Source organism: Pelomonas sp. Root1444 (assembly GCF_001426885.1).
Taxonomy (GTDB): Bacteria; Pseudomonadota; Gammaproteobacteria; order Burkholderiales; family Burkholderiaceae_C; genus Pelomonas.
This window is the reverse complement of sequence record NZ_LMFP01000028.1, coordinates 1,210,410-1,321,849: the sequence shown is the minus strand read 5'-3', so window position 1 is coordinate 1,321,849 and position 111,440 is coordinate 1,210,410. Positions and strand designations below refer to the sequence as shown.

Here is a 111,440-nt window from a genome sequence, read left to right as displayed (position 1 = left end):
GGCAAAGGTGCCGGTCTCGAGGTCGTGCTCGATGCGCTGGCGCAGGAAGTTCGTCGCGGGGGCAGCGGGTGCGGCGGGGTGGCTCATCGTCGGCTCTGGAAATGGAGGCGGGCCGTGTTCCAGGCCCGCGATGCCGGCGATTCTAAGGACGCACCCGTTCCAGACGCAGTGGCAGCCGTGCATGGGCCATACCGATGCTGATCCAGACCGCGACGCTGAAGTACGACGTCATCCACACCACCTCGCTGCGCCAGTGCGCCCAGTCGTGGGAGACATGCCAGCGGCTGGCAGCGTCCGCCACGCCGGCCGCCAGCGTCGCGTAGGGCCGGCCGGCCGCCTGGTCGGCCACCCAACGCGCCCAGTACATGGGCACGTCGATGAAGAACATGTAGGCCGCATACAGCAGGCCGGCCGTGATGCCCAGGGCCAGCCAGCGCCGGCCCTTGGCCGTGGCCCGGGGCCACAACGCGAACAGGGCCAGCACGCTGAGCACGGCGGCCGCGCCCCAGAGCGTCTCCTCGACGACATGGCCGATGTTGCGTGTCGTCAGCACGGCGTACCAGGAATTGACCTCGGCGATCACGATCAGCGGCACCACCGCGCCGGCCACCCGCAGGCTGAATCGGCTGCCGGTCGCCAGCGCGCCGCCGCGCAGCAGCAGCGCCCATTGCGCGGCGAAGCTCAGCTCGGCGATCGTCGCCACCGTCCGGCCGACGAGCACGCTGGACGCCCAGGAGTCCACCATGACGACGCGCGGCACGTCGAACACCGGCAGGAAGCTGCGATAACCGCAGCCCAGCACATACAGCGCCGACAGCAGCAGTTGCAGGCGCTGGTGCGGCCAGGTCGTGCCATCGGGCCGGTGGCGGTGCAGCCAGGCGGTGGAGGCCGTCCAGGCGATCAGGTTGAGGCCGGCGATGGCGCACAGCAGGTGCCACCAGGTCAATGTGTTCGCGTCGGTCATGGCGGGTTCATGTTTTGCGTGGCCGGCCGGTCTTGACCGGCTCCAGCCGGTCCAGCGCCGCGGCCAGGGACGCCGCGTCCAGCAAGGCGAGTGCCTGCAGGCCGGCGCGCAGCAGTTCGCTCTTCTTGGCTTCGCGCTTCACGTCGTGCAGGCGCAGCTTGAGCTCGGCGATCAGCGCGTAGTCGGCCGCGGGCATGGTGAAGCCGTCGCGCACGAGCTTGGCGCGCTGGGGTGGGGCGGGTTTGCGGTCGTGGGGCATGGCGATGAAAACCGTTTATACGGTTTTCATCGCGCCGCTTCTACCGTGGCGCTGCAGACGATGCGGCCGGGTGGCCCGCCGTCAGCGCCGGCGGCTGCCGCCGCCCAGGATGCTGCCCAGCACACCGCGGATGATCTCCCGGCCCACGGCCGAGCCGATGCTGCGCACGGCCGACTTGGCCGCGGTCTCCGCCAGGCCCGGATGGCGGCCGCCGCGCGGGCCGGTGGTGCCGAAGAGCACGTCCTTGAGGCTGTCCATCATGCCGCCGCCGGCCTCGGCCGGGGCAGGCGCTGCAGGGCCACCCTTGAACACGCCGCCGGCTTCCGCGGCCATGCCGCCGCCGGCCGGCGCGGCGTGCTGGCTGGCCAGTTTCTCGTAGGCCGATTCGCGGTCCAGCTGCTTCTCGTAGACACCGGCCACCAGCGAGTTGGCCCGCAGCGCCTGTCGTTGCACCGGCGAGATCGGCCCGATCTGGCTGCCCGGCGGCAGCACGAAGACGCGCTCGGTGACGCTGGGCCGGCCCTTCTCGTCGAGCAGGCTCACCAGCGCCTCGCCGACCGCCAGCTCGGTGATGGCGGTCGCGATGTCCAGCCCCGGCTTGGCGCGCATCGTGTCGGCCGCGCTCTTGACGGCCTTCTGGTCGCGCGGCGTGAACGCGCGCAGCGCATGCTGCACGCGGTTGCCGAGCTGGCCCAGCACCGCGTCGGGGATGTCCAGCGGGTTCTGCGTCACGAAATAGACGCCCACGCCCTTGGAGCGCACCAGGCGCACGACCAGCTCGATGCGCTCGACCAGCGCGTCAGGCGCATCCTTGAACAGCAGGTGGGCCTCGTCGAAGAAGAACACCAGCTTCGGGTTGTCCAGGTCGCCGACCTCGGGCAGGGTCTCGAACAGCTCGGAGAGCATCCACAGCAGGAAGGTGGCGTACAGCCGCGGCGCGTTCATCAGCTTGTCGGCGGCCAGCACGTTGATGACACCCAGGCCGCCCTCGGTCTGCATGAAGTCGGCGATGTTCAACATCGGTTCGCCGAAGAACTTGTCGCCGCCCTGGGCCTCGATCTGCAGCAGGCCGCGCTGGATGGCGCCCACGCTGGCGGCGGAGACATTGCCGTACTGCGTCGTGAAGGTGCTGGCGTTGTCGCCCACGTATTGCAGCATCGCGCGCAGGTCCTTCAGGTCCAGCAGCAGCAGGCCGTTGTCGTCGGCGATCTTGAACACCATCTGCAGCACGCCGGCCTGCGTCTCGTTGAGCGCCAGCATGCGGGCCAGCAGCAGGGGGCCCATGTCGGACACGGTCGCCCGCACGGGGTGGCCCTGCTCGCCGAAGACGTCCCACAGCGTGGTGGGGCAGGCCAGCTTCTCGGGCGGGGCTATGCCGCGGTCCTTCAGCGTGGCCAGCAGCTTCTCGCTGGGGTTGCCCGGCTGGCTGATGCCGGTCAGGTCGCCCTTCACGTCGGCCATGAAGACGGGTACCCCCAGCTGGGAAAAGCTCTCCGCCAGCTTCTGCAGGCTGATGGTCTTGCCGGTGCCGGTGGCACCGGTGATGAGGCCGTGGCGGTTGGCCAGCGCGGGCAGCAGCAGGCACTCGATGTCGCCGTGGCGAGCCAGAAGGATGGGGTCGATAGTCATGGCGTGGGCGGTAGAGCGAGGGGCGTCCTCTAAAATCACAGGCTATTCAACGATAAACGGACCGCTGCAACGGCGGTTCCCCAGGAGCCAATACATGGCCGGTCATTCCAAATGGGCCAACATCCAGCATCGCAAAGGCCGCCAGGACGAGAAGCGCGGCAAGATCTGGACACGCATCATCCGTGAGATCACGGTCGCCGCGCGCCAGGGTGGTCCCGACATCAAGGACAACCCGCGACTGCGGCTGGCCGTCGACAAGGCCAAGGCCGCCAACATGCCGGCCGACCGCATCAAATACAACATCGACAAGGCCAGCGGCAACATCGATGGCCTGACCTACGAGGAAATCCGCTACGAGGGCTACGGCATCGGCGGCGCGGCCATCATGATCGACACGATGACGGACAACCGCGTGCGCACCGTGGCGGAAGTGCGCCACGCCTTCAGCAAGTATGGCGGCAACATGGGCACGGACGGCTCGGTGGCCTTCCAGTTCAAGCACTGCGGCCAGTTGCTGTTCGCGCCGGACGCGTCGGAAGACAAGGTCATGGAAGTGGCGCTGGACGCCGGCGCGGAGGATGTCATCACCGGCGACGACGGCGCCATCGAGGTGCTGACCTCGCCCGCCGACTACGAAATCGTCAAGGCCGCGCTGGAAGCCGCCGGGCTGGTGCCGGAGCTGTCCGAAGTGACGATGCGCGCCGAGAACACCATCGAGCTGACGGGCGAGGACGCCGAACGCATGCAGAAACTGCTGGACGTCATCGAGGATCTCGACGACACCCAGGCGGTCTATCACAACGCTGAGCTGAATTGATGCGAGTTCTAGTCATTGGCAACGGCGGCCGCGAGCACGCGCTGGCCTGGAAGCTGGCCCAGGCCGAGCGCGTCAGCCAGGTTTACGTGGCCCCCGGCAACGGCGGCACCGCGCGCGACGAGCGCCTGCAGAACGTGCCCCTCACCGACGTCAAGGCGCTGGCCGACTTCGCCGTCGAGCAGAAGATCACGCTGACCGTCGTGGGCCCCGAGGCGGCACTGGCCATCGGCGTCGTCGACGAGTTCCGCTCGCGCGGCCTGCGCATCTTCGGCCCCACCAAGGCCGCGGCCCAGCTGGAAAGCTCCAAGGCCTTCGCCAAGGACTTCATGAAGCGCCACGGCATCCCGACGGCGGCCTACGAGACCTTCACCGACCCGGCCGCGGCGCATGCCTATGTCGACGGCCGCGGCGCACCCATCGTCATCAAGGCCGACGGCCTGGCGGCGGGCAAGGGCGTCGTCGTCGCGATGACGCTGGCCGAAGCGCACGAGGCGATCTCGTGGATCCTGGAGGACAACAAGCTCGGCGTGACCCACAACGCCGGCGCGGATGGGCTGGCAGTGCCGCGCGTCGTCATCGAAGACTTCCTGGCCGGCGAGGAGGCCAGCTTCATCGTCGTCTGCGACGGCAAGCACGTGGTGTCGCTGGCCACCAGCCAGGACCACAAGCGCCTGCTCGACGGCGACGAGGGCCCCAACACCGGCGGCATGGGTGCCTATTCGCCCGCGCCGGTGGTCACGCCCAACGTGCATGCCAAGGTCATGCACGAGATCATCCAGCCGACCATCGCCGGCATGGCCCGCGACGGCCATCCGTTCACCGGCTTCCTGTATGCCGGGCTGATGATCGACGAGCACGGCCAGCCGCGTACCGTCGAGTTCAACACCCGCATGGGCGACCCCGAGACGCAGCCCATCATGATGCGCATGAAGAGCGACCTCTTCGAGCTGCTGATGCACGCCACCGACGGCACGCTCGACCAGGTCGAGCTGCAATGGGACCGCCGCGTGGCGCTGGGCGTCGTGCTGGCCGCCGAGGGCTACCCGCTGAACCCGCGCAAGGGCGACGTCATCACCGGCCTGCCCGATGACGAAGACGAGGCGATGGTCTTCCACGCCGGCACGGCCACCGTCGACGGGCAATTGCAGACCAGTGGCGGCCGCGTGTTGTGCGTCACCGCGCTGGGCGAGTCGGTCCGCACGGCGGCGCAGCGCGTCTACGAGATCGCCTCCGGCATCCAGTTTGCCGGCCGGCAGTACCGCAGCGACATCGGCCATCGGGCCCTCAAGCGTTGAGTACCCAAGCCGTCCGCGACTACCTGCTCGACCTGCAGCAGCGCATCGTCAGCGCGCTCGAAGGGGTCGACGGCAATGCCTTCCTGGGCGACGGCTGGACGCGCGAGCCTGGCGGCCGGCTGGAAGGCGACGGCCTGTCGCGCCTCATCGAGGGCGGCGCGGTGTTCGAACGCGGCGGCGTCAACTTCTCGCACGTGAAGGGCCGCGTGCTGCCGCCCTCGGCCACCCAGCACCGTCCGGAGCTGGCCGGCGCGCCGTTCGAGGCGATGGGCGTGTCGCTGGTGATCCACCCGCACAACCCGTTCGTGCCCACGGTGCACATGAACGTGCGCATGTTCGCGGCGCTGCCGGCCGACGCCCCGGCCGTGACCTGGTTCGGCGGCGGCATGGACTTGACGCCCTACTACGGCTACGAACGCGACGCCCAGCATTTCCACCGCACCTGCCGCGATGCGCTGCTGCCGCACGGCGCCGACCTGCATCCGAAGTTCAAGACCTGGTGCGACGACTATTTCTTCCTGAAGCACCGCCAGGAGCCGCGCGGCATCGGCGGCATCTTCTTCGATGACTACGCGGACGGTGGCTTCGATGGCGGCTTCGCGTTGATCCGCTCGGTCGGCGATGCGTTCCTGGCGGCCTACCTGCCCATCGTCGAGCGCCGTCAGGGCTATGCCTACGGCGAGCGCGAGCGCGATTTCCAGGCCTATCGCCGCGGCCGCTATGTCGAGTTCAACCTCGTCTGGGACCGCGGCACGCTGTTCGGGCTGCAGTCCGGCGGGCGCACCGAGTCCATCCTGATGTCCATGCCGCCGCAGGTGAAATGGCGCTACGACTGGGCGCCCGAGGCCGGCACGCCGGAGGCGCGGCTGTACAGCGACTTCCTGCGTCCGCGCGACTGGGCCGACGAAACCCCAACGGCACTCTGGCTTTGAAGCTCGCACTCTTCGGCGGCAGTTTCGACCCGCCCCACCTCGGCCACCTGGCCTTCGCCCGCTTCGCGCTGCAGGCGCTGGCGCCGGACCGCCTGTTGTGGCTGCCCGCCGGGCGCCAGTGGCAGAAGCCCGACCAGATGATGGCCGCGCCCCGGCACCGCGTGAACATGCTCGAACGCCTGACGGCGGGCGAGCCGCGCTTCGCCGTCGACGAGCGCGAGCTGCACCGCCGCGGCCCCAGCTTCACGTCCGACACGCTGCGGGAGTTCGCCGCGGAGCACCCCGGTGCGGAGTTGATGTTCCTCATCGGCCAGGACCAGTACGCGCGGCTGCCGACCTGGTACCGCGTCGAGATCGTCACGGAACTGGCGACACTGGTGGTCGTGCCGCGCGCCGGCGAAGCCGTCGTCACGCCGCCGGGCCTCGGTGCGCACCGCCTGCAGGTGCTGCAGATGCCCGACGTCCCCCTTTCATCCACCGCCGTGCGCCAAGCCATTGCGCGCGGCGAAGACGTCGGCCCCATGGTGGGCGCCGAAGTCGCGAGCTATATTGCCTCGCACCGCCTTTACGAGAAGAAGCCCTGAATGGACATTCGCAAGCTGCAACGAGCCATCGTCGATGGTCTCGAGGACGTCAAGGCCCAGAACATCGTCGTGTTCAACACGGAGCACCTGTCGCCGCTGTTCGAGCGCGTCATCATTGCCTCCGGCACCAGCAACCGCCAGACGAAGGCGCTCGCCTCCAGCGTGCGCGAGGCGGTCAAGGGCCGCGGCATGCAGGTCATGCGCACGGAGGGCGAGGACAACGGTGAATGGATCATCGTGGACTGCGGCGCGGCCGTCGTCCATGTGATGCAGCCGGCCATTCGCGACTACTACCACCTCGAAGAGATCTGGGGCGACAAGCCTGTCAAGCTCAAGCTGGGCAGCAGCGAGACCAAGCTGGTGAAGGCCTCCGAGGAACCCGCCGCTGCACCGGTCAAGACCGCGCGCAAGGGCACGGCGTCCAAGCCGATCACCGCCAAGCCTGCGGCAAAACCCACCGCCAAGCCGGCCTCCAACAAGGCCGTGCCTTCGGCCGCCGCCAAGAAGGCGGTGGCGAAGAAGGCGGCGGTGGGCACCCAGGCGCCCAAGAAAGGCGTGACCCGCAGCACGGGCGTGAAGGCGGCCGCGCCGGTCAAGACCTTGAAGGTCGGCGCGGGCCAGGGCGTGGGCAAGGCAGCGGCGGCCAAGCGCGCTGCGCCGACCAAGTCGGCTGCCAAGACGGCGGCCAAGGCCGCACCCCGCGCCTCCGCCAAATCCGCCGGCCGCGCAGCGCCCAAGAAGGGCTGATGCGGCTTCTGCTCGTCGCGGTGGGCCAGCGCCAGCCGGCCTGGGCCGACACGGCGTATGAAGACTTCGCCAAGCGCTTCCCGCCCGAGCTGAAGCTGGAGCTGAAGGCCGTCAAGGCGGAGACCCGCGGCAGCAAGACCGCCGAGCAGCTGATGGCGGCGGAGGCGGCGCGCATCGAGGCCGCCTTGCCCAAGGGCGTGCGCCGCATCGTCCTCGACGAGCGCGGCGAGCGCCGCACCTCGGTGCAGCTGGCCGAACGCCTCAAGCTCTGGATGGGCGAGGGCCGCGACGCGGCGCTGATCATCGGCGGGCCCGACGGGCTGCATCCCGGGCTCAAGGCCACGGCCGACGAAACGCTGCGCCTGTCCGACCTGACGTTGCCCCATGCCTTCGCCCGCGTGCTGCTGGCCGAGGGGCTGTACCGCGCCTGGACCGTGACGACCGGCCATCCCTACCACCGCGAATGAGCGCATCCCTCTACCTCGCGTCCCAAAGCCCGCGCCGCAGCCAGCTGCTGAGCCAGATCGGCGTGCGCCATGAACTGCTGCTGCCCGGCGCCGACGAGGATGCCGAGGCGCTGGAGGCCGTGCAGGCCGGCGAGCTGCCGGAAGCCTATTGCGCCCGCGTCACCGCGGCCAAGCTGGACGCGGCCGCGGCCCGCCTCGGCGCCCGTGGCCTGCCACCTGCGCCCATCCTGTGTGCCGACACGACGGTCGCCGTCGACGACCTGATTCTGGGCAAGCCCGAGGACGATGCCGACGCACGCCGCATGCTCGCGCTGCTGTCCGGCCGCAGCCACCGCGTCATCACCGCCGTCGCCGTCGCCGTGGCCGGCGGTGGCGGCCGCGCCGCTGCGCTGAGCGTCTCGCAGGTCGAGTTCGCGCCGCTCAGCGGCGCGCAGATCGACCGCTACGTCGCCAGCCGCGAGCCGTTCGGCAAGGCCGGCGCCTATGCCATCCAGAGCCAGGCGGCGGCCTGGATCGTGAAGATTGCCGGCAGCTACTCGGGCATCATGGGGTTGCCCCTATTTGAGACGGCGACACTGCTCGAACAATTCGGGTTCGAGTTCTGACGGTTGCGCGCATGGCCGCGTGCAACCGTCAGCATTCAAAGGTTCGCGATGGAAGACATCCTGATCAACTGGTCACCGCAGGAGACGCGGGTGGCGGTGGTCGAGAACGGCGCCGTGCAGGAGCTGCACGTCGAACGCACGTTGGAACGGGGCCTGGTCGGCAACGTCTATCTCGGCAAGGTCGTGCGCGTGCTGCCCGGCATGCAGTCCGCCTTCATCGACATCGGCCTGGAGCGTGCCGCCTTCCTGCACGTGGCGGATCTGCACAGCGCCTCCCAGTTCGGCCATGGCCGGCACCAGGGCACCCATGGCCCGGACGCGCCGCCCACGCCCATCGAGCGCCTGGTCTTCGAGGGCCAGCCGCTGACCGTGCAGGTCATCAAGGACCCCATCGGCACCAAGGGCGCGCGCCTGTCCAGCCAGATCAGCATTGCCGGCCGCATGCTGGTCTATCTGCCGCAGGACGAGCACATCGGCATCAGCCAGAAGATCGGCTCGCCCGAGGCGCGCGAGGCGCTGCGCGCCCGCATGCAGGCGCTGGTGGGCAAGGCGGAGGAGGGCGGCGGTGGCGGCTTCATCCTGCGCACCAATGCCGAAGATGCGACTGACGAGGAGCTGGCCGCCGACATCGCCTACCTGCGCAAGACCTGGCAGCAGATCCGCGCCAAGGCGCTGACGACGCCGTCCGCCAGCCTGTTGCACCAGGACCTCAGCCTCGTCGAACGCGTGCTGCGCGACCTGGCCAGCGAGCGCACCGGGGCCATCCGCATCGACTCGCGCATGCAGTACGAGGTGCTGCGCGAATTCGGCGAGACCTTCATGCCGGCGGCGACCGCCAAGCTGGAGCATTACCGCGGCGAGCGCCCGATCTTCGACCTGTGCAATGTTGACGCCGAGATCGCCCGCGCGCTGGCGCGCAAGGTGGAGCTGAAGTCCGGCGGCTCGCTGGTCTTCGACCAGACCGAGGCGATGACGACCATCGACGTCAACACCGGCGGTTTCGTCGGCGCCAAGAACTTCGACGACACCATCTTCAAGACCAACCTCGAAGCCGCCGGCTCGATTGCCCGCCAGCTGCGCCTGCGCAACCTGGGCGGCATCATCATCGTGGACTTCATCGACATGACCCGCGAGGAGCACAAGGCCGCCGTGCTCGCCGAGTTCAAGAAGCAGCTCAGCCGCGACCGCACCAAGGTCACCGTCGGCGGCTTCACGCAGCTCGGCCTGGTCGAGATGACGCGCAAACGCACGCGCGAGTCGCTGGCCCGCATGCTGTGCGAGCCCTGCCCGACCTGCGAGGGCCGCGGTCAGGTGAAGACGGCGCGCTCGGTCTGCTACGACATCCTGCGCGAGATCCTGCGCGAGGCGCGCCAGTTCTCGCCGCGCGAGTTCCGCGTCGTCGCGGCCGCCAATGTCGTCGAGATGATGCTGGACGAAGAGAGCGCCCACCTGGCCGGCCTGTCCGACTTCATCGGCAAGCCGATCTCGCTGACGGCCGAGCCCACCAACCAGACCGAGCACTACGACATCGTGCTGCTCTGAGCGCGCCGCCGCGGCACGCGGCCTTGTCTGACGTTACAAGTTGCGCGGCTGCGGCAGAATCGCGCGCCATGCTCGCATCCGTTTCTCGTCGCCGCAGTCTTGCGGCGCTTGCCGCCTTCGGTACCGGCCCCGCACTCGCCCAGTTGCGCATCGACATCGCCGGCGTCGGCGGCACCCGCGTGCCGGTCGCCATCGTCGACTTTCGCGACGAGTCCAAATCGCCCCAGCCTATCGCTGCCATCGTGCGCGCCGACCTGGAGCGCAGCGGCCAGTTCCGCAGCGTCGACGCGCCCCCGGGCCTGCACGAGAACGCGTCGCCCGTCTTCGCCGACTGGCGCGCCCGCCAGGCCGACGCGCTGGCCGCCGGCTCGGTCAGCCGCCTGGCCGACGGCAGGCTGGACATCCGCTTCAAGCTGTGGGACGTCGTCAAGGGCAGCGAGATCGTCGGCGAGGCCCATGCGGTGCTGCCCGAGGACGCGCGGCTTGCGGCTCACCGCATCGCGGACACGATCTACCAGAAGCTCACCGGCGAGCGCGGCGTCTTCGCCACCCGCATGGCCTATGTCACCAAGGCCGGCCGACGTTTCAGCCTCGTCATCGCGGATGCCGACGGCGAGGGCGCCAAGGTCGCGCTGACCAGCCCCGAGCCCATCATTTCGCCTGCATGGGCACCGAACGGTCGCGAGCTGGCCTATGTGTCGTTCGAGAGCGGCAAGGCCACCGTGCGCATCCAGGACGTGCAGACCGGCGGCCGCCGCGTGCTGGCCGATTTCAAGGGCACGAACAGCGCGCCGGCCTGGTCACCCGACGGTTCGCAGCTGGCGCTGAGCCTGTCGCGCGACGGCGGCACCCAGCTCTTCGTCATCAACCGCGACGGCTCGGGCCTGCGCCGCATCGCACAGAGCAGCGCCATCGACACCGAGGCCTGCTACTCGCCCGACGGCAGCAAGATCTACTTCGTCAGCGACCGGGGCGGCGGCCCCCAGGTCTACCGCATGCCCGCGGGCGGCGGCGCCGCCGAGCGCGTGACCTTCGGCGGCAACTACAACATCAGCCCGGCCATCAGCCCCGACGGCCGCACGCTGGCCTACATCAGCCGCGTCGGCGGCGCTTTCCGTCTCAGCGTGATGGACCTCGGCACCGGCCAGTCCCACCAGATCAGCGAAGCCAGCGACGACGAGAGTCCGTCCTTCGCGCCCAATGGCAAGCTCATCGTCTATGCCAGCCGCGCCGGCGGCAAGGAAGTGCTGATGACCACCACGCTGGACGGCAAGATCAAGACGCCGCTGCTTGTCACATTGGCAGAGGTTCGTGAACCCACTTGGGGTCCCTTTACCCGTCAGTAACTTGACAACGGGCACCATGTTGGACAATCACACGCCTCTTTCCCCCTGCCCCATCTCGTTGTGGAGACCATTCGAATGAAACTGACCCGCTTTGCGCTCCCCCTGATCGCCGCCGCCGCACTGGCTGGCTGCAGCTCCGCCGTCAAGCTGGACGAGCCCGCGCCGGTCGAGACCCGCACGACGACGCCGCCCGCGAACACCGCTTCGCAGGGCTCGACGACGCCCGCCGCCGAGTCGCGCGTCGCAACCGTCGACCTGAACGCCCAATACACCGAGCAGGTCCGCGACAAGCGCGTCGTCTACTTCGACTTCGACAGCGACGTCGTCAAGGAGGAGTACCGCCCGCTGATCGACCTGCACGCCAAGCGCCTGAACAACAACAAGCGCCTGGCCCTGACGCTGGAAGGCCACACCGACGAGCGCGGCGGCCGCGAGTACAACCTGGCCCTGGGCCAGCGCCGTGCCGAAGCCGTCGCCAAGTCGCTGACGCTGCTGGGCGTCGGCGGTGCCCAGGTCGAAGCCGTGAGCTTCGGCAAGGAGCGCCCGGCCGCGCAAGGCAGCGGCGAAGAAGCCTGGGCCAAGAACCGCCGCGTCGAGCTCAAGGACAAGTGACAGTGAGCGGCGTTCTGCGTTTGACGCTCGTGGCGCTCGCCACGAGCGCCGCCTTCCTGCAGCCCGCGCAAGCGGGCCTGTTTGAGGACGACGAGGCCCGCAAGGCCATCATCGAACTGCGTACCAAAGTACAGGCCAACGAGGACGCCGCCAAGCAGCGCGCCGAGCAGCTCAATGCGCTGGTCCAGGACCAGCTCCAGCCGCTGCGCCGCAGCATGCTGGACCTGAACAGCCAGATCGAAGCGCTGCGCGCCGAGGTCGCCAAGCTGCGCGGCACCAACGAGCAGCTGGCGCGCGACCTCGCCGACACCCAGCGCAAGCTGACGGACCAGTCCCAGTCGGTCGAGGCGCGCCTGAAGCCTCTCGAACCGCAGAAGGTCAGCCTCGACGGCCGCGAGTTCCAGGTCAACCCGGACGAACGCAACCAGTACGAAGCCGCCATTGGCCTCGTGCGCCGAGGTGATTTCACCGAGGCGGTCGCCGCGCTCAACGCCTTCCTGAAGCGCTACCCGGCCAGCGGCTACACCGACTCGGTGCGCTTCTGGCTCGGCAATGCGCAGTACGGCAAGCGGGATTACAAGGACGCGATCGCCACCTTCAAGGCCTTCGTTGCCGGCAACCCCGGCCATCCGCGCGCCGGAGAGGCTCTGCTGGCGCTGGCGAACTGCCAGATCGAGCTGAAGGACAACAAGGCGGCACGTCGCAGCCTTGAAGAGCTGATCAAAGGCTACCCAGGCACGGAAGCGGCCCAGGCCGGCAAAGAGCGTCTTGCAGCGCTGAAGTGATGACGGATCAGCTCGATGCTGATCTGGAGCGCCGCTTCGGCGGCCTGCGCCGCCTGCATGGTGAGGCTGCCTACCTTCGCCTGCGAGCGGCACGTTTCGCGGTCGTGGGCCTGGGCGGCGTCGGCTCCTGGGCCGTTGAGGCGCTGGCGCGTAGCGGCGTCGCGGCGCTGACGCTCATCGACCTGGACCAAGTCTCCGAATCCAACATCAACCGCCAGATCCAGGCGTTAGGCTCCACCGTCGGCATGGCCAAGGCCGAGGCGCTGCGCCAGCGCATCGCCGACATTCATCCCGGCTGCGCGGTGCGCGTCATCGAGGAATTCGTCGAGCCCGACAACTGGCCGGCGCTGATCAACGGCACCGAGTTCGACGGCCTCATCGACTGCTGCGACCAGGTCCGTGCCAAGGCGACGCTGGCCGCCTGGGCACGCGAGCAGCGCCTGCCCTTCGTCACGGTCGGCGCCGCGGGTGGCAAGCGCGAGCCGCACCGCGTGCAGCTCGACGATCTCCACGCGACGACCCATGACCCGCTGCTGGCCTCGCTGCGCCAGCGACTTCGCAAGCATCACGGGGCACCACGCAGTGGTGCGATGGGCTTGGCCTGCGTCTATTCGCGTGAACCGGTACATCTGCCTGAGCAGGCCGAGGGCGCGGCCTGCGATGTCGACGGCAGCCTGAACTGCCATGGCTACGGTTCCAGCGTCACCGTCACGGCGACGTTCGGGCTCTGTGCCGCCGCCGAGCTGCAGCGCCTGCACTTGGCGCGGTCGATTTCGTGACGACGAAATTCCTGAAGATTCTTGCGGAGCCCTCAAAAACCTGCCTATAATGGCAGGCTCTGCTTGACGCGGGATGTTAGCTCAGTCGGTAGAGCAGCGGACTTTTAATCCGTTGGTCGCAGGTTCGAATCCTGCACATCCCACCAGGTTTTTCAGCGCTGATTCGACGGAATCCACGCTACAATCATTGGCTCAGCAAGGCTTGCCAAGCTGAATCAGGGCTCTTAGCTCAGTTGGTAGAGCAGCGGACTCTTAATCCGTAGGTCGAGTGTTCGAGTCACTCAGGGCCCACCAAATTTAAGAAGCAATCAAGCACTTAGCGCGGCAGCCTAAGTGCTTTTTGCTTTTTGCTCTGCAGTTCGATGTCCTCGTTACGGCAGCAGCGGCCTGATGCTCCCCGCCAGGCTGCCCGGCGGATAACTGTCGTTGAACAGTTGCCACACGCGGCCCGAGCGGGCGGACTGGGTCAATGCGGTGCGCAGTGCGCGGCGGTCGGTGTCGGTCAGGCTGTGGCGCGACAGGTAAAGGCCGCTTTCAGACCACCCGAGCTCCTCCAGTGCCTCGACCCGCACCTGTTTGATCAGCGGCGCGAAGTCTGCGTCCTTGGTCAAGGTACCGATGAAGATGTTTGCCGTCATGACGCTCGCCTGTGCGAGCCCCTGGCGAAGGGCGCGGGCGACGCCGGCCGCGTCGGGCTCCTCGACGAGCCGGCGCTGCGCGCGCAGCGTCGCGATCGCCTGGTCGTAGGCGGTGCCGAAGGTGAAGCCCCGCACGACGGCGAGCTTGTAGTGCCGCAACGCCAGCAACTCGGCCAGCGAAGGCGGTGCCTTGCCGGGCGACAGCGTGATGAGGCTGGCGCGCACCTGCACGAGCGGGACGAACTCGCCGTCGGCATCCCGCCCGGGCGACGCGGACGCCGGCACCAGGACGTCGGCCTGCCCGGACTCGAACATCTTCTGCACCCGCGCCCGCGGCATGCGCTGGATGCGGAACTCGCAGCCGATGGCCGCGCCCAGTTCGTTCAGCAGCGTCGGGTAGATGCCACTGCTGCGCTCACCGTCGAAGCTGACGCTCAGGCCGACGGGGGCCATTGGCGCCTCGATGATCCGCGAGCAGCCGGCCTGCGTGGCGCCGGCCGCCATCACGCCCAAGACCCACCAGCCCGCGCGCGCTTTTGCGTTCATATCCCTGGGTGCGGAGATTCGTCGCGCCGATTGTGAGGCCGTGTGGCGCGCCGCTCCAGTGCGTCGAAAACGAGCTGCATGGCCACCGCCAGCACCGCGGCGGGCAGGGCGCCCGCCAGCATCAGTGCCGTGTCGTTGACGGCGAGGCCCGCGACGATGCGCTCGCCGAGGCCGCCCGCGCCGACGAAGGCCGCGACGGTGGCGGTGCCGACGTTGGTGACGGCTGCCGTCTTCACACCCGCCATCAGCGTCGGCAGCGCCAGCGGCAGTTCGATGGCACGCAGCGTCTGGCCTGGCGTCAGGCCCAGTGCCAGCGCCGCCTGGGGCAGCCCGGCCGGCACGCCCTGCAGGCCGGCGTGCGTGTTGCGGACGATGGGCAGCAGCGCGTAGACGAACAGCGCCAGCAGCGCCGGCACGAAGCCGATGCGGCCGAAGAGGGCGATCAGGAAGGCCAGCAAGGCCAGTGAGGGCAGGGTCTGCAGCAGGCCGACGACGGCCATCAGCGGGCCGGCCAGCCGCGGCAGCCGGTAGGCTGCGATGCCCAACGGCACGGCCAGCGCCACCGCGAGTGCCAGCGAGCCGAGCACCAACGCCAGGTGCTGCGCGAGCAGCGTGGCCAGGTCCGGCGCCAGCAGCCGCGCGGTGAAGCCCTGGGGTGGCGCCGCGGCAGCGGTCGGGACCGACGACTGCAGGAAGCCTCGCGCCACATCGGCGAACGGCCGGCCTTCCAGCTCGGCCGCCGCGTTGAGCTGGATCATGCGGGCTTCGGACAGCCGGCCCGCCAGCCCCTGCAGCGGCCCGTCGTCGACGCCCGCGCGCATCAGCAGCACCGCGTCGTAGCGCGGGAAGAAGCGGCGGTCATCACGCAGCACGCGCACCGCCTGCCGCGCAAGTTGCGCATCGGTCGTGTAGACGTCGATGAGGTCGACCTGGCCGCCAGCCAGTGCCTGGTAGGCCAGGCCATGGTCCAGGCCGTTGCCGGGCTTCAGCGTCAGGCCGTAAGCATGCTGCAGCGCGGGCCAACCGTCGGCACGGGCGATGAATTCATGCGACAGGCCCGGCCTGAGCGCCGTTGTGCCCTGCGGCGCCTTGGCCGCCAGCTCGGAGATCGTCGCGATACCCAGCCGCGCCGCGTCGGCCTCCCGCATCGCCAGCGCATAGCTGTTGTTGAAGCCCAGCGGGATGGCGGCCTTCAGACCCAGCGGCTTCAGCCAGGCGTTGATCTGCGCCAGCGGCGCCTGCGCATCCTCGAGCGACTCGCGCTTGAGCAACTCGCGCACGATGGTGCCGGTGTATTCGGGATAGAGATCGATCTGCCCCTGCTGCAGCGCAGTGGCCAGGATGGCCGTGTTGCCCAGCCCCTGGCGGTGCACGGCCGGCACGCCTTGAGCGGCCAGCGTCTGGCTGACGATTTCGCCGAGCAGGTAGCTCTCGGTGAAGCGCTTGGAGCCGACTTTCAGTGGCTCGGCATGCAGATTGCCCTGAAACCACATTGCCCAGGTGGCGAGAAGGAGTTGTAACAGCCGAGCCGTCATGCCAGTGATGGTATGTAAGTAGGAAGCTTCCTACGCTGTTGCCGCCCCATCTCTGAATGCAACCTGGCGTTTCGAGAACTAAAGTTGAAATCCCCCCAGAACGAAGGAGTCCCCTGATGTCCCGCGCCACCGATCTTCTTTTGCGTCAGCATCGGGACAGCCTGGGCGCACACCTGCGCCAGTGCCGCAACCTGTCGGACCGCAGCCAGCGTGCACTGTGTTCGTTGGAGGCCATCGATGCGGCCGTCGGCCACCGCCTGTTCACGACCGTCATTCTTGGCAGCGTCGCCATGGCAATTTTCCTGACCCTTACCGCCTGACGCGTAAGGCTGACCGAGTCGAGCGGCCCTGCGGGGCCGCTCTTCTTTTGCCGGTCGCCTTTTTTTCAAACCAGGGCCGGCTCGTCCCGCGGCGCCAGCGCACGGTCGGTGGCCGGCACCCACAGTTTCAGCTCACCCGGCGCGTCGGCCAGCACCAGCGTGGTGCCGGGCGCCAGCAGGCGGTAGCCCGCCGGCACCTTGGCATTCGCCGTGGCGCGCTGCACCAGCACCTCGACGCGCCGCCCGCCCGTCTCCAGGCGCACGCGCGCCTGGGACCAGTGCGGCGGCAGGCAGGGCTGCACGGTCAACCGCCCGTGGCTCAGGCGCACGCCGCAGAGCGATTCCACCGCCGCGCGCAGCAACCAGCCGGCCGCGCCGGTGTACCAGCTCCAGCCGCCGCGGCCGGCGTGAGGCTGGGCGGTCTCGATGTCGCCCGCCACGGCAAACGGCTCCAGGCCATAGGTCGCGCCGTGCGCACCGCGGTGCGCCGGGCTGATCGCCGTGAACGCCGCCCAGGCGTGCTCGGCCTGGCCCAGCCGGGCGCTGGCCATCAGCGCCCAGACGGCGGCATGGTTGTACTGGCCGCCGTTCTCGCGCACGCCGCCCGGGTAGGCCTGGATGTAGCCCGCTTCGGGCCGGTGGTCCTTCAACGGTGGCCACAGCAGCCGCAGCAGGTGGGCGTCGCGGTCGTGCAGCTCCTGCCAGGCGCTGTCCAGTGCACGCGCGGCGCGCTCGGGCTGGGCGGCGCCGGTCAGTACGGCCCAGGCCTGCACGATGAGGTCGATGCGGCATTCGCTGGCGGTGTGCGTGCCCAGCACGCTGCCGTCGTCGAACCAGCCGCGGCGGTACCAGTCGCCGTCCCAGGCGTTGGCGTCCAGCGCGGCAGAGAGCTGCCGGCGGGCCTCGCGCCAGCGTTCGGCGCGGGCCGCTTCGCCGCGGGCCAGTGCCATCGGCACCAGCGCGTCGATGACGGCGCACAGGAAGAAGCCCATCCATACCGACTCGCCACGCCCCTCGGCGCCGACGCGGTTCATGCCGTCGTTCCAGTCGCCGGTGCCGAACAGCGGCAGCCCGTGCGCGCCCACCGGCAGGCTGACGTCGATGGACCGCGCGGCATGTTCGTACAGGCTGGCCGTCTCGGCGCTGATGGCGGGCGTCTCGTAGATGTCCTCCGCCCCTTCGGGCACGGCGCGGCCTTCGATGAAGGGCAGTTGCTCGTCGGCCAGCCTGGTGTCCCCCGTGCGCTCGGTGTAGAGCGCCAGCGCCAGCGCCAGCCACAGCCGGTCGTCGGCGAAATGCGTGCGCACGCCCGCGCCGGCCGGCTCGTGCCACCAGTGCTGCACGTCGCCCTGCGGGAACTGGCGCCGCGCATGGCGGCGGATCTGTTCGGCCAGCCGCTCGGGCGCGTGTTGCACCAGCGCCATCGCGTCCTGCAGCTGGTCGCGGAAGCCGAACGCACCGCCGGCTTGGTAGAAGCCTGCGCGGCCCCAGATGCGGCAGCCCAGCACCTGGGCCGGCAGCCAGTGGTTGACGAGGGCGTCGAAGCCCGCATCCGGCGTGGCCACCTGCACCGGCGCGCTCAGGCTCCGCCATACCTGGCGCTGCGCAGCCAGGCGCAGCAGCGGGTCGACCTGCCAGGCCGCGCGCGCCTGCTCGCGGGCGGCGGCCAGGTTGGGCGCATGGCCCAGCAGCACGGTGCAGTGCCAGGCGTGCCCGGCTTCCAGGCGCAGCGGCACGGCCAGCAGCGCGGCCGGGTCGGTGCCCGGGCCGGCCTGGCCGTCCAGCGCATGCGGCATGACGAGGCGGCCCTCGTTGTCGAACAGCAGGCGGCGGTCGCCGCTGGCCTCGACGGCCGCATTCCAGATGCGCGGCGGGTTCAGGTCGGCGGCGAAGCCGGCTTCCTGCGGCCACGGCCACAGCGCGTGGTCGTCGCCAAGCTCGGGCACCTGGTCGGCCGTCACGTCACCGCCGCGCGTCGGGCGCAGCGCCATCCAGGCCGTCTGGCCGCCGAAGCCGTTGAGGCCGTCCGCCTGCGTCGCCAGCGCCAGCAGCGGCGCGTCGGCCTGCGCACTGGCCGGCACGTCCAGCCGCGTCACGACGCTGCGGCGCGCGCTGCTGTCCATGCCCATCTGCCATTGCGCCGCGGCCAGCAGGCGCAGGCGCCGCGGCGCGGTGCCGGGCGCGGCATGCAGCTCGACCTGGCATTGGCGCACGGCCGCCTGGGCGTCCACCGTCCAGCGCAGGCGCACGACCAGCCCAGGCAGCGCGAAGGCCATGGCCGTCGCGCCGGGCAGGTGCGCCACCGATTGGCGGGCGCTGGCGCGGCCCAACAGCCAGGCCAAGCCGCTGTCCAGGCAATGCAGGATCAGCCATTCGCCCGGCGAGTCCAGCAGCGCGTCGTTGGACCAGGGCGTGACCTGGTGCAGCCGGCTGTTGCCCGCCCAGGCCATGCCGGCGCCGCGCTCGGACACCTGGCAGCCGAAGGCCTCGTTGGCGATGACGTTGACCCAGGGCCGCGGCGGCTGGTGGCGCGGCGCCAGCGTGAAGCTGCAGGCACCGCTGGCGGCGTCGAAGTCATGCGGCGGCTGCACGGTGCCGGGCTCGGCCGGCCGCCACAGCACATGGCTGGCGCCCGCGGCGCGGCGTGCCTTGGCGGCCTGCTCGTGCGGCGCGGCGATGCGTTCGAGCTGCTGCGCCAGCGGCCGGCCGTCGGCGAACCAGCGCACGCGCGCCAGCAGGTTCAGCGCAAAGCGCGTGTCGTCCTGCACGACGCTGTCTGACAGCACGTGCAGGCGCGCGCGGCCGCGCTGCTGCTGCTCGGCCAGCGAGCGCAGCGCGCGCGACACCGGCGCCAGGTAGGACGCCGGCTCGGCGTCTAGCACGACGATGTCCACCGACAGCGGGCTGTTCTGCGCCTGCAGCAGCGCGCAGAGCTCGCGCACCATCAGCACGCCGGTCGTGTCTGCGACGCGGATCAGGATGATGGGTGCATCGCCCGACACGCCATGGCGCCACAGCGCATCGCGCTGGAAGCTGCCCTCCAGTGCCGGCACGCCTTCGCGCGCGGCCTGCGAGGTCAGCAGCGTCTGCAATGCCAGCCCCGCGCGCCAGGCGCCCGGCGCGAGACCCGCGCCCTGCGTGCGCACACCGGCCATCGTGTGGGCCAGCATCAGCGTGCGCTCGCGCAGCGCGGGCTGGGCCAGCTTGTCCAGCAGGTGGGTCAGCGTCTGCGCCTCGGGCGCGGCGGCGGTGGCCAGCGTCAGCGTCACGCGCGCGCCGGGCGGCAGCGTCAGCGCGAAATGCAGCAGCGAGATCGGGTCGTTGCCGGTGTCCAGCGCGCCGGCCTCGTCGTGCAGGCCGGGCACGTTGCCGGCCAGCAAGGCCTTGGCGTCGGCGCGGGCGATCGCGCCGCCCGGCTGCCCGGGCCGGCCGCCGCGCGCCAGCCAGGCGGCGCGGTCCGCGCCCGCCTGCAGCCGCTCCAGGCGCGCGCCGCCTTCCAGCTCCTGGCCGACCAGCGCATGCACCGCATGCACGCCCGCCTCCTTGTGGCCGCGCGGCAGGCGCTCCCAGTACAGGGCACGCTTGTCGGGCTGCCAGCCCACCTTCAAAAAGAGCTTGCCGAAGGCCGGGTGGGCCAGGTCGGCGCGCGCGGGCGCCAGCACCGGCTCGAAGCTGGACACCAGCGCCACGCGGCGCTCGCGGTCGGACAGGTTGCGCAGCGTGATGCGGCGCAGCTCGACGTCGTCCTCCACCGCCACCCACACCTCGGTGTGCGCCTGCAGCTGCTCGCCCTCGGCGTTGAACTGCGCGCTGGCCGGGTGCAGCCGCGCGCTGTAGCGCCATTGCGGGCCGGGCGTGGGCCGCAGCGTGAGCGATCGCCAGGGGCTGACCTCGGGCTCGCCGCGCCAGCTGCCCTCGGTGTTGGCCGGCCAGGGCGTGTCCAGGTCGCGCAGGTGCAGGTGGTGGCCGAGCAGATCCTGGGCGAGGTCGTCATGCCAGCGGCTGATGAGGATCTGCTGGCCCGGTTCGCCGAACAGCAGCGTGCCGCCGCCGTGCTCGCGCAGCATGGCGCTGAGCCTGCCGTGGCCCAGCCATGAGGTGCCGGGCAGGGCGCGGCCGCGGGTGTCGGGCACGACGAGCGAGACGTGGACGCGGCGCGGCGCGGCACGCGTGGGCGTGGCGGGCGGCTCCTTCAGCGGCGGCACCTCGTGCGGCGCGCGCTCGTGCAGCAGCCAGCGCACCGCGGACAGCCGCGGCTCGGCGTCGGCCCAGCGCTGCGGCGCGCCGCCGCACAGCACCTCGGTCAGCGCGATCAACGACATGCCGTGGTGGTGGCTCATCGTCGTGGCGATGCGCTGCAGGCGCGGGCCGCTGCGGCGGGGTTCCTCGGCCTCGCCGGTGGCCTCCGGCTGGCGGCTGGCCGTGTAGTCCAGCGCCTCCATGAAGCCCAGCTCATGGCGCGCGCCCAGCGCCTGCAGGTGGCGCAGGTTGGCCACTGCCGCGCGCGGCATGACCATGGTCGCCATCAGCGTGGCATAGGGCGCGATGACGACCTCCTCGGGCGGCGTGTCGCGCAGCGCGAGCGCGGCGTTGCCCTGCGGGCCGTACTGGTAGGCCAGGCTCTCGTCGCGCTTGGCATAGGCGCTTTCGGACACGCCCCAGGGCAGGCCTTTGGCGCGGCCGGCGCGGATCTGCTCCATCACCGTGGCGCGCGCCGCGTCCGCCAGCGCACTGCCGGCCGGCTCGTCCAGCACCAGCGACGGCATCAGCATCTCGAACATCGAGCCCGACCAGCTCTTCAGCCCCGTCACCTGGCCGCGCGAGAAGAACGGCCGGCCCAGGGCGCCCCAGTGCGAGGCCGGCAGGTCGCCCTTGGCGATGGCCACCAGGCTGGCCAGGCGCGCCTCGGACGCCAGCAGGTCGTAGTGGTTCTGGTCGAGCCGCTCGTCGCCATGCTCGGCGCCCGGCGTGGCGATGGCGCCGATGTGCAGCAGGCGGCGCTGCGGGTCGTACAGCCAGCGGAAGTCGTGCGCCAGCGCCATCTCGCGGGCGCGGGCGGCCACGCGGTCCAGCGCCTCGGCGACCTCGGGCGGCGGCGGCATGCCGTCGCCACCTCGGGCGAAGCCCTCGCAGGCCGCCGCGACCACCAGCAGGTGCGCGCACAGGTTGCCGCTGTCGACGGCCGACACGTAGGGCGGCTCCAGCACGGCCAGCCGCTGCGTGTCGATCCAGTTGTAGAAATGGCCGCGGTGGCGGGGCAGCTTGTCCAGCGTGTCCAGCGTGCGCGTGACGCGCTCGGCCAGGCCCACGTCGTGCAGCCAGCCGAACTCCCGCGCGCAGCAGGCCGACAGCAGGTACAGGCCGATGTTGGTGGGCGACGTGCGGTGGGCGACGGCGACGTCGGGGTCGAACTGCACGTTGTCGGGCGGCAGGTCGTTGTCGTCCTTGGTGACCCAGCGTTCGAACCAGCGCCAGGTGTCGCGGGCGACGCTCAGCAGGTAGTGACGGTCATCGTCGGCGATGGCCTCGCGGCGCGGCCGCGCGCGCGGCCGGCTGGCCAGGCCTATCCACAGCGGCGACAGCACCCAGGCCAGCAGCAGCGGCAGCGCAATGTCCCACGCCACGGCCAGGCCGAGGAAATCGGCGTTGACCAGCAGCGTGGCCAGCACGCCGGCAGAGATCGTCAGGCGGCGGTGCTGGCGCCACAGCGGCAGCCAGTCGGTGCGGGCCGCGGCCTCCGCTGCGTCCGCCGTCGTCCACTCCAGCAGGCCGCGGCGGCTGACGCGCTGGCGCCAGAGCGCGCGACCGATGGCGTCGAGCTGCAGCCAGGTCATGGCGGGCAGCATGGCCAGGTGCCAGAGCGTGCCCGCGACGGCGCGGCCCAGCTCGATGGCGGCCTGGCGGTAGAAGCGCGGCAGCGAGATGCGGTCGCGCGTCGGCGCGCAGGCGGCGAGCGCGCCCATCAGCGGCCCGGCGCCGAACGCCGCCGCGACGGCTGCGAGCGCCCAGCCAGGCCGCAGGCCGAGGCCCAACCACGACATGACCAGCAGCAGCAGCGAGGCCGGCGCCACCAGGCTGCGGCGCAGGTTGTCCAGCATCTTCCAGACGTGGATGGCGCGCAGGCCCCAACGGCGCGGGTGGGCGATGAAGGGCAGCAGCTGCCAGTCGCCCCGCGTCCAGCGGTGGATGCGCGAGGCGGCCACGTCGGCATGCATGGGCGCGGACTCGACCAGCGTCACGTCGCTGACGCCGGCGCAGCGCATCAGCGAGCCTTCCAGCAGGTCGTGGCTGAGCACCTGGCCCTCCGGCAGGCGGTGGGCCAGCACCTGCGCGGCGGCCTGCACGTCGATCAGGCCCTTGCCGGCGGCGCTGCCTTCGTCGAACAGGTCCTGGTAGACCTCGGAGCTGGCCGTGCTGTACGGGTCCAGCCCGGGCTGGCCGGCGAACAGGCTGTGGAACCAGGTGCCGTGCACCGTGGAGCTGCCCGCGGCGGTGGCCAGCGGCGTGGCGATGCGCGGCTGCAGCATGCCGTGGCCGTGCACGACCGTGACGGCGCCGCCCGGGCCGGCCGCGACGCGCGGCCGGTTCAACGGATGCGCGGCGATGGCCACCAACTCGCGCAGCGCGCCCGGCGGCAGCGCGGTGTCGCTGTCCAGCGTGACGATGTGGCGGATGCCCGGCGCGGGTGTAGACAGCGCGCCCAGGTCGATGAAGCGGTCGGGCAGGGCATCCGGTGGCGAGCCGGCCAGCAGCGCCACCAGCGCCTCGGTCTTGCCGCGCTTGCGCTCCCAGCCGATCCAGCGCTGCTCGGTCTCGCTCCAGCGGCGCTCGCGGTGCAGCAGCAGGAAGCGCGGCAGCCCGCCGCAGGCCTGGCCGTAGCGCTGGTTCAGCGTCTCGATGCCGGCGCGCGCCTGGGCGATCAGCGCCCCATCCTCGGCCAGGTGCTCGGTCTTGGCGTCGCCGAAATCGCTCAGCAGCGCGAACTGCGCCTCGGCCTCCAGGTTGGCCAAGTGGTGGCGCTCCAGCTGCGCCAGCAGCGTCGCGATGCTCTTCGGCCGCGTCAGCATGCAGGGAATGATGACCAGCGTGCGCGACGTGGGCGGTATGCCCTCGGGCCAGGCGAGCCGCGGCAGCCGCAGCGGCGGCGCGCATTCGCTGATCAGCCGGTTGGCCAGCGCGACCAGCGCCTCGCTGGCCGGCAGCAGCGCCAGCAGGGCCGCGGCGACGGCCATCGGCCAGGCCGCGTCGGCGGGCAGGCCCAGCGCGAGCAGCAGGCCCATGGCCGCGCCGCCCAGCACGGCCAGGCTGGACAGATAGATGAAGGCGCGGTGGCGCAGCAGCGCTGCCGTCGCGCGCTCGGGCCACAGCTCGCGGACGCGCAGCTCCTGCAGCAGCTGCGGCCGGCCGCGGCCGGTCAGCCAGTGCAGCGGTGCGCGCTCGGCGGCGTCCGCCGGCCAGGCCGGGTCGCTGCACAGCAGGCGCAGCACCTGGGCGACATCGGACTCGGCCAGGCCGTGGCGCGCGGCCAGGGCCTCGATGGCGTGCACCGCGCGGTCCTGCGTGCTCTCGTGCTCCTGCCCGTAGATGTCGATGCGCCCCAGCGCCTTCAGCGCCGGGTGCACGGTCTCGAACAGCCCTGCCCAGTCGGCCGCGCCGAGCCGGCGCAGGCTGCCGATGGCGTTGCGGATGCTCTGGTGGTCGGCGGCGCTTTCGTTCTGCTCGGCGGCTTGCGCGGCGACGACGTCCGGCAGCAGCTCGTTGATCCAGTGGCGGGCCGCGGCCCAGGCCGAGTCGGGCGCGTCGCCTTCCTCGGGGCGGGCGAGCGAGCGGTCCACCAGACGCTCGTGCAGCCGCACGGCCAGCGCAATCAGCGCCGGGTCGCGCGGCCAGCCGGCCTGCCATTCGGCCAGCTGGCGCTGCACGGCCGGCGCATCGAGCTGCGGCATGGCCTCGAAAAGCCGCTGTGCGGCGCGCCGCGCCAGATGACGCCAGGCGGCGCGCTCGGCCAGGCGGCGCAGGTTCTCGACGAGCACGACGCGCAGCGTCGATGGCAGCGCCCACAGCTCGCGCAGCGTCAGCGCATGCGTCTCATGGTGGCCGGCCAGGAAATGACGCATCAGCGCCATGTCCAGCGAGCTGTCGGCATGCGACACCCAGGCCCACGCCACGCCGTAGACGCGTGGCAGGCCCTGCAGCGGCTCGTCGGCCAGCCGGGGCAGGCGTTGGAAGTAGCTGCGCGGCAGGTCGTGCAGCACCTCGTCGAGCTGCTGCTGCAGCAGCCGCGCGTTGTCCAGCAGCCAGGCGTGGGCGGGGTCGGTGTCGGCCTGCAGGCCTTCTTCTGACAGCACCTCCAGCGCGGCACTCCACACCAGCAGGTTGCCCTTGAGCCGGGGGAAGAAAGGCCGCGGCTTGCGGCTGTCGTCGTCCACGCGCTGGGCGGCGGCGAGGCTGCGCCCATGCTCGGCGAAGCGTTCGGCACCGAACTGCACCGCGCGCACGGCCGGCGCCGCCGCCTCCGGGCCTGCCGCAACACGCAGGAATGCCGAGGTTGCGCCCGTGGGTGTCAGATCCTGCGGCGGCGGGGCGGGGGGAGCGGGAGGCGAGTCGACCATGGCCGCACTGTCCCCGCGTGCGCGTAGGAGCGGGGCCGGCATTCGTGCCGTGTGGATGTCAGTGCAGTCCTACAGTTTGTGCGATCTGTTGCAAACTCTTCACCATGCGGGATTTGATGCGTTTTGCCGTCAGATTGACCTGCAGCCTTTCACTTCTGGACGTCGCCGCCTCCGCCAGGACAGCCGTCAGCCCTGCGTCCTGAGACGCTCCGCCAACGCCGCATACTCGGGCGCCACTTTGGCCGGCGTGGCATCGGTAAGGTGGGCGCGCAGGACACGCCTGAGCGTCTCGGGCTGCGGCGTCAGCGGCCCGGCGAAACGCACGTGCGCGTCGTCGGCGATCAGCAGCGTGGGGAAGGTCTCGATGTCCAGGTCGCCGACCAGCTCGGCCTCGTCCTCGATGTCGATCCAGCGCACGCGTAAATCCGGCTCCGGCAACCCGGCGCAGGCGGCTTCGAAGATCTGCTGGTAGGACTCACAGGTGCGGCACCAGGCCGCGCAGAGGCAGGCGACGTGAACGGTCATGGGCCGGCATGGTGCCATGCCGGTCGCGGACGCCGCCGCGGGCGCCTGGATTGCCCCCCGAACCGGCCGTGGCGGCGCGGCGGGCAAGGGCCTGCGCAAGCCCGGTCCAGTCATGTTTCACCCTGGGGAGTTCATGCTTTGGCGCTGAGCACTGAACGGCGCGCTGCGTTGGGCTCATGATGGCGCCTGCACAGCCCACCACGCACATGCCGCCATCGCCCGGATCCGCCGCCGCCTCGCCCCTCTTCGTGGTGTTCAACCCCGCGGCGGGGTCCAGCGCGGAGGAGGAGCTGGCGCCGGCCGTGGAAGCCGCCTGCGCCGCCGCGGGCCGCCGCTGCGAGCTGCTTCCCGTCGCCCACCCCCGCGGCCTGGCCGACGCGGCACGTGAGGCGGTGCGGCGCGCGCACGCGGCCGGCGGCACGGTGGTCGCGGCCGGCGGCGACGGCACGATCAATGGCGTGGCGCAGCAGGTGCTCGGCAGTGGTTGCCGCTTCGGCGTGCTGCCGCGCGGCACCTTCAACTACTTCGCGCGCACGCACGGCATACCGCCCGACCTGCCCGGCGCCTTGCGCGTGCTGCTGGCCGAGGAGGCAATGCCCGTGCAGGTGGGCCTGCTCAACGAGAGGGTCTTCCTCGTCAACGCCAGCCTGGGCCTCTATCCGCGCTTGCTGGAAGACCGCGAGGCCTGGAAATCTCAGCTGGGCCGCAGCCGGCTGGTCGCGTTCGGTGCCGGCATCAAGACGCTGCTGAGCGGCCACCGCAGCCTGCGCCTGACGATAGAGCTGCAGGGCCAGTCGCGGCAGGTGCGCACGCCGACGCTGTTCGTCGGCAACAACGCGCTGCAGATGGAGCAGGTGGGCCTGCCCCAGGCGCGCGCCATCGACGCCGGCCACCTCGCCGGCGTGATGCTCAAGCCCGTGGGGCGCGCGTCCTTGCTGGCCCTGCTGGCGCGCGGTGCCTTCGGCCAGCTCGGCGAGGCCGACCAGGTGATCCACTTCGCCTTCCGGCGCCTCACCGTGACGGCCGGCGCCTTCGGCTCGCGGCACATCAAGGTCGCCACCGACGGCGAGGTGTTGCGCATGCCGCTGCCGCTGCGCTTCGAGGTGGCGCCGCAGCCGCTGATGCTGGTCCGGCCGCCCGGCCTGGCCCAGGAGCGGCGCGAAGCCCGCGGCGCGGGCACCGAAGGGGAGGTGGCGGCATGACGGTGGTGCTGCAGGTCTCAGACCCTCATTTCGGCACCGAGCAGCCGCAGGCGATGGCGGCGCTGCAGCGGCTGAGCGCCGAGCTGCGCCCTGACCTGCTGCTGGTCACCGGCGACATCACGCAGCGCGCCCGCGCCGAGCAGTTCGCCCGCGCGAAGGCTTGCTTCGAGCAGCTCGGCGTGCTGGCGTGGCTGGTCATTCCCGGCAACCACGACATCCCGCTGTTCAACGTCTGCGCGCGTGCCTTCAACCCGTACGGCCGCTACGCCAGCGCCTTCGGCGAAGCGCTGGAAGGCAGCTTCGAACGCGACGACCTGCTCGTCATCGCCATCAACACGACGCGGCGCTACCGCCACAAGCACGGCGAGGTGTCGGCCGGGCAGATCGAACGCGTGGCGCAGCAGCTGGCCTTCGCGCGACCGGGGCAGCTGCGCGTCGTCGCCGTGCACCAGCCGGTGGCCGTGCCGACGAGCGACACCCAGAACCTGCTGCGCGGCCACGCGGTGGCGGTGCGCCGCTGGGCCGCGGCGGGGGCCGACCTCATCATCGGTGGCCACATCCACCTGCCCTATGTCGTCCCGCTGCGCTCGCGCTGGCCGGACCTGCCGCGCCAGGTCTGGGCCGTGCAGGCGGGCACGGCGCTGAGCAGCCGCGTGCGCGGCGGCATCGCCAACTCGGTCAACGTGATCCGCACCGGGCCGGGCCGCAGCGCGGTGGTGGAGCGCTGGGATGTGGACCGGGCGGTCGGCGTCTTCCGGCGGGTCAGCGCGACGCTGATCGAGCCCGGTCCCTAGCCTCCCGCCGGCTGGCCGACGATCTGCCGCAGCACCCGCTCCTCCAGCTCGGCAAAGCCGGCCGCGGTGCGGGAACGCGGGCGGGGCAGGGCGACGCCGGCGTCCAGCGCGATGCCGCCGCGGTCGATCAGCAGCACGCGGTCCGCCAGCGCCACCGCCTCGGCGACGTCGTGCGTGACCAGCAGCGCCGTGAAGCCGTGGCGGCGCCACAGCTGCTCGATCAGGCGGTGCATCTCCAGCCGGGTCAGCGCGTCCAGCGCGCCCAGCGGCTCGTCCAGCAGCAGCAGGCGCGGCCGGTGCACGAGGGCGCGGGCCAGCGCGACACGCTGGCGCTGGCCGCCGGACAGCGTGGCCGGCCAGTCACCGCCGCGGCCGGCGAGGCCGACCTGCGCGAGCGCTTCCATCGCGCGGTCCTTCGCGCCCCGGCCTTCGAGGCCCAGGGCCACGTTGTCGACGACGCGCTTCCACGGCAGCAGGCGGGCGTCCTGGAACATCAGCCGGCGCTCGTGCGCGGCGCCGGCCTCGACGCGGCCCGCGCTCGGTGCGTCCAGCCCGGCGATGAGGCGCAGCAGCGTGCTCTTGCCGCAGCCGCTGCGGCCCACCAGGGCGACGAACTCGCCGGGCGCGACCTGCAGGTCCAGGTCTTGCAGCACATGGCGGGTGCCGAAGGACTTGTCGACGCCGCGCAGCGCCAGTGCCAGGCCGCGCGAGCCGTCCCGCGCCGGCGCGCTGTCGATCACCGGCTCACGCGGCAACACAGGGGTGTCGAACTCGGTCAGCCACATGGTCATGCTCCTTCTTGCGCATAGCCGCGGTGCCAGGGCAGCCATGCGCGCTCCATCCAGCGCGCCGCGACGTCGGCCAGCTTGCCCAGCAGCGCGTAGAGCAGGATGCCGACGAGCACGATGTCGGTCTGCAGGAACTCGCGTGCATTCATCGTTAGGTAGCCGATGCCGGCCTGCGCGGACAGCGTCTCCGCGACGATGAGCAGCACCCACATCAGCCCGAGCGAGAAGCGCAGGCCGACGAGGATGGACGGCAGCGCACCGGGCAGGATGACCTGCCTGTACAGCTGCCAGCCCGACAGGCCGTAGCTGCGCGCCATCTCGATGAGATCGCGGTCGACGCCGCGGATGCCGTGGAAGGTGTTCAGGTAGACCGGGAAGAACACGCCCACCGCCACCAGCACCAGCTTGGCGGTCTCGTCGATGCCGAACCACAGGATGACCAGCGGGATCAGTGCGAGGGCCGGGATGTTGCGCAGCATCTGCAGCGTGGTGTCGAGCAGCGCTTCGGCCTGGCGCCAGGTGCCGGTCAGCAGGCCCAGCGCCAGGCCCAGGCCGCCGCCGATGGCCAGTGCCGAGAACGCGCGCGCCGTGCTGACGGCCACGTGGTGCGCCAGTTCGCCCGAGCGCAGCAGCTGCCAGAACGCCGCCAGCACGGCGGCCGGCTCGGGCAGGATGCGGGCGGACAGCAGGCCGCTGCGCGAGGCCACCTCCCAGGCGATGAGGATGGCCGCGGGCAGCAGCCAGGGAATCAGGCGCTGGCGCATGGTCAGCTCGCGGAGACTGCCTTGGGGGCGTAGTGGTTGGCGACGACTTCGCCGAACGGCCCGGTCAGCGCCGGCGCACTGAGCTTCTCGCGCACGTCCAGCGGCAGCAACGGGAACACCAGTTCGGCAAAGCGGTGCGCCTCGTCCAGGTGCGGGTAGCCGCTCAGGATGAAGTACTCCAGGCCCAGCGCGGCATAGGCCTGAATGCGGTCCGCCACCTGCTGTGGGTTGCCGACGAGGGCCGTGCCGGCGCCGCCGCGCACCAGGCCCACGCCGGCCCAGAGGTTGGGCGCGATCTCCAGCCCCTGGCGCACGTCGGCCTTGTTGAACTGGCCGCCGTGCAGCTCGGCCATGCGGCGCTGGCCGACGGAGTCCATCGACTTGAAGCGTGCCTGCGCGGCGGCGACGGTGGCTTCGTCCAACTGCGACAGCAGCTCGCCGGCAGCGCGCCACGCCTCGTCCTCGGTCTCGCGCACGATGACATGCAGCCGGATGCCGTAGCGCAGCTGCCGGCCATGCGCGGCGGCGCGCTCGCGCACGTCGGCCAGCTTCTTCTCCACCTCGGCGGGTGGCTCGCCCCAGGTCAGGTAGGTGTCCACCTGCGCCGCCGCCAGCTCGTGCGCGGGGGCGGACGAGCCGCCGAAGAACACGGGCGGGTAGGGCTTGTTGATGGGCGGATAGAGCACCTTGCCGGCCTTCACGCTGAGGTGCTGGCCGTCGAAGTCGAAGCCCTCGCCGTCGTGGGAGCGAGCCAGCAGCTCGCGCCAGATGCGGATGAACTCGGCCGACTGTTCGTAGCGTGCGCTGTGGTCCAGGAACTGCCCGTCGCCGGCCAGCTCCTCGGCGTCACCGCCCGTGACGAGGTTGACGAGCAGGCGCCCGCCCGAGAGACGGTCGAGCGTGGCGGCCATACGCGCGCTTTGCGATGGCGCGACGAGGCCCGGCCGCAGCGCGACGAGGAACTTCAAGCGCCGCGTGGCGTCGATGAGGCTGGCCGCGACGATCCATGAGTCCTCGCACGAGCGGCCGGTGGGCAGCAGCACGCCTTCGTAGCCGAGGCTGTCGGCGGCGATGGCGATCTGCTTGAAGTAGGCATGGTCGGCCACGCGCGCGCCGCGCGAGCTGCCGAGGTAGCGGCTGTCGCCGTGGGTGGGGATGAACCAGAAGATCTTCATGGGAATGCTTCCTTAGGCCTTGCCGATGGGCGTGGCGATCGCGTCGGCGACGCGGATGCTGCGGGGGATGAGGCCCAGCTCGGTGAACGAGTCGGCCACCAGTTGCTGCTCCTTGACGATGTCCGCCGTGAGCGGCCCCACCGGCGCGGCGCCGCGTCGCTCGACCATGCGATAGACCGTCGCCAGCGGCAGGCCGGCAAACTCGGCGTAGCGCTGCACCGCGTCGCGCCGCTCGGCGCGGGCCCGCGTGTCGGTGTCGGTCAGCGCCTGGAACAGCGTCTTCAGCAGCGCGGTGTCGCGGCTCAGCGCACGGGAGGCCAGGTAGAAGGTGTTGTTGCTGGTCAGCCCGCGGCTGGTGGCCAGCGCGCGCAGCTCGCCGGTCACTTCGGCGGCCGCGTAGTACGGGTCCCACACGGCCCAGGCGTCGACCGAGCCGCGCTCGAAGGCGGCACGCGCGTCGGCCGGCGGCAGGTAGACGGGCTGGATGTCGGCCCAGGCCAGGCCGGCTTTCTTCACGGCGCGCACGGTCAGGAAGTGGGCGCTGCTGCCTTTCTGCAGGGCGACGCGGCGGCCCTTGAGGTCGGCCAGCGTCCTGAGCGGCGAATCGGGCTTGACGAGCACGGCCGAGCTGTCCGGCTTGGGCGGCTCGGCGCCGACATAGACGACGTCCTTGCCCGCGGCCTGCGCGAACACGGGCGGCGCGTCGCCGGTGGCGCCGAGGTCCACGCTGCCCAGCGCCAGCGCCTCGAGCAGCTGCGGGCCGGCGGGGAACTCGGTCCACTGAATCTTGGTGCCGGGCAGGCGCTGCTCCAGCAGGCCGTAGCTCTTCAGCAGCGCGAGGTTGAGGGAGCCTTTCTGGAAGCCAATCCGCAGGTGCTGCAGCTGCGGCGCCCCTTGCGCACGCACCCACAGCGAGGCGGTCGTCGCGAGGATGGCGACGGCGGCGCGCCGCGTCGTCTGTGCGCTCATCTGGACGCCTCCGCCAGCTTGGCCGTGCCCGGCAACGCGTCCGCCACGCGGATGGGCTTGGGGATCAGCCCGAGCGTGTGGAAGCTGTCGGCGATCTTCTGCTGCTCGGCCGCCACGGCGGGCGTCAGCGGCTTCACGCCGAACTGGTAGCGCGCCAGGCTCTTCTCGACGACCTCGGCTTCCAGCCCCTGCAGCGGTGCGATGACGGCGGCGGCCGCCTTGATGTTGGCCTTCAGGTACGCAGCCTGGGCCTGCGTGTCCTCGAACAGCGCCTGGATGACCTGCGGCTGCTTCTCGGCATAGCCGCGCTCGGCCAGGTAGTAGGCGTAGTTGTTGACGATGCCCCGACCGTCGGCGAGCTGCCTGGCGCCGCTCTGCTTCTCGACGGCGGCGAGGAACGGGTCCCAGATCACCCACGCATCCACCGCGCCGCGCTCGAAGGCCGCGCGCGCATCGGCCGGCGCCAGGTAGACGGGCTGGACGTCGCCGAACTTCAGGCCCTGCTTCTCCAGCGCCTTGACGAGCAAATAGTGGACGTTGCTGCCCTTGTTCAGCGCGACCTTCCGGCCCTTCAGTTCCGCCACCGACTTGAGCGGCGAATCCTTGGGCACGACGATGGCTTCCGCCTCCGGCGCGGCCGGGTCGTGGCCGATGTAGACGAAGCGCGCACCGGCAGCCTGCGCGAAGATGGGCGGCGCCTCGCCGACGAAGCCCACGTCGACCGCGCCGACGTTCAGGCCTTCGAGCAGTTGCGGGCCGGCGGGGAACTCGACCCATTTGACGGCCACCCCCAGCGGGGCCAGGCGCTTTTCCAGCGAGCCGCTGGATTTCTGCAGCGTCAGCAGGCTGGCGGATTTCTGGAAGCCGATCCTCAGCGTGTGGGGCGGCGTGGCCTGCGCCGAGGCGTGCAGGCCGATGGCGGCCAGCAGCAGCGGCGCGGTCCAGCGAAGCAATGAGCGGTAGAGCATGTGATGTCCTGCGAAAAAGATCCCGGCGCTCGGGTGCACCCGATCCGCGCCCGAGCGCCGGGATGAATCGCCGATCCCGTGCGGGTGGCGAGGAGACAAGGGGTGGTGGGCTGCTTCAGCGCCGACAGCTGAGCTCGGCGTCGATGCGCATTCGCGCGGCGGGCACGAGGGGTTCCAGCGCGCGGTCCAGCCGCGCCAGCAGGTCGGGTTCGGGCACGTAGCCGCCCGCCTCATGGCGCTGCAGCTGCGCGTCGGTGGCGAAGACGCCGTCCAGCACATGGCGTGCGCCCAGCGCCGAAAGCACCGGCTTGAGCGCGTAGTCCAGCGCCAGCAGGTGCGCCGTGCTGCCACCCGTGGCCAGCGGCAGCACGGTCTTGCCGCGCAGCGCGTCGGGCGGGAGCAGGTCCAGGAAGACCTTCAGCAGGCCGGAATAGGCGGCCTTGTAGATGGGCGTGCCGACGATGACGAGGCTGGCCGCGCCGACGGCGTCGACCGCCTGGGCGATGGCCGCATCCGTGGTGTCCGCGCCGAGCAGGGCCGCGGCCGGCAGCCCGCGCAGGGTGATGTGCTCGCTGCGCGTGGCCACGCCTTCAAGGCGGGTCAGCGCGAACTGCGTCAACCAGGCGGATCGCGAGCGTTCGCTGGGACTGCCGGAGATGCTGGTGATGTGCATGGGTGGCCTGTGCGTGTTCAGGCCACAACGATAGGGAGCGTCGCTTCCTCGCGGAACGAAGGAAAGCGGCGTTGCTTATGTGCAGAGCGAGGGTGGGGCGCGGGCGTGCGCGTCAGGACCCGGCGCTGGACTCGGGCGGCGGCTCGCCAGGCTCGAGGTCCTTGATCTCCTTGTTCGCGGCACGCGGGCCGGTCGCCGGGGTGGCCCGCGTCGTCGGGGCAGAGGGCGTGGTGCGCGGGTGCTGCTCCAGCGTGCCGCCGGGGGCGTCGGTCGGGTTCTGCTGGCGGGCCTCGGCCCCGGCGTCGCCGGCCTGGTCGTCAGGTGAGGGTTTCGCGGCTTCTTCGGGGCGCGCGCTCTGGCCCACGTGGCGCAAGGGGTTGTTCATGGCGGTTCCTTCGGTGATGGACCGGCATGCGGGGCAACTGGCGTGCCCACACTGAAAAGCGTCAGCGAGGCAAGCTGGCGCGCAGGCCGTTCAGCGTCGGCGGCGACCAGGGCAGCGCCGAGCTGAACGCCGCGGCAAGGCGCGGGCCGAACAGCGGGCTGGCCGCCACGAGCAACAGCACCTGGCCGTGCTGGTCCACGCCGCGGATGTGGCCGCCTTCGGCATCGAACACCCAGCCGGCGACCTGCGGGGGCTGGCACGCCTGGGGCGCCTGGAGTGCCTGGCGATGGGCCGGAGCGAACCCCACCGACGTCGGGCTGCCGCCGTTCACAGCACTGTCCTGCGAACGTCGATCTCGGTGCCCTCCCAGGCCTCCTCGTCGGCCACGGGCAGGATGACCCGGTGCTGCGCATCGTCGCTGGCCCAGGCGCTGAGCTGCCTGAGGGTGACACGCAGCACGTTGGCGCCCTGCTGGCGCACGGTGTCGGGGGTGGGCGGGTTGGTTTGGGTCTGCATGGCGGTCTCCGATGTCGGTGACCGCAGTCTCGGCAAGCGCCGGCCGCGAAGGTATCGCCCTTAGGTGGGATCGAGGGGGGAGGAGCGGGGGATGCGCGGGGTGGCATCCCCCGTCGTATCCCCCTTAAGAGGGATGGACGTCCGTCTTGCTTGGGGAGTTAGAAGTCAGCCACCTTGCCCCAGGACGACTCGTTGAACCGCGCGGGGTTGAACGGCGCGGGGTCGAAGATGGGCCGCGAACCGGTCACCAGGTCGGCGATCAGGTGGCCTGCGCCGGGGCCGATGCCGAAACCGTGTCCCGAGAAGCCCGCGGCCAGGATGAAGCCGGGCATCTGCGGCAGCTCCCCGATACCCGGCACACCGTCGGGCGTGCTGTCGATGTAGCCGGCCCAGGTGCTGGCGATGCGGGCGTCGCGGAGCGCCGGCAACAAGTCGATGGCGCGGCGGTGGGTTTCGCGAACGCCGGCTGGGTCGGGCTTCGGGTCGAGGATCCGCGCGCGTTCCATGGGCGTGGGTGCGTCCAGCTTCCAGCGCGCGCGGGTTTCGTGGCCCCAGCGCAGGCCTTCCAGGCCGCCGGGGAACACGTTGCGCCAGCGCTTGGCGAACATCGGGATGAACTGCGGCGCGAAGCGCATCAGTTGCGGCGTGGGGTCGACGCGCCCCCGCCCGCTGATCGCCAGGACGTAGTGGCCGTCGGGCCGCCGGGTGACGGCGACGCGCGGGCCGGCGAGGGCGTCGGGCAGGCGCTGCTGCACCGGTGCCAGGCGCACGATGGATTGGCGCACCGTGGCAACCGGGAAGCGCACGCCGAGCTGGTTGCAGAACGACGACGCCCATGCGCCGCCCGCGAGCACCGCGGTGCGGGTCTTGATGGTCCCGGCCTCCGTCACGACGCCGCTGACGCGGCCGCCTTCGAGCTCGATGCCGCGGGCCGCGCAGTTCTGGTGGACGCTGCCGCCGAGCTTGACGAGCGCGGCGGCCACCGCGGGTGCCGCCCTGGCCGGGTCGGCCGTGCCGTCGCTGGGGGAGAAGACGCCGCCTTTCCAGCTGCGGCCGGTCGCCTGGCCCCGCTCCGAGGCCTCGCGGCCGCTGAGCATGTGGGTGGTCACGCCCGCGGTCTTGGCCAGCTCGCGCCAATGGGCCCAGTCGGAGATCTGCGCTTCGTCATCGCTCAGGTACAGCAAGCCGCAGCGCTTGAAGCCCGTGTCCTCGCCGGTCTCGGCGGCAAACTGGTCCCACAGTTCGAGGCTCCTGGTGGCCATCGGCAGTTCGCGGGCGTCGCGGTTCTGCTGGCGGCACCAGCCCCAGTTGCGGCTCGACTGCTCGGCGCCGATGCGGCCCTTCTCGACCAGGGCGACCGACAGGCCGCGCCGCGCCAGGTAGTAGGCGGTGAACACACCGATGATGCCGCCGCCGATGACGACGACGTCGGCGCTGGCCGGCGGTTGGGGCGAGGTCTCGATGAAGCGCAAGGGCTGGGACATGTGGGTCTCGACGGCGGTTTCAGGCGGGGACGGTTTGCACCACGTAGAACTTCGCGACATGGTTGCGGCTCTCCCAGCCGACGGGGGCGCCCTGCGGCACGAAGAGCGCATCGCCGGCCCCTGCCGACAACACGCTGCCGTCGGGGCTTGCGAACTGCACGTTGCCAGCAAGCAGGTGCATGAACTCGTTGAGGGGATGCGGGCGGACGATGCGGTGGTAGGGCGTCGAGTCCCAGGTGCCGGCCTTGTACTGCGTCTGCGCGTCGGTGAAGACGTTGTCACTGCGGCAGGCCGGGGCCGGGCCCAGCAGGGTTTGTGCCGGTGGCGGGTTGGACGGCTGGAGGTCGGCGTCGGCCCGCAACGGCGTGACGCCGGGCGCCGACGGCTCGCCACTGGCGGCCGCGCAGGACACGAACCGCGTGCCCGCGCCGGCCTGCATGCGCAGCGCGGTGCCCCGCGCGATGACCGCGCCGGCGTGTGGGCCGATGACCACCGGCGCCGTGCCGGCCGCCGTCAGCGTCAGCGCGCCCGCCACGACGACGAGGGTCTCGGTGTGAGGAAAGCACGCCACGTCGATGTCACCGCTGAAGGCGACCCGGGCGGCGATCATCGAACCGGGGCCCTCCCAGGCGATCTCGCGAGACGCCGCGAACGGATCGTCCCTGCCGAACGCCCCCGGGCGGAAGGTCGTCGAAAGCGGGGCACCGTCGGCGCGGTGCAGCAGCAGGGCTGCGGTCATGCGTGCTCCTCGTTCATGGCGCCAAGAATGGCCTTGGTTTCCAGGTATTCCTGCAAGCCTTCGACGCCGTACTCGCGGCCGTTGCCGGAGCGCTTGTAGCCGCCGAACGGGGCGTGCGGGTTCCAGGCCGGATGGTTGATGTGCACCTGTCCCGAGCGGATGCGGGCCGCGACGGCGCGCGCGGCGGCCGGGTCGCGGCCCTGCACATGGGCGCCCAGGCCGTAGACCGTGTCGTTGGCGATCGCCACGGCCTCGTCCACGCTGTCGCAGGCCATGATGGACAGCACCGGCCCGAAGATTTCCTCCTGCGCGATGCGCATGTGCGGCTGCACGTCCGAGAAGATGGTGGGGCGCACGTAAAAGCCCCGCTCCAGGCCAGCCGGCCGGCCGGGGCCGCCACAGACGAGGCGGGCGCCTTCGGCGATGCCGGCCTCGATCATGTCCTGCACGCGCTGGAACTGCGCGCGGTTCGCGACGGGGCCGTGCGTGGTCTGCGGCAGGCGCGGGTCGCCCACGACCAGGGCCGCGGCCGCTTCGGCGGCGAGCCGCTCCACCTCCGCGAGGCGCTCGCGCGGCACGATCATGCGCGTCGGGGCGCTGCAGGATTGGCCGACGTTGCGGAAGGCCGCGGCCACGCCCAGCGGTATGGCGCGCGGCAGGTCCGCGTCGGGCAGCACGATGTTGGGCGACTTGCCGCCCAGCTCCTGCGCGACCCGCTTGACGGTCGGCGCGGCCGCCTGGGCCACCAGCACGCCGGCGCGCGTCGAGCCGGTGATCGAGATCATGTCCACATCCGCGTGCGATGCCAGCGCGGCGCCCACCTCGGGGCCTTCGCCGTTCACCAGGTTGAACACGCCCGCGGGCACGCCGGCATCGCGCATCACCTCGGCGAACAGCAGCGCGCTCAGCGGCGACAGTTCGCTGGGCTTGAGCACGACCGTGCAGCCCGCCGCCAGCGCGGGGCCGACCTTGGCGGTGACCTGGTACAGCGGCCAGTTCCAGGGGGTGATCAGCCCGCACACGCCGATGGGCTCGCGCACGATGACAACGCCTTCGCGGCGGACGACAAACGGGTGGCTCTGCAGCACGTCCCGCGCCACGCGGATGTGCTCGGCCGCGACCGGCACCTGCATGCTGCGCGCCATGCCGATGGCCGCGCCCATCTCCAGCGAGATGGCCTGCGCGAACAGCTCCGCGCGCTCCAGGATCAGGGCGTGCACGCGGTCGAGCAGCATGGCGCGGGTTTCGACGGCAATGACGGACCAAGTGGTGAAGGCCTGTCGGGCCGCGGCCACAGCGGCGTCGACGTCCTGCGCATTGCCCAGTGCGATCTCCGCGACGGCTTGCTCCGTCGACGGGTCGATGACGGCGCTGCGGGCCCGGCCCGCCGGGGCACGCCACTCGCCGCCGATGAAGACGCGATCCAGGTGGCCAGCGTTCGTGAGACGCTCGATGACGGGGTGCATTCGGTGTGTCCTTTGGGGCCTGACAAGGCGTACGAAAGTAGACATGAAGGCCGGCATGAGGCGGTGCCGGATGCGCGCCGGTCTTCGCAAGATTCTTTCGTGCTGGCCCCTCGGAACAGCGAACGCTGCTGTCGATGCCTGCGGCCACTGACCTAAGCTCGCGCCATGCGCGACGAACCCATGCCCGCCATCTCGACCACGACGGAACGCATCGCGGTCGATGACCTGATGCCCGAGCTGGTCGCCCTGCGCCGCGACCTGCATGCCCACCCGGAGCTGGCCTTCCAGGAGCGCCGCACCGCCGGCATCGTCGCGGCGGCGCTGCGCCTGCTCGGCCTCGACGTGCACGAAGGCCTGGGCGGCACCGGCGTCGTCGGCACGCTGCGCCACGGCAGCAGCAGCCGCACCGTCGGGCTGCGCGCTGACATGGACGCGCTGCCGATGGCCGAGCAATCACGCCTGGGCCACGCCAGCCGCCATGCCGGCGCGCACCACGGTTGCGGCCACGACGGCCACACCGCCATGCTGCTCGGCGCCGCGCGCCACCTGGCACGCACCCGGCAGTTCGACGGCACGGTGCACTTCATCTTCCAGCCGGCCGAGGAAGGGCAGGGCGGTGCGCGCGTGATGGTGGAGCAGGGCCTGTTCGAGCGCTTCCCCTGCGACGCGGTCTACGCGCTGCACAACTGGCCCGACCTGCCGCTGGGCCAGGCGCAGACGCGCCCCGGCCCCATCATGGCGGCGGCGGACCGCTTCGACATCACGCTGCGCGGCCGCGGTGGCCACGCCGCCCAGCCGCACCACACGCCCGACGCGCTGCTGGCCGCGAGTCAACTGGTCGTACAGCTCAACACCATCGTCTCGCGCCGCATCGATCCTGCGGATTCGGCGGTACTTTCAGTCACCAGGCTCGAGGGCGGCCAGAGCCACAACGTGCTGCCGGCCGAAGCCCGCATCACCGGCACCGTGCGCAGCTTCGACGCGGCGGTGCAGGACCGCATCGAGGCCGCGCTGCGCGACGCGGCGGCCGGCGTGGCGCTCAGCCACGGCCTGGAGGTCGACGTCATCTACACCCGCTACTACCCGCCCACCATCAACACGCCGCCCGAGGCCGCGCTCGCACTGGCCGCCGCGGCCGATGCCGGCCTGCAGGCCACGGAGGCGGCGAGGCCGGCCTTCACCAGCGAGGACTTCGCCTTCATGCTGCGCGAGCGGCCGGGCGCCTACTTGTGGCTGGGCCAAGGCGGCGAACGGCCCCTGCACCACCCTTGCTATGACTTCAACGACGAAGCGCTGCCTCACGGCGTGCGCTGGTTCTGCGCGGTGGTGGAGCGGGTGTTGCGGATCGGGGCGTGACCGTCCCGGCTCCGGAGTTTTCGCAGTCGAATGGTGGCCGCGCCCTCGCCGACGCGCTTCAGGGCCCCAGGCGGGCGTCGCGCCTGAGTGCCTGAGGCGGCTTGCCGAAGCCCCGCATGAATGCCTCGCGAAGATGGCGCCGGTCGCGAAAGCCCGTCTCGCGCGCCACCACCTCCAGCGGGTGGCGGCTGCGCTCGATCATCAAGCGCGCCGCCTCCACGCGCAGGCGCTCCACCGCCTTGGCGGGCGATTGGCCGGTCTCGGCCGTGAACACCCGGCTGAACTGGCGCGGGCTGAGGTTCGCGGCCGCAGCGAGTTCTTCCACGCCCAGCGACTGCGCCAGGTGGTGGCGTGCGTACTCCAGCGCCCGCGCGATGCGGTCCGAGCGCGGCGCCAGATTCAGCATCTCCGAATGCTGCGACTGGCCGCCCGAACGGCGCTGATGCATGACCAGCCGGTGCGCCACCGCGCGCGCCACGTCGTCGCCCAGGTCCTTCTCGACGAGGCCGAGCGCCAGATCCAGTTCCGCCGTCATGCCGGCCGAGGTCCAGATCGGGTCATCGGCGATGAAGATGCGGTCCGGCTCGACCTGGACGTCGGGATGGCGCTGCTGCAGTGCGTCCGCATAGGCCCAGTGCGTCGTCGCGCGTCGCCCCGCCAGCAAGCCGGCCTCGGCCAGTACGAAGGCGCCGGTGCACAGCCCCACGGTCCGACGTGCCCGAGCGCTGCACTTTCGCAGCGCATGCAGCAGCTCGGACGGTGAGGAGCTGGCAAGCGGGTCGATCACGCCGACCACCATCCAGGTGTCTGCTGTGCTGCGTGCGGTGAAGGGCAGCGCCTGCAGGGCCGTGCCCAGCGATGCCTTCACGCTGCCACCGGGCATCGAGTGGCAAGTGACCTCGTAGAAAGGCTCGCCCGCCACGACGTTGGCGAATTCGAAGACCGCCTGCGTGGCCAGCGCCATCACCTGGAAGCCGGCCGGCAGGACGTAGCCAATCTTGTGCATGGGCGGGCTCCGGATCGCGTGACATAAAACATGACTATATGCGTCATTTACGCCATGCGCTAGACGGCGCAACATGCGCTCCATCGCAACCCCGCAACGGAGCACCACCATGACGCAGACGAACCCGGGCACCGCCCTCATCACCGGAGCCTCCTCCGGCATCGGCGCCCTCTACGCCGACCGCCTGGCACGGCGCGGCTACGACCTCATCCTCGTCGCCCGCAGCCGCGAGCGTTTGAACCCGCTGGCTGCGGACATCAGCAGCCGCCACGGCCGCGCGATGGAGGTCTTCCCCGCCGACCTGAACGATCCGGTGGCGCTGCGCAGCGTGGAGAACAAGCTCAAGCGCGATGCCAGCATCACCCTGCTGGTCAACAACGCCGGCATCGGCACGCACACGTCGCTGCTGGAGAGCGACGTGGACCAGATGGCGCGCATGATCGACCTCAACGTCACGGCGCTGACCCGGCTGAGCTACGCCGCGGTGCCCGGCTTCGTGGCACGCGGCAACGGTGCGTTGATCAACATCGCCTCCGTCGCGGCCGTCTCGCCGGAAGCCTTGAACGGCGTGTATGGCGGCAGCAAGGCTTTCGTGCTGGCCTTCAGCCAATCGCTGCAACACGAGCTTGCGGCCAAGGGCGTGCGGGTGCAAGCGGTGCTGCCGGGTGCGACGGCCACCGAGTTCTGGGCACGCGGCGGCCTTCCCGTGGAGCACCTGCCGGCGCAGATCGTGATGCGTGCCGAAGACCTGGTCGACGCCGCCTTGCAGGGCTTCGAGCGCGGCGAGTCGGTGACGCTGCCTGCGCTGCATGACGGCGCCCTCTGGGATGCCTTTGAGGGCGCGCGCAAGGCGATGGCGCCCCACCTGTCGAGCAACGAAGTGGCATCGCGCTACCAGCCCTTGCGCTGAGTGCCCGCATCGCATCCACGCCCCCCAAAAAACTCAAGGAAACCATCGTGCCGCTGACCAGCAACAACTCTCTTTCCACAATCAAGATCCCCGGGACCGAGGAACACTTTCTCGATCCGCGCGGATCAAACGAAGCCAGCCCCGGGCGTTTGCGCTATCTCTCGGGCGGAAAGGGGCCAGCGTTGGTCCTGCTGCACACCGTTCGCACCCAGGCCGAGCACTTCCGCCACCTCATCCCGCTGGTCCTGGAGCGGTACACGGTGTATGCCCTCGACCTCCCTGGCATGGGCTACTCGCAGATCGTGCCGGGCGCGTCCTATGAGGAGCCGGCCATGCGCGAGGCGGTCAAGAGCCTCATCACCCGACTCGACCTGCGCGACGTGACGCTGCTCGGCGAGTCGATGGGCGCGACGCTGGCCCTCACCACCGCGGCCGATCTGCCCGAGCGGGTGCGGCGTGTCGTGGCGATCAATGCCTATGACTACGCGGGCGGCATCAAGCGGTCCAGCCTGCTGGCCCGGTTCGTCGTGACCGGCGCGCTGGCGCCGGTGGTCGGCGAGACCATCGCCAGCGTCCAACCCAAGCCGATCGTGCGTGCCGTGCTCCGTGGCGGTCTTGGCGACACGTCCGCCCTGCGCGATGACTACGTCGATGAGCTGTTGAAGGTCGGACGTCGGCCGGGCTATCCGGTCGTCGCCCGCGCGGTGTACGGCAACCTGCCCAGCCTCATCGCGGCACGCGCCCGCTACCCCGAGGTCCGCGCACCCGTTCATCTCATCTACGGAGAGACGGATTGGTCGCGACCCTCGGACCGGCAAGCCAACAAGCAGATCCTCCCCGCGGCCGAGTTCGTCCAGGTGCCTAGCGCCGGCCACTTCATCGTCCTCGAACGGCCGGACGTGGCTGCCAAGGTGTTGAACGACACGCTGTCGCCAGCGCGAGCAGTTGAATACGCTTGAGCAAACCGCTGGTTGCAAAACACTGCTGAGCACCAAGTCGGTTGAGGCGATCTCGACCGACCTGGTCGATTTCAGGTCGTGGTGAAGGTTCGCCCCCCGCCACTCAAGCCTTCACTTCAACCACCTGCTCGAAGCCGCCGAAGATCATGCGTTTGCCGTCGAAGGGCACGGGCGGGTTGCCGGGGGTGGACGGGTCCATGCGCGGGTCTTCCATCATCTTCTTCATGCCGGCGTCGCGCGTGGCCTTGTCGGGCCATTCGACCCACGAGAAGGCCACCGTCTCCTCGGCCGTGGCCTGGACGGCGCGGCGGAAGTCGGTGACTTTGCCGTCCGGGACATCGTCGCCCCAACCTTCGATCACGCGGGTGGCGCCCAGCTCGATGAACATCGCGTCGAAGTGGCGCGCGTGCTCGATGAACTTCTGCTTGTTGGCGGTGGGAACCGCGATCACAAAACCGTCGATGTATGACATGTCTTCACTCCTGTCCGGTTGAATGCACGGAGCGCCCTCGGGGCACCCGTATCCCATCGACGAACGACGGGACGCCAAATCGACATGGCCTGCCCGGCCGCCGCGGCGCCCTGAGCGTAGGCGCCTGGCACGGTTGACGCCAGCCTCCCCTGGCTGGCAGACTCGCGCCCTTCATCAACCAGCCCAGGAGAAGACCATGGAACAAGCGGATCGTGTCGCCCTTCTCGTGTCCGGCTGCCTGCGTGCCCCTCTGAGCGCCCTTCGCGCCTGAGCCTGCGTTCACCGCGGGTCCATTGATCGCCGCACCAGTCGCGGCCGGCTTCCCACCTGATTGCGCCACGCGCCAGCGCGCGTGGACAGGTTCGCGCTCGCGCGGACGAAGCCAACCCTCAATGGATTCCCATGATCGACATCGAATTCGAGACGCTGCAGGCGCTCGGGCTCACACAAGCCATCGCGGCGCGCGCCGCGCAACTGAGCGTGCCCGGGCCGGACATGCGCCTCGCGCGCATCACCGAATCGCAGCGCGACTGCTTCACGCTGCATGACGGCCGCTCCGAACTGCTGGCCCGTGCACTGCCCAGGCTGGTGCAGCAACTGCAGGCCATCGCGGAGCCGCTGACCATCGGCGACTGGGTCGGCATGCAGGCCGACGCGCACGGCCAGGCCTGGATCGTCGAGCGCGTCCAACCCGTCACGCAGATTGCGCGCCGTGCCAACGACGGGCGCCGCCAGCCGCTTGCCAGCAACGTCGATGCGGCGCTGCTGGTGATGGGGCTGGATGCGGACTTCAACGCGCGCCGCATGGAGCGCTACATCGCCATGGTGCGGGCCTGCGACGTGGCGCCGGTCGTCGTGCTCACCAAGCGCGACATTGCGCCGGATGCGCCGGCGCGCATTGCGGAGATGTACGGCCGCCTGCCCGCCACCGTGCCGGTGCTGCCGGTGAACGCGCTGTCGCGGCAGACCTGCGCCGAGCTCGGCCCCTGGCTGCATGCGGGGCAGACGCTGGTGCTGCTCGGCTCTTCGGGCGCCGGCAAGTCGACGCTGATCAACACGCTGGCCGACGCCGGCCAGTCCACGGGCGCGGTGCGCAAGGGTGACGGCCGCGGCCGCCACACGACCACGGCGCGCTCGCTGCACCGCTGTGCGCACGGCGGCTGCATCATCGACACGCCGGGCCTGCGCACCTTCAGGCCCGACGCGGACGCGCGCACGCTGGCGGCGTCGTTCGAGGATGTGCAGTCGCTCGCGCAGCACTGCCGGTTCCGCGATTGCCGGCACGAGGGCGAGCCCGGGTGCGCCGTGCTGGCTCACGTGGACGGGGATCGGCTCGACAACTACAAGAAGCTGATGCGCGACGCCCAACGCGGCGAACTGACCGCACTGGAACGCATCGAGCTGAGAGCCAAGTGGAAGGCCATCGGCAAGGCGGGCAGCCAACGTGCCCGGGAGAAGAAGGGCTGAGAGGTTGAGCGTGCAACCCGGCGTCGGGAGCGCCGTTTGCTGGCAAGGCGGCCGTTGTGAAACCCAGGAGGCCCTCCATGAACCAACCCGCACAGCAACAAGACCTGCCCGGCAAGACCGCCCCGATGCGCCCGCAGCCGGACCATGGCGAGCACAGCTACAAGGGCAGCGGCAAGCTCGCCGGCAAGGCGGCCATCATCACCGGCGGCGATTCCGGCATTGGCCGCGCGGTGGCCATCGCCTATGCGCGCGAAGGCGCGGACGTGCTGATCGCCTATCTCGAATCGCATGACGACGCCCAGGAGACGCGCCGCTGGGTGGAGGCCGCAGGCCGTCGCTGCGTGCTGATGGCCGGCGACATCGTCGATGCGGAGCATTGCAAGGCCATCGTGCGCCGCGCCGTCGAAGCATTCGGCCGGCTGGACATCCTCGTCAACAACGCCGCCTTCCAGATGTCACGCGAGTCGCTCGACGAGATCTCCGACGACGAATGGCGGCGCACCTTCGATGTCAACATCCATGCGCAGTTCTATCTCGCGAAGGCGGCGCTGCCGCATCTGAAGCCGGGGTCGTCCATCCTCAACACGACGTCGATCACGTCCGACAAGCCGCCCAAGGAGCTCATCCCCTACTCGGCGACCAAGGCGGCGATCGCCAACTTCACCGCCAGCCTCGGCCAGTTGCTCGCCGAGCAGGGCATCCGCGTCAACTCGGTCGCGCCCGGCCCGATCTGGACGCCGCTGATCCCCGCGACGATGCCGCCGGAGAAGGTCGAGAAGTTCGGCAACGAGGTGCCGATGAAGCGCCCCGGCCAGCCGCGCGAAGTGGCGCCGCTGTTCGTCTTCCTCGCGTCGGACGAGGCGAGCTATATCACGGGGGCGCGGTACGCCGTGACAGGCGGCGCGCCGTTGCTGTAGCGAGGCCTGCTCAGAACGAGTGCGTCATGCCCGCGCCGTAGACTTCTTTCGTGCCCGTGCCCAGGATGCGCTTGGAGGCCAGGTCCGCATACACCGTGGTGCGCTTGGAGAAGCTGTAGCCGGCGCTCACCGAAACCATCTTGCGCTGCTTCACGCCGTCGATGTCCGCCTGGCCCCAGCCGGCCTTCAGCGTCGTGGCGCCCATCACATAGACGGCGCCCAGCGTCGTCACCTTGGCCTTGGAGCCGGCCAGCGTTTCGCTGACGTTGTACACGCCCATCAGCGACAGCATGCCGAAGGCGGCGCGCACGCCGGCCACGGTCTCGGTGGCGCCGGCGCTGTTCTTGCCGCTGCCCAGCATCATGCGCAGCTTGCCGTCGTTGTAGAGCAGCGTGGCGGCGCGCGTCTTCGCCACGGCGCCTGCGGGCGACTCGGGCGAGGCGCTGACATGCAGTGAGACGTTGGCGAACTTCGGCGAGTCGTAGAAGACGGCATTGGCCACGCGGCCCGAGCCGCCGCCGGTGGGGTCGGCGGAGTAGTTCCAGTGCCACAGGTCCCAGGCCGGCGACACGATGCGGTCGTAGTTGCTCCAGGCGTCGAAGGCCCAGTCGTGCGCCTGGATGGCGTCCAGCGCGCGTCCGAGGCGCAGCGCGCCGAAGCCGCCCTTGAGGCCGACGGTCGACTCGCCGTGCCAGAACGGCCTGCCGGTGCCGGCCTCGGGCGCGCCGGTGTCTGCGTCGAAACGGTGGCGCAGGCGGAAGGTCGCGGCCAGGCCGTCGCCGAGATCCTCGGTGCCGGCGAACTCCAGGTGGCTGCGCTGGATGGTGCCGACGTTGGTGCGGCCGGCTGTGTCGCGGAACACGCCCATGTCCACGCTGCCGCTGATCACGACATTGGATTGCGCATGGGCGAAGCCGCCGCCGAGCAGGGCGCAGGCGGCGAGCAGGGGGCGAAAGCGTGTGGACGGTGTCATGGATACCCTCGGTGGATTGGCAGACTGTTGGAATGCGCGCAGCGCCTGGTGCGCCTTGCGATGCATGCTGTGATGCCGGGTCATTGCAGCATCGGCACGGCGGCGTAGCGTCTCGAAACACCGGCCCGGCGCGGCACAAGCTGCGGTTGTTGGCCGGCTGCTCGGCAGCCTTTGCGGCGCTGCGGTCAGCCCCGGCCGCGCAGCTATTCCATGCCGTCTGGCGGCTCCATTCGGCGCGTTGTGCTGCGACATGCGGCCACGCCTTGAACGCCGATGGGCAGCTCGCCGCAGCATGCAGCGCGCGCTGCTCATTCCGCCGTCGGCGCGCTCAGCCGCGGAGGCGGCAATCAGGCAGAGGCCGCACGAAGCCGCGGTGATCTCGTCATCACGACGAGTGACCTCACGCGGTGGTGAGGGCCGCGCGCTGCGCGCTCACCGCTCCTCGGGGAACAGCTTGTCGATGGGGCAGTGCGTCTTGATGAAGGGCGACTTGATGACGATGTAGCTGAAGTACTTCTCGATGCCGATGTTGCGCTCGAGCAGGCCTTCGATGATCTGCTGGTAGTGGTTGACGCCCCGGGTGATGAAGCGCAGCAGGTAGTCGTAGCCGCCGCTGACGAGGTGGCACTCGAGGATCTCGTCCACGCCCCGGATGGCCGCCTCGAAGCGCATGAAGTCCTCGCGGTGGTGGTCCGACAGCGTGATCTCGGTGAACACCGTCAGCGTGTCGCCCAGCTTCTCGAGCCGCAGGCGCGCGCCGTAGCCCGTGATGTAGCCGGCCTGCTCCAGCCGCTTGACGCGGATCAGGCAGGGGCTGGGCGACAAGCCCACGGCGTCGGCCAGGTCGACGTTCGTGATGCGACCGTTCTGTTGCAGCTGCGCCAGGATGCGCAGGTCCAGGCGGTCGAGTTTCAGGGCTTCGGGCATGTCGTCGTGGGCGATGTGGCAGTTGCCGCGGATTCTCAGTCGGCGAGCGCGGCCCGCACATCGGGCCAAGCCAGTGCTTCGTCCAGCACCTTCCTGACGCGTGCGAACAATTGCTCGACATCCCCGTGCGTGTAGGTCAGGGCGGGCGCGAAGCCCAGCACGCCGTCGCCGAAGCAGCGGAACACGACACCGTTGCGGTAGGCCGATGCGAACAGGCGTTCGGCCAGGCCGGATACGGCCCCGAAGCCGCGCTTCGTGGCCTTGCTGCTGACCAGCTCCAGCGCGCCGAGCAGGCCGCGGCAACGTGCGTCGCCCACCAGCGGATGCAATCGCAGCCCGTCGAGCGCCGCGGCAAAGGCCGGTGCCACGCGCTGCGCATTGGCGATCACGCCGCCTTCGGTGTACAGGCGCAGCACCTCCAGCGCCACCGCCGCGCTGACGGGATGTGCAGAGTAGGTGGCGCCATGCCCGACGGGCACGCCGGCCGGCGCGGCGTCGGCGATGCCGGCATAGACCTTCTCCGACAGCATGGTGGCACCCATGGGCAGGTAGCCGGATGTCAGGCCCTTGGCGAGTGTCATCAGGTCGGGCTCGACCCCCTCGGCGTCGCAGGCGAACATGGGCCCGGTGCGTCCGAAGCCGGTGATCACCTCGTCGACGACGAACAGGATGTCCAGCTCACGCGCCGCATCCCGCATGGCCTTCAGCCAGCCGACCGGCGGCACGATGACACCGCCGGAGCCCTGCACGGGCTCGCAGAAGAACGCGGCCACGTTGTCGGCACCCAGCTCCGCGACCTTGGCGCGCAGCGACGCCACCGAGGCGGCGATCAGCGCCTGTGCATCGCCGCCCTGCGGGTGGCGGTAAGGGTTGGGGGAGGGGATGTAGTGCTGGGTGGGTAAGGGCAGGTCGAAGCCGCGGTGGAACACCGGCAGTGCCGTCAGGCCCGCGCCGGTGGACGAGGAGCCGTGGTAGCCGCGCTCCTGCGAGATGAAGTGCTTCTTGGCCGGCCGGCCGACGGCATTCCAGTACTGCACGATGAAGCGCGCCGCGGCGTCGACCGCCTCGGAGCCGCCGAGCGTGAGATAGGCGCGCGTCAGCGAAGGCGGCGTGATGTCGACGAGCTTGGCGGCCAGGCGGATGGCGGGCTCGCTGGCGAAGTCGAAGTAGCCGGTGGCATATGGCAGCTTGTGCAACTGCTCGGTGGCCGCGCGCACGACGCTCTCCTGGCCATAGCCGACGTTCACGCACCACAGGCCGGCGAAGCCGTCGAGCAGCTCATGGCCGCTGGCGTCCTTCAGCCAGGGGCCGCGCGCCTCGGTCAGGATCAGGGGGCCACGCTCCTCATGCTGGCGCCAGTTGGTCACGGGATGGACGAGGTGGGCGCGGTCGAGGCGGACCAGGGCGTCGGTATCTGCAGAGCGGGCGGCTGGGTTCATGGCAGGTGGTGAAAGCTTGGCTTCGATGGCTTCCAATTTAGGTGCCGGTGCCCTGGAAGTGGTGCCGGAATCGGGCTGCGCGTGAGCCGTTGCTGCGGTTGTGCTGCGGCTTTCCGCAGATCGTGCTGCGTTGTCTGGTGGGCATGCGAGTCAGCGCTTCGATCTGCGATCGCCGCCCGCGGCTCGATGCCGCAAGCATCGCCGTCCCCCCCGGGGGACCGACTGGGCTTGCCCGCGTCCAGCGCGGCGAGGCCGGGCGAGGGGCTTGCTAATACCCGCGCTGCCGGTCGACAAGGCCGACCAGCGGCTCGCCACGCTCGAAGCGGCGCAGGTTGTCGATCACCGCGCGCGCCGCGCTGACCGGCTGCGTCATGCTGGCGATGTGCGGCGTGATGCGCACGTGCGGATGCGACCACAGCGCATGCGCGGGCGGCAGCGGCTCGGGGTCGGTCACGTCGAGCACGGCCTCGGTGAGTTGCCCGGCGTCCAGTGCGCTCAGCAGGTCCGCCGCGATCAGTTGCGGCCCGCGGCCCACATGCACGAGGGCGGCGCCGCGCGGCAGGCGTTGCAGCAGCGCGGCATTCAGGAACCCGCGTGTCTCGTCCGTCAGCGGCAGCAGGCACACCAGGATGTCGCTGCGGGCGAGGAACTCGCCGAGTTCGTCAGTGCCGGCCAGCACGCGCACGCCATCGACGACACGGCGCGAGCGACTCCAGCCGGCGCAGTCGAAGCCGAAAGCGGCGAGCTGCGTCAGCACCGCCTGGCCGAGCGAGCCCAGGCCCAGCACGCCCACGCGGCGCTCAGCCGCCGTCCTGACCGGCAGCGGGCTCCATGCGCCGCGTTGCTGCGCGCGCCGGTACGCCGGCATGTCGCGGTGCAGGTCCAGCACGGCATGGGTGACGTACTCGACCATCCCGCGCGTGATGCCCGGTTCGATCATGCGCACCACCGGCAGCTCGCGGGGCAGCGCGAAGAGGTCGAACTGGTCGACGCCGGCGCCGGACGAGAACAGCAGCTTCAGTTGCGGAAAGCGGTCGGCCAGGTCGTTCGGCGGCTCCCAGGCGGCGAGGTAGTGCACGCGCGCCGGGTCGCCGATGTCGGGCCACAGCCGGAAATCGATCTGCGGCGCCTCGCGGCGGAATACCTCGGCCCATTGCCGGCCGCGCACCAGGTCGGCCTTGTAGACGAAGGTGCTGGCCATCAGCCCAGCGCCTGCGTGACGACGGCGAACAGCTGCGTGGGCGGTGCGGTCACCAGCGCCGGCCCACGCAGCATCGTCGTCGGTGCGTCGACGCGCAGCAGGCCCAGGCTCTCCAGCCACTCGGCCAGGCCGGTGTCGAAGTCGATGTCGATGCGCGTGAAGCGCCCGGCGTTGAGGCCGGAGAGGTGCGCGATCAGCGCCTGCGCGCCGGTCACGTCGGGCGCCACCACGGGTCCGATCGCGTGGCCGCGGCCGAAGCGGCGCAGCATCGCGAAGCCGCGGGCCACGTCGTCCTGCGTCAGCACGACGGCGGCCTCGGCCTGCTCGAACAGCTCCTGGATGAGGGCGTCGCGGCGCATGCCGCGCGCCTGTTCGTCGAGTGCCTGCAGCGTCTGCAGGTCGCTCTGGCCCGCCGGCCGCAACCGCCAGCCCGGCGCCAGCGCGATGGGCGGGGAGGCCTGGGCGATGCCCTGGTGCTGGCGCAACTCGCCGGTGCGCACGAAGCCCAGCCGCTCGTACAGGCCGCGCCCGTCGGCCGTGGCGTGCAGCAGCACGGTACTGTCCTCCAGCCCTTCGAGCACTGCGCTCATCAACCGGTGGCCGATGCGCCGCCCCTGGCAGGCCGGCGCGACGACGACCAAGCCGACCGTGGCGTGCCGCGGCCCCCAATGCCAGCGCATCGCCGTGCCGACGACTTCGCCGTCCCGCTCGGCCACCACGCCCTGGCCGTGGCGCAGGGCCTGATCCCATTCGGCGGGGCGGTGCGGCCAGCGCTGCTCCGCGGTCAGGGCCTGTGCGGCCCCGAGGTCTGATTCGGTCATCGGGCGCAAGGTCACGCCGTCGGATGCCGGTGCATGCATCGCACCCATAAACACGTTCTCCCAGTCATGTGGCGTGGCCATCTTGGTCGTTTTCAGGCCCATGCGCCAGCCGCGAAACAGCCTGCGGCGCAATTCGCAAGCTTGCGCCGCCGGGGGCTGCAGCTTCGCGATTTCCGCGCTGTGCGGGGGCTCCGAACAGGCACATATGCCGCGGGTGGGCGCCTACCATTTTTCGCACAGCCTTGGAGGAACCCGGAGATGCTGCAGTTCGAACCCGAAGCCCGTCAGACGCCATGTGGCGGCATTGCGCCGGGCCACATGAAAAGCGCGGTGCCTGGCGCCAAGTCAGCCGCGACCGAGCCGTGCACTGATCGACTTTGGGGCCTTCCGGCGTGCATCACGCACACCTTGCGTGCGCACGGCACGGCATGCCGCGCGGCCCTGCTCAAACCGCAGTTTGCTCGCGTCAAGGCCTGCAAAACACGATCGCCCAGCGGCACCCCCATGCTGCAATGACAGCCAGATGACAGCCCCACCACGGAGAGACGACATCATGAAATTCCGCCCCAAGTACATCACCTTCGACTGCTATGGCACGCTGACGCGCTTCCGCATGGGGGAGGTCACGCGTGAGATCTTTGCCGACCGCGTGCCGGCCGACCGCATGGAGCAGTTCATCGCCGACTTCACGGCCTACCGCTTCGACGAAGTGCTGGGCGACTGGCAGCCGTACGACGTGGTGCTGAAGAACGCGGTGCGCCGGCTGTGCAAGAAATGGCAGCTGCAATACCTCGACGCCGAGGCGCAGCGCTACGTCGATGCGGTGCCCACCTGGGGGCCGCACGACGACGTGCCCGCCGGCCTGGCCAAGGTGGCCAAGGAGATACCGCTGGTCATCCTGTCCAACGCGATGGACCACCAGATCCAGACCAACGTCGCCATGCTCGGCGCGCCGTTCCACCGGGTCTACACCGCCCAGCAGGCACAGGCGTACAAGCCGCGGCTGAAGGCGTTCGAGTACATGATCGATTCGCTGGGCTGCAACCCGGAGGACCTGCTGCACGTGTCCTCCAGCCTGCGCTACGACCTGATGTCGGCCGACGACATCGGCATCGTCGACAAGGTCTTCGTCAACCGCGGCCATGGCCCGGGCAACCCGGCCTACCGCTATGTCGAGATCCAGGACATCGGCGGCCTGCCGGGCGTCGTGGGCCTCTGAACGGCAGCGCGCCATGAAACTCGAGTCGTACTGGACTGCCTCGACGCCCGCGTTCACGCCGACGGCGCAGGCGCTGCCGGCGCAGTGCGATGTCGCCATCGTGGGCGCCGGCTTCACGGGGCTGTCGGCAGCGCTGGCGCTGGCGCGGCGCGGCGCTTCAGTCGTCGTGCTGGAGGCCGGCGAGCGCGTCGCCGCCGAGGCGTCCGGTCGCAACGGCGGCCATGTCAACAACGGGCTGGCGGTGGACTATGCCGAGGTGGCCGCCAAGGTGGGCGTGGCGCAGGCGCGATCCTGGTACCACGCCTACGACGCGGCGGTCGACGCCGTCGAGCGCATCGTGCGCGACGAGGCCATCGACTGCGATTTCGTGCGCAACGGCAAGCTCAAGCTCGCCACGCGCACGGCGCACCTGGACGCGCTCAAGCGCAGCGCAGACCGGCTGCGCCGCGACCAGGTCGACACGGACATCGAGATCCTGGACGCGTCGCAGGTGCACGCCGAGGTGGACAGCGAGGGCTTCCAGGGCGGGTTGCTCTACAAGCGCAGCGGCCAGATGCACATGGGGCGCTTTGCGCATGGCCTGGCGCAGGCCGCGCAACGGCAGGGCGCGCAGATCCACGTCGGCACCTGCGTCAGCCAGCTCAAGCGCATCGGCAAAGGCCAGGCCCATCACGTGCAGACCAGCCGCGGCAGCGTGAAGGCGGCGCAGGTGCTGCTCGGCACCGGCGCGGCACGCCATGGCGGCTACGGCACGTTCGGCTGGCTGCGCCGGCGCATCGTGCCGATCGGCAGCTTCATCGTCGTCACCGAGCCCCTGGGCGAGCAGCGTGCTCAGGCGCTGCTGCGCGAGCGCCGCACCTACGTGACGATCGCCAACATCCACCACTACTTCCGCCTCACGCCGGACCACCGCCTGGTGTTCGGCGGCCGGGCGCGCTTCGCGATCTCCAGCCCGACCTCGGATGCCAAGAGCGGCGGCGTGTTGAGTGCCGCGCTGGCGCAGGTGTTCCCCAGCCTGGCCGGCGTGCGCATCGACTACTGCTGGGGCGGCCTCGTCGACATGACGCAGGACCGCCTGCCGCATGCCGGCGAGCGCGACGGCCTCTTCTATTCGATGGGCTACAGCGGCCATGGCACGCAGATGTCGGTGCTGATGGGCGAGCGCATGGCGGCGGTGATGGCGGGCGACCGCGAGGCCAACCCCTGGCGCGGGCGCAACTGGCCAGCCATCGCCGGGCATTTCGGGCCGCCGTGGTTCCTGCCTGCGGTCGGGCTGTACTACCGCCTCAAGGACAGCCTCGCCTGAGGCCGCCCATCCCCTCTTTTTCAAGACAACACGAGGAGCGAGACCATGACTGAACGCAATGCGCTTGAGGCCCTCATCGGCCCCCATGAAAGCCAGCGGTTGATGACGGCGTTGCAACGCGGCGCGAGCCGGCGCGACGTGCTGGCGATGTTGACGGCGGGCGGCATGCAGGCCGTGCTGGCCGGCAGCCTGGCGGGCACCGCGCTGTCGGCACATGCCCAGACGCCCAAGCGCGGCGGCAAGATCCGCGTGGCCGGCGCAACCGCGGCGGCGACCGACACGCTGGACCCGGCCAAGCAGTCGAACCAGACCGACTACTCGCGCTGCAACATGATCTACAACGGGCTGACGTCGCTGGACGCCAGCCTCACGCCGCAGCCCGCGCTGGCCGAGTCCTTCGCCACCAAGGACGCCAAGACCTGGGTCTTCACGCTGCGCCAGGGCGTGCAGTTCCACGACGGCAAGGCGCTCACGCCGGCCGACGTGGTCTATTCGCTGTCGCGCCACAAGGACCCGGCCACCGCGTCCAAGGCCAAGGCGCTGGCCGATCAGATCGAGAGCGTGAAGGCCAGCGGCGCCAACGAGGTCACGGTCACGCTGGTGGCGCCGAATGCGGACCTGCCTGTCATCCTCGGCACCTTCCACTTCCACATCGTCAAGGACGGCACGACCGACTTCAACGCCGGCATCGGCACGGGCCCCTTCAAGCTCAAGGAGTTCAAGCCGGGCGTGCGCTCGGTGGTCGTGCGCAACGGCAACTACTGGAAGCCGGGCAGGCCGTACCTCGACGAGATCGAGTTCATCGGCATCGGCGACGAGAGCGCGCGCGTCAACGCGCTGCTGTCCGGCGGCATGGACCTGGTCGGCGTGGTCAACCCGCGCTCGCTCGCGCGCATCACCAGCACGCCGGGCTATGCGGTGTTCAAGACGCAGTCGGGCCAGTACTCCGACCTGATCATGCGCAAGGACATGGGCCCGGGCGCCAACTCCGACTTCGCCCTCGCGATGAAGCACATGTTCGACCGCGAGCAGATGAAGAAGACGATTGCGCTGGACCAGGCCGTGATCGGCAACGACCAGCCCATCGACCCCACCAACCGCTTCCATTTCGCCGGCCTGCCGCAGCGGCAGTTCGACCTGGACAAGGCCAAGTTCCACCTGCAGAAGTCCGGCGTCACCGGCGCGGTGCCCATCGTCGCCTCGCCGGCCGCGCTCAACTCCGTCGAGATGGCGCTGGTGCTGCAGCAGACTGCGCAGCGCATCGGCCTGGCGCTGGAGGTCAAGCGCATGCCGGCCGATGGCTACTGGTCCAACCACTGGCTCAACAGCGCGGTCGGCTTCGGCAACGTCAACCCGCGACCGAGCGCCGACATCCTGTTGACGCAGTTCTTCAAGTCCGACGCCACCTGGAACGAGTCGCGCTGGAAGAACCCCCAGTTCGACCAGCTGCTGCTTGCCGCGCGCGCCGAGACCGACACGGCCAGGCGCAAGCAGATGTATGCCGACATGCAGACGCTGATCCACCAGGAAGCCGGCATCGGCATCCCGTTGTTCATGGCCAGCCTGGACGCGCACAGCACGAAGCTCAAGGGCCTGTCGCCCATCCCGCTCGGTGGGCTCATGGGCTACAACTTCGCCGAGAACGTCTGGCTCGAATGAGCCGCGTTGGAAGCACTCGCGGCGCGCCTCCGGACGGCGCGCGTTCCCTGGCCAGCGTGTCGTGAACCGAGGTAGGTCGCCATGTTGAATCGCGCCATCGTTGTCTTGCTCGCCCAGCGCATCGCGCTGGCGCTGCTGTCGCTGCTCGCCGTCTCGGTGGTCGTGTTCGCCGTCACGGCCGTCCTGCCCGGTGATGCGGCGCAGGAACAGCTTGGCCAGGAGGCCACGCCCGAGGCGCTCGCCGCATTGCGGGCCCAGATGGGCCTGAACGTGCCGGCGCCCGAGCGCTATCTGCGGTGGCTGGCCGGCATGCTGCGCGGCGAGCTCGGCACATCGGCCACGACGCAGCTGCCGGTGGGCGAGCTGATCGCAAGCCGGCTGCCCAACTCGCTGCTGCTGGCGGCCGTGACGGCGCTGTTCTCCGTGCCCATTGCGCTGTCGCTGGGCATCTCGGCGGCCGTGTGGCGCGGCTCATGGTTCGACCGGGTCGCCTCGGCCGGCGCAGTCGCGGTCGTCTCGGTGCCCGAGTTCCTGGTGGCGACGCTGGCGGTGCTGGTTTTCGCGGTCCAGCTGCGCTGGCTGCCGGCGCTGTCATACGTCAACGACATCGAGTCGCTCGGCCAGATGCTGCGCGCCTTCGCGATGCCGGTGCTGACGCTGTGCTGCGTGATCGTCGCGCAGATGATGCGCATGACGCGCGCCGCAGTGATCGACCAGCTCGAGGCGCCCTACATCGAGATGGTGCGCCTGAAGGGGGCGTCGCCGCTGCGCATGGTGCTGGCCCATGCGCTGCCGAACGCGGTAGGCCCGATCGCCAATGCCGTGGCCTTGAGCCTGTCCTACCTGCTCGGCGGCGTGATCATCGTCGAGACCATCTTCAACTACCCCGGCATCGCCAAGCTGATGGTGGACGGCGTCTCGCAGCGCGACATGCCGCTGGTGCAGGCCTGCGCGATGCTGTTCTGCGCCGCCTACCTGATCCTCGTCACGGCGGCCGACATCTGCGGCATCGTCGCCAACCCACGGCTGCGCCATCGCTGAGGAGACACCGATGACTACCGTATCCACTTCAGGCACCTTCCCCCGCTCGGCGCCACGGGGCCGTGGCAGCTGGCTCGCGCAATTCGGCGTCGTGGGCGTGGCGGGGCTGCTGGTGCTCGCCTTCTGGGTGCTCGCCGCGGCGTTCGGCCCAGCGCTGCTGTCGCGCAGCGGCGCATCCGGCGGCGGCGAGGTGTTCGCGCCGATGAGTGCGGCGCATTGGCTGGGCACCGACTACCTGGGCCGCGACATGCTGGCCCGCGTCATCGAGGGCGCGCGCTACACCGTCGGCGTCGCACTGGTCGCGACGCTGCTGGCCAGTGGCACCGGCACGCTGCTGGCGCTGCTGGCGGCCGCCAGCGGCCGCTGGACCGACGCGGCGCTCAGCCGTGGCCTGGACACGCTGACGGCCATTCCCGGCAAGATGCTCGCGCTGCTGATGGTGGCCGGCTTCGGTTCATCCATCGGCATGCTCGTCGTCACCGCGGCCATCATCTACGTGCCGGGCGCCTACCGCATGGCGCGCTCGCTGGCGATCAACATCAACGCGCTGGACTACGTGACCGTTGCACGCACCCGCGGCGAAGGCACGCTGTACGTGATGCTGCGCGAGATCCTGCCCAACATCGCCGGGCCCATGCTGGCCGACCTGGGCCTGCGCTTCGTCTACATCGTGCTGCTGCTGGCGTCCTTGAGCTTCCTCGGCCTGGGCGTGCAGCCCCCGTCGGCCGACTGGGGCTCTCTGGTGCGCGAGAACATCGGCGCGCTGGCCGATGGCGGGGCTTCTGTGGTGGTGCCCTCGATGGCCATCGCGAGCCTCACCATCGCGGTCAACCTGGTCATCGACAACCTGCCGGGCCGCGCGGCCCGCGAACGCGGAGCACGGTAATGGGCAGCCCTGTTGTTGTGGAAGGCCTGTGCGTCAGTGCAGGCGACGCCAAGTTGGTCGATCAGCTGAGCTTCTCGATCCAGCCGGGCGAGGTGCTCGCACTGATCGGCGAGTCGGGTTCCGGCAAGACGACCACCGCGTTGGCGCTGATGGGCTACGCCCGCCGTGGCTGCCGCATCTCGGGTGGCAGCGTGCGCGTCGGCGATGTCGACGTGCTGGCGTTGAAGCCGCGCCAGCTGCGCGCGCTGCGCGGCCGCACGGTGGCCTACATCGCGCAGAGCGCGGCGGCGTCGTTCAACCCCTCCCGCTGCATCCTCGACCAGGTCGTGGAGCCGGCCGTGCTGCACGGCAAGCTGCGGCGGGCCGAGGCGGAGCTGAAGGCGATCGCGCTGTTCCGCGAGCTGGCACTGCCCGAGCCCGAGTTGATCGGCTCGCGCTACCCGCATCAAGTCTCGGGTGGGCAGCTGCAGCGGCTGATGGCGGCGATGGCGCTCATCACCGACCCTGAAGTCGTGATCCTGGATGAACCCACCACCGCGCTGGACGTGACCACGCAGATCGAGGTGCTGCGCGCCTTCCGGCGCGTGGTGCGCGAGCGGCAGGTGACGGCGGTCTACGTCAGCCATGACCTGGCGGTCGTGGCGCAGATGGCCGACCGCATCCTGGTGCTGCGCGACGGCTGCATGCGCGAGCTGAGCACGACGGAGCGCCTGCTCACGGCGCCGCAGCATGAGTACACCAAGAGCCTGCTCGCCGCGGCGCGGCCGGCGCCACGCGCGCAGGCGCCGCTGGCCGACGATGCCGAGCCGCTGCTGCGCCTGCGCGGCCTGTCCGCCGGCTACGGCCCGCGCGGCGCCGACGGGCAGCCCGCGATCCCCATCCTCGGCGACATCGACCTGGAGCTGAAGCGCGGCCAGGCGATCGGCGTGATCGGTGAGTCGGGGTCGGGCAAGACGACGCTGGCGCGCGCGGTCGCCGGGTTGCTGGCGCCTTGCGCGGGCACGATGGAGTTCCGCGGCCAGGCGCTCAAGCCCCGGCTGGCGGACCGCACGCGCGACGAACTGCGGCGGATCCAGATCGTCTTCCAGTCGGCCGACACGGCGCTGAACCCCTCGCAGACCATCGAGCGCATCCTGGCGCGGCCGCTGCAGTTCTACAAAGGCCTCAGCGGCGCCGCGCTGCAGCGGCGCATCGAGGAGCTGCTGGACCTCGTGCAGCTGCCAAGGTCGCTGGCCAAGCGCCTGCCGGCCGGCCTCTCGGGCGGGCAGAAGCAGCGCGTCAGCCTGGCCCGCGCGCTGGCCGCGGAGCCGGACCTGATCCTGTGCGACGAGGTCACGTCGGCGCTGGACACGGTGGTCGGCGCGGCCGTGCTGGACCTGATGGCGCAGTTGCGCCGCGACCTCGGCGTGTCCTACCTCTTCATCAGCCACGACCTGCACACGGTGCGCGCCGTCTGCGACGAGATCGTCGTCATGCAGCACGGCCGCAAGCTGACGCAGGTCGCGCGGCGCGACTTCGACCGCGGCCCGCACCACCCCTATTACGAACAGCTCGCCCGCGCGGTGCCCGAGCTGCGGCGCGGCTGGCTCGACGAGCTGGACGCGCAGCGGCCGGCCCCCGTGCTGCGTGCCGTCTGACACCTCACCAGGAGACCCCATGACGACCCCGACTTTTCGCATCGCCGCCATTCCCGGCGATGGCATCGGCAAGGAAGTGATGCCCGAAGGGCTGCGCGTGCTGCATGCCGCCGCCAGGCGCTTCGGCCTGGCATTGGACGTGCGCGAGATCCCGTGGGCCAGCTGCGACTGGCACGCGCAGCACGGCCAGATGATGCCGGACGACTGGAAAGAGCAGCTCAGCGGCGTGGACGCGATCTTCTTCGGCGCGGTCGGCTGGCCGGCGACCGTGCCCGACCACGTCTCGCTGTGGGGTTCGCTGCTGAAGTTCCGGCGCCAGTTCGACCAGTACATCAACCTGCGTCCCGTGCGCCTGTTCGAAGGCGTGCCGTGCCCGCTGGCCGGCCGCAAGCCGGGCGACATCGACTATCTCGTCGTGCGCGAGAACACCGAGGGCGAGTACACCGCGCTCGGCGGCGTGATGTACGAGGGCACCGACCGCGAGATCGTCATCCAGGAGTCCGTGTTCTCTCGCCACGGCGCCGACCGTGTGCTGCGCTTCGCCTTCGAGGCGGCGCGCTCCCGCCCGCGCAAGCACCTGACGCTGGCCACCAAGAGCAACGGCATCGCGATCAGCATGCCGTGGTGGGACGGCCGCGCCGACGCGGTGGGCCGCGACTTCCCGGACGTGAGCCTGGACAAGCAGCACATCGACATCCTGAGCGCGCGCTTCGTGCTGCAGCCGCAGCGCTTCGACGTCGTGGTGGCCAGCAACCTGTTCGGCGACATCCTGTCCGACCTCGGGCCGGCCACCACCGGCACGATCGGCCTGGCGCCGTCGGCCAACCTCAACCCCGAGCGCAAGTTCCCGTCGCTGTTCGAGCCGGTGCACGGGTCGGCGCCGGACATCTACGGCAAGAACATCGCCAACCCGATCGCCATGATCTGGTCCGGCGCGCTGATGCTGGACTTCCTCACCGAAGGGCAGGGCGCCGGCCGTGCCGCGCACGACGCCATCGTCAAGGCCATCGAGACGGTGCTGGCGCAAGGCCCGCGCACGCCGGACCTTGGCGGCAACGCGTCGACCACGGCGCTCGGCCAGGCCATCGCCGGACTCGTCGAGGCCGGCTGAAACCGTTCGAGACGATCGCATCCACCCCATCCAACCCGCAGCCCACCGCCATGTCCCTCACCTTGCAACGCGATGACCTCCTGCCCGGACGCAACCTGATCGGCGCCTGGTGCGACGCCAGCGACGGCCGGCGCTTCAACGTCAACGACCCGGCCACCGATGTCGTGTTCGCGACCGTGCCCGACAGTGGCGCCGCTGATGCGCGCGCGGCCGTCGACGCCGCGCACGCTGCCTTTGCCACATGGCGCGCCGTACCGGCCAAGCAGCGCGCTCTGATCCTCAAGCGGTGGAACGACCTGATCCTGGCCCACCAGGAAGACCTCGGCCGGCTGATCTCGCGCGAGCAGGGCAAGCCGCTCGCCGAGGGTCGCGGCGAGGTGGCCTACGCGGCAAGCTATGTCGAGTGGTTCGCCGAGGAGGCGACGCGCGCCAACGGTGAGGTCATCCCCGCCCCGGTGCCGGGGCGCCGCATGTTCGCGCTGAAGGAGCCGGTCGGCGTGGTCGCCGCGATCACGCCCTGGAACTTCCCCGCGGCGATGATCGCCCGCAAGATCGCCCCCGCGCTGGCTGCCGGCTGCACCGTGGTCTGCAAGCCGGCCGAGGACACGCCGCTGACCTCGCTGGCGCTGGTCAAGCTGGCGGAGGAGGCCGGCGTCCCGGCGGGCGTGCTGAACATCGTGACCGCTTCGCGTGAACGCACGCCCGAGGTTGTCGACGTCTGGCTCGACGACCCCCGCGTGCGCAAGATCACCTTCACCGGCTCTACGCCCGTGGGCAAGCATCTGGCGCGCCGCGCCGCCGACACGCTCAAGCGGCTCTCGCTGGAGCTGGGTGGCAACGCGCCCTTCATCGTCTTCGAGGACGCCGACCTTGACGCCGCTGTCGACGGCCTGATGGTGGCCAAGTTCCGCAATGGCGGGCAGACCTGCGTGAGCCCGAACCGCGTGTTCGTGCAATCGCGGGTGCACGATGCCTTCGTCGAGAAGCTGGCAGCCCGCATCGCGGCCCTGAAGGTCGGCCCGGCCAGCGACCCGGTCTCGCAGATCGGGCCGATGATCAATGCCAGGGCCGTCGAGAAGATCGAGCGCCATGTGCAGGACGCCGTCGCGCGCGGCGCGACCAAGTTGGTCGGCGGCGCAAGGCTGCCCGCCCTCGGCCCGAACTACTTCGCGCCGACGCTGCTCATCGGTGCCGACGGCGCCATGGCCTGCGCCTGCGAGGAAACCTTCGGGCCGCTCGTCGCCATCGCGCGCTTCGAGACCGAAACCGATGTGGTCCGCGCGGCGAACGACACGCCCTTCGGCCTGGCAGGCTATTTCTATGCCACCGACGTGCGGCGCATCTGGCGCATGGCCGAGGCCTTGCAGACCGGCCTGGTGGGCGTCAACGAAGGCGCGCTCGCCGCCGAGGCTGCGCCCTTCGGCGGCGTCAAGGAATCAGGCTACGGGCGCGAGGGCTCGGTGCACGGCCTGGACGACTACATGCACCTGAAGTACGTGTGCCAAGGGCAGCTGTGAAGCCGTCCGTCACAGAAAGAAAGGCGCAGATCTCAGACTCGTCCAGAAGGCGTCGACGCACTGGGTCGATGCGGACATCAAGCGCGCTTGCGCGTCGATGCTGTTCCTGAAGTTTGCTGAGGCCTGCGCCCGGGAAGAAATTTAAGCCGGCGACGATGGGCGGTACGTAGGACTGCGTCGCTCGCGACGGTCAGACGTGTCTTGGAAAAGCGCCCAGATGGTCCTCCGGCGGGAACCATGAATCGGGCTGTAGGCCGCATGGATGCTAGCTTTGGCTAACAGGGGTTGAGGTTCGTTCCCCCATTTGTTCCCCCGGCGAAGCAGCGGTGGGCTGTAGTCGTATCAGTGCAGTCGGTCAGCCACACCGATGGCGCGACGCTCTGTCACGACTCGGTAGCCCTCAAACTGCCGCGGCACCGTCCCGGCGGCACGCCAATACGAAGGATCGACAAGAACCCGAATGAAAGGTCCGGACGCGTCAAAGAACGCCATGGTGTTGACCAGCCCTGGCGCATCCGAGAACCGCTTCTGTAGATGCCGTGCAGCATCCTCGACAGAGATGTTCATGCGTTGAGTCCTGACACTAGTTGTGCGCCCAGGGCGTCGAGAGTCGGACCAATGGGAAGAATCAGCGTCAATTTACCACCCGGGGCGCTTGCGTCGTTTAGCCCGGCAATAACGATGCCCACCGCATGACGGTTCCCGGCAACGTCGACCGTTGTGACCAGCGATCCCGAGTCGCCGCTATCGGAAAACAGTTCCCCCAGTCCCACGACAGCGAACACCGGGTCGAAGTACACACTCCCGGTGAAGTTGTACAACGGTGCTGAGTACGCCACGGGAAAAGCTCCGTTGAGCTGAGAGACAACAACACCCCGGGTGTGACCGGTCGTTCGCCCGACCTTCTCGACGTTCATGCCTCCTACTGGCATTTGCCAGGTGGCTGGAGTGTCATAGGCGGTCCCTTGCCAGGATGTCACCACGTCAGCGTCGATGATCTTGAAAAGCGCCGCGTCTCGGTTATCCATCGCCTGGATGTTGTCCACGGTGCCCGGCACCATGGGCAGCGCCCGCGCGTGTAGCCCCAAGGTGAAAGGGTTCAAGCTGTTTGGAAGGACGTCAAAGATGCCTGGAGCGACGATCGGGAGCCCTATAGGAGCGTGGCTGCAACTCGCCGAAACGTGGTTATTTGATAGACCGTAGATCTCCCCGGCTGCGTCCCTGACAAGGCAGCCGAGGGTGCCCGCGTCCCTGGCGTTTCCTACGGAGATCGACGACCCGCAGGCGAATACATCTCGGCCATGAACCTGGCTGTGGCGGATCGTGTAGGAAGGGCCTGCGAACGGTGCGGCGGGCTCGACCCCTCCGACCGGAGTTTGATGACCTTGCCTGTACCGAATCATCACGTCGTCAATTCGATTCGGCAATAGAGCCCGCAGCTTTCGACTAACTGGCAAGGCTCTGCGGGTAAAGACGTCAATCGCATGATCACCATCGCTGAATCCAACGGTGACGACGTGGCGCGTACGAAGCGCGTTCTTTCCGGCATCGGTTACCGGATCAATCTGCGCCGCAACGGCAGGTGCAAGGGGCGCGGGAAGTGAGCCAGTGAAGCCCATAAGACCCTCGAACATGGCCCATTGGCTAAACGCTTCTGCAGCTTGACGCGGCTCCATCTTCCACCCTGTCTTGTAAGTTTCTGTGTCGCATATCCTGACAGGCTCTAAGGTGGTGGCTTAACTGGTTTTCCCCGAGCTCATCAGCTCGGCAGTAGCCGCTGCCTCGTTACGCACTACGCGTCAGGCCAAGTCGATGCGCCGTCGGAAACTCCGGACAACCCGGCTGGCTCCCTGCGGGGATTGCGGGCTTTGACAACCTGCAGCCGTTGCGACTGTTGCGGAACTAGTCATGTGGCACGCATCGCGCGCGCGTACTGCGCAGCAATAGGCTTGCGGCTCACCAGCGCGTCAGGCCGCCGGGGAAGTGCTTGGCCACGAACGCCGCCAGGGCGTTGTCCCGCCGCTCCTCGCACTCGATGATGATCGCCGTCAGCCGGTCTCGCGTGGTCTGGTGCATCCCCTTGGGTCGCATCCACCCTTCGCCGCCCAGGCGCCGCTCCGCCTTTTGCTGTTTGCGCCAACTTCTGCCGACCTCGTCGTCGCTCTGGCTGCCGTAGGTCACCCGGCCGCAGTGCCGGCAGATGAAGCCAGCGGCGCTGCGCAGGAACAGCACACCCACGCGGCGCCGGCAGCGAGGGCAGGCGAACCAAGAGCGCGAGCCGCCGAAATTGCAGGCGGTCTGCAGCTCAGCGATGAACTGATGGACCGAGCGGCCGTCGACGGTGAAGTTCAGCGCCACCGCCTGGCCTTCGCCGCGATAGCCGATGCTCGCCGTCCGTTCGCCCGAGTCCGCGTTCCACCAGCTCCAGGTGCCGGTCCTTCCCGGACTGAACAGGCCTTCCCTTGCCCATCGGCCCGCCTCAATGCGCCGGCAGTGCTCAGCCTTGACGTGCGACGCCGGCCGGCCTGCGCCGCTTCTACTCCCGCCCTTGCCCATGTCTAGGCTTCTTCACTGAAACCGAAATCAATAAGCAAGTTTGATCAACTCGGAACGGCATAGGAGGGCCAGCTCTCACCCTCCATAGCCCCCGCCCGGCCCGTCGCCGAGTGATCGGGAACCCATCGCCGCAAGCTGGTTGATGGCGTTGCCCCAGATACCTCCTCGCGCGGCGTGATACCCCGCGTTGGCGTCACCTTGAGAAGTGATGAGGCTGGTTAGCGCGTTCGTCGTGGACGTGCCAGCGCTAGCCGTACCGCCAGTAGCCGTCTGGCCAAGTCCGGCGATGTTCTCCAGCCTTCGCAAACGCTCCTGCTTGCGTTGGTAGGCGGAGTTGTACCCGGTCGACGCGTAGTCAGTGCCGAAGCGCGTGGCGGCCTTGAGCGCAGCGCCTGAGACGCGCCCGCCGCCCGCAGCGATGCGCTGACCGAGCGCACGCTGCCCCTGCTGCATGCCGAACTGATAGCCAGGATCTGACATGACGTCAGCCGTCGTAGTCGGTTTGTCCATGTCCTCGACCAGCGTCGTCAACGCCGTCTTGCCAGCGTCGCGCCACGGAGCAAAGTCCTCGCGGGTCTGGTCGTATTGCCGGCGCTGCTCAGCCATCCCTGTGTCGGTCGCGGCCTGCTGAGCGTTCACAGCCTTTTTAGCTGCGCTGCTTTGAACGGCGCTGGACGCCAGAGTGCCAACTGCCATGATTGCGGCGCCCCACGGCATCTCAGCCCCCCTTCAACGACGTGCCGAGCGCCGTCAAGAGGCGGCTTCGCATGTTGGCTGTCTCATCATGAGCGACGGGGTTCAAGTCGCCACCTACGCTTCTGGCGTAGGCCTCTTCGATGCGATGTTCAGCGAGACCAGCAAAGTCCTTGTTGCTGGCGAAGTGTTCGAGCAGGGCAAGCACGGCGGCCTCCAGCATCGCGACGGCGCCGCCATGCGCGGAGACCGTCTCGGCCATGACCTTCAGTGTTTCTTCAACTCGCTCAGTGTCCATTTCGACTCCAGGTGGTGGTTGTCATACGGCAAGCGTGGCCTGCGCGAACCCCTCGACTTCTGACCGGCGATACATCTGCCGACCGTCGACGCGAACGGGACGCAGGCCGAGGGCTCCGCCGGTGCGGACTGCTGCGCGCGCGGCCTCCTCAAGCAGATGATGCGCAGCCTCACGGGGCGTGAGAAGTTGGGCGCGATCTTCAGTGGGAGAAGTTGGCTTCATAGCAGTCGGCGTTAGGTGTCATTGAACGGCACGCGCATCAAGGAAAGTAGATTCCCGGTGAAATAGCGGTCGTGTAGACGCTCATCCCCTCAGCTTCCCGGCTTCTTGCTGGCAAGGTCGGTCGGGAGCTTCCACCGGTAACGCGAGCCCGCCGGGAGTGACGGGGGCCGCCATGGCTGTGCAAGGATGGCCGCCGCTCCGGTGATGACCAAAAGGTCAATCAAGTTTTGCCGGTTGCGCCCGGGACAAAGTTCTTCCCCAATCTCCAATGCGGCGAGTGCCGCTGGGCCGGGGCACCAATCGATTCGCGGGCCCTTTGTGATCTTGGGCATCTGCAGGCTCACTCGTGGCGGGCAGTCTTGTTGCGCCGGTTCTTGATGGCGCCCAGGCCGGCCGCCACCAGCGCGCAGGCCGTCTGCTTGGCCAACTGGGGCCGAGGTTCTGGCGTGGGGTCGAACTCACCCGTCACCGGGTTAAACAGTCGCGCGTCCATCTCGCCGTCGCGCTCGCGGGTGTTCTCGGGCTCGCCGTCGCTGTCGTCATCGGCCCTGTCCCCTTGCTCAGCATCCGCGTTGAACTCACCTGCAGATGGTGTCTCTAGATGGTGTCCGCCAGACGGAACAGGGAGAGGGGTCAAAACAGGGCTGATAGTTCCGTCAGACGGACAAGGGGTGGGGGTCTCTGTTCCGTGAGACGGACCTATGGAAGCCTTCCCTATTCCGTGAGACGGACTAAGGACCGCGTTTTTTGACGGGGCCTGGACGCGATATGCGCCGCGCACGAAGGTCGCCGCCGCACCTGGGTCATACCCCGGGTGCCGGTCGAGCGTCTGCCAAGTCACGGCGAACCAGCTCGCGCGGTTTGGTCGATGGCCTTGGACCGTCTGATGGATCAGCCCGGCATCCATTAGCTCGCGCTTGGCCCGGTCGATGACATCGGCCGATTTCCAGCCACGAAGGGCCAGGTGCGCGCGGCTGCACAGCAATCGGCCATTGTTGTCGGAGACGAACTGGCGGGCGATGTCCAACAGCAGCGACCGTGCGGTGTGGCTCAGCCGCAGGTAGGCGGGACTGTCCATCACGGACCATGGCAGCGCGATGAACGCTCCCGGGTCGCGTCCCGAGTTGCCCTTGCGGCCACCGCCCCGCCCGTTAGCCATGACCGACCCAGTTGGCGGGAGCGCCGCCGAGTTGGGCCAGCACGCCGGCCGCGTCCTCCACCGTGGCGACGGGGCGGCAGTAGCCCCAGCGCTCCACCAGCAACGTCGAATCGGCGAGCTGATGCAGGGCATAGCCGCGCAACGCGAACAGGGCCTGGAGCGTGGCGAGCTGCTTTGACTGAGGCGGCTGTCCAGCGCAAGGCGCTGACGGGCCAGGTCCAGTGTGCGCCTCGGCGGTTGCGAACTGGCTCACGACGCACCCCGCACCCAAAGGTAGTCGGCCACGCGATGCTGATCGCCGCCCTCGTACTCGATGACAGTCCACAGCGTCTGGATTTCATGCCCCTCCTCGCGCAGCTCTTGGACCCGCGCGGCGGGGTGCAGGATGTCGAGGCCTGCACGCGCCTCAGCAGTTGAGATGCGGCGAATCTGCTCGAAGGCGGTTTGAAGCCGCTGCCGCTGCGTCGATGCGCTGATGCCGGCGACGTTGGCGCGGATCTTCTGCAGGGCGGCCAGTTTCTCGGGGTCGAGACGGTGATTGGTCATCGTCATTCCCCTTGCGTCTGAATCCAGGCGTCGCACTTCAGCAGCTTCAAGTGTGCGCAGCTCTCGGGGCGCTTGGGAGTGCAGCTCATTGCGCAGCCCCTCTCAAGGCCATCCAAGCTCGGATGTCTTCCACCCGCCAAGCAGTAACCCGCTCAGATAGTTTGACTGGCCTCGGGAACTCGCCCGTTTTGACCTTTCGCCACAGCGTGGCGCTGCTGAATGGGACCAGTGTCGGGACTAATTGCGCTTGGCGAACGTAGCCCGTCGCGGGCAATTCGCCATAGGGGCGGGGTGCTTGTGCCATGTCGTTATCCCAAATGGGAGGTAATGAGACGGCACGACTCTCGACGGCTAGCCTCGAAGTGTCTTGGCTAGATGTTGGCCGGATGTTGGCTTCGGCCTTTTTAAGTTGTTGGGCGCCGAGCCTCTCAGTCCCTCACGGAAACGGGTTCACGGTGATCAGCCTAGGCGCGGCGGTGCGATTGTCAGGCGTGGGCGTGTTGGCTGGCGAGCGCCGGTGTCAGGCCTTGACCGCCAGCGGCCAGGCAGAGGTAGCTTGGCTGGCAGTCGTCCCGCGTCAGGTTGAACGGGCGGCAGAAGAACGTGTGCTCATGCCCCTTGAGCTGGATCACGTAGCCGTACATGTAGCTGATGCGCTGTCCTGTCGCTTTGACGTAGGGGCCGTCATCGGCCCGAACCGAGTACAGGCGATAGCCCTCAATGATCTTTGCTTCCCGTCCATACTCGTCCTCGTTGTCAAAGTACAGGCATTCGTCGCCGACGGCGAATCGTGCGGTTGAGCCGTCGAGACGCCGCTTCAGCTCCTCGATGCCCGGGTCATCCCACAGGCCTCGACGCTCCGCGCGCTGCAGTTCGGTGGCAAGGTTTCGAGCGAGGCAGCCGTAGGCCATCGGCAAGCCGCGCGGGAGTTCGCGGTCCAATTGCATCGCCCGAGCGTCGTCGAGCAGCTTCTGCGCCTCGTCGATTGCCACGACATAGACGCCGGTTGCGCCGTTGACGATGCGAAACGCGTGGTCCAGCCGAAGCGCTGGGAAGACATTGCGGCGCTTGTACTCGCGCTCCAGCACGGGAGAGATGCGGACTTCAACGCCTTCACCCGCGTCGTCGTGGTAGCTGGGCTTAGGCATCACTCGCCCTCCCGGCCAACCGTTGCAGCGGCGGTTACCGCCAGCCGTGGCAGCCCTCCCGCCGAGTCGTGGGGATGGTTCGCCGGCCTGCGTGCAGCAGCACCGGCTACAGTCTTCGTAGCCATGATCACCTCTCCTGTAGGTGGGTTGTGGTCAGGGCTTGCTCGGTGTTCCACCACCTTGCAGGCCCGCTTTGTCTCAGAACCGCTGAGGCGCCGGTCGTCTATCTCTCGGGCTCCTTCGCCTTGTCGATGCGATCCCGCACCCACTCTGGCCCCCCCAGGCGCCGCAGCTTGTCCTTTTGCGGTTCGGTCATGCGGATCGTTACAGGCACTGTTGGCGTGCCTTCTGAAAGAGCCGGACGACCACGGCGCACAAGAGGTTTGGGCTTTATCACCATCGGAATAATGTAGGCGTTTAATAGCCGAGTTACAACGTGCGCACGGTAGGACTAACCCGCCAATAGGTGTCACACGATCACAAGCGCCGTTCGGCAAGAATGCGCGGCCTGCAAGGGGTGTGGGCTGGAGCCGCCTTCTATGCCCATGGACCCGTTCCAGGCTTTCGCCATTCAACGCCGCGCTGACTTTCGACGGATCGCCCGCCAGACCGAAGGCGAGCACACAGCCGAGGACGTAGAGAACCAGGCCTGGCTTATCGCCGCGAGCATTGCGGCGAAGCGCGGCTATGCAGTCAATTTCAGCCTCCGCATCGACCAGGAGCTGGTTCTTGCCTGGCTCCACAACGAGCTGGTCAAGTACGCCGACAAGCAAGTCCGCTACGCAGTCAAGCTGGACAGGGACTGGGACACCGACGATGCGGCTGAGAGAGCCGACAGTCTGGCCCATCTCTTGGCAGCGCCGGCCATCACCGACCCGGCGGTACAACTGCTCCAGCGCGAGGAGGTCTCAAGCTTTCTGGTGCTGGCCCGACACAGCTACTCCCAGGCAGCCGCATACGGAATCCTCCTCGACCGGTTCAACCACGATCCGACCGAACTGGCGACGTACCTATGCATCGTGACCAGCACGTTGTACGACCGCCTCCGCTGGTGCACCGCGTGGATCGAGTGGCAATCGAGCCTTTTCGACGGCATCCAGGTGGTCCCCTTCGACTTTGAGCCAACGAAGGCGCGCCTACTGCGTCCGAGGCTGCACTCAGCCGAACCGGTCGCTGATGCTCAGCTCGCTTGGCCGTTCTCGTTCATGCTGCCTTGAACTCGATCACCTTGGCGCCGGCCTTGAGCTGGTCCAGATAGTCCGCCCATGCCTTCATCAGCGCCCGGCGCTGCTCCATGAACTCGGCACGGTCATAGGCCATGCCCAGCGGGCCGGCCTTGCCGTGCGCCAACTGGGCCTCGATGACGTCGGGCGACACGCCGGGCAGCCGCTCGACGATGAGCGTGCGGGCCATGGCGCGAAAGCCGTGGGCGCTCATCTGCTCGCGGGCGAAGCCCATGCCCAGCAGAGCGCCCGCAATGGTGTTCTCGCTCATGCAGCGGCCTTCGCCCCGATTGCTGGGAAACACGAAGCGCCCGTGGCCGGTGAGCGACTGCACGTCCTTCAGTAGCTCGACCGCACGCGGCGCCAGCGGCACGAAGTGCGGCCGGCCGTTGATCTTGCCGGCCTTGACACGCTTCATCGAGTCGGCAGGGATCGTCAGCATGGCGGCGTCCAGGTCGATCCAGGCCCACTCCATGGCCCGGACATTGCCAGGCCGCTGGAAGATCAGCGCCGACAGCTCCAACGCGGCGCGCGTCGCCGGCTGGCCGGCGTAGCCCTCGATGGCGCGCAGCAGCTCGCCGACGCGAACCGGCTCGACCAGGGCCGCAGCGTGGCGCACTGTGTGGTGCTTGAACGCGCCTTTCAGGTCAGCGGCCGGATTGGCGATGGTCTTGCCGGACTGGATGCCGTAGCGGAACACCTGGCCGGCGAACTCGCACAGGTCGCGCACCAGCTGCGTCGCGCCGCGCGCCTCAACACGGCGCAGCGTCGACAGCAGCACCGGCGCCGTGACCTCGGCCAGGGGCAGGCTGCCGACCCATGGGAACAGATCCTTCTCGCAGCAGCGCAGCCACTGCCTGGCGTGCGTGGCGCTCCAGCCCTCGGCCTTGGCTGCGTGGTACTCACGGGCGACGGCCTCAAAGGTGACGGCTGCTGATGCCGTTTTGATCGCCTTTGCGATCTGGCGCGCCTGGACCGGATCAGCGCCTTGCTCGCGTGTCTTGCGGGCGGCGTCGCGCCCGTCGCGGGCTTCCTTGAGGCTGACGGCCGGGTAGCTCCCCAGCGCCAGCCGCTTCTCCTTGCCGCCGAACCGGTACTTCGCGAACCAGCGCTTCGAGCCGTTGGCGGCCACCTCCAGGTAAAGGCCGCCTGAATCTGCAAAACGGGCGCGCGGCTTGTTGGCGGGGCAGGTGGCGTTGCGGCAGGCGCGGTCAGTGAGCATGGAACGTCCTTGGGGGAACAAGCGGCCCCGAGGAGGGGGGTAGATGCGCTCTGTTCCCCTGAATGTTCCCCCTGTTCCCCCGCGCTGTAAAGCGCCATCGTGCGACGACGTGACATGAAAAAGCGCCCAGAACCTCGATGGATGCTGGGCGCTTGATGTGATTTGAGTTCTTGTGCAACTCTGAGATGGTCCCTCCGGCGGGAATCGAACCCACATTTGCCGCTTAGGAGGCGGCCGTTCTATCCATTGAACTACGGAGAGCAGCGCAGCGCCGGGCGTGGCGCCCCGCGAGGGCGCGAATTCTCGCATGTCATGCCGGCATCGCGAGGGGCACGGGGCGACAGCATTTCTGGCTATCGCTGCCATTGGGAGGATTGCTTTGCCCGTCGAAGGAGGCCACTTCTAGACTGCCCTGGCACTGCGGACAACCATTGGAGGCAACGATGTCCACCGAATCCAGATGCCCGTTCACGGGCAGCACGGGCAACCCCCACAAGCACACCTCGGCCGGCAGCAAGGGCAACCGCGACTGGTGGCCCAACCAGCTGAACGTGGCCATCCTGCACCAGCACTCGCCGCGCGCCAACCCGATGGGCGCGGCCTTCAACTACACAGATGCGTTCAAGTCGCTCGACCTCGATGCCGTCATCCACGACCTGCATGCGCTGATGACCGACTCGCAGGACTGGTGGCCGGCGGACTACGGCCACTACGGCCCCTTCTTCATCCGCATGGCCTGGCATGCCGCCGGCACCTACCGCACGGCCGACGGCCGCGGCGGCGCGGGCACCGGCGCACAGCGCTTCGCGCCGCTGAACAGCTGGCCCGACAACGGCAACCTCGACAAGGCGCGCCGGCTGCTGTGGCCCATCAAGCAGAAGTACGGCAGCAAGATCTCCTGGGCCGACCTGATCGTGCTGACCGGCAACGTCGCGCTCGAATCGATGGGCTTCAAGACCTTCGGTTTCGCAGGCGGCCGTGCCGACATCTGGGAGCCCGAGGTCGACATCTACTGGGGCCCCGAGAGCACCTGGCTGGGCGACGAGCGCTACAGCGGCGAGCGCGAACTCGCCAACCCGCTGGCCGCCGTGCAGATGGGGCTGATCTACGTGAACCCCGAAGGCCCCAACGGCAACCCGGACCCGCTCGCCTCGGCGCGCGACATCCGCGCCACCTTCGCCCGCATGGCGATGGACGACGAGGAGACGGTGGCGCTGGTGGCTGGCGGCCACACCTTCGGCAAGGCGCATGGCGCGGGCGATCCCAAGCACGTCGGCCCCGAGCCCGAGGGCGCGGACATCATCGAGCAGGGCCTGGGCTGGTCCAGCAGCTACGAGACGGGCGTCGCGGGTCATGTCATCACCAGCGGCCTGGAGGGCGCCTGGAAGCCCAACCCGACGACGTGGGACAACGGCTACTTCGAGACGCTGTTCGGCTTCGAGTGGGAGCTGACCAAGAGCCCCGCCGGCGCCCACCAATGGCGGCCCAAGGACGGCGCGGGGGCCGACGCGGTCGTGGACGCACACGACCCGAGCAAGCGCCATGCGCCGATGATGTCCACCGCCGACCTGGCGCTGCGCATGGACCCGGCCTACGAGAAGATCTCGCGCCGCTTCCTCCAGAACCCGCAGCAGTTCGCCGACGCCTTCGCGCGTGCCTGGTTCAAGCTGACCCACCGCGACATGGGCCCGATCGCGCGCTACCTCGGCCCGCTGGTACCCCAGGAAGAGCTGCTCTGGCAGGACCGCGTGCCGGCGGTCGACCATCCGCTGGTGGACGACCAGGACGTGGCCGCGCTGAAGGCGCAGGTGCTGGCGTCCGGCTTGAGCATCCCGGAGCTGGTCTCCACCGCCTGGGCCTCGGCCTCGACCTTCCGCGGCAGTGACAAGCGCGGCGGCGCCAACGGCGCGCGCATCCGCCTGGCGCCGCAGAAGGACTGGGCCGTCAACGAGCCGGCGCGGCTGGCCAAGGTGCTCGCCAAGCTCGAAGCCGTCCAGCAGGACTTCAACGGTACGCAGGCCGGCGGCAAGAAGGTCTCGCTGGCCGACCTCATCGTGCTGGCCGGCGGCGCCGCCATCGAAGCCGCCGCCAAGCAGGCCGGCGCGGACATCCAGGTGCCCTTCGCACCGGGCCGCACGGACGCGTCGCAGGCGCAGACCGACGTCGAGGCCTTCGCCGTGCTGGAACCGGTGGCCGACGGCTTCCGCAATTACCTCAAGCCGGGCGTGGACGGCGCCGTCGCCGCCGAGCTGCTGCTGGACAAGGCCCACCTGCTCAACCTCAGCGCGCCGGAGATGACGGCGCTGATCGGCGGGCTGCGCGTGCTGGACACCAACTTCGGGCAATCCAGCCTGGGCGTGCTGACGACCCGACCCGGCGCGTTGACGCAGGACTTCTTCGTCAACCTGCTGGACATGCGCACCAAGTGGCGCCGCTCCGAGAGCCAACCCGAGGTCATCGAAGGCTGCGACCGCGGCACCGGTCAGGTGAAGTGGACGGCCAGCGTGGTGGACCTGGTGTTCGGCTCCAACTCGCAGCTGCGCGCGATCGCCGAAGCGCTGGGTGCCAGCGACGCGAACGCGGCCTTCCTGCGCGACTTCGTCGCCGCCTGGGTCAAGGTGATGAACGCCGACCGCTACGACCTGCGTTGAAGGGGGAGGGGACGGGCGCCAGAATGCCCGTCTCCCAGCTTCATCCAGGACGCTTCAATGACCACCCATCAAGGCAGCTGCCACTGCGGCCGCGTGACGTTCGAAGTCGATGGCGAGATCGACTCGGCGCTCTCCTGCAACTGCTCCATCTGCCAGCGCAAGGGCTCGCTGCTGTGGTTCGTGCCGCGCACCAGCCTGCGCCTGTCGACGCCCGAGAGCGACCTGGCCAGCTACACCTTCAACAAGCATGTCATCCAGCACCGCTTCTGCCCCACCTGCGGCATCCACCCGTACGGCGAGGGCAAGGCGCCCAATGGCGACGCGATGGCGGCGGTCAACATCCGCTGCATCGAGGGCATCGACCTGGCGGCGGTGCCGGTGCATCACTTCGACGGTCGGTCAAAGTAAGGAAGTCAGGCGCTCAGGGCGCTGGGCCGGTTGCAGCGGCCTTGGCCCAGCGGGTGATGGCTGCACGCAGGCGGCGCCTGGCTGCGTCATCGAGCGGCATGCCGGCCAGCCGGGCCAGCGCGTCGTCCGCCAGCACGTGGCCGTGTTGCAGCAGCGCGATGCAGAACGCCCGGTCCTTGTCGCGGCCCGCGGCCGCCTTGGACAGGAAGAGGTCGGTCAGGTCCAGGCAATAGCCCACGCGGCCCTCGGTCGCGGCGGTCTGCACGCGGTGAACGCGTTGCAACCAGCCTTCGGGCAGGATGGCCGTCTCGGGGCCGACGCCTTGGGCGTAGTAGCCGTAGGTTTCGTGGAACGACGAACCTTCGCCCAGTGCGCCGTCGATCATGTCGGCGAGGTCCGGCGCCGCCAGCGGGTAGATGTCGGCTTCGGCGGACATCGTGAAGACGGCGGCGGGATTCGGAATGGCCCCCAGGATGGACTGGCTGCCGACGATGACGAACTCGTACTGATCCGTGACCGCGGCGCTGGCGCGGATCAGATGCTCAAGTTCGTCGCGCGTCATCGTGGCTCCGCCGCTGCGCCGAGGGCGACGCCGTCCTTCAGAAGGCGCACCTCGGCAAGCACACGCTCGCGCGCGGCAGCGGGCAACACGGTGGTCAAGGGCGAGGCCTGCCGCAACTCCTGGGCGCGCCGCGTGCGGCCCAGCACCTTGCGCCAGCTTTGCCGTTGCAGGATGTCCTGCCACTCCCGCCACAGGCTCGCGCTGCGCGAGGGCGCGGCGTCCAGCCAGCGCGATAGCGTTGCCCTGGCCTGATCCAGCAGCTCGGGCTGAGCGCGCACGAGGCGCACCGCTTCTTCGTGCAGCGCCAGGCTTTGCAGATCTTGCACGTCGTGGCGCGATGCATCGGCCATGACGTTGACCTGCACGACGGGCCGCGCGCGAAGGGAGCGCGCCGCAGCCGACGTCGCCGGCGCGGGCTGCAGGGCATCCCCTGCCAGCAATGCCAGTTCGCCGCTGATGCCGAGCACCGACATGACGCGCAGATAGGTGCCCAGGGACGGCCCCGGGTCGCCAGCCTCGATCGCCGCCAACGTCGTCCGGGAGATGCCCACGCGCCGCGCCATCTCGACGGCGCTCAGCTTCTGGGCCTTGCGCAGCCGCTGCAGCCGCTCGCCGAACTGCAGCAGCAGCTGGCGCTCAAGCACGCTGGTGCGGGTTTCGTTCATTTGTTCAGAATTCTAGTCAACTGCGGTTGAATTGACCATTTTTATGAACATCAATCCCACTTCCACTGCCAGATCAGGTCGAGCGCGTTGTCATCGCCGCCCTGGGCGCGAAGCGTGAAGCGCTGGGCTATGCGGTAGATGAGTTGCCACGAGCCCGTCGTCGCGTTCAGGCTGCGCTCATAGCCCACGTACCAGCGCCGCGAGATCTGTTTGCCGAGGCGGACGATGGTGGACTTGGTGTCGTCGTCGCTCTGCGACAGCGACAGCTCGTCCAGCCCCAGCTGGCGCAGCGCCTTGCCGGTGGCGCCTTCGCCTTCGCCGCTGAGCAGGGCGACGGCGGCGCGTTGCAGCAGCGCCGTGTCGGTGCGGCCCAGGCCATCGGGCTCGCGGCCGAGCAGCAGCCAGGAGAGCTTGTCGGTGTCGCTCATGTCCGGCTCGGAGTACAGGCTGACGCGCGGCGCCAGCGCCGTGCCGCCGACATGCACGCCGACGAGGATGTCGAGGTTGGGCCGCACGGCCAGGAGGTCCAGCGCGGGGTTGTCCAGCGAACCGGTAAAGCTGATGTCGCCGCGCTCGATGTCCAGCTTCTGGCCGTAGGCCGCGTACTGGCCGCCGTCGGCGTCGAGCTTGCCGGTCACGCGCAGCGGGCCATTGTCCTTTTGCGTGATCTGCAGCTGGCCGCGCAGCGTCGTCGCCAGGCCGCGGCCGCGCACCTTGAAGTCACGGCCGAAGTCCAGAGCGACATTGACCGCCGTGTTGCGCACGGCCTTCGGCGCGGGTGGCGCGGCCGGCCCGGCACTGCGCGCACCGCGCACCACGGTCACGTCGTCGCCCAGCGTCGGCGCGTCGGCGCGTGTGAAGTCGAACAGGCCCTCGTCGGCGCGCAGCTTGCCGGCCAGCTGCAGGCCCTTGTCGTCGAGGTCCAGCGTGGCGTCGCCGCTGGCGACGATGCGGCGGTCCACGCGTGACAGCACGCGCAGCTTGTCGGCCTTCATCTCGATGTGGGCGGTGGGCTTGCCACCGAACTCGGCCCGGCCCGTGGCACGCAGCCAGCCGTCGCCGCCGCGCGCCTCCAGCTTCGTCAGCTCGGCTCGCTGGCCGTTGAGCGCCAGCGTGAAGCGGCCCTCGGTGAAGTCCACGCCATAGAGCAGATGGCGCAGCGCCAGGCCGTCGCCGTCCACCGTGCCGACGAGGTCGGGGGCCCCGGCGCGCCCGGCCAGCTGCACCGTGGCGCCGACGCGCCCGGCCAGGCGCCAGCCCGCGGGCACCCAGCTGCCCCAGTTGCCGAGCTGGGCGACATTGGCCTGCAGCACCCCCTGCACCGGCGTCTGCGCGTTGGGCCACAGCCCCGTGGGCCGCAGCGCCAGCGCGCCGCCGAAGCTGCCCAGCTCGCTGCCGGCCAGGCCCTGCGCAAACTGCCAGAGACCGTCGCGCACGTTGACCGCCAGGCGCAGGTCGGTCAGGCCCAGCGGGCGCGAGCCGAACTCGTCGGTCACGCGCAGGTCGCCGCTCTTGCGTTCGATCAGCAGCTCTGCCGTCAGCCGCTCGTTGAACAGCACGTTGGCGTGGCCGGTCACGCGCAGGTCGCCGCTCCAGCCGAAGTCGGGCTGCCAGCGCGCCAGCAGCGGCGCGGCCGCCAGGTCCTCGAGCTGCAGCTGCGCGCGCATCTCGGGCTTGTCGCCGCCTTGCCAGCTCAGCGCCTGCCAGCGCACGAAGGCGCCGCCCACTTCGGCGCGGCCGGGTTCGGCGACGACGCGCAGCCCCGGCCCCACCTTCAGCGCCACGCCGCTGGCGGCCAGCACGGCGGGCGTGTTGGGCCGCAGCGGCGCCACGTCCAGCCTGGCGATGCGGCCGGCCCAGGCCTGGCCGTCCCAGCCGCCTTGCGCCTGGAGGGTGGCGCCGATGTTCAGGTCTTGCTCCGGCGCGGGCCGCGCGCGGCCGGCGAGCTGGGCCTTGACCTCGTGCGCGCTGCGCCGGCCCTGCAGGTCGACCTTGGCGGTCTTGATGTCGGCACGCGGATGGCGCACGCCGCTCGCCTCCAGCGCGAGGGTGAGCGGCCCGTCGCCGTCGGCGCCCGGCAGCGGCAGGGCCCAGCGGCCGCGCGCATTGGCGAGCGTCGCGCCTTGGGCGCTCACCGCGGTGAGGGCGAGTCGGCCGCTGCCGCCGATGCGCCAGGGTGACGACGCGGCCTTGCCGCGAGCCAGCTGCACCTCGCCCTCGCCCTCGGCCTGGCCGGCCACGGCGCCCTGGTCGAACAGCGCCAGCAGCGGGTTCAGCTCGGCCAGCCTGGGCGCCTGCAGTTTCCATTGCGCCGTGACGGCCGTCGTGCGCGCCTCGCCCCTGGCCTCGGCCCGGTTGCTGCCCAGCCGCGCGTCGGCGTCGAAGGCCGCGGCGTCCGTCGCGCGTGCGCGCTTGACGCTGAACTGCCCTTGCAGCGGCAGCCCGCCGAATTGGCTGGGCAGCAGCTTGGCGTCGGCCGTGCCGGTGGCGTTGTCCGGGCCGCTGCCGCGCACGTCCAGCCGCGCGTCGGCGTTGAGCTTCGTGGCCGGCAACCGGGCCCAGGCCGAGCCGGGTTCGCCGCGCCACAGCAGGCGCGGGTCGAACTGGCGCAGCTTGGCATCCAGCTTGGCGGCGACGTTCTTGGCGCCTGCCTCGACGCGGCCGCTGGCCTGCAGTTCGGCGTCGCCACTGGTCAGCCGTGCTTCCTCGATCTGCCAGCTGCTGCCCTGGTCGTGCAGGCGGCCTTGTGCGCGCGCCTGCATGCGCAGCGGGCGCTCCTGCAGCGTGCCGCGCAAGTCCAGCCTGGCGGCCAAGGGCTGGCCCGCGCCGCCGCCCGCGAGGGTGAGCGGGCCGTCCAGCCGCGCCGGCGTGGCGCGGGCGTCCAGCGCCTCGGGGCGCAGGCCTTGAACGCGGGCCTCCAGCTGCCAGCGGCCATCGGCCTCGCGCTGGCCCTTGCCCTGCACGCGGCCGCCGCCGTTCAGTTCGGCGTCCAGCGCCGTCAGGCGCAGGCTGGTGAGCTGGTCGGGCCGGCCGGCCAGCGCGAGGGCCAGGCGCTTGACGGGCAGGGCGCCCTGGTCCCAGCGGCCGGCCGCGTCGTTGCGCAGGTCGGCCTGCAGCGTGGCCTCGGCATCGCGGGCCGGTGCATCAAGCTTGGCCGTGCCGGTCAGCGCCGTGCGCGGCAAGCCGGGGGCGAGGGCGGCCAGCGCCGCGAGGTCGAACCTGTCGGCCTGCAGGTTCAATCTGTTGAGCGGCCACGGCGCGAAGGGCTGGATCTCGCCTTGGGCCTTCAGCGTCTGCTTGGCCGCCTCCAGCTCGGCCTTGGCGGCCAGCTTGGCCAGCGGCCCGCGCGCGGCGGCCACGGCCAGCCAGGGCAGGTCGGTGGCCTCGTTCTGCTGCACCGACAGCCTGGCCTCGGTCTGCATGGGCGCGGCGCTCTCGACCGTGGCCTCGCCGGCCAGCAGCAGGTGCTGCCAACGCGCGCCGGTCAACTTGACGTGGTGCGTGCCGCGGCGCGGCAGGTTGACCTCGGCGACGAGGTTCTGCAGCGGCGCCTGGGTCGGCGACCAGCTCAGGCTGGCGATGTGCATCTTGGCGATGCGCACGCCCAGCGGCAGCGACAGGTCGGGCGGCACGACGGTGGGCGCAGTGCTGGGCTGCGTGCGGATGAGCACCTCGTCGACCGACAGCGTGGACGCCAGCAGCACGCCCTGGCTGGGGCTCACGCCCAGGCCCGACCAGCGCAGGCCGCGCAGCTCGGCCGTGCCGCCGGCCCAGGTGAGCAGCAGGCGCCTGGCGCGGAAGTCGCCCATCAGCGAGCCCTCGGGCGCCTCGATCTGCACGCCGGGCAGGTGGGCCATCAGCCAGGCGCCACCGGACGGCCGTTGCAGCAGCCAGGCGATGAAGGCCGCGGCCGCGACGACGAGCGCCGTCACTGCGATCAGGACGTTACGCAGGATGCGCAGGGAGCGTCTCACAGCGTGATCCCGACGCTAAAGTGGAGCCGCCACTTGCCGGTCTCCTGCGCCCGCGCGAAGTCCACGCGCAGCGGGCCGACCGGGCTGCGCCAGCGCACGCCGGCGCCATAGCCGACGACGGGGCGGAAGTCCTGCCAGCGCGAGGCCGCGTTGCCGGCGTCGACGAAGACGGCGCCCCACAGGCTGGGGAAGCTGGCGAGGATGGGCCGCGCCACCTCGACGCTGCCGGTCGCCATCACGCGGCCGCCGACCGTCAACCCGTCGCGGACCGGCCCGAGGCTGCGATAGGCATAGCCGCGCACGGATTCGTCGCCGCCGGCCAGGAACAGCAGCTTCTCCGGCACGCCCACCTGCTCGCGCGCCACGACCTGGGCCACCTCGGCGCGCGCTGAGCCGAACCAGCCGCCGAAGGGCTTGTAGACGCCCAGCTTGAACTGCATGCGGCCGAACGGCCCGCTGTCTTCACTGCCGCCGCCGCGCGCGTAGCCCAGGCCCACGAGGGCGAGCGCCTGATGGCCGTCGGTGGGCAGCAGGTTGCTGTCCAGGCGGCGGCGTATCCACTGCTGGTTGACGGAGACGGCGAGGTTGGTGTGGACCTCGCTGCCGGCCGTCTCACGCGCGCGCAGCAGCTCGACATAGCTCAGCCGCTCGTCCTGCGCGGCCTCGTAGAGCCGGCCCAGGCGCAGGCCGAGGTTCTGCGCGATGGTGTCGCCACTGCGGTCCTGCTCGAACTGCAGCGACGCGAGGTTGCGCTTCAGGTCGGGCTGGGGGTGGGAGCTGAGCTCCAGCTCCAGGCCGCGCAGGTCGCGGCTGAGCTGCACCTTGGAGCGCGCCCGCACGGGCAGGTCGAAGGGCCGGCGGTGCAGGTGCTCCACGCTGATGCTCTGGCCGTTGTTGGCGTGGTAGCCGACGGCGACCGTGGCCTGCTGCAGCGACGACTCGGTCAGCGTGACCAGCACGGGGCTGCTGCCGTCGGCCTCGACCGTCTCCGGCTGCAGCTGTACGCGCACCGCGTCGAACAGCTGGGTCTTGGCCAGGCGTTCCTGGAAGTCGGCCAGCTGCTGCTCGGTGTAGGCGTCGCCGCGGCTGAAGCCGGTCAGGCGCTCGACGGACTCGCGCGTCTGGCGCTTCAGGCCCTCGATGCGCAGCGCGCCGAACTTGGCGCGGTTGCCGCTGGCCACGACGAGGCGCAGCTCGGCCGTCTGCGTGTCGGGGTCGACGCGGGCGTTGGTCTCGGCCCAGCGCGCCAGCGGGTAGCCGCCGGCGCGGGCGCGCAGCAGCAGGTCGTTCTTGCCGCTGGCCCATTGCGCCTGCGTGAAGGTATCGCCCTCGCGCAGCGGCCAGGCGCGGCGCAGGCTCTCGCGCAGCGCCTTGGCGTCGTCTTCGGCCATGCCTTCCTGGAAGTCGATGGCGACGCTGGCCACGCGCGTGCGCGGCCCGGGCGTGACATGCAGGCGCACCTCCGACGCATTGCCCGGATCGCGCTCGACGGTGGCCGTGGCGTTGAAATAGCCCTCGGTCTCCAGCAGCGTCTGGGCCTGTGCCGGCGCAGCCGCGGCCAGGCGGGCCAGCTCGACGCGACTCAGCGCCGCCTCGCTGGCACGGTAGCGGGCGATGTCCAGGTGCTGGGCCAGCAGGTTGCGCAGGCGGTTGTCGCGCGTGTCGTCGTCGACGCGGATGTCCAGGCTGTAGACGGCGGGCGCATCGGCCGGCACGTCGGGGACGGGGACGGGCGGCGGTGTCGGCGCCTTCGTGGCGCAGCCACCCAGTGCCGCCGCGAGCAGCAGCGCAAGCAGGCGCTTCATTTGCTGAGCAGCCGCATCGCGCCTTCAAGGCCGGAGAGCGTCAGCGGGAACATGCGCTGCTGCACCAGCTGCTGGATCAACGCGATGCTCTGCCGGTACTGCCAGACGCCCTGGGGCTCGGGGTTGATCCAGGCGTACTTGGGGAAGGCGTGGGTGAGCCGCTGGATCCATTCCGCGCCGGGCTCGTCGTTGTTGTATTCGACGCTGCCGCCGGCCTGCAGGATCTCGTAGGGGCTCATCGTCGCGTCGCCGACGAAGATCAGCTTGTAGTCGCGGTTGTACTTGCGGATCAGGTCGAAGGTGTTGAGCTTCTCTGCAAAGCGGCGGCGGTTGTTCTTCCAGACGAAGTCGTAGACGCAGTTGTGGAAGTAATAGAACTCCAGGTGCTTGAACTCGGTCTTGGCGGCGCTGAAGAGTTCTTCCACGCGATGCACGTGCTCGTCCATCGTGCCGCCCACGTCCATCAGCAGCAGCACCTTGACCTTGTTGTGGCGCTCGGGCTGCATGCGGATGTCGAGCATGCCGGCATTCGCCGCGGTGCCGTGGATGGTGCCGTCCAGGTCCAGCTCCAGCTCCGAGCCCTCGCGCGCAAAGCGGCGCAGGCGGCGCAGCGCCACCTTGATGTTGCGCGTGCCGAGTTCCAGCGAGTCGTCGTAGTCACGGTAGGCGCGCTGTTCCCAGACCTTGACCGCGCTCTTGTTGCCGCCTGAGCCGCCGATGCGGATGCCTTGCGGGTTGTAGCCCGAGTTGCCGAAGGGGCTGGTGCCGCCGGTGCCTATCCAGCGGTTGCCGCCTTCATGGCGCTCCTTTTGCTCCTCGAAGCGCTTCTTGAGCGTCTCCATCAGCTCGTCCCAGCCCATCTTCTCGATGGCGGCTTTCTGCTCGGGCGTGAGCTGCAGCTCGAGGTTCTTCTTCAGCCACTCCAGCGGCACCTCGGCCGTGAAGTCGGTCAGCATCTCGACGCCCTTGAAGTAGGCGGCGAAGGCGCGGTCGAACTTGTCGAACTGGGTCTCGTCCTTGACGAGGCTGGTGCGGGCCAGGTGATAGAAGTCGTCGATGCTGGCCACGCCGCCGTTGTCGGGGCCGCCGATGACGCCGGCCTGCAGCGCCTCCAGCAGCGTCAGGTACTCGGGCACGGTCACCTTGAGCTTGGCGGCGCGCAGCGTGTAGAAAAACTGGATCAGCATGGGCGCGTCATGGGCGTACTGCGGGGGCGAAACGATTATGCAGGTGCTGCCTGCGTGTCCATGTAGGCGGCGAGGCGTTCCGCGGGCGATCAGCCGCCGGGCCGGCCGTACAGGTCGCCGAAGAAGCTGCCCGGCAGCCAGCGCGGCCGTTCGGGCTGCTGGCCCAGCTCGGTCAGCAGTTCCGATTGCAGCGTCGCGAAGCGCTGCATGGCACGCCAGTGGAAGGGCTGGGCGAGGTCGTCGCCGGGCTGGTGGTAGCGCTGGCGGCGGAAGTCGCGCATCAGCGCGTTGCCGTCCTCGCCGGCGTCGAAGGAGGCGCCGCCCGGCCCGAGGATGACGGCCGGGATGCCCTGCCGCACGAAGCTGTACTGGTCGGAGCGCGTGAAGCGGCTCTGCTCGGGCTGGGGGTCGGGCGCCGTCTGCAGGCCGAGCCGGCCCGCGGCGCGGCCCACCGCAGCCCCCAGCGTGGAGTGCTCCGCCCCGAGCGCGACGACCTCCTTGAAGTCGTGCAGCAGGATGGGCATGTCGATGTTGACCGCCGCTGCCAGCGCCGCCGCCGGTACGGGCGGGTGGCGGGCGAAATAGGTCGAGCCCAGATAGCCCTTCTCCTCGCCGGTGAGCGCCACGAAGAGCACCGAGCGATCCAGCGGCGCGGGCCTGGGCGCCTGCAGTCGCGCCACCTCGATCAGCGTGGCGATGCCCACGGCGTTGTCCATCGCGCCAGGGTAGACGACGTCACCGTGCTTGCCGAGATGGTCCAGATGGGCGCTCAGCACGATGAACTCGCGCTTGAGCCGCGGGTGGCGGCCCTCGATGAGGCCCCCGACGTTGTGGCTGCACGCTTGGCCGTGGACACTGTCGCGCACCAGGCGCGCGTCCAGGCCCAGGGCGCCGTGCGGCAGCGGCCGGCCGGCTTCGACGTCGGCCACCAGTTCGGCGTAGCCGCGGCCGAGGCCGACCAGCAGCCTGGGCGCGGCCTGCACGCTGACCGTCGCCACCGCCAGCATGCCGGGGACCTCGCTGCCGCCGCGGCCATCGGTGGCCTGCCAGTCCATGGCCGTGCTGTCCGCGTACTGCCGCGCCAGGTGGAAGGGCGCGACGATCTCGCTGCGCGGCGTGGCCAGCGTGACGAGGCCGATGGCGCCGTGGCGCGCCGCCAGCTCCTGCTTGGTGCGGGCATTGCCGAAGTGGGCGCCTTCCTCGTTCGGCATGCCCGGCGGCCGGCCCGACAGCACGACGACGATGCGGCCCTTGACGTCCAGCCCGGCGTAGTCGTCCAGGCCGAAGCGTGGCGCCGTGATGCCGTAGCCGGCGAAGACGAGCGGCGCGCTGACGTCGCTGTGCGTGGACCGCATGTCGGCGCGGGTGCTGAACTCGTCGAGCCAGGCCAGGCGCTCCCAGCGGCCATCGCGGCACAGCTCGAACACGGGCGACGGTGCGGCCAGCCGGCTGGTCTTCAACGGCACCGCCTGCGCGTAGCTGCCGCCGTCACCCAGCGGCTTCAGGCCGAGCTGCGCGAACTGGCTGGCCACGTAAGCGGCGGCAAGGTCGAAGCCGCGCGTGCCGGTTTCGCGGCCTTCGAGCAAGGGGTCCGCAAGGAAGCGCAGATGGGCCTGCAGCCGCGCCAGGTCGGCGCGCGCCGGCTCGGCGCGCGCGAACGAGGGCAGGGCCGCGGATGCGGCGAGCGCTTGCAGCAGGTGGCGGCGCTGCATCGTCAGCGCGCAGGGCCTTTGACGACGTGCTTGTCCAGCCAGGCGAAGAATTCGCCATACCAGAGCCGGCTGTTGTGCGGCTTCAGGATCCAGTGGTTCTCATCGGGGAACCACACCAGGCGCGACGGCACGCCCAGCGATTTCAGCGTGTTGTAGTAGGCCAGGCCCTGCGCGTCGGGCACGCGGTAGTCCAGCGCGCCGTGCATGACGAGGGTGGGCGTCGTGAAGTGGCGGGCGAAGGCGTGCGGGCTCTGCGCGGCGACCTTCTGCGGGTCGTCCCAGTAGGCGGCGCCCAGCTCCTTGCGGTGCCAGCTGTAGGCGTCGTCGGCGTACATGGCCTGCCAGTCGTAGCAGCCGGCGTGGCAGACATAGGCCTGGTAGCGGCCGGGCGCCACGTGGCCGTTCATCCACGCGACCATGTAGCCGCCGTAGCTGCCGCCGGTGGCGACGATGCGCTTGCCGTCGACCCAGCGCTGTTTCAGCAGCCAGTCCGTGCCGGCCTCGACATCCTGCAGCTCGTACTCGCCCCAGCGGCCGGTGATGCAGTCCAGGAACTCGTGACCGAAGCTGGAGGAGCCGTGGTAGTTGACGCAGGCGACCACGTAGCCCTGCGCTGCGAAGGCCTGGTGGTTCCAGCGCCAATGCCAACTGTCGCCGAAGGCGGTGTGCGGGCCGCCGTGGATCACATGCATGACTGCGTGCTTCTTCTTGGCGTCGAAGCCGGGCGGGTAGGTCAGCCACATCTGCACGGCGTCGCCGCGCGCGCCGGTGATCGTCACTTCCTCGTGGCGGCCGAAGGCGTGGGCGGCAAGGCGCTCGTCGTTCAGCGCCTCGATGCGGCGCACGGCCTCGCCGTCCAGCACCGACAGCCGCGGCGGGAACTGCATGCCGTCGTGGTTGACGACAGTGAAGCCCGACGCCTGCGCGAAGCTGCCGACGTGGCCACCTTCGAAGACGATGTCGGCCTGGCGGTCGCCGAGCGCGAACTGCCACAGGTGCCGGCGGCCGCGGTCCTCGGCGGCGAACAGCACATGCTGGTCGTCCTCGGCCCAGTGCAGCGGCGCGGCCACTTCATGGTCCCAGTCGCCGCTGAACACGGCCCAGTGGCCGCGCTGGTCCAGCACGGCCAGGCGATCCGGCTGGTTGTGGCCCAGCGCCTGGTGGCTGGCCAGGAAGGCGAGGTGGGCGCCGGAATGGCTGTAGCGCGGCGCGGCGAAATGCCAGTCCGCATCCTGCAGCAGCGTGTCGACGCGGCGCGTCCGCACGTCGACCTCGGCCAGCGCGAAGCGGCCGTCCAGCTTCTTCTCGGCGCCGGGGTCGAAGGCGAAGGCGATGCGCCGGCCGTCGGGCGCGATGTCGAAGGTGTTGGCATCCGGCTCGGCGCGGTTCAGCTCCCAGGCGGTGCCCTCGAACAGGTCGCGCGCCTTGCCGGTGGCCACATCCATCACATGCAGGTGCGGCACGCGGCCCATGGGGATGTGATGGTCCCAGAAGCGGTAGAGGGCCTCGTCCGTCACGTAGGCCGTTTCCTTGCGGGCCTTGAAGTCCTTCAGCGCCTCGGCCTGCGCCGCGGCCTTGCGGTCGGGCCACACCCAGGACACGAAGGCGATGCGGCGGCCGTCGGGGAACCACTTGAAGGCCTCGACGCCGGTCGGCACGCTGCCCACGCGCCGTGCCTCGCCACCGTCCGGGGCGATGACGTAGAGCTGGGCCTCGTCGTCCTTGACGCCGGCCTGCTCACGCTTGGCCGTGAAGGCGATCAGGTCGCCGCGCGGGCTCCACTGCGGGTTGCCGTCCTTCTCGCCCGCCTCGGTCAGGCGCCGCGGCGCGCCGCCCAGCGTCGAGAACAGCCACAGGCTGCTCTGCGCCTTGTTGTTCGCCATCGAGTGGCGGGTGACGCCGGCCACGGCCTGGGCGCCGTCGGGGCTGAGGCTGGGTTCGCCGATGCGATCCAAGGCCCAGAGTGCATCAACATCAAAGGCCTTGGCTTTGCTCATGGTCTCTGTCGGATCAGTTGCCAATTCAGGTGGGCCTTGACCTCGGGCCACTCGCCGACGGTCAGGCTGTACATCACGGTGTCACGCACCGTGCCGTCGCGGCGCAGCGCGTGGTGGCGCAGCACGCCGTCGCGCTTGGCGCCCAGGCGCTCGATGGCGCGCTGCGACGCGTGGTTGAAGTTGTCGGTGCGCCAGCCGACGAGTTGGGCGCCCAGCGTCTCGAACGCGTGCGTCAGCAGCAGCAGCTTGGCCGTCGTGTTGACGGCACTGCGCTGCACGCGCTGGGCATACCAGGTGTAGCCGATCTCGACGCGAGCTATTGAACTGACGATGTCGTGATAGCTGGTCGAGCCCAGCACCTCGCCGCTCGCGGCGTCCAGCACCACGAAGGGCAGGCGGTGGCCGGCGGCCTGGCCCGCCAGCGCGGTCTCGACATAGGTGCGTGTCTCGGCGGGCGCGGGCACGCTGGTGAAGCGCAGGTTCCACAGCTCGCCGTCGGCGGCGGCAGCCTGCAGGCCGGGCACATGGTCGAGGGACAGGGGCTCGAGGCGGATGGGCCCGGCGCTGAGGGTGACGGGCTCGATCGGACGCAGTGCCTGGCTCAAGGCTTGTCCTTCAGCATCAGCCGGCGTGCCACCCAGCGCCCGACGCCGCAGCCGACGACGATGAGCACCAGGGCGCCCATCTGCTGCACGTTCCAGTCGTCGCTGGCGATGAAGTCGATGCCGAACTGCCGGCCCAGCCACCAGCCCGCGAGGGCGCCGCCGACGAAGCCGATGGCATCGGCCAGTCCTTCGCGCATCGCGCGGTCGAAATCCTGTGCCATCAGCGGTTGTTCTTCTGCATGAACACGAGCTTCTCGAACAGGGTCAGGTCCTGTTCGTTCTTCAGCAGCGCGCCCACCAGCGGCGGGATGCTGACCTTCTCGTCCTTGGACTGCAGCGCATCAACGGGCACGTCTTCGGCGACCAGCAGCTTGAGCCAGTCGATCAGCTCCGACGTGCTGGGCTTTTTCTTCAGGCCCGGCAGGTTGCGCACGTCGTAGAAGTTCTTCAGCGCCGCGGTCAGCAGGTCCTTCTTGAGCGTCGGGAAGTGCACGTCGACGATCTTCTGCATCGTCGCGGCGTCGGGGAACTTGATGTAGTGGAAGAAACAGCGGCGCAGGAAGGCGTCGGGCAGTTCCTTCTCGTTGTTGCTGGTGATGAACACCAGCGGCCGGTGCCTGGCCTTGATGAGCTGCCGCGTCTCGTAGACGTAGAACTCCATGCGGTCGATCTCGCGCAGCAGGTCGTTCGGGAACTCGATGTCGGCCTTGTCGATCTCGTCGATCAGCAGCACGACGGGCTGGTCTGCCTCGAAGGCCTGCCACAGCACGCCCTTGACGATGTAGTTCTCGATGTGGCGCACGCGGTCGCTGCCCTCGATGCCGGCGAGCTGGCTGTCGCGCAGCCGGCTGACGGCGTCGTATTCGTACAGGCCCTGCTGCGCCTTGGTCGTGCTCTTGATGTGCCATTGCAGCAGCGGCATGCCCAGCGCACTGGCGACCTCTTCGGCCAGCATGGTCTTGCCGGTGCCGGGCTCGCCCTTAATGAGCAGCGGGCGCTGCAGCTTGGCCGCGGCATTGACCGCGAGCATCAGGTCGGCCGTGGCGACGTACTGGTCGGAACCTGCAAATTTCATGGGGAAAACCGGGGCAAAACCCGGACTGAAAGGGGGCCAGGCCAGTATAGGAGGCCTCCTATAATCGCCGCCGCTCAAGACACGACACCCCTCGGGACCATGAAAAAACTGCTGCAGATCTCGCTCGCCCTGGCCACGGCCTTCGGTGCTTTCAGCGCCCAGGCCCAGGATGTGAAAGCCGGCGAGAAGAAGATTGCGATGTGCATCGGCTGCCACGGCATCGTGGGCTACCAGGCCAGCTTCCCCGAGATCCACAAGGTGCCGATGATCTCCGGCCAGAACGCCAAGTACATCGTCGCTGCGCTGCAGGCCTATGCCAAGGGCGACCGCAAGCACCCGACGATGCACGGCATCGCCGCCTCGCTGACCGAGCAGGACATGGCCGACGTGGCCGCCTTCTACGAGCAGCAGGCCAAGTTGCCCGCCGTGCCCGAGAGCGTGCCAGCGGCCCCGGCCAACGTGGCCGAGCTGCTCACCAAGGGCGCCTGCGTGTCCTGCCACGGCGCCAACTTCAGCAAGCCCATCGACCCGAGCTACCCCAAGATCGCCGGCCAGCATGCGGACTACCTGACCGTCGCATTGAAGTCCTACAAGACCGAGCGCAACAACAACGTGGGCCGTTCCAACGGCGTCATGGCGGGCCAGGTCAAGCAGTTCAGCAACGCCGAGCTGAAGGCCATCGCCAAGTACATCAGCACGCTGCCGTCCGAACTGGCCACCGTGCCGCAACCCAAGTTCCGCTGATCCCGGCCCCGCGCTGACGACAAGCCGCCTTCGAGGCGGCTTTTTGTTGGCTGTTTCACGGGAATCGTGCAAGGCGGCATGGCGGCGGCGACCGGGCACGGACATACTGCGCTCACACGGACGCCGCTGTCATGTTGAAGAAGATCGGGACCGCCGATGTGAGGCTGGGGATGTTCCTCCAATCGCTGGAAGGCGCTTGGTTGTCACATCCCTTTTGGAAGACCCGGTTCGTGCTGACCGACGCGGCAGACCTAGCGGCCTTGCAGGCCAGCGGAGTGCCGGCGGTGTGGATCGACGTCAGCAAGGGGGGCGATATCCCGGTCGCCGAGGCTTCCGAGCCGGTCCCGGCTGTGGCAGGGCAGGCCCCCGTCCCCGCCGCCTCGATCCCTCCGGCCGCGCCGGCCCCGCGGCCGCCGCGGGCCACCATCGAGGACGAACTCGATCATGCGGCACAGGTGCTGGGCCGCGCCAAAGGGGCGGTCATCGCGCTGTTCGGCGAGGCCCGCCTCGGCAGGGCCGTCGACAGCGAGGTCTGCCTGCCCATCGTCGACGAGGTGACGTCCTCGCTGGCACGCAACCCATCCGCTTTCGTCAGCCTGGCACGGCTCAAGGACAAGGACGACTACACCTACCTCCATTCGGTGGCGGTGTGTGGCCTGATGGTGGTCCTGGCCCGCCACATGGGCATGCCCGACGAGGAGGTGCGCGAAGCCGGCCTGGCCGGCCTGCTGCATGACGTCGGCAAGATGCAGATGCCGCTGGAGGTGCTGAACAAGCCAGGCGCGCTGACGGACGCCGAGTTCAACGTGATGCGCAGCCACCCGGAACGCGGCTGGGAGCTGCTCAAGGACGGCGCCCGGGTGCCGGCCTCGGCGCTGGACGTCTGCCTGCACCACCACGAGAAGATGGATGGCTCGGGCTACCCCCGCAAGCTTCAGGGCGACCAGATCAGCCGCTTCGCGCGCATGGGCGCGGTCTGCGACGTGTACGACGCCATCACGTCCACGCGGCCCTACAAGAACGCCTGGGACCCCGCCGGCTCGCTGCAACGCATGTCGCAATGGCGAGGGCATTTCGACCCGGTCATCTTCCAGTCCTTCGTGAAGAGCATCGGCATCTATCCGACGGGCACGCTGGTGCGCCTGCAATCGGGGCGCCTGGCCGTCGTGGTCGAGCAGAACCCCACCTCGCTGATCGCCCCGCGTGTCAAGGTCTTCTACTCCACCAAGGCCGGCATGCCCATCCCGGTGCAGGCGGTGGACCTCGGCGCGCCGGGCGCGACGGACCGCATCGCCGGCCGCGAGCCGCCGGAGAACTGGGGCTTCACCCACCTCGAAGAGCTCTGGAACCCGAACGGCAAACGGTAACCAAAGGGCTTTGCGAGGCCTCCTAAACTGCCCCGTCTGGCAGTTGGGAGATTGGCAATGAAGCGATGGATTGGGATGGCCCTCGTGGCGCTGGCGGGGTTGGCACAGGGCGCTTCCGCGCAGACGCTGCGCTGGGCCAGCCAGGCCGACCCCCAGACCATGGACCCGCACTCGCAGAACGAGACGGTGACCAACATGGTCAACGCCGAGATCTATGAGCGCCTGACCAGCCGCGACGCGAAGCTGGCACTCGTGCCGGGCCTTGCCGAGCAGTGGACGCAGACCGGCCCGCTGACCTGGCGCTTCAAGCTGCGTGCCGGCGTCAGGTTCCACGATGGCACGCCGCTGACGGCCGACGATGTGGTCTTCTCCATCCAGCGCGCCAAGGAGCCGACGTCGCAGATCGCCGTCTACGCGAACGCGGTCGGGGTTCCCAAGCGCGTGGACGACCTGACGGTCGACTTCCAGCTGGCGACCTTCAACCCCATCTTCCTGCAGCACATCGACCAGCTCTGGATCATGAGCCGCAAGTGGGCCGAGACGCACCGCGTGACCAAGCCGCTGGATTTCAAGAACAAGGAAGAGAGCTTCGCCGCGACGCACGCCAACGGCACCGGCCCGTTCATGCTGGTCACCCGCCAACCTGGCATCAAGACGGTGCTCAAGCGCAACCCCAACTGGTGGAACAAGTTCGTGGGCAATGTGCAGGAGGTCGTGTTCACGCCCATCACGAGCGACGCGACGCGGCTGGCCGCGCTGGTCTCGGGCGAGGTGGACTTCGTGCACGACCCCGCCCCGCGCGACGTCGCGCGCCTGCGCAACACGGCCGGCGTGAAGATCATCGACGGCCCCGAGAACCGGCTCGTCTTCATCGGCATGGACCAGGCGCGCGACAAGCTGCTGTACGCCAATGTGCCGGGCGGCAAGAACCCCTTCAAGGACCTGCGCGTGCGCCGCGCGCTCTACCAGGCCATCGACGTCGAGGCGCTGAAGTCCAAGCTGATGAGCGGCATGTCCGTCCCCACCGGTGGGCTGACGCCGTCGAGCAACGCGGCCTTCGACGACCCGGCGCTGGAAATGCGCCTGCCCCACGACCTGGCCGCCGCCCGCAAGCTGATGGCCGAGGCCGGCTTTGCCGATGGCTTCGAGGTGACGCTGGACTGCCCGAACAACCGCTACATCAACGACGAGCAGATCTGCTCGGCGCTGGCCGCGATGTGGGCGCAGCTGAAGGTGAAGGTCAAGGTCAACGCGATGCCGCGCGTGCAGTACTTCCCCAAGCTGGAGAAGCTCGACACCAGCCTCTACATGTACGGCTGGGGCGGCAGCATCACCGATGCCGAAACCATCCTGACGCCGCTGTACCGCAACCGCGGCGACAAGGGCGTGGGCAACTACAACTACGGCAACTTCCGCAATGACAAGGCCGACGCGCTGGCCGCGCAGAGCAGCATCGAGCCGGATCCAAAAAAGCGCGAGCAGCAGATCCGCGGTGCGCTGGCCGCGTTGCGCGAGGACGTCAACGTCATCCCGCTGCACCGCCAGATCATTCCCTGGGCGGCGCGGGCCAACGTCACGGCGGTGCACCGCCCCGACAACTGGCTGGAGCTTGCCTGGGTGCAGGTCAAGTAGCGGCGCCGGCTTGGCGCTTCGCATGATCAATTGGCGGAGGCTGTGAGATTCGAACTCACGGGCCGTTTGACCGGCCGACGGTTTTCAAGACCGTTGGGTTAAACCGCTCCCCCAAGCCTCCGAAGGGTGCGCATTCTACGAGCCCGGCGCCTGCGCCTGTTCGCACTGCACCTGGATGATCTCCCGCCGGTTGCCGTCGACACGCGCGGCAGTCAGCTGGCCGCCCCAGATGCAGCCGGTGTCCAAGCCCAGCAGCATCGGCTGGTCCAGCAGCCCCAGCGTCGACCAGTGGCCGAAAGCGATGGGCGTGTCGGCCGTGCGCCGCCCGGGCGCGTCGAACCAGGGCATGAGGCCCTCGGGTGCAGCGCGGGCGCCGTCCTTGGTCTTGAAGTCCATCGTGCCGTCCGCGGCGCAAAAGCGCAGCCGCGTCAGCACGTTGACCGTGAAGCGCAGCCGCTCGACGCCGGCGAGGTCGGGTGACCAGCGCACGGGCTCGTTGCCGTACATGACGTGCAGGAAGTCGCTCAGTGCGGGGCCGCGCAGCACAGCCTCGACCTCCGCGGCCGCGGCCAGCGTGTCGTCACGACTCCATTGCGGCACCACGCCCGCGTGCACCATCAGCCAGCCGGTCTCGAAGACGGCCAGGCGCTGGTGCCTCAGCCAATCGAGCAGCGCGTCGCGGTCGGCGGCGTGGAGGACGGGCGCGAGCGTGTCGCTGCGGTGCACGCGCCGCGCGCCATGGGCCACCGCGAGCAGGTGCAGGTCGTGGTTGCCCAGCAGGCAGGTCGCCGCGTTGCCCAGGCCCTGCAGCCGCCGCAACGTCGCCAGCGACTCAGGGCCGCGGTTGACGAGGTCGCCCAGCAGCCAGAGCCGGTCGCGCGAGGGGGAAAAGTCCAGACGTTGCAGCAGCCGCTCCAGCGCGTCGCAGCAGCCTTGCAGATCGCCGATCAGGTAGTTCATGCGTTGAGTTGGGCGCCGTGGGCGGCGTTCAGGCGTCGGGCCGTCGGCGTCTGGCGGGGATGGGTCGGGGCAATGGCCCGATTGTTCCTTCTCCGGATGTTGCGGCGCGGGCCGCGCGGCCACAGGGAATGTGCGATGGGCGCCGTCATGGCCATCTGCTAGTCTCCCGGGCTTCGTTTTAGACGTTGCGCCGCCTCGGGCTCCCTGGCGTGGCGCCATTGATGGATACCGCACTCGTTCTCTTCCTGATCCTGCTCAACGGCCTGTTTGCAATGTCGGAGATGGCCCTGACGGCAAGCCGCAAGGCGCGGCTGCAGGTGATGGTGGAGGGCGGCGAGAGCGGCGCGCAGGCGGCGATGGACCTGCACGACAACCCCACCAAGTTCCTGTCGACCGTGCAGATCGGCATCACCGGCATCGGCGTGCTGAACGGCATCGTCGGCGACGCGGCCTTCTCCGGCCCACTGTCGCAATGGCTGAGCCGCAGCTTCGGGCTGAACCCGGAGGCGACGCAGATCGCCGCGACGGCGATGGTCGTCATCATCATCACGCTGCTGACCATCGTCTTCGGCGAGCTGGTGCCCAAGCGCGTCGGGCAGATCTACCCGGAGACCGTGGCCCGCCTCGTCGCGCCGCCGATGAACGTCATCTCCACCGCGACGCGGCCGCTGGTGAAGCTGCTGAGCTTCTCGACCGAGGCGACGCTCGGGCTGCTGGGCCTGCGCAACCGGGGTCAGCGCGGCGTGACGGAAGAAGAGATCGCCGCCAGCCTGGAAGAGGGCCTGGACGCAGGCGTCATCGAGCAGCATGAGCACCAGATGGTGCGCAATGTGTTCCGGCTGGATGAGCGCCAGGTCGGCTCGATGATGATCCCGCGCACCGAGATCGCCTGGCTGGAAGTGGACGCGACGCCGGCCGAGGTGCTGGCCGTGCTGCGAGAGCATGGCTTCAGCCGCTATCCCGTATGCCGCGGCGGCCTGACCGAGGTGCTGGGCGTGGCCAATGCGCCGGCGCTGCTGGCCGGCATGCTCGAAGGCCTGCCGCTGGACCTGACGGCGGGCCTGGAGCCACCGCTGTTCGTGCCCGAGACGCTGTCGGGCATGGAGCTGCTGGAACATTTCCGCGTGTCGGACGCGCCGCTCGTCTTCGTCGTCGATGAGTATGGCGAGGTGCAGGGCGTGATCGCCGTGCGCGACGTGCTGGAAGCCATTGCCGGGGAGTTCAATGCCCCGAGCGACGGCGATGCCTGGGCGGTGCAACGCGAGGACGGGAGCTGGCTAATCGACGGCCTGATCCCCGTGCCCGAGTTGAAGGACCGCCTGGCGCTGAAGGAACTGCCCGAGGAGGACCGTGGCCGCTACAACACCCTGGCCGGCATGATCATGCTGCTGCTGGGGCGCTTGCCGCGCACGACCGATGTGGTGGAGTGGGACGCGTGGAGATTCGAGGTCGTGGACCTCGACGGCAAGCGTGTAGACAAAGTGCTGGTCAGTCGTCTGGCCGAACCTGGAGAGAGAGAAACATGAGCAACCCCCCGATGTACGGCGAACTGCTGCCGCTGGACCGTGAAATCCACAAGAACCTGAAGCTGGACACCGAACTGGCCGCGGTGACCCGCGTGGCCGACCAGAACTCGGTCTTCCTGGCCGCCGTCGAGTTCGGCGATGCCTGCAAGGAGTTCCCCATCGTCTTCGTGCGCGCCGGCGAGCCGGGCGCGGACGGCAAGGCGCCGGTGGCACCGCTGGCCGTGCTGGGCCTGAAGCCGGGTTCCAACCTCTACGTCGAGGGCGACAAGTGGACCGGCAACTACGTGCCGGCCTATGTGCGCCGCTACCCGTTCGCGATGGCCCGCCTGGACGGCAACGTCAACAACCTGGCCGTCTGCTACGACAGCAAGTGGGCCGGCTTCAACGACACGACCGGCGAGCCGCTGTTCAAGGACGGCCAGCCGACCGAGTTCCTGGTCAACGCCAAGAACTTCCTCGAGAACTTCGAGCAGGAGTCCGAGCGCACCCGCCTGATCTGCAACCTGCTCGTCGAGATGGACCTGCTGCAGGACATGCGTTTCGAGGCGACGCTGCCGAATGGCGAGAAGCTGGACGTCGAGGGCTTCCTGGCCCTGGACGAAAAGAAGTACGCCGAGTTGCCGGACGACAAGGTGCTGCAACTGCACCGCAATGGCCTCATCGCGATGATCGAGATGCATCGCCTGTCGATGACCAACATGAACCGCCTGGCGGCGCGCTACGCGACCGTCTGAGCCCTGCGGCTGCGCACGCAAAGGCCACGCGATGCGCGGCCTTTTTCTTGGCCGTCGCGCCGCTCGAAGCCAGGGGCGGCGCCGGCTTGTTCACTCATTCTGGGGGGCGGGTAAACCCAAGCTGCCCGGGAAATCACTTGTATCGGGCTGTGAGCCATGGGGAAAAGTCACGTGCGAATGCCTAGACTTCGCCGCTTCGGTGCGTTGGGCGCCAAGGACGTAGTGTGATGATCCCTAGCTTCAAAGAGAGCCGCCGCACGCCGCTGAATCCCTTCGGCGGCCCGCCGTTGGAATTGAACAGCGACTTCGGAGAGTTGGAGGGCGAGGCCCTCGGGCTGGTGGAGCGGCGCTACGCCGACCGTGGCCTGGCCGTGGCACGTGAGCGCTTCAGCAGCCGCAACGAGGCGGGCGACGTGGTCTGCACCGCGCGCGACGGGGAGAAGATCGTGGGCACGCTGACCGTGCGCTTCGATGGTGCGGACGGGCTGAAAGCCGACCTTCTCTTCGCGGCCGAACTGGCCGAATGGCGTTCCACCGGTGTCACGCTCTGCGAGTTCGGCAGCCTGGCGGTGGACAAGCATTCCCATGACCCACGGCGCGTGCTGGCGCAGGTCTTCCACCTCGGCTACCTGCATGCCCATCGCCGTGCGCGTTGCGAGCGCCTCATCATCGAGGTCAACCCGCGGCACGTCGCGTTCTATCGCCGCTGGCTCGGCCTGCTGCCGTACACGACGGCGCGCCACAACCCGCGCGTCAACGCACCGGCGGTGCTGATGAGCGTGGACTTCGCCACGGTGCGCGAACAGATCGCGCTGTGGGGCGGTCGGCCGGAGCTGCTGGTCTCGGCGCGCAGCCTCTATCCACTGGCGTGGGACGAGGCGACGGAAGCTGCCATGCTGGCCAAGATTGCCTGACTAGGCGGGTTATTTCATGCGGCGCGATGATGCGCCGCGCACAAAAAAGGGGCCCCGCAAAGGGCCCCTTGGCTTTGGCGAGACGGTCGATCAGAAATCGTAGGACGCGCGCACGTAGTAGGCGCGGCCGATCGGGCTCGTGTAGCGTGGGTCGTAGCCGGCCTGGAAGACTTGCGTCTGGTAGCTCAGCGGCGGATCGCGGTCGGTCAGGTTGTGAACGCCCAGCGTCAGCGTGGCGCCCTTCATCGGCCGCCACGAGCCGAACAGGTCCATCGTCGCGTAGTTGCTGACGTGGTTGGTCGGGTCGGAATCGATGTAGCCTGACTTGTAGTGCAGCGTCGCACCCGCCGTGAAGGCATCCTTGGCCCAGACGCCGGTCAGCGTGTGCTGCCAGCGGAACACCGGGCCTGCGCCGGAGTAGACGCCGACGTTCTGGTTCCACGGGCCGTCGCGGAAGTCCTGGTACTCGTACTTGGTGACGTAGGTGCTGTTCAGGCCGAAAGTGAACGTGCCGACAGCCGAGGGCAGGCGGTAGTTGGCCGTGATGTCCACGCCGTTGGTGTTGGTGCCGCCGAGGTTCTGCTGGCGCACGTCCACGTAGCCGCAGTTGGCGCCCGGGCACTGGTTGCCGTTGCTGGACAGCTGGTTGCTGCCGTTGCGGTGGAAGTACTGGCTGAACAGCGCGTAGTTGGCGGCGTCGAACAGCGAGTCGTCACCGACGACGCCGATCTGGTTCTTCAGGCGCAGCCACCAGAAGTCCAGGCCGACGCTCAGGTCGGTCGTGGGTTGAACCATGAGGCCCAGCGTCGCGTTCTTGCTCTTCTCAGGTTCGAGCTTCAGATTGCCGCCATTGAGCACCATGAACTGGTTGTTGCACACCGAATTGGGACCGGTACCGTCTCCACCCGGGCACAGCAGCGGGTCGGCCACGTTGCCGGAATTGGTGTAGGTCTGGGCTGCATTCAGCTCATACAGCGACGGTGCGCGGAAGCCCGTCGAATAGGAGCCACGCACCAGCACCTGCTTGCTCGGTTGGAAGCGGAAGCCGATCTTCGGATTGGTGGTGTTGCCGAAGTCGTTGTACTTGTCGTAGCGCACCGCCGCAGTGATGTCGAGCGACGCCAACAGCGGCACGTTCAACTCGGCGTACGCCGCGGAGACCTTGCGCGAGCCTGCGCTGTAGGTGGCGGGATCGATGCCGGTCGAGTCGATGACGACCGCTGCGTAGCCCGGGTTGGCCTGCTGGGTGAACTTCTCCTTGCGGAACTCGGTGCCGATGGCGACGGCCGACTGACGGCCCGCGCCGAACCAGTCGCCGATCTCGCGGCTGGCGCGCGCGTCGATGTTGGTCGTCGTGCCCTTGGCGTACATGATCAGGCCGCTCGCGCCGGCCTGGTCGAGCAGCGCCTGGCCCTGGGCGCTCTGTGCGCCGAAGGGATTGATCACACCGGTCAGCACGCCTTCATAGATCATCGGGCCGTTGGCGTAGCCGCTGGTCAGCTTCTCGTCGACCTTGTTCTGGTTGTGGCTCACGCCCACGGCGTAGTCCCAGCCGGCGACGGTGCCTTCCAGCGACAGCGTGAAGCGCTGCTGCGTGTTGGTGTTGCTGTCGCCACGCTGGCCATTGGGCATGTCGCGCCAGCGGGCAATCACGTAGCCCGGCTGCACCAGGGCGCCGCCTTCGCTGACGGTCGTGCCGGCCAGCCCGTCAGACTGATCGGCCGCCATGCCGTTGAAGGTCGGGCTCAGCGCGGGGTTGGTCGGGAAGTAGGGGTTGGGCGTGCCATCGGGGCGCAGGCGGTTCATCGGCAGGAAGCCGAACGGCACCGGCGCGATCAGCGTCTTCACGTTGCTGCGCGTGATGAAGTACTCCGCGCCCAGCGTGTGGTCGCTTCCCAGCTTCACGTCGCCCTTGATCATGCCGGACGCGCGCTCGGTCTTCGGGATGTAGTCCACGAAGTTGGACGTCGTCATCGAGCAGGAGGTGCCGTCGCCGCCTGGAACGATGAAGGTGCCGTTCGTGCAGGCGGGGGCGGCGGGGTTGTACCAAACGTTCGGGTCTTGGTAGTAGTTGGCCGGCGAGGGCGAGCCGGAGATGCCGCCCGCGTAGCGGGTATTGAACGGCCGCTGCGAGCCGGTGATGCGGTCCTGCTTCTGGAAGTCGACGAAGCCGAAGACGTTGAAGCCCTGGGTCTCCAGGTCGCCGAAGCCGAAGCCGGCGTTGGCGTTCTGCGACTTGCCGCCTGCGTGTTGGGGAATTTCGGCCCCCACCGACACCGTGCCGCCCTGGTAGTCCTTGCGGGTGATGAAGTTGATGACGCCGCCGATGGCATCCGTGCCGTACAGCGCGGAGGCACCGTCCCGCAGCACCTCGATGCGGTCGATGGCGGCCATCGGGATCATGTTCAGGTCGGGCGCGGAGCCGTCGAACGCGTTGTTCGCGATGCGCCGCCCGTTCAGGAGGACGAGCGTCTTGTTGGCGCCGACGCCGCGCAGGTCGGCAAACGAGGCGCCGCCGGTGGACGCGCCCACGGCTTGGCTGGTGCCCAGGCTGGTCTGGCTGGCCGTCAGCGTGCTGAGGATCTGTTCGACCGTCGTCAGGCCTTGCTGCTTGATGTCCTTCATCCGGAACACCGTGATCGGCACGGCCGTTTCGGCGTCCAGGCGCTTGATCGCCGAGCCGGTCACCGTCACGCGCTCGATCTGCTGCGGCTCCGGGTTGGCCGGCGCCTGCTGCGCCCAAGCGCTGAAACCGCCAACGGTCAAGACGACCGCGGCGGCGATTTTGGTTTGCTTATGCATTACTGCTCCAGGAAAGGTCGGCAATGGGGGGTGGTTGCCAAGAAGGTCAGCCGCGAGAGCGCCGGATCGAGCGCAGGCTGGTGTTCAAATTTTCCGGGGCCGTAGAAAAACGCGATTCCTGGGGAATACCCGTATTTGGGCAAAAAGGCGTCGCCGGCGAGGGTGCGGTTTGGAGGTTAGGGTGTTGATTTACAACGACTTTATGAGCGCCGTGACCTCGGCGTACCGACGCCGTACGCTGCGTTTTGCCAACTGGCAAAATAAATTCACAATACTTGACGCAAGAGAAATATTACTTAGCGTTTGAAGACCAAGCGGATGGGCGTGCTTGGTGATGGCTGGACAATTTCGCTGAATTCGATATTTGCAAATATTCCAGCCGCCTGAATTGCAAAAATAGTTTGCGATAGGTTGCCGAAAGAATCCTTGCTGCGGCCTTGCGGGCCACCCATCAATCCGGCCGTTGATGGCCTAGCCGCTGCGACAACACTTGGGCCGCCTCCCTCAACGCCAGCGCCAACGTGCCGTCCGGCGCCGTGTCGAAGCTGGCGCTCGGGCCGATGGCCGTCAGCGCCAGCACCAGCCGGCCGGCGGCATCGAACACCGGTGCCGCGGCGGCACTGACGCCCGCGACGACGCCGTCCCGCGAGGTCGCGAGGCCAGCTTCGCGCACCGCTGCCGTGGCGCGGGCGTCGGGAAGGGGTTCGGCCAACAAGGCCGCATCGTCGGACCGCCAAGTGGCAAACAAGCGGCCGGACGCCGTCCCTGCCAGGCTCATCACCGTGCCGTGCCGCATGCTGATGTGCACCGGTGCCGGCCCCTCCGCCACGCGCACGATGGTCGGGCCACGCGTGCCCCAGACCGCGATTGCCACCGTATGCCCCAGCCGCAGCGCCAGGTCCTCGATGACAGGCGTGGCCAGCCGCACCGGGTCGTACTGCTGCAGGCTGATCAGCCCCAATTGCAGCGCCAATGGCCCCAGGCCGTAAGGGCCGGCGCCGTCCGCCTGCTCGACCAAGCCGAGCTTGATGAAGCTCACCAGATAGGGATGCGCCTTGGCCGGCGTCATGCCCGCTTCGCGCGCAAGGTCCTTCAAGGCCATCGGCCGGCCGTGGTGGGCCAGCGCCAGCAGCAGTTGTCCACCGACTTCGATGCTCTGGATGCCGCGCGGGGCCTTGGCGTCTTTCATGCAGAAAATTCTATATTGGTGAATTCATTTGGATTAGGCTAAATTTCAGACTTGCCGTTGGAGACCCGCATGACGACCCAGAAAGCCTTTGCCTCCCAAGCCGACCTCGAGGAAAAGAAGGTCACGTTCGAGCGCCTGTCCGAGCACGCCTGGGCGTACACCGCCGAGGGCGACCCGAACACCGGCATCGTCATCGGCCGTGACGCGGTCATGGTGGTCGACACGCAGGCCACGCCGGTCATGGCGGCCGATGTGATCCGCCGCATCCGCGAGGTGACGGCCGCGCCGATCAAGTACGTGCTGCTCAGCCATTACCACGCGGTGCGCGTGCTGGGCGCCTCCGCGTTCAAGGCCGAGGGCCTGGAGCAGGTCATTGCCAGCGAGGCGACGCTGGCGCTCATCCAGGAGCGCGGCGAACAGGACAAGGCCAGCGAGATCGGCCGCTTCCCGCGCCTGTTCCGCAACGTCGAATCGGTGCCGCCGGGGCTGACCTGGCCGATGCTGACCTTCAGCGGCCGCCTGACGCTGGACCTGGGCGGCGTGAAGGTCGAGATGTTCTCGCCCGGCCGCGGGCACACGGCGGGCGACACGGTGGCCTGGCTGCCCGAGGAGCGCGTGCTGTTCAGCGGCGACCTGGTCGAGTTTGACGCGACGCCGTACTGCGGTGACGCCCACTTCACCGACTGGCCGGCGACGCTGGACGCCATCGCGGCGCTGGGCGCCCAGGCGCTGGTGCCCGGCCGCGGACCGGCGCTGAAGGGCGCGGAGCAGGTCGCCGCGGGCCTGGGCGGCACCCGCGCCTTCGTCAGCGAGTTGTATGCGGCCGTGCGGGCGGGCGTGCAGGCCGGTGAGGAATTGAAATCGGTCTACCAGCGCACCATCGCCGCGCTGCGTCCGAAGTACGGGCACTGGGTGATCTTCGACCACTGCATGCCGTTCGACGTGACGCGTGCGTATGACGAAGCCGGCGGCACCGCGCACCCGCGCATCTGGACCGCCGAGCGCGACGTGGAGATGTGGAAGGCCCTCGAGGGAGCGTGATCCCGTGGACCTGCCGCGCTACCCCTACCACCAGACGCTGGAACAGCGCTCCGGCCAGCCGCAGCGCCGGCCCGTCGTCATCGTCGGCGCCGGCCCGGTCGGGCTGACGCTGGCGCTGGACCTGGCCAGGCGCGACGTGCCGGTCGTCGTCATCGATGACAGCGACCGCATCGGCGAGGGCTCGCGTGCGGTCTGCTGGGCCAAGAAGACGCTGGAGGTGTTCGACCGTCTCGGCGTCGGCGAGGCCATCGCGCGCGAGGGCGTGCGCTGGCAGCGCGGCCGCGTGTTCCACGGCGAGCGCGAGGCCTACGCCTTCGACCTGCTGCCCGAGGCCCATCACAAGATGCCGGCGATGGTGAACCTGCAGCAGGACCAGGTCGAGGCGCGCCTGGTGCGCGCCGCGCAACTGGACGGGCGCATCGAACTGCGCGGCCGGCACGAGCTGATCGGGCTGGAGCAGGACGGCGACGGCGTGACGCTGACCGTGCGCACGCCGGATGGCTTGTTCGACATGCGCGCCGACTGGGTCGTGGGTTGCGACGGCGCGCGCAGCCCGACGCGCAGCCTGCTGGGCCTGAGTTTCCAGGGCCAGGTTTTCGAGGACCGCTTCCTCATCGCCGACGTGCGCCTCGCGCCCGGCGTGCGGCCGCGCGGGCTGGACCCGGCCCGGCCGGAGCGCTGGTTCTGGTTCGACCCGCCCTTTCACCGCGGCCAGTCGGTGCTGCTGCATGCGCAGGCCGACGGCTTGTGGCGCATCGACTTCCAGTTGGGGCGCGATGCCGATATCGAGGCCGAGCGCGACGTGGCGCGCATCCAGGCGCGCGTCGCCGCCATGCTGGACAGCGACGGCTTCGAGCTGGTGTGGTCGTCCATCTACCAGTTCTGCTGCCGCCGCGCCGAGCGCTTTCGCGTCGGGCGCGTGCTGCTCGCGGGCGACGCGGCCCACCAGGTCTCGCCCTTCGGCGCGCGGGGCGCCAACAGCGGCGTGCAGGATGCCGACAACCTCGGCTGGAAGCTGGCCGCGGTGCTGCGCGGGGAGGGGAGCGACGCGCTGCTGGACGCCTACGAGTTCGAGCGCATCGAGGCCGCCGACGACAACATCGGCCACTCGACACGTGCCACCGATTTCATCAGCCCTAAGAGCGCGCTGAGCCGGCGCTTTCGCCGCGCGGCGCTGGACCTCGCGGCCCGCACCGAATTCGCCAAGCCGCTGGTCAACAGCGGGCGGTTGTCGCTGCCGAGCGCGCATGTCGACTCACCGCTCAGCACGCCCGACGCGGACCCGTGGGCCGGCGGCCCCGGCCCGGGCTGCCCGGCGCCCGATGCGCCGCTCGACGGCGGCGGCTGGCTCAGCGAGCGCTTGCGCGGCGGCTTCGCGTTGCTGGCCTTCGGCTGGCCGGTGAACGTCGAGCGCCTGCCGGTCATCACGCTGCCGGGCGAAGGCCTGGCCGCGACGCGCTACGGCGCGAGGCCGGGCAGCGTGGTCTTGTTGCGCCCCGACGGCGTCGTCGCCGCGCGCTGGCACCGCTTCGATGCCGATGCGGTGAGTGCGGCGCTGCTGCGTGCCCATGGGAGACCCAATGAGTAAATTGAACCTGACCCCAAATTTCGGGCCGAACCCATCTGAAGGGGCGGACGCCTTCTACGCCGAGCTGATCGCCGCCCAGGCCGGCCTGAGCGACGAGGCGGCGGCCGACTGGCTCACGCGGCTGACGCTCATCTTGTGCAACCACATCGGCGACCGCGAAGTGCTCACGCAAGCCTTCGCGTTGGCCCACGAACACCATGACTGACCTCCACTACCTGACCGGCTTCGGCAACCAACACAGCTGCGAGGCCGTGCCCGGCGCGCTGCCCATCGGCCGAAACAGCCCGCAGCGCGCGCCGCATGGGCTGTACGCCGAGCTGCTGTCCGGCAGCGCCTTCACCGCGCCGCGCGCCGACAACCAGCGCACCTGGATGTACCGCCGCCGGCCATCGGTCGTCGTCGGTGGCTACGCACCGCTGGCGCATGCGCATTGGAAGAGCGGCGCCGCCGAAGGCGACTGCGCTTCGCCCGACCCGCTGCGCTGGGGGCCGACGCCGCTGCAGGGCGATGGCGATTTCGTCGACGGGCTGCGCAGCTACGCCGTCAACGGCGAGGTGGGCATCCAGGGCATGGCCGCGCTGGCCTATGTCGCGCACCGATCCATGGGCCGGCGCGCGCTCGTCAATGCCGACGCCGAGATGCTGCTGGTGCCGCAACAGGGCCGCCTGCTCGTCACGACCGAGCTGGGCCGCCTCGAAGTCGCGCCTGGCTCCATCGCGCTGCTGCCGCGCGGCCTGGCGTTCAAGGTCGACCCGCTGGACGTGCCCGCCCGCGGCTACGTCTGCGAGAACCATGGCGCGGCCTTGCGCCTGCCCGAGCTGGGCCCCATCGGCTCCAACGGCCTGGCCAACCCGCGGGACTTCGAGGCGCCCGTGGCGTGGTTTGAAACGGAGGAGGGCGCCTACGAGATCGTCAAGCGCTATGGCGGCAAGCTCTGGCGCGCCACGCAGGCCCACAGCCCTTTCAACGTCGTCGCCTGGCATGGCAACCTCGCGCCCTACCGCTACGACACGGCGCGCTTCATGACGATCAACACCGTCAGCTTCGACCACCCCGACCCCAGCATCTTCACGGTGCTGACCAGCCCGAGCGACACGCCCGGCTGGGCTAACGTCGACTTCGTCATCTTCCCGCCGCGCTGGATGGTGGCCGAGGACACCTTCCGCCCGCCCTGGTACCACCGCAACGTGATGAGCGAGTTCATGGGCCTGGTGCTGGGCCAGTACGACGCCAAGCCCGAGGGCTTCAAGCCCGGTGGCGCCAGCCTGCACAACAGCCACGTGCCGCACGGCCCCGACACCGAGGCCTTTGACAAGGCCAGCGGCGCGGAGCTGACGCCGCACAAGCTGGACCAGACGCTGGCCTTCATGTTCGAGACGCGTTGGCCGTTGAAGCCCACGAGCTGGGCGCTCAAGGGCGCACCGCTGGAGACGACCTATGCCAGCTGCTGGCAAGGCCTGAAGGACGAATTCAAAGCATGAGCATGATCGACCACACCCACGACGCCGCGGCCTGCTCCTGGGTTGCCTCGGCCAACGACCCGGCCACCGATTTCCCGCTGCAGAACCTGCCGTTCTGTTCCTTCCGCCGTGCCGGCACGCTGGAGCCTTTCCGTATCGGCGTGGGCATTGGCGACCAGATCCTGGACCTGACCGGCTGGGGCATCACCGACCTGAATGCGCTGATGGCCCGCTCCAGCAGCGAGCGGCGGGCACTGCGCCACCGTCTCTTCGACACGCTGAAGGTCGGTGCGCCCGAGCTGGAACTCGTGCCGCAGGCCGCCGCGGAATACACCGTGCCCTGCCGCATCGGCGACTACACCGACTTCTACACCGGCATCCACCACGCCCGCGCCATCGGCAAGCTGTTCCGCCCGGACAACCCGTTATTGCCCAACTACCAATGGGTGCCCATCGGCTACCACGGCCGCAGCAGCTCCATCGTGGTCAGCGGCACGCCGCTGCGCCGCCCCAAGGGCCAGGTCAAGCCGCCGGACGCCGACATGCCGGTCTTCAAGCCCAGTGCGCGCATCGACTGCGAACTGGAGCTGGGCCTGTTCGTCGGCCCCGGCAATGCGCTGGGCGAGCCCTTCGGCATCGACGAGGCCGACGAGCACGCCTTCGGCCTGACGCTGCTCAACGACTGGTCGGCCCGGGACATCCAGCCCTGGGAGTACCAGCCGCTAGGCCCCTTCCTCGCGAAAAATTTCGGCACGACCATCTCGCCGTGGATCGTCACGATGGAGGCGTTGGAGCCCTTCCGCATCCCGTTCATGCGGCCCGTGGGCGACCCGCAGCCGCTGCCCTATCTGGACTCGCCGGCCCACCGTGCGGGCGCTGCCTACGACATCGAGCTGGAGATCTGGTTCAAGACGCCGGGCATGGCCGAGCCGACCCGCCTGTCGCGCTCCAACCTGCGCCACGCCTACTGGTCGCTCGCGCAGATGCTGACCCACCACGCCAGCAACGGCTGCAACCTGCAGCCCGGCGACCTGCTGGGCACCGGCACCCTCAGCGGCCCCGAGCCGGAGGAAGCCGGCTCGCTGCTGGAATTGACCGGTGGCGGGAAGCAGCCTCTCACGCTGCCGAACGGCGAGCAGCGCACCTTCATGCAGGACGGCGACCAGCTCGGCCTGCGCGCCTTTGCGGAGAAACCCGGATACCGCCGCATCGGCTTCGGCGCCTGCGACGGCGTCATCCTGCCGGCCCGCTGAGGCCACAAAGCGGGGCGTGGCTGGCTCGTTTTTGTGCGCCAGCGGAATGTTGCGGTACACCAAAGGTGCGACGCGCACCTTTACGGGCTCAGGGTGATCCAGAAACGTGCGGCCGGCGGCGGCCGCGCAGGGATGTGACGAAGTGCACGGAGCTGGCACGAGGCTTGCGCTCCTGGCTTCGGCTGTACGACCCCCTCACATCCAACCCGGAGGACTCCCGATGCTTCGCCGTTCCGCACTTGCCCTGGCCACCGCCGCCGCCCTGCTTCCCCACGCCGCCTTTGCCGCCGACACCATCAAGGTCGGCGTGCTGCATTCGCTGTCCGGCACCATGGCCATCTCCGAGACGGTGTTGAAGGACACCGTGCTGATGGCCATCGACGAGATCAACGCCAAGGGCGGCCTGCTCGGCAAGAAGCTGGAGCCGGTCGTCGTCGACCCGGCCTCCAACTGGCCGCTGTTCGCCGAGAAGGCCAAGCAGCTCATCTCGCAGGACAAGGTCGCCGTCGTGTTCGGCTGCTGGACGTCGGTCAGCCGCAAGTCGGTGCTGCCGGTGTTCGAGCAGACCAACTCGCTGCTGTTCTACCCGGTGCAGTACGAGGGCGAAGAGCTGAGCAAGAACGTGTTCTACACGGGTGCCGCGCCCAACCAGCAGGCCATCCCCGCCGTCGAGTACCTGATGAGCAAGGACGGCGGCGGCGCCAAGCGCTTCGTGCTGCTGGGCACCGACTACGTCTATCCGCGCACGACCAACAAGATCCTGCGCGCCTTCCTGAAGAGCAAGGGCATCCCCGACGCCGACATCATGGAGGACTACACCCCCTTCGGCCACGCGGACTACCAGAGCATCATCGCCAAGATCAAGAAGTTTGCCGCCGAGGGCAAGAAGACGGCCGTCGTGTCGACCATCAACGGCGACTCCAACGTGCCCTTCTACAAGGAGCTGGGCAACCAGGGCCTGAAGGCGACGGACGTGCCGGTCGTGGCCTTCTCCGTGGGTGAGGAAGAGCTGCGCGGCGTGGACACCAAGCCGCTGCAGGGCCACCTGGCCGCATGGAACTACTTCATGTCCATCAAGGCGCCGGCCAACGACGCCTTCATCAAGAAGTGGAGCGACTACGCCAAGGCCAAGGGCATCGCCGGTCACAAGGACAAGCCGCTGACCAACGACCCGATGGAAGCCACCTACATCGGCATCAACATGTGGGCCCAGGCGGTCAAGAAGGCCGGCAGCACCGACACCGACAAGGTCATCGCCGCCATGGCCGGCCAGACCTTCACGGCGCCGTCGGGCATCACGTCCAAGATGGACGAGAAGAACCACCACCTGCACAAGTCGGTCTTCATCGGCGAAGTGAAGGCGGACGGCCAGTTCAACGTGGTGTGGAAGACGCCCGGCCCGGTCAAGGCCCAGCCGTGGAGCCCCTACATCCCCGAGAACAAGGGCAAGAAGGACGAACCGACGAAGTAAGCCGCGGCGAAGCTGCGGCGCCCCCGAGAGGGGGCGACACCGTCCGTCCGGCCTAGCCGGGTCGGGCGGTGCTTGTCGGAGGAGCGCACGTGCATGGCACGGCGTTGATTTGTGTTCGTCTGGATCTTCATGATCAAACGACTTTTGTTGGGATGTCTGCTCGCGTTGAGCGGCTGGTCGGCTTGGGCATTGCCGCCCGAGCTGGCCAATCGCATCGCCGCAGGCGACAGCGACGACCGCGTGGCGGCGTTGCAGCAGGCGCTCGCGGCGGGTGATGAATCGCTCGGGCCGTTCCTGCGCGCGCTGCAGGACGGCCGTGTGCGGGTCAAAGGTGGACAGGCGCTCGTCATCGCCGAAGGTGCGACAGCGCCTGCCGACACCGAAGAGCCGATGCTGAACAACCGCATGCGACGCGAGATCGACTCCGCGCTGGCGGGGCTGGACTTGCTGTCCACCGACCGGGCGACACGCGCCAAGGCGTTGGGCACTTTGCGTGATGACGCGGATGCGTCCAAACTGCCGCTGCTGGAGAAGGCGCTCGCCGCAGAGACCGATGCCGAACTGCGCGCCAACCTCGGTGCGCTGGTGGCCGGCGCCAAGCTCTCGTCCACCGACGCGGCGCAACGTCGCGCAGCCGCGACCGAACTGGCCGGCAGTGCCGACCCTGCCACGCGCGCCCTGCTGCTGGAGCGCATGGGCGGCGAGACCGACGATGCAGCCAAGGCCGAGATGCGCAAGGCCATCGACGCCATCGGCGACCGCCTCGCCTGGGGCGAGCGCGCGCAACTGCTGTTCTCCGGCCTGAGCCTCGGCTCTGTGCTCTTGCTTGTCGCGTTGGGCCTGGCCATCACCTACGGCCTGATGGGCGTCATCAACATGGCGCACGGCGAGCTGCTGATGGTCGGCGCCTACGCCACCTACTGTGTGCAGCAGGCCTTCCGTGCCTGGGCGCCCGGGGCCTTCGACTACTACCTCTGGGTCGCGCTGCCGGCCAGCTTCCTGGCCGCCGCCCTCGTCGGCGCGGCGATGGAGCGCACCGTCATCCGCTGGCTCTACGGCCGGCCGCTGGAGACGCTGCTGGCCACCTGGGGCATCTCGCTGGTGCTGATGCAGGCGGTGCGCTCGCTGTTCGGGGCGCAGAACGTCGCGGTGGAGAACCCCACGTGGCTGTCCGGCGGCTGGGCGCTGCTGCCCAACCTGACGCTGCCCTACAACCGCCTGGCCATCCTCGGCTTCGCGGCCCTGGTGCTGGTCGGCATGGCGCTGCTGCTCGCCAGGACGCGCCTGGGCCTGATGGTGCGCGGCGTCACGCAAAACCGCCGCATGGCCGCCTGCGTGGGCGTCAACACGGCCAAGGTCGACACCATGGCCTTCGCACTCGGCTCGGGCATCGCGGGCCTGGCCGGCTGTGCCTTGAGCCAGATCGGCAACGTCGGCCCCGACCTCGGCCAGAGCTACATCGTCGACGCCTTCATGGTGGTCGTGCTCGGCGGCGTCGGCCAACTGGCCGGCACCGTCTACGCCGGCCTGGGCCTGGGCGTGCTGTCCAAGTTGCTCGAAGGCTGGCAGGGCGCCGTGCTCGCCAAGATCGCGCTGCTGCTGCTGCTCGTCCTCGTCATCCAGAAGAAGCCGCAAGGCCTGTTCGCACTCAAAGGCCGGAGCGTCGAATGAAGCGCACCGCACTCATCGCCATCGCCATCGCGATCACGCTGCTGCTTGTGCCGCTGCTGCACCTGGCCTTCCCGCCCGGCCATGCGCTGCACCTCAGCGAGTTCTACGTGGGCCTGCTCGGCAAGTTCCTGTGCTTCGCCATCTGCGCGCTGGCGCTGGACCTGATCTGGGGCTTCGGCGGCATCCTGTCGCTGGGCCACGGGCTGTTCTTCGCGCTCGGCGGCTACGGCATGGGCATGTACCTGATGCGCCAGATCGGCCGCGAAGGGCAGTACCAGTCGGACTTGCCGGACTTCATGGTGTTCCTGAACTGGAAGGAGCTGCCCTGGCACTGGGGCTTAAGCGACTCGCTGGTCGGCCAGATCATCCTGGCGCTCGCGGTACCCGGCCTGCTGGCCGCGGTGTTCGGCTACTTCGCGTTCCGCTCGCGCATCCAGGGCGTGTATTTCTCCATCATCACGCAGGCGCTCACGGTGGCCGCCATGCTGCTGTTCTTCCGCAACGAGACGGGCTTCGGCGGCAACAACGGCTTCACCGACTTCAAGCGCATCGCCGGCATGCCGCTGAACACGCCGGGCATGAAGGTCGGCCTGTGCGTGGCCAGCGGCCTGGCATTGATCGCCTGCTACCTCGTCGCCCGTGCGCTGACGCAAAGCCGCTGGGGCCGCATCCTGCAGGCCATCCGCGATGCCGAGGGCCGCGTGCGCTTCCTCGGCTACGACCCGGTGGCCTTCAAGCTCAGCGCCTATGTCATCTCCGCGGTGATGTGCGCGCTGGCCGGCGCGCTGTACGTGCCGCAGGTCGGCATCATCAACCCCGGCGAAATGAGCCCGGCCGCCAGCATCGAGATGGCCATCTGGGCGGCGGTCGGCGGCCGCGGCACGTTGATCGGGCCGGTGATCGGCGCCTTCTTCGTCAACGGCACCAAGTCGGTCTTCACGGCCGTGTGGCCGGAAGGCTGGCTCTACGTGCTGGGCGCGCTCTTCATCGCGGTGACGCTGTTCCTGCCGCAAGGCCTGATGGGCCTGGCGAAGAGGTTCAAGAAATGACTCCGGAACTCCTCGAAGCGGGCGCAGAAGCCCACGCCCGCGCGCTGACCCGCATCGCGACCTCGGGCGAGCCCGTCTTCAACCAGGGTGTGGCCCTGTACGTCGAAGACCTCAAGGTCGCTTTCGACGGTTTCCAGGCGCTCGGTGGCCTGAGCTTCACGGTCGGCGTGGGCGAACTGCGCTGCGTCATCGGCCCCAACGGCGCCGGCAAGACGACCACGATGGACTGCATCACCGGCAAGACCCGGCCCGACAGCGGCCGCATCTACTTCGGCAGCAACCTCGACCTGCGCACGATGAACGAGCAGCAGATCGCGCGCGCCGGCATCGGCCGCAAGTTCCAGAAGCCGACGGTGTTCGAGGCGCTGACGGTGGCCGAGAACCTGGAGCTGGCGCTGGCCGGCGACCGCCGCGCGCGTTTCGCGATGCGGGCGAAGTTGAGTGGGGAACAGCGCGACCGCCTCGGCGAACTGTTGAAGACCGTGCACCTGGCCGACGAGCGCGAGCGCGTCGCCGGCCTGCTGAGCCACGGCCAGAAGCAGTGGCTGGAGATCGGCATGCTGCTGGCGCAGGACCCCAAGCTGCTGCTGCTGGACGAGCCCGTCGCCGGCATGACCGACGAGGAGACCGAGCGCACGGCGGAGCTGTTCCTGAGCCTGGAAGGGCAGCATTCGCTGGTCGTCGTCGAGCACGACATGAACTTCGTCGCGGCGCTGGCCGGCGCGCACCGCACGGTCACGGTGCTGCATGAGGGCAAGACGCTGGCCGAAGGGACGATGGCCACTGTGCAGTCCGACGAGAAAGTGATCGAGGTGTACCTTGGCCGATGAAATTCTCCGGGTCGCCGAACTGCACCAGCACTACGGCGGCTCCAACATCCTGCGCGGCCTGAGCTTCGACCTGAGGCCGGGCGAGATCACCGTCGTGCTGGGCCGCAACGGCGTCGGCAAGACGACGCTGCTGAAGAGCCTGATGGGCGTCGTGCCCATCACGTCCGGCGCCATCACACTGGCCGGCGAGAACATCAACAAGCTGCGCACCCATCAGCGCGTGCGCGCCGGCCTCGGCTACGTGCCGCAAGGCCGCGAGATCTTCGGACGCCTCACGGTCATGGAGAACCTGCAGATGGGCCTGTCCAGCCAGCCTGCCGGCACGCCGCTGGCCAAGGAGCTGTTCGAGCTGTTCCCCGTGCTGGACAAGATGCGCGGCCGCCGCGGCGGCGACCTCTCCGGCGGCCAGCAGCAGCAGCTCGCCATCGCCCGCGCGCTGGCGCCCGGGCCGAAGGTGCTGCTGCTGGACGAACCGACCGAAGGCATCCAGCCCAACGTCATCCAGGACATCGGCCGCGTCATCAAGCATCTGGCCCACGACAAGGGTTTGTCGGTCGTGCTCGTCGAGCAGTTCTACGACTTCGCCGAAGAGCTGGCGGATCAATACCTGCTGATGCAACGCGGCGAGATCGTCATGCGCGGGCGGGGCAAGGACATGGCGGCCGACGGCGTGCGGGAGCGGCTGGCGATCTGACGCCGGCTCGGCTCACACGGGCGGCCGGTTCCCAAGGGTTCGCTCGATGAACGGCATCATCAATGCGACAGCCTCCGCGGCGTGGGTCTCAAGCAGCAGATGGCCCGCGTCCAGCACATGCGCTTGCATCCGCGGCAGCGCACGGATCCAGGACAGCACCTCCGTGAGGTCGAAGTAGATGTCGTGCCGCCCCCAGACCATCAGCGCCGGCGGCTGCCAGTGCTCAAGGTACTTCGCCACCGCGTGGAAGCGCGAGGCGTAGTTGCCGTAGTCCGCGATCAATGCCCGCTGCGTGCGCATGTGGCCTGGGCGGTTCATGGTCCGCCAGTCCTCTTCCCAATGTTCGGCAGGGATGCGTCGGGCCACCTCGGGGGGGACGCCCGAGATGTACGTGTTGCGGGTGCCTTCCAACGTCAGATGCGCGGTGGCGGCCACCTCGTTCTTCGCGCTCGGGTGCGCCCAGTAGGCCTGCGTCGCGGACCAGCCCGGCCCCCAGCCTGACCGGTGCGCGTTGGCGTTCTGCACGATGAGGCCCAGCACCTGCTCGGGCGCCTGCATGGCGATCTGCAGACCGACCGGGGCGCCCCAGTCGTGCAGGTAGATGAAGCGCGGCCCGATGGCGAGCCTGTCCAGCAGCTCGAAGATGGCCTGGCCGAGATGCGCAAAGGAAACGACCGGCAGCGCATCGGACTCACCACACCCCGGCAGGTCGGGCGCGACGACGTGGGCGACCCGGGCCAGCGCGGGCATCACCTGCTGGAACATGCGGGCAGCGTTCGGCGTGCCGTGCAGCAGCAGCAGGCAGGGCTTGGACGCTTCGCCGGCCGTGAGGTAGGACAAGCCGGTGCCGCCCGAGAGGCGCAACCGGTGCCGGCGTACTCGCGCGGTGTCCCGTACCGCCATGGCCATCGCCAACGGCTCGGCCCGTACGCAGCGCCAGCCTCAGGCGCCCGCGGCCTCCATCCACAACACCGCAAACCACCGGTTCGCATCCGTCCACACCTTGCCCGGCTTGAACCCCGCCCTTGCCGCCAGCGCCTGGAAGCCTTCGACCGTGTACTTGTGCGAGTGCTCCGTGTGCAGCGTCTCGCCCTCGTTGAAGACGTAGACCTCGCCGCCCAGTTGCAGTTCCAGCGGCCGCGTCGCGCGCAGGTGCATCTCGATGCGCCGGTAAGCCGGGTTGTAGAACGCCAGGTGCTGAAAGCCGTCCGTGGGGAACTCGGCGCCGAGTTCGTTGCGTGCCCGCTCCAGCAGGTTCATGTTGAAGGCCGCCGTCACGCCCTCCGCGTCGTTGTACGCCGCATGCAGCACGGCCTCGTCCTTCACAAGGTCGATGCCGATCAGCAGGCCGCCGCCGGTCAGCTCCGCCGCGGCCAAGCGCAGGAAGGCGTCGGCCTCGCTCGGCGTGAAGTTGCCGATGCTGGAGCCGGGGAAGAAGCCGACACGCCGGCTGCCGCGCGCGCAAGGCGGCAGCGTGTGCTGGCGTGTGAAGTCCGCCACCAGCGGCTGGATGGCCAGGCCGGGGTAGTCGGCTGCCAGGCCATCGCACGCCGACAACAGATGGGCGCCCGAGATGTCCACCGGCACGAACTGCACGCTGTCGCGCGGCATGGCGTCCAGCAGCAGGCGCACCTTGCGCAGCGCGCCGGCGCCGTACTCGACGAGCTGCACCTGCCCGCCCATCTGCGCCACCATGTCGTCGGCGTGCGTCTGCAGCAGCGCCAGCTCGGTGCGCGTCGGGTAGTACTCGGGCAGCTCGCAGATGCGCTCGAACAGCTTGGAACCCGTCTCGTCGTAGAAGTACTTGGGCGAGATGGCCTTGGGCGTGCGGCCGAGCGCGGCATGCAGATCGTCGGCGAACTGCTCGTTGTCGGCCGTAGCGCGGGGCTTGCGCCATTCGATACCTGGTTTCATCGTGCGAGCCTCACTCCGCTGAATTGCCAGCGCGCGGCCGGCGGAAAGAAATTGCGATAAGTCGGCCGAGCATGGCCGGGCGGCGTCGCCAGGCTGCCGCCGCGCAGCACCTGCTGGCCGACCATGAACTTGCCGTTGTACTCACCGACCGCGCCGGCGGCCGGCTTGAAGCCGGGGTAGGGCGCATAGCTGGAACGCGTCCATTGCCAGGCCTGGTCCGCGGCCTGCGCGAAGGCTGGCAAGCCGCATGCCGCCTCCCATTCGAACTCGGTCGGCAGCCGCGCGCCGGCCCATTCGGCATAGGCGCAGGCTTCGTAGAAGCTGAGCTGCATGACGGGCGCATCCGCATCCAGCGGCTGCACGCCGTGCAGGCCGAAGACGCGGCCGTCCTCCAGCCAGTAAGCCGGGCGCTGCCAGCCCTGCGCCTGCACCGCGGCCCAGCCATCGGACAGCCACAGCAGCGGTTCGCGGTAGCCGCCGGCGTCGATGAAGTCGGCGTACTCGCCGCAGGTGACGAGACGGTTGCTGATCTCGAAGGGCGCGAGCAGCGCCTGGTGGCGTGGCCCTTCGTTGTCGAAGGCGAAGCCGTTGCCGTCGTGGCCGATGC

102 protein-coding genes and 4 tRNA genes (2 of these 106 cut by a window edge) are annotated in these 111,440 nt (G+C 69.4%); 50 read left to right on the top strand and 56 right to left on the bottom strand.

Annotation, left to right across the window (positions count from 1 at the left end):
- The 4 genes from ASD35_RS23590 to ASD35_RS23575 all read right to left on the bottom strand — a co-directional run.
- On the bottom strand, positions 1 to 87 hold the beginning of the coding sequence (locus ASD35_RS23590; protein ID WP_056877340.1) for a glutamine--tRNA ligase/YqeY domain fusion protein. It extends 1,683 nt beyond the left edge of the window; 87 of the gene's 1,770 nt are visible here — the first part of the coding sequence; it begins with the start codon at positions 85 to 87; its stop codon lies beyond the left edge, outside the window.
- 55 nt (positions 88 to 142) lie between these two features.
- Positions 143 to 964, bottom strand: a complete 822-nt coding sequence (locus ASD35_RS23585) for a hypothetical protein (protein WP_056877339.1) — start codon at positions 962 to 964, stop codon at positions 143 to 145.
- A 7-nt stretch (positions 965 to 971) separates the two neighbouring features.
- Positions 972 to 1,223 carry a hypothetical protein gene (locus ASD35_RS23580; RefSeq protein WP_056877338.1) on the bottom strand — a complete coding sequence of 84 codons (252 nt, stop codon included), beginning with the start codon at positions 1,221 to 1,223 and terminating at the stop codon, positions 972 to 974.
- Between the two features lie 81 nt (positions 1,224 to 1,304).
- Positions 1,305 to 2,852, bottom strand: coding sequence for a helicase HerA-like domain-containing protein (locus ASD35_RS23575; RefSeq protein ID WP_056877337.1), 1,548 nt, complete (start codon positions 2,850 to 2,852; stop codon positions 1,305 to 1,307).
- 94 nt (positions 2,853 to 2,946) lie between these two features.
- Between ASD35_RS23575 and ASD35_RS23570 the strand changes: the two genes are divergently transcribed.
- From ASD35_RS23570 to ASD35_RS23505, 14 genes are all read left to right on the top strand, one after another.
- Positions 2,947 to 3,669, top strand: coding sequence for a YebC/PmpR family DNA-binding transcriptional regulator (locus ASD35_RS23570; protein ID WP_056877336.1), 723 nt, complete (start codon positions 2,947 to 2,949; stop codon positions 3,667 to 3,669).
- A complete protein-coding gene (gene purD / locus ASD35_RS23565; protein ID WP_056877335.1) occupies positions 3,669 to 4,964 on the top strand; it encodes a phosphoribosylamine--glycine ligase in 1,296 nt (431 codons plus the stop codon). Before ASD35_RS23570 ends, purD begins: the two co-directional genes overlap by 1 nt.
- On the top strand, positions 4,961 to 5,896 hold the full coding sequence (gene hemF, locus ASD35_RS23560; protein ID WP_056877334.1) for an oxygen-dependent coproporphyrinogen oxidase: 936 nt from the start codon (positions 4,961 to 4,963) through the stop codon (positions 5,894 to 5,896). The genes purD and hemF overlap by 4 nt, the downstream gene beginning before the upstream one ends.
- Entirely contained in the window at positions 5,893 to 6,480 is a 588-nt protein-coding gene (gene nadD, locus ASD35_RS23555) for a nicotinate (nicotinamide) nucleotide adenylyltransferase (RefSeq protein ID WP_056877333.1), read from the top strand. The genes hemF and nadD overlap by 4 nt, the downstream gene beginning before the upstream one ends.
- Positions 6,481 to 7,227 (top strand): ribosome silencing factor, encoded by a 747-nt coding sequence (rsfS, locus tag ASD35_RS23550; RefSeq protein WP_056877332.1) that lies wholly within the window; start codon positions 6,481 to 6,483, stop codon positions 7,225 to 7,227.
- Complete coding sequence (rlmH, locus tag ASD35_RS23545; protein ID WP_056877331.1) at positions 7,227 to 7,694, top strand: 23S rRNA (pseudouridine(1915)-N(3))-methyltransferase RlmH; 468 nt, start codon at positions 7,227 to 7,229, stop codon at positions 7,692 to 7,694. Before rsfS ends, rlmH begins: the two co-directional genes overlap by 1 nt.
- Positions 7,691 to 8,299, top strand: coding sequence for a nucleoside triphosphate pyrophosphatase (locus tag ASD35_RS23540; protein WP_056877330.1), 609 nt, complete (start codon positions 7,691 to 7,693; stop codon positions 8,297 to 8,299). The genes rlmH and ASD35_RS23540 overlap by 4 nt, the downstream gene beginning before the upstream one ends.
- A 48-nt stretch (positions 8,300 to 8,347) precedes the next feature.
- Positions 8,348 to 9,841: a ribonuclease G gene (rng, locus tag ASD35_RS23535; protein ID WP_056877329.1), complete on the top strand. Its 1,494-nt coding sequence runs from the start codon at positions 8,348 to 8,350 to the stop codon at positions 9,839 to 9,841.
- 68 nt (positions 9,842 to 9,909) lie between these two features.
- On the top strand, positions 9,910 to 11,187 hold the full coding sequence (tolB, locus tag ASD35_RS23530; protein WP_056877328.1) for a Tol-Pal system beta propeller repeat protein TolB: 1,278 nt from the start codon (positions 9,910 to 9,912) through the stop codon (positions 11,185 to 11,187).
- Positions 11,188 to 11,262: 75 nt separating this feature from the next.
- Positions 11,263 to 11,799 carry a peptidoglycan-associated lipoprotein Pal gene (gene pal / locus ASD35_RS23525; protein WP_056877327.1) on the top strand — a complete coding sequence of 179 codons (537 nt, stop codon included), beginning with the start codon at positions 11,263 to 11,265 and terminating at the stop codon, positions 11,797 to 11,799.
- A 2-nt stretch (positions 11,800 to 11,801) separates the two neighbouring features.
- Positions 11,802 to 12,584 (top strand): tol-pal system protein YbgF, encoded by a 783-nt coding sequence (ybgF, locus tag ASD35_RS23520; protein WP_056877326.1) that lies wholly within the window; start codon positions 11,802 to 11,804, stop codon positions 12,582 to 12,584.
- A complete protein-coding gene (locus tag ASD35_RS23515) occupies positions 12,584 to 13,363 on the top strand; it encodes a ThiF family adenylyltransferase (protein ID WP_056877325.1) in 780 nt (259 codons plus the stop codon). The genes ybgF and ASD35_RS23515 overlap by 1 nt, the downstream gene beginning before the upstream one ends.
- A 70-nt stretch (positions 13,364 to 13,433) precedes the next feature.
- A tRNA-Lys gene (locus tag ASD35_RS23510) sits at positions 13,434 to 13,509 on the top strand.
- Positions 13,510 to 13,581: 72 nt separating this feature from the next.
- Positions 13,582 to 13,657 (top strand) — tRNA-Lys (locus tag ASD35_RS23505).
- A gap of 77 nt (positions 13,658 to 13,734) precedes the next feature.
- Here the strand turns inward: ASD35_RS23505 and ASD35_RS23500 are convergent.
- Together ASD35_RS23500 and ASD35_RS23495 are read right to left on the bottom strand one after the other, a co-directional pair.
- A complete protein-coding gene (locus ASD35_RS23500; RefSeq protein ID WP_162254513.1) occupies positions 13,735 to 14,505 on the bottom strand; it encodes an ABC transporter substrate-binding protein in 771 nt (256 codons plus the stop codon).
- A gap of 38 nt (positions 14,506 to 14,543) precedes the next feature.
- The gene (locus tag ASD35_RS23495; protein ID WP_056877323.1) at positions 14,544 to 16,040 is read right to left on the bottom strand and encodes a glycine betaine ABC transporter substrate-binding protein; all 1,497 of its coding nucleotides are present in this window, start codon (positions 16,038 to 16,040) and stop codon (positions 14,544 to 14,546) included.
- A gap of 158 nt (positions 16,041 to 16,198) precedes the next feature.
- Here ASD35_RS23495 and ASD35_RS23490 point away from each other — a divergent pair, with 158 nt between their 5' ends.
- Positions 16,199 to 16,402 carry a hypothetical protein gene (locus tag ASD35_RS23490; protein WP_056877322.1) on the top strand — a complete coding sequence of 68 codons (204 nt, stop codon included), beginning with the start codon at positions 16,199 to 16,201 and terminating at the stop codon, positions 16,400 to 16,402.
- Between the two features lie 65 nt (positions 16,403 to 16,467).
- Here ASD35_RS23490 and ASD35_RS23485 read toward each other — a convergent pair whose 3' ends face one another.
- Both ASD35_RS23485 and ASD35_RS23480 read right to left on the bottom strand, forming a co-directional pair.
- Entirely contained in the window at positions 16,468 to 25,014 is an 8,547-nt protein-coding gene (locus ASD35_RS23485; protein WP_157275728.1) for a GH36-type glycosyl hydrolase domain-containing protein, read from the bottom strand.
- 186 nt (positions 25,015 to 25,200) lie between these two features.
- A complete protein-coding gene (locus ASD35_RS23480; protein WP_235538434.1) occupies positions 25,201 to 25,539 on the bottom strand; it encodes a co-chaperone YbbN in 339 nt (112 codons plus the stop codon).
- 206 nt (positions 25,540 to 25,745) lie between these two features.
- On the opposite strand from ASD35_RS23480, the gene ASD35_RS23475 reads away from it, so the two are divergent.
- Together ASD35_RS23475 and ASD35_RS23470 are read left to right on the top strand one after the other, a co-directional pair.
- On the top strand, positions 25,746 to 26,741 hold the full coding sequence (locus tag ASD35_RS23475; protein WP_056877505.1) for a diacylglycerol kinase family protein: 996 nt from the start codon (positions 25,746 to 25,748) through the stop codon (positions 26,739 to 26,741).
- Positions 26,738 to 27,535 carry a metallophosphoesterase gene (locus ASD35_RS23470; protein WP_056877319.1) on the top strand — a complete coding sequence of 266 codons (798 nt, stop codon included), beginning with the start codon at positions 26,738 to 26,740 and terminating at the stop codon, positions 27,533 to 27,535. The genes ASD35_RS23475 and ASD35_RS23470 overlap by 4 nt, the downstream gene beginning before the upstream one ends.
- Here the strand turns inward: ASD35_RS23470 and ASD35_RS23465 are convergent.
- The 12 genes from ASD35_RS23465 to ASD35_RS23410 all read right to left on the bottom strand — a co-directional run bounded on the left by ASD35_RS23465 (position 27,532) and on the right by ASD35_RS23410 (position 37,462).
- Positions 27,532 to 28,320 (bottom strand): ATP-binding cassette domain-containing protein, encoded by a 789-nt coding sequence (locus ASD35_RS23465; protein ID WP_082580377.1) that lies wholly within the window; start codon positions 28,318 to 28,320, stop codon positions 27,532 to 27,534. The genes ASD35_RS23470 and ASD35_RS23465 overlap by 4 nt on opposite strands.
- A 2-nt stretch (positions 28,321 to 28,322) precedes the next feature.
- Complete coding sequence (gene ssuC, locus ASD35_RS23460) at positions 28,323 to 29,087, bottom strand: aliphatic sulfonate ABC transporter permease SsuC (protein WP_056877318.1); 765 nt, start codon at positions 29,085 to 29,087, stop codon at positions 28,323 to 28,325.
- Between the two features lie 2 nt (positions 29,088 to 29,089).
- Complete coding sequence (gene ssuD, locus ASD35_RS23455; protein ID WP_056877317.1) at positions 29,090 to 30,262, bottom strand: FMNH2-dependent alkanesulfonate monooxygenase; 1,173 nt, start codon at positions 30,260 to 30,262, stop codon at positions 29,090 to 29,092.
- 12 nt (positions 30,263 to 30,274) lie between these two features.
- Complete coding sequence (locus ASD35_RS23450) at positions 30,275 to 31,231, bottom strand: aliphatic sulfonate ABC transporter substrate-binding protein (protein WP_056877316.1); 957 nt, start codon at positions 31,229 to 31,231, stop codon at positions 30,275 to 30,277.
- Positions 31,228 to 32,199: a sulfonate ABC transporter substrate-binding protein gene (locus ASD35_RS23445; RefSeq protein WP_056877315.1), complete on the bottom strand. Its 972-nt coding sequence runs from the start codon at positions 32,197 to 32,199 to the stop codon at positions 31,228 to 31,230. The genes ASD35_RS23450 and ASD35_RS23445 overlap by 4 nt, the downstream gene beginning before the upstream one ends.
- 115 nt (positions 32,200 to 32,314) lie before the next feature.
- Positions 32,315 to 32,872, bottom strand: coding sequence for an NADPH-dependent FMN reductase (ssuE, locus tag ASD35_RS23440; protein WP_056877314.1), 558 nt, complete (start codon positions 32,870 to 32,872; stop codon positions 32,315 to 32,317).
- Positions 32,873 to 32,984: 112 nt separating this feature from the next.
- On the bottom strand, positions 32,985 to 33,257 hold the full coding sequence (locus tag ASD35_RS23435) for a hypothetical protein (protein ID WP_056877313.1): 273 nt from the start codon (positions 33,255 to 33,257) through the stop codon (positions 32,985 to 32,987).
- A gap of 61 nt (positions 33,258 to 33,318) precedes the next feature.
- The gene (locus ASD35_RS23430; RefSeq protein WP_056877312.1) at positions 33,319 to 33,588 is read right to left on the bottom strand and encodes a hypothetical protein; all 270 of its coding nucleotides are present in this window, start codon (positions 33,586 to 33,588) and stop codon (positions 33,319 to 33,321) included.
- Entirely contained in the window at positions 33,585 to 33,773 is a 189-nt protein-coding gene (locus ASD35_RS23425; protein ID WP_056877311.1) for a hypothetical protein, read from the bottom strand. Before ASD35_RS23425 ends, ASD35_RS23430 begins: the two co-directional genes overlap by 4 nt.
- A gap of 158 nt (positions 33,774 to 33,931) precedes the next feature.
- Positions 33,932 to 35,257, bottom strand: a complete 1,326-nt coding sequence (locus ASD35_RS23420; RefSeq protein ID WP_056877310.1) for an FAD-binding oxidoreductase — start codon at positions 35,255 to 35,257, stop codon at positions 33,932 to 33,934.
- Between the two features lie 19 nt (positions 35,258 to 35,276).
- Entirely contained in the window at positions 35,277 to 35,996 is a 720-nt protein-coding gene (locus ASD35_RS23415) for a cupin domain-containing protein (RefSeq protein WP_056877309.1), read from the bottom strand.
- On the bottom strand, positions 35,993 to 37,462 hold the full coding sequence (locus ASD35_RS23410) for an aldehyde dehydrogenase family protein (RefSeq protein ID WP_056877308.1): 1,470 nt from the start codon (positions 37,460 to 37,462) through the stop codon (positions 35,993 to 35,995). Before ASD35_RS23410 ends, ASD35_RS23415 begins: the two co-directional genes overlap by 4 nt.
- Before the next feature lie 165 nt (positions 37,463 to 37,627).
- Between ASD35_RS23410 and ASD35_RS23405 the strand changes: the two genes are divergently transcribed.
- Positions 37,628 to 38,818 (top strand): M20 aminoacylase family protein, encoded by a 1,191-nt coding sequence (locus ASD35_RS23405; protein ID WP_235538433.1) that lies wholly within the window; start codon positions 37,628 to 37,630, stop codon positions 38,816 to 38,818.
- A gap of 58 nt (positions 38,819 to 38,876) precedes the next feature.
- On the opposite strand, the gene ASD35_RS23400 is transcribed toward ASD35_RS23405, so the two are convergent.
- Positions 38,877 to 39,824 carry a GlxA family transcriptional regulator gene (locus ASD35_RS23400; RefSeq protein ID WP_056877307.1) on the bottom strand — a complete coding sequence of 316 codons (948 nt, stop codon included), beginning with the start codon at positions 39,822 to 39,824 and terminating at the stop codon, positions 38,877 to 38,879.
- Positions 39,825 to 39,933: 109 nt separating this feature from the next.
- On the opposite strand from ASD35_RS23400, the gene ASD35_RS23395 reads away from it, so the two are divergent.
- Positions 39,934 to 40,734: an SDR family oxidoreductase gene (locus tag ASD35_RS23395; protein ID WP_056877306.1), complete on the top strand. Its 801-nt coding sequence runs from the start codon at positions 39,934 to 39,936 to the stop codon at positions 40,732 to 40,734.
- Between the two features lie 47 nt (positions 40,735 to 40,781).
- Positions 40,782 to 41,693 (top strand): alpha/beta fold hydrolase, encoded by a 912-nt coding sequence (locus ASD35_RS23390; protein WP_157275726.1) that lies wholly within the window; start codon positions 40,782 to 40,784, stop codon positions 41,691 to 41,693.
- A 103-nt stretch (positions 41,694 to 41,796) separates the two neighbouring features.
- Here ASD35_RS23390 and ASD35_RS23385 read toward each other — a convergent pair whose 3' ends face one another.
- On the bottom strand, positions 41,797 to 42,165 hold the full coding sequence (locus tag ASD35_RS23385) for a DUF1428 domain-containing protein (protein WP_056877305.1): 369 nt from the start codon (positions 42,163 to 42,165) through the stop codon (positions 41,797 to 41,799).
- A 402-nt stretch (positions 42,166 to 42,567) separates the two neighbouring features.
- On the opposite strand from ASD35_RS23385, the gene rsgA reads away from it, so the two are divergent.
- Together rsgA and ASD35_RS23375 are read left to right on the top strand one after the other, a co-directional pair.
- Positions 42,568 to 43,632 (top strand): ribosome small subunit-dependent GTPase A, encoded by a 1,065-nt coding sequence (gene rsgA / locus ASD35_RS23380; protein WP_056877304.1) that lies wholly within the window; start codon positions 42,568 to 42,570, stop codon positions 43,630 to 43,632.
- 77 nt (positions 43,633 to 43,709) lie between these two features.
- The gene (locus tag ASD35_RS23375) at positions 43,710 to 44,549 is read left to right on the top strand and encodes an SDR family oxidoreductase (RefSeq protein ID WP_056877303.1); all 840 of its coding nucleotides are present in this window, start codon (positions 43,710 to 43,712) and stop codon (positions 44,547 to 44,549) included.
- Positions 44,550 to 44,559: 10 nt separating this feature from the next.
- On the opposite strand, the gene ASD35_RS23370 is transcribed toward ASD35_RS23375, so the two are convergent.
- The 5 genes from ASD35_RS23370 to ASD35_RS23350 form a co-directional block, all read right to left on the bottom strand.
- Positions 44,560 to 45,522 carry a porin gene (locus ASD35_RS23370; RefSeq protein ID WP_056877302.1) on the bottom strand — a complete coding sequence of 321 codons (963 nt, stop codon included), beginning with the start codon at positions 45,520 to 45,522 and terminating at the stop codon, positions 44,560 to 44,562.
- Between the two features lie 432 nt (positions 45,523 to 45,954).
- On the bottom strand, positions 45,955 to 46,449 hold the full coding sequence (locus ASD35_RS23365) for an Lrp/AsnC family transcriptional regulator (RefSeq protein ID WP_056877301.1): 495 nt from the start codon (positions 46,447 to 46,449) through the stop codon (positions 45,955 to 45,957).
- Positions 46,450 to 46,484: 35 nt separating this feature from the next.
- Positions 46,485 to 47,888 carry an aminotransferase class III-fold pyridoxal phosphate-dependent enzyme gene (locus tag ASD35_RS23360; RefSeq protein ID WP_056877300.1) on the bottom strand — a complete coding sequence of 468 codons (1,404 nt, stop codon included), beginning with the start codon at positions 47,886 to 47,888 and terminating at the stop codon, positions 46,485 to 46,487.
- A gap of 268 nt (positions 47,889 to 48,156) precedes the next feature.
- The gene (locus tag ASD35_RS23355; protein ID WP_056877299.1) at positions 48,157 to 49,089 is read right to left on the bottom strand and encodes a glyoxylate/hydroxypyruvate reductase A; all 933 of its coding nucleotides are present in this window, start codon (positions 49,087 to 49,089) and stop codon (positions 48,157 to 48,159) included.
- Complete coding sequence (locus ASD35_RS23350; RefSeq protein ID WP_235538432.1) at positions 49,089 to 49,910, bottom strand: GNAT family N-acetyltransferase; 822 nt, start codon at positions 49,908 to 49,910, stop codon at positions 49,089 to 49,091. Before ASD35_RS23350 ends, ASD35_RS23355 begins: the two co-directional genes overlap by 1 nt.
- 258 nt (positions 49,911 to 50,168) lie before the next feature.
- On the opposite strand from ASD35_RS23350, the gene ASD35_RS27450 reads away from it, so the two are divergent.
- From ASD35_RS27450 to ASD35_RS23310, 9 genes are all read left to right on the top strand, one after another.
- Positions 50,169 to 50,426, top strand: a complete 258-nt coding sequence (locus tag ASD35_RS27450) for a hypothetical protein (protein WP_157275725.1) — start codon at positions 50,169 to 50,171, stop codon at positions 50,424 to 50,426.
- 37 nt (positions 50,427 to 50,463) lie between these two features.
- The gene (locus ASD35_RS23345; protein ID WP_056877298.1) at positions 50,464 to 51,129 is read left to right on the top strand and encodes a haloacid dehalogenase type II; all 666 of its coding nucleotides are present in this window, start codon (positions 50,464 to 50,466) and stop codon (positions 51,127 to 51,129) included.
- 13 nt (positions 51,130 to 51,142) lie between these two features.
- On the top strand, positions 51,143 to 52,435 hold the full coding sequence (locus ASD35_RS23340) for an FAD-binding oxidoreductase (protein WP_056877297.1): 1,293 nt from the start codon (positions 51,143 to 51,145) through the stop codon (positions 52,433 to 52,435).
- Positions 52,436 to 52,480: 45 nt separating this feature from the next.
- Positions 52,481 to 54,094, top strand: coding sequence for an ABC transporter substrate-binding protein (locus ASD35_RS23335; protein ID WP_056877296.1), 1,614 nt, complete (start codon positions 52,481 to 52,483; stop codon positions 54,092 to 54,094).
- A gap of 84 nt (positions 54,095 to 54,178) precedes the next feature.
- Positions 54,179 to 55,135: an ABC transporter permease gene (locus ASD35_RS23330; RefSeq protein WP_056877500.1), complete on the top strand. Its 957-nt coding sequence runs from the start codon at positions 54,179 to 54,181 to the stop codon at positions 55,133 to 55,135.
- A gap of 10 nt (positions 55,136 to 55,145) precedes the next feature.
- Complete coding sequence (locus ASD35_RS23325; RefSeq protein WP_056877295.1) at positions 55,146 to 56,021, top strand: ABC transporter permease; 876 nt, start codon at positions 55,146 to 55,148, stop codon at positions 56,019 to 56,021.
- Entirely contained in the window at positions 56,021 to 57,658 is a 1,638-nt protein-coding gene (locus tag ASD35_RS23320) for an ABC transporter ATP-binding protein (protein WP_056877294.1), read from the top strand. The genes ASD35_RS23325 and ASD35_RS23320 overlap by 1 nt, the downstream gene beginning before the upstream one ends.
- A gap of 19 nt (positions 57,659 to 57,677) precedes the next feature.
- On the top strand, positions 57,678 to 58,769 hold the full coding sequence (locus tag ASD35_RS23315; protein WP_056877293.1) for a tartrate dehydrogenase: 1,092 nt from the start codon (positions 57,678 to 57,680) through the stop codon (positions 58,767 to 58,769).
- Between the two features lie 50 nt (positions 58,770 to 58,819).
- Entirely contained in the window at positions 58,820 to 60,286 is a 1,467-nt protein-coding gene (locus ASD35_RS23310) for an NAD-dependent succinate-semialdehyde dehydrogenase (protein WP_056877292.1), read from the top strand.
- A 342-nt stretch (positions 60,287 to 60,628) separates the two neighbouring features.
- Here ASD35_RS23310 and ASD35_RS27445 read toward each other — a convergent pair whose 3' ends face one another.
- The 10 genes from ASD35_RS27445 to ASD35_RS23280 all read right to left on the bottom strand — a co-directional run bounded on the left by ASD35_RS27445 (position 60,629) and on the right by ASD35_RS23280 (position 66,908).
- Entirely contained in the window at positions 60,629 to 60,853 is a 225-nt protein-coding gene (locus ASD35_RS27445) for a hypothetical protein (RefSeq protein WP_157275724.1), read from the bottom strand.
- The gene (locus ASD35_RS27440; RefSeq protein ID WP_157275723.1) at positions 60,850 to 61,962 is read right to left on the bottom strand and encodes a hypothetical protein; all 1,113 of its coding nucleotides are present in this window, start codon (positions 61,960 to 61,962) and stop codon (positions 60,850 to 60,852) included. Before ASD35_RS27440 ends, ASD35_RS27445 begins: the two co-directional genes overlap by 4 nt.
- A gap of 280 nt (positions 61,963 to 62,242) precedes the next feature.
- Positions 62,243 to 62,842 (bottom strand): hypothetical protein, encoded by a 600-nt coding sequence (locus tag ASD35_RS23300; protein WP_157275722.1) that lies wholly within the window; start codon positions 62,840 to 62,842, stop codon positions 62,243 to 62,245.
- A gap of 75 nt (positions 62,843 to 62,917) precedes the next feature.
- Positions 62,918 to 63,559 carry a hypothetical protein gene (locus tag ASD35_RS23295; protein WP_056877289.1) on the bottom strand — a complete coding sequence of 214 codons (642 nt, stop codon included), beginning with the start codon at positions 63,557 to 63,559 and terminating at the stop codon, positions 62,918 to 62,920.
- Position 63,560: 1 nt separating this feature from the next.
- Positions 63,561 to 63,833, bottom strand: a complete 273-nt coding sequence (locus tag ASD35_RS23290; protein ID WP_157275721.1) for a hypothetical protein — start codon at positions 63,831 to 63,833, stop codon at positions 63,561 to 63,563.
- A 562-nt stretch (positions 63,834 to 64,395) separates the two neighbouring features.
- Positions 64,396 to 65,133, bottom strand: a complete 738-nt coding sequence (locus tag ASD35_RS26815; protein ID WP_200956084.1) for a hypothetical protein — start codon at positions 65,131 to 65,133, stop codon at positions 64,396 to 64,398.
- 73 nt (positions 65,134 to 65,206) lie between these two features.
- Positions 65,207 to 65,356: a hypothetical protein gene (locus tag ASD35_RS27435; RefSeq protein ID WP_157275720.1), complete on the bottom strand. Its 150-nt coding sequence runs from the start codon at positions 65,354 to 65,356 to the stop codon at positions 65,207 to 65,209.
- Positions 65,357 to 65,463: 107 nt separating this feature from the next.
- Positions 65,464 to 65,760, bottom strand: a complete 297-nt coding sequence (locus ASD35_RS23285) for a helix-turn-helix domain-containing protein (protein ID WP_162254512.1) — start codon at positions 65,758 to 65,760, stop codon at positions 65,464 to 65,466.
- Between the two features lie 85 nt (positions 65,761 to 65,845).
- Complete coding sequence (locus tag ASD35_RS26810) at positions 65,846 to 66,064, bottom strand: AlpA family transcriptional regulator (RefSeq protein WP_082580376.1); 219 nt, start codon at positions 66,062 to 66,064, stop codon at positions 65,846 to 65,848.
- A 181-nt stretch (positions 66,065 to 66,245) separates the two neighbouring features.
- Positions 66,246 to 66,908: a hypothetical protein gene (locus ASD35_RS23280; protein WP_056877286.1), complete on the bottom strand. Its 663-nt coding sequence runs from the start codon at positions 66,906 to 66,908 to the stop codon at positions 66,246 to 66,248.
- Positions 66,909 to 67,453: 545 nt separating this feature from the next.
- Here ASD35_RS23280 and ASD35_RS23275 point away from each other — a divergent pair.
- Positions 67,454 to 68,125, top strand: coding sequence for a hypothetical protein (locus ASD35_RS23275; protein ID WP_157275719.1), 672 nt, complete (start codon positions 67,454 to 67,456; stop codon positions 68,123 to 68,125).
- On the opposite strand, the gene ASD35_RS23270 is transcribed toward ASD35_RS23275, so the two are convergent.
- A complete protein-coding gene (locus tag ASD35_RS23270; protein WP_056877284.1) occupies positions 68,112 to 69,353 on the bottom strand; it encodes an integrase arm-type DNA-binding domain-containing protein in 1,242 nt (413 codons plus the stop codon). The two genes, ASD35_RS23275 and ASD35_RS23270, sit on opposite strands and share 14 nt — an antisense overlap.
- Before the next feature lie 186 nt (positions 69,354 to 69,539).
- Positions 69,540 to 69,614 (bottom strand) — tRNA-Arg (locus ASD35_RS23265).
- A 182-nt stretch (positions 69,615 to 69,796) separates the two neighbouring features.
- Here ASD35_RS23265 and katG point away from each other — a divergent pair.
- Positions 69,797 to 72,004 (top strand): catalase/peroxidase HPI, encoded by a 2,208-nt coding sequence (gene katG / locus ASD35_RS23260; RefSeq protein ID WP_056877283.1) that lies wholly within the window; start codon positions 69,797 to 69,799, stop codon positions 72,002 to 72,004.
- A gap of 57 nt (positions 72,005 to 72,061) precedes the next feature.
- Positions 72,062 to 72,412 carry a GFA family protein gene (locus ASD35_RS23255; RefSeq protein WP_056877282.1) on the top strand — a complete coding sequence of 117 codons (351 nt, stop codon included), beginning with the start codon at positions 72,062 to 72,064 and terminating at the stop codon, positions 72,410 to 72,412.
- A gap of 13 nt (positions 72,413 to 72,425) precedes the next feature.
- Here ASD35_RS23255 and ASD35_RS23250 read toward each other — a convergent pair whose 3' ends face one another.
- The 10 genes from ASD35_RS23250 to ASD35_RS23205 all read right to left on the bottom strand — a co-directional run bounded on the left by ASD35_RS23250 (position 72,426) and on the right by ASD35_RS23205 (position 85,994).
- Positions 72,426 to 72,974 (bottom strand): DUF6036 family nucleotidyltransferase, encoded by a 549-nt coding sequence (locus tag ASD35_RS23250; RefSeq protein ID WP_056877281.1) that lies wholly within the window; start codon positions 72,972 to 72,974, stop codon positions 72,426 to 72,428.
- A complete protein-coding gene (locus tag ASD35_RS23245) occupies positions 72,971 to 73,639 on the bottom strand; it encodes a helix-turn-helix transcriptional regulator (protein ID WP_056877280.1) in 669 nt (222 codons plus the stop codon). Before ASD35_RS23245 ends, ASD35_RS23250 begins: the two co-directional genes overlap by 4 nt.
- A 50-nt stretch (positions 73,640 to 73,689) precedes the next feature.
- Entirely contained in the window at positions 73,690 to 77,613 is a 3,924-nt protein-coding gene (locus tag ASD35_RS23240) for a translocation/assembly module TamB domain-containing protein (RefSeq protein ID WP_056877279.1), read from the bottom strand.
- Complete coding sequence (locus tag ASD35_RS23235) at positions 77,610 to 79,418, bottom strand: autotransporter assembly complex family protein (RefSeq protein WP_056877278.1); 1,809 nt, start codon at positions 79,416 to 79,418, stop codon at positions 77,610 to 77,612. Before ASD35_RS23235 ends, ASD35_RS23240 begins: the two co-directional genes overlap by 4 nt.
- Positions 79,415 to 80,605, bottom strand: a complete 1,191-nt coding sequence (locus ASD35_RS23230; protein ID WP_056877277.1) for a VWA domain-containing protein — start codon at positions 80,603 to 80,605, stop codon at positions 79,415 to 79,417. Before ASD35_RS23230 ends, ASD35_RS23235 begins: the two co-directional genes overlap by 4 nt.
- Before the next feature lie 89 nt (positions 80,606 to 80,694).
- Positions 80,695 to 82,317 carry a M28 family metallopeptidase gene (locus ASD35_RS23225; RefSeq protein ID WP_056877276.1) on the bottom strand — a complete coding sequence of 541 codons (1,623 nt, stop codon included), beginning with the start codon at positions 82,315 to 82,317 and terminating at the stop codon, positions 80,695 to 80,697.
- A gap of 2 nt (positions 82,318 to 82,319) precedes the next feature.
- On the bottom strand, positions 82,320 to 84,314 hold the full coding sequence (locus ASD35_RS23220) for a S9 family peptidase (protein ID WP_056877275.1): 1,995 nt from the start codon (positions 84,312 to 84,314) through the stop codon (positions 82,320 to 82,322).
- A complete protein-coding gene (locus tag ASD35_RS23215) occupies positions 84,311 to 84,919 on the bottom strand; it encodes a GNAT family N-acetyltransferase (protein ID WP_369819235.1) in 609 nt (202 codons plus the stop codon). Before ASD35_RS23215 ends, ASD35_RS23220 begins: the two co-directional genes overlap by 4 nt.
- Positions 84,916 to 85,140, bottom strand: coding sequence for a hypothetical protein (locus ASD35_RS23210; RefSeq protein WP_056877274.1), 225 nt, complete (start codon positions 85,138 to 85,140; stop codon positions 84,916 to 84,918). Before ASD35_RS23210 ends, ASD35_RS23215 begins: the two co-directional genes overlap by 4 nt.
- On the bottom strand, positions 85,140 to 85,994 hold the full coding sequence (locus ASD35_RS23205; RefSeq protein WP_056877273.1) for a MoxR family ATPase: 855 nt from the start codon (positions 85,992 to 85,994) through the stop codon (positions 85,140 to 85,142). The genes ASD35_RS23210 and ASD35_RS23205 overlap by 1 nt, the downstream gene beginning before the upstream one ends.
- A gap of 99 nt (positions 85,995 to 86,093) precedes the next feature.
- Here ASD35_RS23205 and ASD35_RS23200 point away from each other — a divergent pair, with 99 nt between their 5' ends.
- From ASD35_RS23200 to ASD35_RS23190, 3 genes are all read left to right on the top strand, one after another.
- Complete coding sequence (locus tag ASD35_RS23200; protein ID WP_056877272.1) at positions 86,094 to 86,738, top strand: cytochrome c; 645 nt, start codon at positions 86,094 to 86,096, stop codon at positions 86,736 to 86,738.
- Between the two features lie 131 nt (positions 86,739 to 86,869).
- Entirely contained in the window at positions 86,870 to 88,105 is a 1,236-nt protein-coding gene (locus tag ASD35_RS23195; protein ID WP_056877271.1) for an HD-GYP domain-containing protein, read from the top strand.
- A 57-nt stretch (positions 88,106 to 88,162) separates the two neighbouring features.
- Positions 88,163 to 89,737 carry an ABC transporter substrate-binding protein gene (locus ASD35_RS23190; RefSeq protein ID WP_056877270.1) on the top strand — a complete coding sequence of 525 codons (1,575 nt, stop codon included), beginning with the start codon at positions 88,163 to 88,165 and terminating at the stop codon, positions 89,735 to 89,737.
- A gap of 31 nt (positions 89,738 to 89,768) precedes the next feature.
- Here ASD35_RS23190 and ASD35_RS23185 read toward each other — a convergent pair.
- Both ASD35_RS23185 and ASD35_RS23180 read right to left on the bottom strand, forming a co-directional pair.
- A tRNA-Ser gene (locus ASD35_RS23185) sits at positions 89,769 to 89,858 on the bottom strand.
- A 14-nt stretch (positions 89,859 to 89,872) separates the two neighbouring features.
- Positions 89,873 to 90,697, bottom strand: a complete 825-nt coding sequence (locus ASD35_RS23180) for a symmetrical bis(5'-nucleosyl)-tetraphosphatase (protein WP_056877269.1) — start codon at positions 90,695 to 90,697, stop codon at positions 89,873 to 89,875.
- Positions 90,698 to 90,918: 221 nt separating this feature from the next.
- Between ASD35_RS23180 and ASD35_RS23175 the strand changes: the two genes are divergently transcribed.
- From ASD35_RS23175 to ASD35_RS23165, 3 genes are all read left to right on the top strand, one after another.
- Entirely contained in the window at positions 90,919 to 92,223 is a 1,305-nt protein-coding gene (locus ASD35_RS23175) for a hemolysin family protein (RefSeq protein WP_056877268.1), read from the top strand.
- Complete coding sequence (locus ASD35_RS23170; protein WP_082580375.1) at positions 92,220 to 92,957, top strand: SapC family protein; 738 nt, start codon at positions 92,220 to 92,222, stop codon at positions 92,955 to 92,957. Before ASD35_RS23175 ends, ASD35_RS23170 begins: the two co-directional genes overlap by 4 nt.
- 227 nt (positions 92,958 to 93,184) lie before the next feature.
- The gene (locus ASD35_RS23165; protein ID WP_056877266.1) at positions 93,185 to 93,871 is read left to right on the top strand and encodes a hypothetical protein; all 687 of its coding nucleotides are present in this window, start codon (positions 93,185 to 93,187) and stop codon (positions 93,869 to 93,871) included.
- Positions 93,872 to 93,961: 90 nt separating this feature from the next.
- Here ASD35_RS23165 and ASD35_RS23160 read toward each other — a convergent pair whose 3' ends face one another.
- Positions 93,962 to 96,673: a TonB-dependent receptor gene (locus ASD35_RS23160; protein ID WP_056877265.1), complete on the bottom strand. Its 2,712-nt coding sequence runs from the start codon at positions 96,671 to 96,673 to the stop codon at positions 93,962 to 93,964.
- 451 nt (positions 96,674 to 97,124) lie between these two features.
- The gene (locus tag ASD35_RS23155; RefSeq protein WP_056877264.1) at positions 97,125 to 97,862 is read right to left on the bottom strand and encodes an IclR family transcriptional regulator; all 738 of its coding nucleotides are present in this window, start codon (positions 97,860 to 97,862) and stop codon (positions 97,125 to 97,127) included.
- A 69-nt stretch (positions 97,863 to 97,931) separates the two neighbouring features.
- Between ASD35_RS23155 and ASD35_RS23150 the strand changes: the two genes are divergently transcribed.
- The 10 genes from ASD35_RS23150 to urtE all read left to right on the top strand — a co-directional run bounded on the left by ASD35_RS23150 (position 97,932) and on the right by urtE (position 108,919).
- Positions 97,932 to 98,903, top strand: a complete 972-nt coding sequence (locus tag ASD35_RS23150) for an MBL fold metallo-hydrolase (protein WP_056877263.1) — start codon at positions 97,932 to 97,934, stop codon at positions 98,901 to 98,903.
- Positions 98,904 to 98,907: 4 nt separating this feature from the next.
- A complete protein-coding gene (locus ASD35_RS23145; protein ID WP_056877262.1) occupies positions 98,908 to 100,491 on the top strand; it encodes an FAD-dependent oxidoreductase in 1,584 nt (527 codons plus the stop codon).
- Positions 100,484 to 100,696, top strand: coding sequence for a DUF2783 domain-containing protein (locus tag ASD35_RS23140; protein ID WP_056877261.1), 213 nt, complete (start codon positions 100,484 to 100,486; stop codon positions 100,694 to 100,696). The genes ASD35_RS23145 and ASD35_RS23140 overlap by 8 nt, the downstream gene beginning before the upstream one ends.
- Positions 100,689 to 101,972 carry a homogentisate 1,2-dioxygenase gene (gene hmgA, locus ASD35_RS23135; RefSeq protein WP_056877260.1) on the top strand — a complete coding sequence of 428 codons (1,284 nt, stop codon included), beginning with the start codon at positions 100,689 to 100,691 and terminating at the stop codon, positions 101,970 to 101,972. The genes ASD35_RS23140 and hmgA overlap by 8 nt, the downstream gene beginning before the upstream one ends.
- A complete protein-coding gene (fahA, locus tag ASD35_RS23130) occupies positions 101,969 to 103,204 on the top strand; it encodes a fumarylacetoacetase (RefSeq protein WP_056877259.1) in 1,236 nt (411 codons plus the stop codon). Before hmgA ends, fahA begins: the two co-directional genes overlap by 4 nt.
- Before the next feature lie 220 nt (positions 103,205 to 103,424).
- Positions 103,425 to 104,675: an urea ABC transporter substrate-binding protein gene (gene urtA / locus ASD35_RS23125; RefSeq protein WP_056877258.1), complete on the top strand. Its 1,251-nt coding sequence runs from the start codon at positions 103,425 to 103,427 to the stop codon at positions 104,673 to 104,675.
- Between the two features lie 129 nt (positions 104,676 to 104,804).
- Positions 104,805 to 106,346, top strand: a complete 1,542-nt coding sequence (gene urtB, locus ASD35_RS23120) for an urea ABC transporter permease subunit UrtB (protein WP_056877498.1) — start codon at positions 104,805 to 104,807, stop codon at positions 106,344 to 106,346.
- Positions 106,343 to 107,395: an urea ABC transporter permease subunit UrtC gene (gene urtC / locus ASD35_RS23115; protein ID WP_056877257.1), complete on the top strand. Its 1,053-nt coding sequence runs from the start codon at positions 106,343 to 106,345 to the stop codon at positions 107,393 to 107,395. The genes urtB and urtC overlap by 4 nt, the downstream gene beginning before the upstream one ends.
- Positions 107,392 to 108,225, top strand: a complete 834-nt coding sequence (urtD, locus tag ASD35_RS23110; RefSeq protein WP_056877256.1) for an urea ABC transporter ATP-binding protein UrtD — start codon at positions 107,392 to 107,394, stop codon at positions 108,223 to 108,225. Before urtC ends, urtD begins: the two co-directional genes overlap by 4 nt.
- 1 nt (position 108,226) lies before the next feature.
- On the top strand, positions 108,227 to 108,919 hold the full coding sequence (urtE, locus tag ASD35_RS23105; RefSeq protein WP_056877497.1) for an urea ABC transporter ATP-binding subunit UrtE: 693 nt from the start codon (positions 108,227 to 108,229) through the stop codon (positions 108,917 to 108,919).
- 12 nt (positions 108,920 to 108,931) lie between these two features.
- Here the strand turns inward: urtE and ASD35_RS23100 are convergent, their stop codons facing one another.
- The 3 genes in view from ASD35_RS23100 to egtB are tightly spaced (at most 39 nt apart) and all read right to left on the bottom strand, a layout consistent with a single transcriptional unit that may run on beyond the window.
- Positions 108,932 to 109,822: an alpha/beta fold hydrolase gene (locus ASD35_RS23100; protein WP_056877496.1), complete on the bottom strand. Its 891-nt coding sequence runs from the start codon at positions 109,820 to 109,822 to the stop codon at positions 108,932 to 108,934.
- A 39-nt stretch (positions 109,823 to 109,861) separates the two neighbouring features.
- Positions 109,862 to 110,833: an L-histidine N(alpha)-methyltransferase gene (egtD, locus tag ASD35_RS23095; RefSeq protein WP_082580373.1), complete on the bottom strand. Its 972-nt coding sequence runs from the start codon at positions 110,831 to 110,833 to the stop codon at positions 109,862 to 109,864.
- Positions 110,830 to 111,440, bottom strand: partial view of an ergothioneine biosynthesis protein EgtB gene (egtB, locus tag ASD35_RS23090; RefSeq protein ID WP_056877255.1) — the 3' portion only. It continues 532 nt past the right edge of the window; the window shows 611 of its 1,143 coding nt (coding positions 533-1,143); the start codon falls outside the window, past its right edge — the gene reads right to left on this strand; it ends in the stop codon at positions 110,830 to 110,832. The genes egtD and egtB overlap by 4 nt, the downstream gene beginning before the upstream one ends.

What these genes read in the sequence shown, in the direction of transcription:
- ASD35_RS23575 (WP_056877337.1), bottom strand. Translation starts at nt 2,852, where the DNA reads ATGACTATCGACCCCATCCTTCTGGCTCGCCACGGCGACATCGAGTGC.
- ASD35_RS23200 (WP_056877272.1), top strand. Translation starts at nt 86,094, where the DNA reads ATGAAAAAACTGCTGCAGATCTCGCTCGCCCTGGCCACGGCCTTCGGT.
- ASD35_RS23160 (WP_056877265.1), bottom strand. Translation starts at nt 96,673, where the DNA reads ATGCATAAGCAAACCAAAATCGCCGCCGCGGTCGTCTTGACCGTTGGC.
- ASD35_RS27440 (WP_157275723.1), bottom strand. Translation starts at nt 61,962, where the DNA reads ATGGAGCCGCGTCAAGCTGCAGAAGCGTTTAGCCAATGGGCCATGTTC.
- ASD35_RS23310 (WP_056877292.1), top strand. Translation starts at nt 58,820, where the DNA reads ATGTCCCTCACCTTGCAACGCGATGACCTCCTGCCCGGACGCAACCTG.
- ASD35_RS23345 (WP_056877298.1), top strand. Translation starts at nt 50,464, where the DNA reads ATGAAATTCCGCCCCAAGTACATCACCTTCGACTGCTATGGCACGCTG.
- ASD35_RS23485 (WP_157275728.1), bottom strand. Translation starts at nt 25,014, where the DNA reads ATGGTCGACTCGCCTCCCGCTCCCCCCGCCCCGCCGCCGCAGGATCTG.
- rsfS (WP_056877332.1), top strand. Translation starts at nt 6,481, where the DNA reads ATGGACATTCGCAAGCTGCAACGAGCCATCGTCGATGGTCTCGAGGAC.
- ASD35_RS23280 (WP_056877286.1), bottom strand. Translation starts at nt 66,908, where the DNA reads ATGCCTAAGCCCAGCTACCACGACGACGCGGGTGAAGGCGTTGAAGTC.
- ASD35_RS23395 (WP_056877306.1), top strand. Translation starts at nt 39,934, where the DNA reads ATGACGCAGACGAACCCGGGCACCGCCCTCATCACCGGAGCCTCCTCC.
- urtA (WP_056877258.1), top strand. Translation starts at nt 103,425, where the DNA reads ATGCTTCGCCGTTCCGCACTTGCCCTGGCCACCGCCGCCGCCCTGCTT.
- ASD35_RS26810 (WP_082580376.1), bottom strand. Translation starts at nt 66,064, where the DNA reads ATGGCACAAGCACCCCGCCCCTATGGCGAATTGCCCGCGACGGGCTAC.
- ASD35_RS23220 (WP_056877275.1), bottom strand. Translation starts at nt 84,314, where the DNA reads ATGAGCAAAGCCAAGGCCTTTGATGTTGATGCACTCTGGGCCTTGGAT.
- ASD35_RS23340 (WP_056877297.1), top strand. Translation starts at nt 51,143, where the DNA reads ATGAAACTCGAGTCGTACTGGACTGCCTCGACGCCCGCGTTCACGCCG.
- ASD35_RS23225 (WP_056877276.1), bottom strand. Translation starts at nt 82,317, where the DNA reads ATGCAGCGCCGCCACCTGCTGCAAGCGCTCGCCGCATCCGCGGCCCTG.
- ASD35_RS23300 (WP_157275722.1), bottom strand. Translation starts at nt 62,842, where the DNA reads ATGGGCAAGGGCGGGAGTAGAAGCGGCGCAGGCCGGCCGGCGTCGCAC.
- ASD35_RS23375 (WP_056877303.1), top strand. Translation starts at nt 43,710, where the DNA reads ATGAACCAACCCGCACAGCAACAAGACCTGCCCGGCAAGACCGCCCCG.
- ASD35_RS23290 (WP_157275721.1), bottom strand. Translation starts at nt 63,833, where the DNA reads ATGGACACTGAGCGAGTTGAAGAAACACTGAAGGTCATGGCCGAGACG.
- ssuE (WP_056877314.1), bottom strand. Translation starts at nt 32,872, where the DNA reads ATGCACATCACCAGCATCTCCGGCAGTCCCAGCGAACGCTCGCGATCC.
- ASD35_RS23140 (WP_056877261.1), top strand. Translation starts at nt 100,484, where the DNA reads ATGAGTAAATTGAACCTGACCCCAAATTTCGGGCCGAACCCATCTGAA.
- ASD35_RS23335 (WP_056877296.1), top strand. Translation starts at nt 52,481, where the DNA reads ATGACTGAACGCAATGCGCTTGAGGCCCTCATCGGCCCCCATGAAAGC.
- ASD35_RS23205 (WP_056877273.1), bottom strand. Translation starts at nt 85,994, where the DNA reads ATGAAATTTGCAGGTTCCGACCAGTACGTCGCCACGGCCGACCTGATG.
- ASD35_RS23420 (WP_056877310.1), bottom strand. Translation starts at nt 35,257, where the DNA reads ATGTCCCAGCCCTTGCGCTTCATCGAGACCTCGCCCCAACCGCCGGCC.
- ASD35_RS27445 (WP_157275724.1), bottom strand. Translation starts at nt 60,853, where the DNA reads ATGAACATCTCTGTCGAGGATGCTGCACGGCATCTACAGAAGCGGTTC.
- ASD35_RS23235 (WP_056877278.1), bottom strand. Translation starts at nt 79,418, where the DNA reads ATGAAGCGCCTGCTTGCGCTGCTGCTCGCGGCGGCACTGGGTGGCTGC.
- ASD35_RS23190 (WP_056877270.1), top strand. Translation starts at nt 88,163, where the DNA reads ATGAAGCGATGGATTGGGATGGCCCTCGTGGCGCTGGCGGGGTTGGCA.
- ASD35_RS23415 (WP_056877309.1), bottom strand. Translation starts at nt 35,996, where the DNA reads ATGACCGCAGCCCTGCTGCTGCACCGCGCCGACGGTGCCCCGCTTTCG.
- ASD35_RS23480 (WP_235538434.1), bottom strand. Translation starts at nt 25,539, where the DNA reads ATGACCGTTCACGTCGCCTGCCTCTGCGCGGCCTGGTGCCGCACCTGT.
- ASD35_RS26815 (WP_200956084.1), bottom strand. Translation starts at nt 65,133, where the DNA reads ATGGACAGTCCCGCCTACCTGCGGCTGAGCCACACCGCACGGTCGCTG.
- katG (WP_056877283.1), top strand. Translation starts at nt 69,797, where the DNA reads ATGTCCACCGAATCCAGATGCCCGTTCACGGGCAGCACGGGCAACCCC.
- ASD35_RS23470 (WP_056877319.1), top strand. Translation starts at nt 26,738, where the DNA reads ATGACGGTGGTGCTGCAGGTCTCAGACCCTCATTTCGGCACCGAGCAG.
- fahA (WP_056877259.1), top strand. Translation starts at nt 101,969, where the DNA reads ATGAGCATGATCGACCACACCCACGACGCCGCGGCCTGCTCCTGGGTT.
- ASD35_RS23445 (WP_056877315.1), bottom strand. Translation starts at nt 32,199, where the DNA reads ATGCTCTACCGCTCATTGCTTCGCTGGACCGCGCCGCTGCTGCTGGCC.
- ASD35_RS23585 (WP_056877339.1), bottom strand. Translation starts at nt 964, where the DNA reads ATGACCGACGCGAACACATTGACCTGGTGGCACCTGCTGTGCGCCATC.
- ASD35_RS23295 (WP_056877289.1), bottom strand. Translation starts at nt 63,559, where the DNA reads ATGCCGTGGGGCGCCGCAATCATGGCAGTTGGCACTCTGGCGTCCAGC.
- ASD35_RS23400 (WP_056877307.1), bottom strand. Translation starts at nt 39,824, where the DNA reads ATGCACAAGATTGGCTACGTCCTGCCGGCCGGCTTCCAGGTGATGGCG.
- ASD35_RS23580 (WP_056877338.1), bottom strand. Translation starts at nt 1,223, where the DNA reads ATGCCCCACGACCGCAAACCCGCCCCACCCCAGCGCGCCAAGCTCGTG.
- ASD35_RS23490 (WP_056877322.1), top strand. Translation starts at nt 16,199, where the DNA reads ATGTCCCGCGCCACCGATCTTCTTTTGCGTCAGCATCGGGACAGCCTG.
- ASD35_RS23475 (WP_056877505.1), top strand. Translation starts at nt 25,746, where the DNA reads ATGCCGCCATCGCCCGGATCCGCCGCCGCCTCGCCCCTCTTCGTGGTG.
- ASD35_RS27450 (WP_157275725.1), top strand. Translation starts at nt 50,169, where the DNA reads ATGCTGCAGTTCGAACCCGAAGCCCGTCAGACGCCATGTGGCGGCATT.
- hmgA (WP_056877260.1), top strand. Translation starts at nt 100,689, where the DNA reads ATGACTGACCTCCACTACCTGACCGGCTTCGGCAACCAACACAGCTGC.
- ASD35_RS23425 (WP_056877311.1), bottom strand. Translation starts at nt 33,773, where the DNA reads ATGCAGACCCAAACCAACCCGCCCACCCCCGACACCGTGCGCCAGCAG.
- ssuD (WP_056877317.1), bottom strand. Translation starts at nt 30,262, where the DNA reads ATGAAGATCTTCTGGTTCATCCCCACCCACGGCGACAGCCGCTACCTC.
- ASD35_RS23385 (WP_056877305.1), bottom strand. Translation starts at nt 42,165, where the DNA reads ATGTCATACATCGACGGTTTTGTGATCGCGGTTCCCACCGCCAACAAG.
- ASD35_RS23355 (WP_056877299.1), bottom strand. Translation starts at nt 49,089, where the DNA reads ATGGCCAGCACCTTCGTCTACAAGGCCGACCTGGTGCGCGGCCGGCAA.
- ASD35_RS23210 (WP_056877274.1), bottom strand. Translation starts at nt 85,140, where the DNA reads ATGGCACAGGATTTCGACCGCGCGATGCGCGAAGGACTGGCCGATGCC.
- egtD (WP_082580373.1), bottom strand. Translation starts at nt 110,833, where the DNA reads ATGAAACCAGGTATCGAATGGCGCAAGCCCCGCGCTACGGCCGACAAC.
- rng (WP_056877329.1), top strand. Translation starts at nt 8,348, where the DNA reads ATGGAAGACATCCTGATCAACTGGTCACCGCAGGAGACGCGGGTGGCG.
- ASD35_RS23370 (WP_056877302.1), bottom strand. Translation starts at nt 45,522, where the DNA reads ATGACACCGTCCACACGCTTTCGCCCCCTGCTCGCCGCCTGCGCCCTG.
- ASD35_RS23365 (WP_056877301.1), bottom strand. Translation starts at nt 46,449, where the DNA reads ATGCCCGAAGCCCTGAAACTCGACCGCCTGGACCTGCGCATCCTGGCG.
- urtC (WP_056877257.1), top strand. Translation starts at nt 106,343, where the DNA reads ATGAAGCGCACCGCACTCATCGCCATCGCCATCGCGATCACGCTGCTG.
- ASD35_RS23170 (WP_082580375.1), top strand. Translation starts at nt 92,220, where the DNA reads ATGAGCAACCCCCCGATGTACGGCGAACTGCTGCCGCTGGACCGTGAA.
- rlmH (WP_056877331.1), top strand. Translation starts at nt 7,227, where the DNA reads ATGCGGCTTCTGCTCGTCGCGGTGGGCCAGCGCCAGCCGGCCTGGGCC.
- ASD35_RS23515 (WP_056877325.1), top strand. Translation starts at nt 12,584, where the DNA reads ATGACGGATCAGCTCGATGCTGATCTGGAGCGCCGCTTCGGCGGCCTG.
- ASD35_RS23285 (WP_162254512.1), bottom strand. Translation starts at nt 65,760, where the DNA reads ATGACCAATCACCGTCTCGACCCCGAGAAACTGGCCGCCCTGCAGAAG.
- ASD35_RS23325 (WP_056877295.1), top strand. Translation starts at nt 55,146, where the DNA reads ATGACTACCGTATCCACTTCAGGCACCTTCCCCCGCTCGGCGCCACGG.
- ASD35_RS23540 (WP_056877330.1), top strand. Translation starts at nt 7,691, where the DNA reads ATGAGCGCATCCCTCTACCTCGCGTCCCAAAGCCCGCGCCGCAGCCAG.
- ASD35_RS23195 (WP_056877271.1), top strand. Translation starts at nt 86,870, where the DNA reads ATGTTGAAGAAGATCGGGACCGCCGATGTGAGGCTGGGGATGTTCCTC.
- ASD35_RS23350 (WP_235538432.1), bottom strand. Translation starts at nt 49,910, where the DNA reads ATGACCGAATCAGACCTCGGGGCCGCACAGGCCCTGACCGCGGAGCAG.
- ASD35_RS23245 (WP_056877280.1), bottom strand. Translation starts at nt 73,639, where the DNA reads ATGAACGAAACCCGCACCAGCGTGCTTGAGCGCCAGCTGCTGCTGCAG.
- ssuC (WP_056877318.1), bottom strand. Translation starts at nt 29,087, where the DNA reads ATGCGCCAGCGCCTGATTCCCTGGCTGCTGCCCGCGGCCATCCTCATC.
- ASD35_RS23270 (WP_056877284.1), bottom strand. Translation starts at nt 69,353, where the DNA reads ATGCTCACTGACCGCGCCTGCCGCAACGCCACCTGCCCCGCCAACAAG.
- ASD35_RS23165 (WP_056877266.1), top strand. Translation starts at nt 93,185, where the DNA reads ATGATCCCTAGCTTCAAAGAGAGCCGCCGCACGCCGCTGAATCCCTTC.
- ASD35_RS23180 (WP_056877269.1), bottom strand. Translation starts at nt 90,697, where the DNA reads ATGAACTACCTGATCGGCGATCTGCAAGGCTGCTGCGACGCGCTGGAG.
- ASD35_RS23275 (WP_157275719.1), top strand. Translation starts at nt 67,454, where the DNA reads ATGGACCCGTTCCAGGCTTTCGCCATTCAACGCCGCGCTGACTTTCGA.
- urtB (WP_056877498.1), top strand. Translation starts at nt 104,805, where the DNA reads ATGATCAAACGACTTTTGTTGGGATGTCTGCTCGCGTTGAGCGGCTGG.
- ASD35_RS23450 (WP_056877316.1), bottom strand. Translation starts at nt 31,231, where the DNA reads ATGAGCGCACAGACGACGCGGCGCGCCGCCGTCGCCATCCTCGCGACG.
- ASD35_RS23100 (WP_056877496.1), bottom strand. Translation starts at nt 109,822, where the DNA reads ATGGCGGTACGGGACACCGCGCGAGTACGCCGGCACCGGTTGCGCCTC.
- ASD35_RS23150 (WP_056877263.1), top strand. Translation starts at nt 97,932, where the DNA reads ATGACGACCCAGAAAGCCTTTGCCTCCCAAGCCGACCTCGAGGAAAAG.
- ASD35_RS23320 (WP_056877294.1), top strand. Translation starts at nt 56,021, where the DNA reads ATGGGCAGCCCTGTTGTTGTGGAAGGCCTGTGCGTCAGTGCAGGCGAC.
- ASD35_RS23495 (WP_056877323.1), bottom strand. Translation starts at nt 16,040, where the DNA reads ATGTGGTTTCAGGGCAATCTGCATGCCGAGCCACTGAAAGTCGGCTCC.
- ASD35_RS23410 (WP_056877308.1), bottom strand. Translation starts at nt 37,462, where the DNA reads ATGCACCCCGTCATCGAGCGTCTCACGAACGCTGGCCACCTGGATCGC.
- ASD35_RS23465 (WP_082580377.1), bottom strand. Translation starts at nt 28,320, where the DNA reads ATGTGGCTGACCGAGTTCGACACCCCTGTGTTGCCGCGTGAGCCGGTG.
- ASD35_RS23155 (WP_056877264.1), bottom strand. Translation starts at nt 97,862, where the DNA reads ATGAAAGACGCCAAGGCCCCGCGCGGCATCCAGAGCATCGAAGTCGGT.
- ASD35_RS23175 (WP_056877268.1), top strand. Translation starts at nt 90,919, where the DNA reads ATGGATACCGCACTCGTTCTCTTCCTGATCCTGCTCAACGGCCTGTTT.
- ASD35_RS23570 (WP_056877336.1), top strand. Translation starts at nt 2,947, where the DNA reads ATGGCCGGTCATTCCAAATGGGCCAACATCCAGCATCGCAAAGGCCGC.
- ASD35_RS23230 (WP_056877277.1), bottom strand. Translation starts at nt 80,605, where the DNA reads ATGCTGATCCAGTTTTTCTACACGCTGCGCGCCGCCAAGCTCAAGGTG.
- ASD35_RS23405 (WP_235538433.1), top strand. Translation starts at nt 37,628, where the DNA reads ATGCGCGACGAACCCATGCCCGCCATCTCGACCACGACGGAACGCATC.
- pal (WP_056877327.1), top strand. Translation starts at nt 11,263, where the DNA reads ATGAAACTGACCCGCTTTGCGCTCCCCCTGATCGCCGCCGCCGCACTG.
- ASD35_RS23315 (WP_056877293.1), top strand. Translation starts at nt 57,678, where the DNA reads ATGACGACCCCGACTTTTCGCATCGCCGCCATTCCCGGCGATGGCATC.
- urtD (WP_056877256.1), top strand. Translation starts at nt 107,392, where the DNA reads ATGACTCCGGAACTCCTCGAAGCGGGCGCAGAAGCCCACGCCCGCGCG.
- ASD35_RS23500 (WP_162254513.1), bottom strand. Translation starts at nt 14,505, where the DNA reads ATGGCGGCCGGCGCCACGCAGGCCGGCTGCTCGCGGATCATCGAGGCG.
- ASD35_RS23360 (WP_056877300.1), bottom strand. Translation starts at nt 47,888, where the DNA reads ATGAACCCAGCCGCCCGCTCTGCAGATACCGACGCCCTGGTCCGCCTC.
- ASD35_RS23250 (WP_056877281.1), bottom strand. Translation starts at nt 72,974, where the DNA reads ATGACGCGCGACGAACTTGAGCATCTGATCCGCGCCAGCGCCGCGGTC.
- rsgA (WP_056877304.1), top strand. Translation starts at nt 42,568, where the DNA reads ATGATCGACATCGAATTCGAGACGCTGCAGGCGCTCGGGCTCACACAA.
- purD (WP_056877335.1), top strand. Translation starts at nt 3,669, where the DNA reads ATGCGAGTTCTAGTCATTGGCAACGGCGGCCGCGAGCACGCGCTGGCC.
- ASD35_RS23255 (WP_056877282.1), top strand. Translation starts at nt 72,062, where the DNA reads ATGACCACCCATCAAGGCAGCTGCCACTGCGGCCGCGTGACGTTCGAA.
- ASD35_RS23435 (WP_056877313.1), bottom strand. Translation starts at nt 33,257, where the DNA reads ATGAACAACCCCTTGCGCCACGTGGGCCAGAGCGCGCGCCCCGAAGAA.
- tolB (WP_056877328.1), top strand. Translation starts at nt 9,910, where the DNA reads ATGCTCGCATCCGTTTCTCGTCGCCGCAGTCTTGCGGCGCTTGCCGCC.